At 63.8% G+C, this 112,852-nt stretch carries 108 protein-coding genes, 1 tRNA gene and 1 pseudogene (1 of these 110 running past the window's edge); 38 read left to right on the top strand and 72 right to left on the bottom strand.

The window, feature by feature from the left end:
- Positions 1–136: 136 nt before the first annotated feature.
- Together AABA84_RS13370 and glnA are read left to right on the top strand one after the other, a co-directional pair.
- Complete coding sequence (locus AABA84_RS13370) at positions 137–475, top strand: P-II family nitrogen regulator (protein WP_007603495.1); 339 nt, start codon at positions 137–139, stop codon at positions 473–475.
- Positions 476–626: 151 nt separating this feature from the next.
- Complete coding sequence (glnA, locus tag AABA84_RS13365) at positions 627–2,036, top strand: type I glutamate--ammonia ligase (RefSeq protein ID WP_018320110.1); 1,410 nt, start codon at positions 627–629, stop codon at positions 2,034–2,036.
- 84 nt (positions 2,037–2,120) lie between these two features.
- On the opposite strand, the gene AABA84_RS13360 is transcribed toward glnA, so the two are convergent.
- The 4 genes from AABA84_RS13360 to AABA84_RS13345 form a co-directional block, all read right to left on the bottom strand.
- A complete protein-coding gene (locus AABA84_RS13360) occupies positions 2,121–3,257 on the bottom strand; it encodes a type II asparaginase (RefSeq protein ID WP_338312263.1) in 1,137 nt (378 codons plus the stop codon).
- Between the two features lie 75 nt (positions 3,258–3,332).
- A complete protein-coding gene (locus tag AABA84_RS13355; RefSeq protein ID WP_212250791.1) occupies positions 3,333–4,100 on the bottom strand; it encodes a slipin family protein in 768 nt (255 codons plus the stop codon).
- Positions 4,097–5,515, bottom strand: a complete 1,419-nt coding sequence (locus AABA84_RS13350) for an NfeD family protein (RefSeq protein WP_338312262.1) — start codon at positions 5,513–5,515, stop codon at positions 4,097–4,099. Before AABA84_RS13350 ends, AABA84_RS13355 begins: the two co-directional genes overlap by 4 nt.
- A 183-nt stretch (positions 5,516–5,698) precedes the next feature.
- Positions 5,699–5,956, bottom strand: a complete 258-nt coding sequence (locus AABA84_RS13345) for a tautomerase family protein (protein WP_212250787.1) — start codon at positions 5,954–5,956, stop codon at positions 5,699–5,701.
- A gap of 152 nt (positions 5,957–6,108) precedes the next feature.
- On the opposite strand from AABA84_RS13345, the gene AABA84_RS13340 reads away from it, so the two are divergent.
- Positions 6,109–7,086, top strand: coding sequence for a GlxA family transcriptional regulator (locus AABA84_RS13340; RefSeq protein ID WP_212250785.1), 978 nt, complete (start codon positions 6,109–6,111; stop codon positions 7,084–7,086).
- A gap of 204 nt (positions 7,087–7,290) precedes the next feature.
- Here the strand turns inward: AABA84_RS13340 and AABA84_RS13335 are convergent.
- From AABA84_RS13335 to AABA84_RS13305, 7 genes and pseudogenes are all read right to left on the bottom strand, one after another.
- Positions 7,291–7,681: pseudogene (locus AABA84_RS13335) on the bottom strand (transposase).
- 72 nt (positions 7,682–7,753) lie between these two features.
- Entirely contained in the window at positions 7,754–8,365 is a 612-nt protein-coding gene (locus AABA84_RS13330; RefSeq protein ID WP_338307914.1) for a hypothetical protein, read from the bottom strand.
- Positions 8,366–8,502: 137 nt separating this feature from the next.
- On the bottom strand, positions 8,503–10,107 hold the full coding sequence (locus AABA84_RS13325) for a TRAP transporter large permease (protein ID WP_212250779.1): 1,605 nt from the start codon (positions 10,105–10,107) through the stop codon (positions 8,503–8,505).
- Positions 10,104–10,643, bottom strand: a complete 540-nt coding sequence (locus AABA84_RS13320) for a TRAP transporter small permease subunit (RefSeq protein WP_338307911.1) — start codon at positions 10,641–10,643, stop codon at positions 10,104–10,106. The genes AABA84_RS13325 and AABA84_RS13320 overlap by 4 nt, the downstream gene beginning before the upstream one ends.
- A 324-nt stretch (positions 10,644–10,967) precedes the next feature.
- A complete protein-coding gene (locus AABA84_RS13315) occupies positions 10,968–11,204 on the bottom strand; it encodes a hypothetical protein (protein ID WP_338312261.1) in 237 nt (78 codons plus the stop codon).
- Between the two features lie 1,119 nt (positions 11,205–12,323).
- Complete coding sequence (locus AABA84_RS13310) at positions 12,324–13,097, bottom strand: gamma-glutamyl-gamma-aminobutyrate hydrolase family protein (protein WP_212244798.1); 774 nt, start codon at positions 13,095–13,097, stop codon at positions 12,324–12,326.
- Positions 13,098–13,188: 91 nt separating this feature from the next.
- Entirely contained in the window at positions 13,189–13,899 is a 711-nt protein-coding gene (locus tag AABA84_RS13305) for a hypothetical protein (protein ID WP_338312260.1), read from the bottom strand.
- Positions 13,900–14,034: 135 nt separating this feature from the next.
- Here AABA84_RS13305 and AABA84_RS13300 point away from each other — a divergent pair, with 135 nt between their 5' ends.
- Positions 14,035–15,174 carry an AI-2E family transporter gene (locus tag AABA84_RS13300; RefSeq protein ID WP_212244802.1) on the top strand — a complete coding sequence of 380 codons (1,140 nt, stop codon included), beginning with the start codon at positions 14,035–14,037 and terminating at the stop codon, positions 15,172–15,174.
- Between the two features lie 3 nt (positions 15,175–15,177).
- Here AABA84_RS13300 and AABA84_RS13295 read toward each other — a convergent pair whose 3' ends face one another.
- The 6 genes from AABA84_RS13295 to AABA84_RS13270 all read right to left on the bottom strand — a co-directional run bounded on the left by AABA84_RS13295 (position 15,178) and on the right by AABA84_RS13270 (position 18,858).
- Entirely contained in the window at positions 15,178–15,474 is a 297-nt protein-coding gene (locus AABA84_RS13295) for an antibiotic biosynthesis monooxygenase family protein (protein ID WP_035673823.1), read from the bottom strand.
- Positions 15,475–15,575: 101 nt separating this feature from the next.
- The gene (locus AABA84_RS13290) at positions 15,576–15,815 is read right to left on the bottom strand and encodes a hypothetical protein (RefSeq protein WP_212244804.1); all 240 of its coding nucleotides are present in this window, start codon (positions 15,813–15,815) and stop codon (positions 15,576–15,578) included.
- A 60-nt stretch (positions 15,816–15,875) separates the two neighbouring features.
- Positions 15,876–17,096: a GGDEF domain-containing protein gene (locus AABA84_RS13285; protein WP_212244805.1), complete on the bottom strand. Its 1,221-nt coding sequence runs from the start codon at positions 17,094–17,096 to the stop codon at positions 15,876–15,878.
- 229 nt (positions 17,097–17,325) lie between these two features.
- Entirely contained in the window at positions 17,326–17,805 is a 480-nt protein-coding gene (gene rpsI / locus AABA84_RS13280; RefSeq protein ID WP_018320095.1) for a 30S ribosomal protein S9, read from the bottom strand.
- A 1-nt stretch (position 17,806) separates the two neighbouring features.
- On the bottom strand, positions 17,807–18,271 hold the full coding sequence (gene rplM, locus AABA84_RS13275; protein ID WP_212244808.1) for a 50S ribosomal protein L13: 465 nt from the start codon (positions 18,269–18,271) through the stop codon (positions 17,807–17,809).
- 158 nt (positions 18,272–18,429) lie between these two features.
- Entirely contained in the window at positions 18,430–18,858 is a 429-nt protein-coding gene (locus AABA84_RS13270; protein ID WP_212244810.1) for a PaaI family thioesterase, read from the bottom strand.
- A gap of 85 nt (positions 18,859–18,943) precedes the next feature.
- Here AABA84_RS13270 and AABA84_RS13265 point away from each other — a divergent pair, with 85 nt between their 5' ends.
- The 4 genes from AABA84_RS13265 (at position 18,944) to AABA84_RS13250 (ending at position 22,394) form a co-directional block, all read left to right on the top strand.
- Positions 18,944–19,768 (top strand): enoyl-CoA hydratase, encoded by an 825-nt coding sequence (locus AABA84_RS13265; protein WP_338312259.1) that lies wholly within the window; start codon positions 18,944–18,946, stop codon positions 19,766–19,768.
- Positions 19,769–19,843: 75 nt separating this feature from the next.
- Positions 19,844–20,428, top strand: coding sequence for a CoA-binding protein (locus tag AABA84_RS13260; protein ID WP_338307899.1), 585 nt, complete (start codon positions 19,844–19,846; stop codon positions 20,426–20,428).
- A 149-nt stretch (positions 20,429–20,577) separates the two neighbouring features.
- A complete protein-coding gene (locus tag AABA84_RS13255; RefSeq protein WP_338312258.1) occupies positions 20,578–21,858 on the top strand; it encodes an O-acetylhomoserine aminocarboxypropyltransferase in 1,281 nt (426 codons plus the stop codon).
- Between the two features lie 194 nt (positions 21,859–22,052).
- Entirely contained in the window at positions 22,053–22,394 is a 342-nt protein-coding gene (locus AABA84_RS13250; protein ID WP_338312257.1) for a hypothetical protein, read from the top strand.
- A 5-nt stretch (positions 22,395–22,399) separates the two neighbouring features.
- Here the strand turns inward: AABA84_RS13250 and AABA84_RS13245 are convergent, their stop codons facing one another.
- Positions 22,400–23,482 (bottom strand): COX15/CtaA family protein, encoded by a 1,083-nt coding sequence (locus tag AABA84_RS13245; protein WP_212244819.1) that lies wholly within the window; start codon positions 23,480–23,482, stop codon positions 22,400–22,402.
- A 93-nt stretch (positions 23,483–23,575) separates the two neighbouring features.
- Between AABA84_RS13245 and AABA84_RS13240 the strand changes: the two genes are divergently transcribed.
- Positions 23,576–23,797, top strand: coding sequence for a DUF2842 domain-containing protein (locus AABA84_RS13240; protein ID WP_018320088.1), 222 nt, complete (start codon positions 23,576–23,578; stop codon positions 23,795–23,797).
- Here AABA84_RS13240 and AABA84_RS13235 read toward each other — a convergent pair.
- A complete protein-coding gene (locus tag AABA84_RS13235) occupies positions 23,781–24,824 on the bottom strand; it encodes a polysaccharide deacetylase family protein (RefSeq protein ID WP_338312285.1) in 1,044 nt (347 codons plus the stop codon). The two genes, AABA84_RS13240 and AABA84_RS13235, sit on opposite strands and share 17 nt — an antisense overlap.
- Positions 24,825–24,954: 130 nt before the next feature.
- Between AABA84_RS13235 and AABA84_RS13230 the strand changes: the two genes are divergently transcribed.
- On the top strand, positions 24,955–26,136 hold the full coding sequence (locus AABA84_RS13230; RefSeq protein ID WP_338312256.1) for a GNAT family N-acetyltransferase: 1,182 nt from the start codon (positions 24,955–24,957) through the stop codon (positions 26,134–26,136).
- A gap of 148 nt (positions 26,137–26,284) precedes the next feature.
- Here AABA84_RS13230 and AABA84_RS13225 read toward each other — a convergent pair whose 3' ends face one another.
- The gene (locus AABA84_RS13225; RefSeq protein ID WP_338312255.1) at positions 26,285–28,627 is read right to left on the bottom strand and encodes a GumC family protein; all 2,343 of its coding nucleotides are present in this window, start codon (positions 28,625–28,627) and stop codon (positions 26,285–26,287) included.
- A gap of 205 nt (positions 28,628–28,832) precedes the next feature.
- Here AABA84_RS13225 and AABA84_RS13220 point away from each other — a divergent pair, with 205 nt between their 5' ends.
- From AABA84_RS13220 to AABA84_RS13210, 3 genes are all read left to right on the top strand, one after another.
- Entirely contained in the window at positions 28,833–29,966 is a 1,134-nt protein-coding gene (locus tag AABA84_RS13220) for a glycosyltransferase family 4 protein (protein ID WP_338312254.1), read from the top strand.
- Positions 29,967–30,086: 120 nt separating this feature from the next.
- The gene (locus tag AABA84_RS13215) at positions 30,087–31,634 is read left to right on the top strand and encodes an undecaprenyl-phosphate glucose phosphotransferase (protein ID WP_212244827.1); all 1,548 of its coding nucleotides are present in this window, start codon (positions 30,087–30,089) and stop codon (positions 31,632–31,634) included.
- Positions 31,635–31,815: 181 nt separating this feature from the next.
- The gene (locus tag AABA84_RS13210; RefSeq protein ID WP_338312253.1) at positions 31,816–33,072 is read left to right on the top strand and encodes an O-antigen ligase family protein; all 1,257 of its coding nucleotides are present in this window, start codon (positions 31,816–31,818) and stop codon (positions 33,070–33,072) included.
- On the opposite strand, the gene AABA84_RS13205 is transcribed toward AABA84_RS13210, so the two are convergent.
- A complete protein-coding gene (locus tag AABA84_RS13205; protein ID WP_049801985.1) occupies positions 33,041–33,517 on the bottom strand; it encodes a MarR family transcriptional regulator in 477 nt (158 codons plus the stop codon). The two genes, AABA84_RS13210 and AABA84_RS13205, sit on opposite strands and share 32 nt — an antisense overlap.
- Before the next feature lie 147 nt (positions 33,518–33,664).
- On the opposite strand from AABA84_RS13205, the gene AABA84_RS13200 reads away from it, so the two are divergent.
- Positions 33,665–34,861, top strand: coding sequence for an FAD-dependent monooxygenase (locus AABA84_RS13200; protein ID WP_338312252.1), 1,197 nt, complete (start codon positions 33,665–33,667; stop codon positions 34,859–34,861).
- Positions 34,862–34,971: 110 nt separating this feature from the next.
- Here the strand turns inward: AABA84_RS13200 and AABA84_RS13195 are convergent, their stop codons facing one another.
- The 3 genes from AABA84_RS13195 to AABA84_RS13185 are packed head-to-tail and all read right to left on the bottom strand — an operon-like array spanning position 34,972 to position 37,752.
- Positions 34,972–36,150, bottom strand: a complete 1,179-nt coding sequence (locus tag AABA84_RS13195; RefSeq protein ID WP_212244833.1) for a saccharopine dehydrogenase family protein — start codon at positions 36,148–36,150, stop codon at positions 34,972–34,974.
- A 9-nt stretch (positions 36,151–36,159) separates the two neighbouring features.
- Entirely contained in the window at positions 36,160–36,942 is a 783-nt protein-coding gene (locus AABA84_RS13190; protein WP_212244835.1) for a DUF169 domain-containing protein, read from the bottom strand.
- Positions 36,943–37,002: 60 nt separating this feature from the next.
- Positions 37,003–37,752, bottom strand: coding sequence for a YdcF family protein (locus AABA84_RS13185; RefSeq protein ID WP_212244837.1), 750 nt, complete (start codon positions 37,750–37,752; stop codon positions 37,003–37,005).
- 185 nt (positions 37,753–37,937) lie between these two features.
- Here AABA84_RS13185 and AABA84_RS13180 point away from each other — a divergent pair, with 185 nt between their 5' ends.
- The 3 genes from AABA84_RS13180 to AABA84_RS13170 all read left to right on the top strand — a co-directional run bounded on the left by AABA84_RS13180 (position 37,938) and on the right by AABA84_RS13170 (position 39,892).
- Positions 37,938–38,879 carry an acetamidase/formamidase family protein gene (locus AABA84_RS13180; RefSeq protein WP_212244839.1) on the top strand — a complete coding sequence of 314 codons (942 nt, stop codon included), beginning with the start codon at positions 37,938–37,940 and terminating at the stop codon, positions 38,877–38,879.
- A 200-nt stretch (positions 38,880–39,079) separates the two neighbouring features.
- Positions 39,080–39,277 carry a hypothetical protein gene (locus AABA84_RS13175; protein ID WP_007603456.1) on the top strand — a complete coding sequence of 66 codons (198 nt, stop codon included), beginning with the start codon at positions 39,080–39,082 and terminating at the stop codon, positions 39,275–39,277.
- A gap of 72 nt (positions 39,278–39,349) precedes the next feature.
- Positions 39,350–39,892: a GcrA family cell cycle regulator gene (locus tag AABA84_RS13170; RefSeq protein WP_338312251.1), complete on the top strand. Its 543-nt coding sequence runs from the start codon at positions 39,350–39,352 to the stop codon at positions 39,890–39,892.
- A gap of 320 nt (positions 39,893–40,212) precedes the next feature.
- On the opposite strand, the gene AABA84_RS13165 is transcribed toward AABA84_RS13170, so the two are convergent.
- Positions 40,213–41,769 carry a porin gene (locus AABA84_RS13165; protein WP_212244843.1) on the bottom strand — a complete coding sequence of 519 codons (1,557 nt, stop codon included), beginning with the start codon at positions 41,767–41,769 and terminating at the stop codon, positions 40,213–40,215.
- 403 nt (positions 41,770–42,172) lie between these two features.
- On the opposite strand from AABA84_RS13165, the gene AABA84_RS13160 reads away from it, so the two are divergent.
- Entirely contained in the window at positions 42,173–42,679 is a 507-nt protein-coding gene (locus AABA84_RS13160) for a MarR family winged helix-turn-helix transcriptional regulator (protein ID WP_212244845.1), read from the top strand.
- 110 nt (positions 42,680–42,789) lie between these two features.
- On the opposite strand, the gene AABA84_RS13155 is transcribed toward AABA84_RS13160, so the two are convergent.
- Together AABA84_RS13155 and AABA84_RS13150 are read right to left on the bottom strand one after the other, a co-directional pair.
- On the bottom strand, positions 42,790–43,905 hold the full coding sequence (locus tag AABA84_RS13155) for an alpha/beta hydrolase family protein (RefSeq protein WP_338312250.1): 1,116 nt from the start codon (positions 43,903–43,905) through the stop codon (positions 42,790–42,792).
- A 250-nt stretch (positions 43,906–44,155) separates the two neighbouring features.
- On the bottom strand, positions 44,156–45,127 hold the full coding sequence (locus tag AABA84_RS13150) for an SDR family NAD(P)-dependent oxidoreductase (protein WP_338312284.1): 972 nt from the start codon (positions 45,125–45,127) through the stop codon (positions 44,156–44,158).
- A gap of 417 nt (positions 45,128–45,544) precedes the next feature.
- Between AABA84_RS13150 and AABA84_RS13145 the strand changes: the two genes are divergently transcribed.
- The gene (locus tag AABA84_RS13145; protein WP_007611067.1) at positions 45,545–45,784 is read left to right on the top strand and encodes a hypothetical protein; all 240 of its coding nucleotides are present in this window, start codon (positions 45,545–45,547) and stop codon (positions 45,782–45,784) included.
- Between the two features lie 135 nt (positions 45,785–45,919).
- Here AABA84_RS13145 and AABA84_RS13140 read toward each other — a convergent pair whose 3' ends face one another.
- Complete coding sequence (locus AABA84_RS13140) at positions 45,920–46,894, bottom strand: alpha/beta hydrolase fold domain-containing protein (protein ID WP_338312249.1); 975 nt, start codon at positions 46,892–46,894, stop codon at positions 45,920–45,922.
- A gap of 120 nt (positions 46,895–47,014) precedes the next feature.
- Here AABA84_RS13140 and AABA84_RS13135 point away from each other — a divergent pair, with 120 nt between their 5' ends.
- The 3 genes from AABA84_RS13135 (at position 47,015) to AABA84_RS13125 (ending at position 49,766) form a co-directional block, all read left to right on the top strand.
- Complete coding sequence (locus AABA84_RS13135) at positions 47,015–47,638, top strand: TetR/AcrR family transcriptional regulator (protein WP_338312248.1); 624 nt, start codon at positions 47,015–47,017, stop codon at positions 47,636–47,638.
- Between the two features lie 219 nt (positions 47,639–47,857).
- Entirely contained in the window at positions 47,858–48,661 is an 804-nt protein-coding gene (locus AABA84_RS13130; RefSeq protein WP_338312247.1) for a hypothetical protein, read from the top strand.
- Positions 48,662–48,872: 211 nt separating this feature from the next.
- Positions 48,873–49,766, top strand: a complete 894-nt coding sequence (locus tag AABA84_RS13125) for a hypothetical protein (protein WP_338312246.1) — start codon at positions 48,873–48,875, stop codon at positions 49,764–49,766.
- A 271-nt stretch (positions 49,767–50,037) separates the two neighbouring features.
- On the opposite strand, the gene AABA84_RS13120 is transcribed toward AABA84_RS13125, so the two are convergent.
- The 8 genes from AABA84_RS13120 to AABA84_RS13085 form a co-directional block, all read right to left on the bottom strand.
- Positions 50,038–50,574 carry a hypothetical protein gene (locus AABA84_RS13120; RefSeq protein ID WP_338312245.1) on the bottom strand — a complete coding sequence of 179 codons (537 nt, stop codon included), beginning with the start codon at positions 50,572–50,574 and terminating at the stop codon, positions 50,038–50,040.
- A 328-nt stretch (positions 50,575–50,902) separates the two neighbouring features.
- Positions 50,903–50,980 (bottom strand) — tRNA-Pro (locus AABA84_RS13115).
- A gap of 110 nt (positions 50,981–51,090) precedes the next feature.
- Positions 51,091–51,675, bottom strand: a complete 585-nt coding sequence (locus AABA84_RS13110; protein ID WP_338312244.1) for a MerR family transcriptional regulator — start codon at positions 51,673–51,675, stop codon at positions 51,091–51,093.
- 26 nt (positions 51,676–51,701) lie between these two features.
- Positions 51,702–52,043 (bottom strand): integration host factor subunit alpha, encoded by a 342-nt coding sequence (locus AABA84_RS13105; protein WP_212244857.1) that lies wholly within the window; start codon positions 52,041–52,043, stop codon positions 51,702–51,704.
- A gap of 134 nt (positions 52,044–52,177) precedes the next feature.
- Positions 52,178–53,158, bottom strand: a complete 981-nt coding sequence (locus tag AABA84_RS13100) for a beta-ketoacyl-ACP synthase III (RefSeq protein ID WP_338312243.1) — start codon at positions 53,156–53,158, stop codon at positions 52,178–52,180.
- Positions 53,155–54,216, bottom strand: coding sequence for a phosphate acyltransferase PlsX (gene plsX / locus AABA84_RS13095; protein WP_212244861.1), 1,062 nt, complete (start codon positions 54,214–54,216; stop codon positions 53,155–53,157). Before plsX ends, AABA84_RS13100 begins: the two co-directional genes overlap by 4 nt.
- 297 nt (positions 54,217–54,513) lie before the next feature.
- Positions 54,514–55,089, bottom strand: a complete 576-nt coding sequence (locus tag AABA84_RS13090; RefSeq protein WP_338307877.1) for a YceD family protein — start codon at positions 55,087–55,089, stop codon at positions 54,514–54,516.
- Positions 55,086–55,649 (bottom strand): ubiquinol-cytochrome C chaperone family protein, encoded by a 564-nt coding sequence (locus AABA84_RS13085; protein WP_212244865.1) that lies wholly within the window; start codon positions 55,647–55,649, stop codon positions 55,086–55,088. Before AABA84_RS13085 ends, AABA84_RS13090 begins: the two co-directional genes overlap by 4 nt.
- Before the next feature lie 98 nt (positions 55,650–55,747).
- Between AABA84_RS13085 and AABA84_RS13080 the strand changes: the two genes are divergently transcribed.
- A complete protein-coding gene (locus AABA84_RS13080; protein WP_018320052.1) occupies positions 55,748–56,233 on the top strand; it encodes an outer membrane protein assembly factor BamE in 486 nt (161 codons plus the stop codon).
- A gap of 217 nt (positions 56,234–56,450) precedes the next feature.
- On the top strand, positions 56,451–57,449 hold the full coding sequence (locus tag AABA84_RS13075; RefSeq protein WP_212244867.1) for a Bug family tripartite tricarboxylate transporter substrate binding protein: 999 nt from the start codon (positions 56,451–56,453) through the stop codon (positions 57,447–57,449).
- 216 nt (positions 57,450–57,665) lie between these two features.
- Here AABA84_RS13075 and AABA84_RS13070 read toward each other — a convergent pair whose 3' ends face one another.
- The 16 genes from AABA84_RS13070 to AABA84_RS12995 all read right to left on the bottom strand — a co-directional run bounded on the left by AABA84_RS13070 (position 57,666) and on the right by AABA84_RS12995 (position 74,000).
- Positions 57,666–58,817 (bottom strand): FIST N-terminal domain-containing protein, encoded by a 1,152-nt coding sequence (locus tag AABA84_RS13070; protein ID WP_338312242.1) that lies wholly within the window; start codon positions 58,815–58,817, stop codon positions 57,666–57,668.
- Between the two features lie 278 nt (positions 58,818–59,095).
- Entirely contained in the window at positions 59,096–60,151 is a 1,056-nt protein-coding gene (locus AABA84_RS13065) for an alpha/beta fold hydrolase (RefSeq protein WP_212245281.1), read from the bottom strand.
- A gap of 23 nt (positions 60,152–60,174) precedes the next feature.
- On the bottom strand, positions 60,175–61,824 hold the full coding sequence (locus AABA84_RS13060; protein WP_338312241.1) for a flavin-containing monooxygenase: 1,650 nt from the start codon (positions 61,822–61,824) through the stop codon (positions 60,175–60,177).
- Positions 61,825–61,960: 136 nt separating this feature from the next.
- Positions 61,961–62,848, bottom strand: a complete 888-nt coding sequence (locus AABA84_RS13055; protein ID WP_338312240.1) for a helix-turn-helix domain-containing protein — start codon at positions 62,846–62,848, stop codon at positions 61,961–61,963.
- Positions 62,849–63,338: 490 nt separating this feature from the next.
- Entirely contained in the window at positions 63,339–65,453 is a 2,115-nt protein-coding gene (locus tag AABA84_RS13050) for a sodium-translocating pyrophosphatase (protein WP_212244873.1), read from the bottom strand.
- Between the two features lie 234 nt (positions 65,454–65,687).
- Positions 65,688–66,686 carry a thiamine-phosphate kinase gene (gene thiL, locus AABA84_RS13045; RefSeq protein WP_338312239.1) on the bottom strand — a complete coding sequence of 333 codons (999 nt, stop codon included), beginning with the start codon at positions 66,684–66,686 and terminating at the stop codon, positions 65,688–65,690.
- Between the two features lie 204 nt (positions 66,687–66,890).
- Complete coding sequence (gene nusB, locus AABA84_RS13040) at positions 66,891–67,388, bottom strand: transcription antitermination factor NusB (RefSeq protein WP_212244877.1); 498 nt, start codon at positions 67,386–67,388, stop codon at positions 66,891–66,893.
- A gap of 4 nt (positions 67,389–67,392) precedes the next feature.
- On the bottom strand, positions 67,393–67,884 hold the full coding sequence (gene ribH, locus AABA84_RS13035) for a 6,7-dimethyl-8-ribityllumazine synthase (protein WP_028144410.1): 492 nt from the start codon (positions 67,882–67,884) through the stop codon (positions 67,393–67,395).
- Positions 67,885–67,946: 62 nt separating this feature from the next.
- Positions 67,947–68,558, bottom strand: coding sequence for a riboflavin synthase (locus AABA84_RS13030; protein WP_212244879.1), 612 nt, complete (start codon positions 68,556–68,558; stop codon positions 67,947–67,949).
- The gene (gene ribD / locus AABA84_RS13025) at positions 68,558–69,706 is read right to left on the bottom strand and encodes a bifunctional diaminohydroxyphosphoribosylaminopyrimidine deaminase/5-amino-6-(5-phosphoribosylamino)uracil reductase RibD (protein WP_212244881.1); all 1,149 of its coding nucleotides are present in this window, start codon (positions 69,704–69,706) and stop codon (positions 68,558–68,560) included. Before ribD ends, AABA84_RS13030 begins: the two co-directional genes overlap by 1 nt.
- Positions 69,703–70,185: a transcriptional regulator NrdR gene (gene nrdR / locus AABA84_RS13020; RefSeq protein WP_011087793.1), complete on the bottom strand. Its 483-nt coding sequence runs from the start codon at positions 70,183–70,185 to the stop codon at positions 69,703–69,705. The genes ribD and nrdR overlap by 4 nt, the downstream gene beginning before the upstream one ends.
- A 15-nt stretch (positions 70,186–70,200) precedes the next feature.
- Positions 70,201–71,511: a serine hydroxymethyltransferase gene (glyA, locus tag AABA84_RS13015; RefSeq protein WP_097663235.1), complete on the bottom strand. Its 1,311-nt coding sequence runs from the start codon at positions 71,509–71,511 to the stop codon at positions 70,201–70,203.
- 259 nt (positions 71,512–71,770) lie between these two features.
- Positions 71,771–71,992 carry a hypothetical protein gene (locus tag AABA84_RS13010; protein WP_028144414.1) on the bottom strand — a complete coding sequence of 74 codons (222 nt, stop codon included), beginning with the start codon at positions 71,990–71,992 and terminating at the stop codon, positions 71,771–71,773.
- A 37-nt stretch (positions 71,993–72,029) separates the two neighbouring features.
- A complete protein-coding gene (locus tag AABA84_RS13005) occupies positions 72,030–72,266 on the bottom strand; it encodes a hypothetical protein (RefSeq protein ID WP_212244890.1) in 237 nt (78 codons plus the stop codon).
- Positions 72,267–72,464: 198 nt separating this feature from the next.
- Complete coding sequence (ldtR, locus tag AABA84_RS13000) at positions 72,465–72,983, bottom strand: transcriptional regulator LdtR (RefSeq protein WP_018320040.1); 519 nt, start codon at positions 72,981–72,983, stop codon at positions 72,465–72,467.
- 516 nt (positions 72,984–73,499) lie between these two features.
- Entirely contained in the window at positions 73,500–74,000 is a 501-nt protein-coding gene (locus AABA84_RS12995) for a DUF6163 family protein (protein WP_212244892.1), read from the bottom strand.
- Positions 74,001–74,123: 123 nt separating this feature from the next.
- On the opposite strand from AABA84_RS12995, the gene hemB reads away from it, so the two are divergent.
- The 3 genes from hemB (at position 74,124) to AABA84_RS12980 (ending at position 76,952) form a co-directional block, all read left to right on the top strand.
- Complete coding sequence (gene hemB / locus AABA84_RS12990; protein WP_212244894.1) at positions 74,124–75,185, top strand: porphobilinogen synthase; 1,062 nt, start codon at positions 74,124–74,126, stop codon at positions 75,183–75,185.
- Between the two features lie 325 nt (positions 75,186–75,510).
- Positions 75,511–76,053: an RDD family protein gene (locus AABA84_RS12985; RefSeq protein WP_338307862.1), complete on the top strand. Its 543-nt coding sequence runs from the start codon at positions 75,511–75,513 to the stop codon at positions 76,051–76,053.
- A 122-nt stretch (positions 76,054–76,175) separates the two neighbouring features.
- Entirely contained in the window at positions 76,176–76,952 is a 777-nt protein-coding gene (locus AABA84_RS12980) for an arginyltransferase (RefSeq protein ID WP_091965174.1), read from the top strand.
- A 36-nt stretch (positions 76,953–76,988) separates the two neighbouring features.
- Here AABA84_RS12980 and AABA84_RS12975 read toward each other — a convergent pair whose 3' ends face one another.
- The 5 genes from AABA84_RS12975 to AABA84_RS12955 form a co-directional block, all read right to left on the bottom strand.
- Positions 76,989–78,578, bottom strand: coding sequence for a Dyp-type peroxidase (locus tag AABA84_RS12975; protein ID WP_338312238.1), 1,590 nt, complete (start codon positions 78,576–78,578; stop codon positions 76,989–76,991).
- Entirely contained in the window at positions 78,467–80,275 is a 1,809-nt protein-coding gene (locus tag AABA84_RS12970; protein WP_338312237.1) for a hypothetical protein, read from the bottom strand. Before AABA84_RS12970 ends, AABA84_RS12975 begins: the two co-directional genes overlap by 112 nt.
- 22 nt (positions 80,276–80,297) lie before the next feature.
- Positions 80,298–81,428 (bottom strand): cytochrome P450, encoded by a 1,131-nt coding sequence (locus tag AABA84_RS12965; protein ID WP_338312236.1) that lies wholly within the window; start codon positions 81,426–81,428, stop codon positions 80,298–80,300.
- Positions 81,429–81,577: 149 nt separating this feature from the next.
- Positions 81,578–84,601, bottom strand: coding sequence for an adenylate/guanylate cyclase domain-containing protein (locus tag AABA84_RS12960; protein WP_246549997.1), 3,024 nt, complete (start codon positions 84,599–84,601; stop codon positions 81,578–81,580).
- 666 nt (positions 84,602–85,267) lie between these two features.
- Positions 85,268–86,620, bottom strand: coding sequence for an Nramp family divalent metal transporter (locus AABA84_RS12955; RefSeq protein WP_212244906.1), 1,353 nt, complete (start codon positions 86,618–86,620; stop codon positions 85,268–85,270).
- Positions 86,621–86,786: 166 nt separating this feature from the next.
- Here AABA84_RS12955 and AABA84_RS12950 point away from each other — a divergent pair, with 166 nt between their 5' ends.
- Entirely contained in the window at positions 86,787–88,031 is a 1,245-nt protein-coding gene (locus tag AABA84_RS12950) for an MFS transporter (RefSeq protein WP_338307853.1), read from the top strand.
- A 95-nt stretch (positions 88,032–88,126) separates the two neighbouring features.
- Positions 88,127–91,441: a metallophosphoesterase gene (locus AABA84_RS12945; RefSeq protein ID WP_338312235.1), complete on the top strand. Its 3,315-nt coding sequence runs from the start codon at positions 88,127–88,129 to the stop codon at positions 91,439–91,441.
- A 46-nt stretch (positions 91,442–91,487) separates the two neighbouring features.
- On the opposite strand, the gene AABA84_RS12940 is transcribed toward AABA84_RS12945, so the two are convergent.
- Positions 91,488–92,747, bottom strand: a complete 1,260-nt coding sequence (locus AABA84_RS12940; protein WP_338312234.1) for an adenylate/guanylate cyclase domain-containing protein — start codon at positions 92,745–92,747, stop codon at positions 91,488–91,490.
- 164 nt (positions 92,748–92,911) lie between these two features.
- Between AABA84_RS12940 and AABA84_RS12935 the strand changes: the two genes are divergently transcribed.
- Together AABA84_RS12935 and AABA84_RS12930 are read left to right on the top strand one after the other, a co-directional pair.
- The gene (locus AABA84_RS12935; protein ID WP_338312283.1) at positions 92,912–94,069 is read left to right on the top strand and encodes an MFS transporter; all 1,158 of its coding nucleotides are present in this window, start codon (positions 92,912–92,914) and stop codon (positions 94,067–94,069) included.
- Between the two features lie 31 nt (positions 94,070–94,100).
- Complete coding sequence (locus AABA84_RS12930; protein ID WP_212244913.1) at positions 94,101–94,292, top strand: hypothetical protein; 192 nt, start codon at positions 94,101–94,103, stop codon at positions 94,290–94,292.
- Positions 94,293–94,298: 6 nt separating this feature from the next.
- Here AABA84_RS12930 and AABA84_RS12925 read toward each other — a convergent pair whose 3' ends face one another.
- Both AABA84_RS12925 and dmeF read right to left on the bottom strand, forming a co-directional pair.
- A complete protein-coding gene (locus AABA84_RS12925) occupies positions 94,299–95,129 on the bottom strand; it encodes an N-acyl homoserine lactonase family protein (RefSeq protein ID WP_338312233.1) in 831 nt (276 codons plus the stop codon).
- An 81-nt stretch (positions 95,130–95,210) separates the two neighbouring features.
- Positions 95,211–96,173, bottom strand: a complete 963-nt coding sequence (gene dmeF / locus AABA84_RS12920) for a CDF family Co(II)/Ni(II) efflux transporter DmeF (RefSeq protein WP_338312232.1) — start codon at positions 96,171–96,173, stop codon at positions 95,211–95,213.
- 197 nt (positions 96,174–96,370) lie between these two features.
- On the opposite strand from dmeF, the gene AABA84_RS12915 reads away from it, so the two are divergent.
- Together AABA84_RS12915 and chrA are read left to right on the top strand one after the other, a co-directional pair.
- On the top strand, positions 96,371–97,189 hold the full coding sequence (locus AABA84_RS12915; protein WP_212244925.1) for a chromate resistance protein ChrB domain-containing protein: 819 nt from the start codon (positions 96,371–96,373) through the stop codon (positions 97,187–97,189).
- Positions 97,189–98,574 carry a chromate efflux transporter gene (chrA, locus tag AABA84_RS12910; RefSeq protein WP_338312231.1) on the top strand — a complete coding sequence of 462 codons (1,386 nt, stop codon included), beginning with the start codon at positions 97,189–97,191 and terminating at the stop codon, positions 98,572–98,574. Before AABA84_RS12915 ends, chrA begins: the two co-directional genes overlap by 1 nt.
- 90 nt (positions 98,575–98,664) lie before the next feature.
- On the opposite strand, the gene AABA84_RS12905 is transcribed toward chrA, so the two are convergent.
- Positions 98,665–98,859 (bottom strand): hypothetical protein, encoded by a 195-nt coding sequence (locus AABA84_RS12905; protein WP_212244935.1) that lies wholly within the window; start codon positions 98,857–98,859, stop codon positions 98,665–98,667.
- Positions 98,860–99,118: 259 nt separating this feature from the next.
- Between AABA84_RS12905 and AABA84_RS12900 the strand changes: the two genes are divergently transcribed.
- From AABA84_RS12900 to AABA84_RS12890, 3 genes are all read left to right on the top strand, one after another.
- Positions 99,119–99,490 (top strand): dodecin family protein, encoded by a 372-nt coding sequence (locus AABA84_RS12900; RefSeq protein ID WP_338312230.1) that lies wholly within the window; start codon positions 99,119–99,121, stop codon positions 99,488–99,490.
- 164 nt (positions 99,491–99,654) lie between these two features.
- Complete coding sequence (locus AABA84_RS12895; RefSeq protein ID WP_212244938.1) at positions 99,655–99,966, top strand: hypothetical protein; 312 nt, start codon at positions 99,655–99,657, stop codon at positions 99,964–99,966.
- 208 nt (positions 99,967–100,174) lie between these two features.
- The gene (locus AABA84_RS12890) at positions 100,175–100,393 is read left to right on the top strand and encodes a hypothetical protein (protein WP_212244940.1); all 219 of its coding nucleotides are present in this window, start codon (positions 100,175–100,177) and stop codon (positions 100,391–100,393) included.
- A gap of 402 nt (positions 100,394–100,795) precedes the next feature.
- Here the strand turns inward: AABA84_RS12890 and AABA84_RS12885 are convergent, their stop codons facing one another.
- Entirely contained in the window at positions 100,796–100,993 is a 198-nt protein-coding gene (locus AABA84_RS12885) for a hypothetical protein (protein WP_212244942.1), read from the bottom strand.
- Between the two features lie 315 nt (positions 100,994–101,308).
- Positions 101,309–101,701, bottom strand: a complete 393-nt coding sequence (locus AABA84_RS12880) for a response regulator transcription factor (RefSeq protein ID WP_212244944.1) — start codon at positions 101,699–101,701, stop codon at positions 101,309–101,311.
- Between the two features lie 276 nt (positions 101,702–101,977).
- Here AABA84_RS12880 and AABA84_RS12875 point away from each other — a divergent pair, with 276 nt between their 5' ends.
- A complete protein-coding gene (locus AABA84_RS12875; protein ID WP_212244946.1) occupies positions 101,978–102,214 on the top strand; it encodes a DUF6894 family protein in 237 nt (78 codons plus the stop codon).
- Between the two features lie 629 nt (positions 102,215–102,843).
- On the opposite strand, the gene AABA84_RS12870 is transcribed toward AABA84_RS12875, so the two are convergent.
- Complete coding sequence (locus tag AABA84_RS12870; protein ID WP_212244948.1) at positions 102,844–103,077, bottom strand: hypothetical protein; 234 nt, start codon at positions 103,075–103,077, stop codon at positions 102,844–102,846.
- Positions 103,078–103,287: 210 nt separating this feature from the next.
- Here AABA84_RS12870 and AABA84_RS12865 point away from each other — a divergent pair, with 210 nt between their 5' ends.
- Positions 103,288–103,980 (top strand): Crp/Fnr family transcriptional regulator, encoded by a 693-nt coding sequence (locus AABA84_RS12865; RefSeq protein WP_212244950.1) that lies wholly within the window; start codon positions 103,288–103,290, stop codon positions 103,978–103,980.
- A 1,045-nt stretch (positions 103,981–105,025) separates the two neighbouring features.
- On the opposite strand, the gene AABA84_RS12860 is transcribed toward AABA84_RS12865, so the two are convergent.
- The 8 genes from AABA84_RS12860 to lepB all read right to left on the bottom strand — a co-directional run.
- Positions 105,026–106,570 (bottom strand): GMC family oxidoreductase, encoded by a 1,545-nt coding sequence (locus AABA84_RS12860; RefSeq protein WP_338312229.1) that lies wholly within the window; start codon positions 106,568–106,570, stop codon positions 105,026–105,028.
- Positions 106,571–106,964: 394 nt separating this feature from the next.
- On the bottom strand, positions 106,965–109,223 hold the full coding sequence (gene parC, locus AABA84_RS12855) for a DNA topoisomerase IV subunit A (protein WP_338312228.1): 2,259 nt from the start codon (positions 109,221–109,223) through the stop codon (positions 106,965–106,967).
- Positions 109,224–109,283: 60 nt separating this feature from the next.
- Entirely contained in the window at positions 109,284–109,559 is a 276-nt protein-coding gene (locus AABA84_RS12850) for a hypothetical protein (RefSeq protein WP_212244961.1), read from the bottom strand.
- Positions 109,560–109,662: 103 nt separating this feature from the next.
- Positions 109,663–110,415: a DNA repair protein RecO gene (gene recO / locus AABA84_RS12845; protein WP_338312227.1), complete on the bottom strand. Its 753-nt coding sequence runs from the start codon at positions 110,413–110,415 to the stop codon at positions 109,663–109,665.
- Between the two features lie 147 nt (positions 110,416–110,562).
- Positions 110,563–110,943: a hypothetical protein gene (locus AABA84_RS12840; RefSeq protein ID WP_212244965.1), complete on the bottom strand. Its 381-nt coding sequence runs from the start codon at positions 110,941–110,943 to the stop codon at positions 110,563–110,565.
- Between the two features lie 21 nt (positions 110,944–110,964).
- Positions 110,965–111,891: a GTPase Era gene (gene era / locus AABA84_RS12835; RefSeq protein WP_338312226.1), complete on the bottom strand. Its 927-nt coding sequence runs from the start codon at positions 111,889–111,891 to the stop codon at positions 110,965–110,967.
- Complete coding sequence (gene rnc / locus AABA84_RS12830; RefSeq protein ID WP_338307827.1) at positions 111,881–112,747, bottom strand: ribonuclease III; 867 nt, start codon at positions 112,745–112,747, stop codon at positions 111,881–111,883. Before rnc ends, era begins: the two co-directional genes overlap by 11 nt.
- A protein-coding gene (gene lepB, locus AABA84_RS12825) for a signal peptidase I (RefSeq protein ID WP_028144380.1) crosses the window boundary here: on the bottom strand, positions 112,744–112,852 show its 3' portion. It continues 656 nt past the right edge of the window; 109 of the gene's 765 nt are visible here — the last part of the coding sequence; the start codon falls outside the window, past its right edge; its stop codon occupies positions 112,744–112,746. The genes rnc and lepB overlap by 4 nt, the downstream gene beginning before the upstream one ends.

The following is a 112,852-nucleotide window of genomic DNA, read 5'->3' as shown; positions in this document are numbered from 1 at the left end:
GCATTTATCAGGGTGTGGCCGGCCGTTGTTGCCGGACTGGTCAGGGTTTCAGGCATAGCGAAGACAAGATCGTGCGTTAAGAGAAGCGCATCCTGACGAAGACGTTGCTATTTGATCGAAGGCCGGGAGGCGCGCAGTGAAGAAAATCGAAGCCATCATCAAGCCATTCAAGCTCGACGAGGTGAAGGAAGCGCTTCAAGAGGTCGGCCTTCAGGGCATCACCGTCACCGAAGCCAAGGGTTTTGGCCGGCAGAAGGGGCACGCCGAGCTCTACCGCGGCGCCGAATACATCGTCGACTTCCTGCCCAAGGTGAAGATCGAGATCGTGATCGGCGACGATCTGGTCGAGCGCGCCATCGACGCGATCCGCCGCGCCGCGCAGACCGGGCGCATCGGCGACGGTAAGATTTTCGTCTCCAACATCGAAGAGGCGATCCGCATCCGAACCGGCGAATCCGGGCTGGACGCTATCTGAGCCGGGTGCTATCCCGAATCTTGCGACACTCCGACTAGAAAGAAGGCTGCTTCGGCGGCCTGATTTCGTTTGTGCGGTCGCGCAAAACTCGCCCGAGCGAGAATAATTTTGCTCATCTGGAAACCGACCCGCAGAGCCAAAAGGGGTATGCATGAAGACCGCCAAAGACGTCCTGAAATCGATCAAGGACAACGACGTCAAGTACGTCGACCTGCGCTTCACCGATCCGCGCGGCAAGTGGCAGCATGTGACGTTCGATGTCAGCATGATCGACGATGACATCTTCGCCGAAGGAACGATGTTCGACGGCTCCTCGATCGCCGGCTGGAAGGCGATCAACGAGTCCGACATGTGCCTGATGCCCGATCCGGTCACCGCGACGATCGACCCGTTCTTCGCCGAGACCACCATGGTCATCACCTGCGACGTGCTCGAGCCGACCACCGGCGAGCCCTACAACCGCGACCCCCGCGGCATCGCCAAGAAGGCCGAGGCCATGGTGAAGTCGATGGGCGTGGGCGACAGCGTGTTCGTCGGCCCCGAAGCCGAGTTCTTCGTGTTCGACGACGTGCGCTATTCGGCCGAGCCCTACAAGACCGGCTTCCGCCTCGACTCCTCGGAGCTGCCGACCAACTCCGACACCGAATATGAAGGCGGCAATCTCGGCCACCGCATCCGCACCAAGGGCGGCTACTTCCCGGTCCCGCCGCAGGACTCGGTGCAGGACATGCGCTCGGAAATGCTGGGCGCCATGGCCAAGATGGGCGTCAAGGTCGAGAAGCATCACCACGAGGTCGCCTCCGCCCAGCACGAGCTCGGCATGAAGTTCGACACGCTGACGCTGATGGCCGACCACATGCAGATCTACAAGTACTGCATCCACCAGGTCGCGCACATCTACGGCAAGACCGCCACCTTCATGCCGAAGCCGATCTTCGGCGACAACGGCTCGGGCATGCACGTGCACCAGTCGATCTGGAAGGACGGCAAGCCGGTGTTCGCCGGCAACAAATACGCCGACCTCTCGGAGACCTGCCTGCATTACATCGGCGGCATCATCAAGCACGCCAAGGCGATCAACGCCTTCACCAACCCCTCGACCAACTCCTACAAGCGTCTGGTCCCGGGCTATGAGGCCCCCGTGCTGCTCGCCTACTCCGCGCGCAACCGCTCGGCCTCCTGCCGCATCCCCTACACCGCTTCGCCGAAGGCCAAGCGCGTCGAGGTGCGCTTCCCCGATCCGATGGCCAATCCCTATCTCGGCTTCGCCGCGATGCTGATGGCCGGCCTCGACGGCATCAAGAACAAGATCGATCCGGGTCCGGCGATGGACAAGGACCTCTACGACCTGCCGAAGGAAGAGCTGAAGCAGATCCCGACCGTCTGCGGCAGCTTGCGCGAGGCGCTCGAAAACCTCGACAAGGACCGCGGCTTCCTCAAGGCCGGCGGCGTGTTCGACGACGACTTCATCGACGCTTACATCGAGCTGAAGATGACCGAAGTCGCCCGCTTCGAAATGACCCCGCACCCGGTCGAGTTCGAAATGTACTATTCGGGCTAAACGGCCCGGAAGGTATCCGATAAGCAAAAGGCGCTCCGCAAGGAGCGCCTTTTCGTTTGAATCGCAGGGTGTACGACCTGCCCGCTACCACGTCGCCGTAAAGGCCTTCTGCAGCTCTGCCGGCGCGGTCACCCCGCCCGCGATCAGCAACTGCGTGAGCACCCGCGCCTTCTGCGGATTGAGGTCCTCGGACACGACGAACCCGTTCTTGTCGTCGTCGACCTCGACGTTGCGCGTCACGAAGCCCGATCGAACCCGCGTCGAGCGAACCACGATGACGCCCTTCTTCGCCGCAGCTTCGAGCGCATCGAGCGCCGGCTTCGAGGTGTTGCCGTCGCCGACGCCGGCCAGCACGATGCCCTTGGCGCCGTGCGAGATGGCGTCCTCGATCGGAACGGCGTCCATGTTGGCGTGCGAGTACACGATCGCAACGCGCGGCAATTGCTCGCCGGCTGGAAGCTGATAGGTCGCGCGCTTGAGACCTTGAGCCTGCGCCATGAAGCGAATGCCGCCGGCGCTGTCGACATAGCCGACCGGCCCGTCATTGGCCGAACTGAACGTCTCGATGCTGGTGGTGTTGGTCTTGGTGACCGAGCGCGCGCCCTGAATCTTGTCGTTCAGCACCGCCAGCACGCCGCGGCCGCGGGACCGTGGGTCGGCCGCCACCTGCACCGCCTCGTAGAGATTGCCGGGGCCGTCGGCGCTGACGGCCGTCGCCGGCCGCATCGAGCCGACGATCACCACCGGCTTGTCGCCGCGCACCACGTTGTCGAGGAAGAACGCGGTCTCCTCCAGCGTATCGGTGCCGTGGGTGATGACGATTCCGTCGGCCTCGTTCTTGTCGAAGGCCTCCTGGATGCGGCGGGCCAGCGCAAACCAGACCTTGTCGTTCATGTCCTGGGATCCGATCGACGAGATCTGCTCGGCATTCAGCTTCGCGAGCTTGTCCAGCCCCGGCACCGATTGCATCAGCTGCTCGCCCGTGATCTGGCCGGATTTGTAGGCGCCGGTCGCACGCGCGTCGGCCTGGCCTGCGATGGTGCCGCCGGTCGCAAGAACGAGAATGCGCGGCAGGCCGGCAGCCATCGCGTCCTTGCCCGATTCCGCGGCCTGCGCCGCGGCGATCCCGCACGACCAAAGCGCGAGGGCGATCAGCGGAACGGCGAGGATCGATGGCCGATTTCGGCGCTGGATTGCGGGTCTGGCGGCATGCTTCGGCATCGAATTCTCCTCCCGTTTAAGTTGGGATCGATATTCGACACGCCCAATGGGGCCGAAGATGGGTCATCCCGATGCTTATGGCTGAGGATTGTCGCGCCGCGGCAGAAAATGGTCGAGCAAACCCGTCGGCAGGGGAAAGACCACGGTCGAAGACCGTTCGCCCGCGATGTCGTGCAGGGCCGCGAAGTAACGGAGCTGCATCGCCTGCGGCTCCTGCGCGAGAATCCGGCCGGCCTCGACGAGCTTTTCGGCGGCCTGCTGCTCGCCCATCGCGTTGATCACCTTGGCGCGCCGCAACCGTTCCGCCTCGGCCTGCTTGGCGATCGCGCGCACCATGGTTTCGTTGAGATCGATGTCCTTGATCTCGATCCCGGTGACCTTGATGCCCCAGACGTCGGTCTGCTTGTCGAGGATCTCCTGGATGTCGGCGTTCAACCTGTCGCGTTCGGCAAGCATCTCGTCGAGCTCGTGCTTGCCGAGCACCGAGCGCAACGTGGTCTGCGCGAGCTGGCTGGTGGCGGCCATGTAATCGCCGACCTTGATGATGGCCCGCTCGGGATCGACGATGCGGAAGTACAGAACGGCGTTGACCTTGACGGAGACGTTGTCCCGCGAAATCACGTCCTGGGGCGGGACGACCTGCACCATCACCCGCAGATCGACCTTTACCAATTGCTGCACGACCGGAACGAGGATGATAAGGCCCGGGCCCTTCACGCCGGTAAAGCGACCGAGCGTAAAGACGACGCCACGCTCGTATTCACGCAGGATTCGAATAGCCTGGGACAGGAACATGATGACAAGCAACGCGAGCGCCGCATAGGTCAGATATTCCAGCATCATGATGGATCTCCCTCGCCTGTTCGGGCAGGTGCGCGCCGTATCAGCAGCGTCAGGTCGACGACGCTGGCGACTTCGACCGTCTCTCCGGGCTTGAACGTTTCGGCGCCGCGCGCCTGCCAGCGCTCGCCATGGGCGAAGACATGGCCTTCGCTCCCACGCCAGTCGAGAACCTCGGCAGGCAAGCCCCGCATGGCCTGCGCGCCGACCCGTTCAGGAGCCCTGGCGGCACGCCGAAGCGAACCAAGCACGACGAGAGCAAAGCCGGTGAACACAGCCGCGGTGATGCCGATCACCCACCACGACAGGTGGTAGCCGGGCGCCTCGACCCTGAAGAGCATCAGCGCTCCCAGCACGAAGGCGATGATCCCGCCGAGACCGATCACCACCGTCGGATTGAAGGCTTCGACGGTGAGAAGCACTATGCCGACCAGCATCAGGGCGAGGCCGGCATAGTTGATCGGCAGCAAATTGAGCGCATAGAGGCCGATCAACAGGCAGATCGCGCCGACGACTCCCGGAGCGACGGCTCCGGGAGACATGAACTCGAAGATCAGGCCGTAGATGCCGACCATCAGGAGAATGAACGCCACATTCGGATCGGTGATGGCCGCCAGGAAGCGGGATATCCATCCGGGGTCGATGGCTTCGACGACCGCATCCTTCGTCGCGAGGCGTTGCGTCTTGCCGCCTGCAACCTCCACCACACGGCCATCGAGCTGCCTCAGCAATTCAGCCTGATCGCGCGCGACCAGATCGATGGCGTGGGCCTGCAGCGCGCCGTTGGCAGAGAGAGTGGCGGCCTCACGGACCGCTTTCTCCGCCCAGTCCACATTGCGGCCACGCAGCTCCGCAAGGCTGCGGATGAAAGCAACCGCATCATTGGTCACCTTTGCCGTCATCGCATCCTTGGGCTGGTCCTTGGTCTGATCCTTCTCGCTCTGCTGGTCACCGTCCTTCTTGTCCTTGCCGCCCTTGTCCGGTGTGCCGCCCGGCAGCCCCGGTAGCGGTCCGCCAATCTGCACCGGCGTTGCCGCACCGATATTGGTGCCCGGCGCCATCGCCGCGATGTGGGTCGCATAAAGGATATAGGTCCCCGCGCTCGCCGCGTGGGCGCCGGAGGGAGCGACGTAACCGACGACGGGGACGGGCGAGGCCAGCACATCCGCAATGATCTCGCGCATGCTGGTATTGAGGCCGCCGGGCGTGTTGATTCTCAGAAGCACGACCTCGGCGCGCCGTTCGCTTGCCTTGGCCAAGGCCTCCTTCACGAAACTGGCCGACGCAGGGCCGATGGCCCCGTCGATCGAAACAATCAGTGCAAGACGGCCGTTCTCCTCCGCTGAACTGGGAAGGAGGCAGCAGATCAAAGCCACGACGCCAATCGCCGCAACGAGGGCCGCCTTCATGGTCTGCACGGCAGGGCTCCCTTGCAGAGCATATGGTGTTCGTCTATCGAACCTCAATGCAGCCGTGCGCAGCTCTTGTGGTGATTGTGCGATGCAATGGAAATTGCCCCGCAGATCGATTGAGCACGCGGTGGTGGGCGGACCACGCCTTGCGCTGATCCCTGGGCTGGTCCGCCCACGCACTCTGCGCTGCTACGGCCGCGCGATCCGCACCCCATCCGCTCCGATCGGGCCGAACGTGCCGGCGATGATCTCCTGCGTCGGCTGCATGCCGCCTAGCGACCAGTGGGAAGGCTCCTGCTCCTCGATCCTGACCCAGACGTTGCGGCGGAAATCCGGGCTACCCTGCCCTTCGACCTCGACCAGGAGGTCGGTGACGCGTTCGAGCAGCGTCTTCTTCTGCGCGGCATCCAGAATGCCGCGGACGGTGGAAATGGTGACGTAAGGCATGTCTCTCTCCAATCATGTCGGTTGACGACGGCGGCAGATTGGACCGGGCGCTCTCCGCAAGGCAGTGGCGGATAAGACAGAGATCAGGCAATTTCCGCCACGCGCCCGCGTCCCGATCGGATAGGATCGCGGCATCAACCCCGGGGGGTCTCATGAAGCTCGCAATTCTGGCACTGGAAGGCTGCATGCATTCGGCGATCGCCGGCGTCGCCGACATCCTGTCGCTCGCCAATCACGTCATGCAGCAGAGCGGCGCAAAATCCCGCTTCAGCTGGCAGACGCTTTCGCTCGACGGCAAACCCGTGCGCGCCGGCGGCGGCCGGACGGTCGTGGTCGATGGCGGGATCGGGCAACGCGCTCGCTTCGACGCGATCCTCGTCCCCGGTAACCTCGTCGATCACGTCACGGCCGAGCGCCTGCAACCGCAATATGCCCGGGCCGGCGCCTGGCTCCGGCAGCAGCATGCGAACGGCCGGCTGATCGGCGCGTTCTGCAGCGGCGTGTTCCTGCTGGCCGGTGCCGGCCTGCTCGACAACCGCCGCGCCACCATCACCTGGTGGCTGCAGGGCGAACTGCGGCAGCGTCATCCCACCATCGACCTTGCCGCCGACGCCGTCATCACGGTTGCGGACCGCATCGTCTGCGCAGCCGGCCCGATGTCGTGGGTCGACCTGCTGCTCAGATTGATCGAGCTGGTCGAGGGCAAGGAGACCGCAAAACTGTGCGCGGACTACGTCGTCATCGATACCGCGCAGCGCACCCAGTCGATCTTCATGCCCGTCGGCTATCTGCTCTCGCAGGACCCGCTGCTGACCAGGGCCGACCTCCTGGTTCGCCGCACCGGCAAGGCTCCCATGACGGTCAGGCGGCTTGCCGGCGCGCTCGGCCTCAGCGAGCGCACGCTGAACCGGAAGTTTCAGGAGCTCACGCACGAGCCACCGCAGGCGTTCATCATGCGCCGCCGCGTCGAGCACGCGCGCACGCTGCTCGAGACGACGACGCAGCCGATCAAGGCGATCGCGCGCACGACCGGCTATGAGGACGAGAGCAGCTTTCGCAAGGCGTTCCGCAAGCTCACTTTGATGTCACCGCAGGCCTATCGCGCACGACGGATGGAGCGGACGATGTGAGACGCCTTCGAGCCGTCCGCTTTCGTTCCGCATCCGACTCCACTTCGTTCTCAAAGAACAAATCAGAGCCGCAAAAATCAGGGCGGACCAATTCCTACTGATTGGTTTATCCCGCCCGAAATTTGGAATGGACCTTGAGTGCATGGCGACAGTCCTCGTAGGGCAGATTAGCCGAAGGCGTAATCCGCCGACTGCTCGCGACGCTCACGCGCGTTCGCCAAAGTCACCGTCCGTGCTGCTATCTCCTGCCCAATCCTCAGGAAACAGGCCCGCCTCGACGTCTCGGTGAAATGACGAATGCGGCCAGTCCAACACGCGGGTCACATAACCATGCTTCACGGGATTGATGTAACAATACTCGACATGGCGTGCGTAATCGGTTTCGTCGCGGATGAGGTGCTCTCAGAATCGGTTCTGCCATATGCCACGCTCCCGTCCTGCGATCTGTACCGCGGTCAAAGGCTCCGTCTTTGGCTGCAACAGCCGCGCGCAACACTGCGATGTGCTCGACGAGCAGCCTCTGCTTCCGGTCGAGAAGATTGACCGTGAAGAACCAGCAACCACCCGGAACAAATGCACGTCGATAGTTTGGCATTGAACTGCCCAATCAAGACAAGATGGCGGATTACGCCTTCGGCTAATCCGCCCTACACACCAGCGCGCGTGGTTACTTGTCCGGAAAATTCACGCCGATCGCAATCACCGCCGGCGCCCATTTCACCAGCGCCGCGTTATCGGACGCCGCTTTCACGCCGTCGCCGGATAGCGACCTCGGCGCCCCGGTCTTGCCGCCGAAGCGGATCGTCACGGTGCAGCCGCCTTGCAGCGGCCGGCCGAGCGCCCCGCCCTTCCAGTCGGTGACGAAGCCGCCATAGTCCCATTCGAAGCCGCTGACGAGGAACGGCTTGCCGTTGGCCTTCTGCACGTCGGCAAGGCTGGATCCGATCGTGACGCCGGTAACGTTCCAGAGGCCGGTCTTGCCTGCGTCGCGCAAGGTCAGGCCGGAGGCGCGCCCGGCCTTGTCGTCGGTGAAGGCGACCTCGATGCGGCGGTCCCTCGCCTTCGGGAACAGCACGACGCCCTTGTAGCGTTCGCCCTCGGCGCCGGACAGCTCCTGCACCACGGCGTCCTTGCCGTAGCGCTGCTTCAGGCTCCGTTCGGTGTCGTCAGGTGCAACCGGCGCAGCGCAGCTGATCGGCCCCTCCTGCGGCGGCGCGCTTTGGGCGAATGCGGAGGACGCAAGCAGGAGAAGGCCCGTGACGGTGACGCTGCGTATCATCGCGAGGCAAATCCCATTTCAAGAACGAGCTGGCCCGCGCAACGGCGCAGCCGTCATCGCCGAGGGTGCTCGTCCTGCGACTATCGCAGGGCGAGCCTTGGAGGGTAACGACCCCGCTGCCGGGCCGAGATCTTTCCTCAATTCTTCGGCGGGCTGAAATCGAGTGGCGGCGGCAGCTCGATGTCCGGAATTTCGATCTTGATCTTGTCCAGATCCACCTTCCTCGGAGCGTCCAGCAGCCCGGTGACCGTGATCGGGAATGCGATGACGACCGCAACCATGATCGCCTGCAGGCCGATCCAGGGCATCGCGCCCCAATAGATGTCCGAGCTCTTGACCTCCTTCGGCGCCACGCCCCGCAGATAGAACAAGGCGAAGCCGAAGGGGGGATGCAGGAAGGAGGTCTGCATGTTGACGCAGAGCATGACACCGAACCAGATCAAGGCGGCATCCGCCCCCACCACAGGGGTGAGCAGCTTCTGCGCGATCGGCGCGATCATCGGGATGATGATGAAGGCGATCTCGAAGAAGTCGAGGAAGAAGGCGATGAAGAAGATGAACAGGTTCATGAAGATCAGGAATCCCCAGACCCCGCCCGGCAGCGATGTCAGCATGTGCTCCAGCCAGACACCACCGTTGCAACCGAGGAAGACGATCGAGAAGCAGGTCGATCCGATCAGGATGAACGTCACCATGCAGGTGATGCGCATCGTGGTCTCGTAGCCCTGCTTGACCAGGGTGCGCAGGTCCGGAATCCTGACCGCCTCGATGCAGACCCAGGCGACGGCGAGATAGGCAATCGCGAAGGCGATCTTGAACGCCAGATTCGGCGTGAAGTAGATGCCGATGATGGTGCCGACACCCGCCGCCGCAACGCCGACGAGCAATATCTTGCGGCCGGCCAAGCTGAAATCCTTGTGATGGATGACGGCAAGGACGATCGCGCCGACGGCGCCCATCGCGCCTGCTTCGGTCGGGGTGGCCAGGCCCAGCATCATCGTGCCGAGCACCACGAAGATCAGAACGGCGGACGGGATGATGCCCAAAAGGCATTTGCGCCAGAGCGCCCAGCCCTTGAGCGTCCTTGCTTCCTTGGGCACGGCCGGGACGTGGCCCGGCTTGATCACGCTCAGCGCAAACGTGTAGCCGGCGAACAGTGCGATCTGGAGGATCGAGGGGCCCCAGGCGCCCAGATACATATCGCCGACCGACTTCCCGAGCTGGTCCGCGAGCACGATCAGAACCAGCGAGGGAGGCACCAGCTGGGTAATGGTGCCGGAGGCTGCGAGCACGCCGGTGATGTAGCGCATATTGTAGCCGTACCGGATCATCACCGGCATCGAGATCAGCGCCATCGCAATGACCTGCGCCGCCACGGTGCCCGTGATGGCACCGAGGATGAAGCCGACGATGATCACGGAATAGCCGAGGCCGCCGCGAATGGGGCCGAACAACTGCCCCATTGAATCCAGCATATCCTCGGCGAGGCCGCATCGTTCGAGGATCGAGCCCATGAACGTGAAGAAAGGAATTGCCAGCAGCAGCTCGTTGGCCAGAACGCTGCCGTAGATGCGCTCCGGGATGGCCTGGAGGAAGCTGAACCCGAAAAATCCCTCATGGATCGCGAGAAATCCGAACGAAAGCCCGAGAGCGGCCAGCGTGAAGGCGACCGGAAATCCGATCAGCATGGCCAGGACCAGCCCGCCGAACATCATCGGCGGCATCATTTCAATCGTGATCATTGGGTCGGCCGCTCGTATTTCGCATCGATCGTGACTTCACCACGCAAGGCCGCAATGCGTTTGATGGCCTCCGAGACGCCTTGCAAAGCCAGCATGAAGAATCCCGCCGGCAGGACAAATTTGATCGGCCACCGGAGGAGGCCGCCGGCATTGTTGGACATTTCGCCGATGATGAACGAGTTGTGGAACATCGCCCATGAGAGGTAGCTGAGGAGCAGGCACGCCGGGACGAGGAAAACCAATGTCCCGATCAGGTCGAGCCACAGCTGGCCGCGTTCGGAAAGCATGAGGTACATGATTTCGACGCGGACATGCTCGTTACGCTTGAAAGTATAGGACGAGCCGAACATCACGACGACGGCGAACATATACCACTGCGTCTCGAGCCAGCTGTTGGAGCTGTAGCTGAAGGCATACCGGATCATCGCATTTGCAGCGCTGACCACGCAGGCTGCGAGCACCAGAATGTTGCAGACGTTGCCGACCTTTTCGTTCAGCCAGTCGATAGCTGTACTCACCGCCAACAATGGGCGCATCGATATCTTTTCCCCGCTCGCTGAGTGCTGCCCCCAAACGAGCAGGACCATGGTGCTGCGTCAGCAGCCTCCATTTCTGCGCGGGAGCTGGTTCACCCTCCTGATGCTTCCGCTCGTTCTTGTTGTCGGTTTTCGCCGAGACATGCTCCGGTCTCAGCGGCGCGTGAAGCAAGGCACCTTTACCGTCAGCAATTTCGGGGTCAACAAAAAAAATGGACAACTTGCCGCAGCGCCCTCAAAAATGGGTCGCTGTGTCCAATTTGGTCGCTCTACGCGGGGCAGCTAGCAATCCGGCTCTCGGACGGATTGCCCTTGACGAGGCGCTTAACCCTCGACGTCGTACTGCTTGCAGAGGTGATCGCCGATCTGGACGAGCATGGCGACGCATTCAGGGTAGCCGGGCCGATCCGAGGTGGCCCGATCCGCGCTGGCTCGAAACTCCCAGGAATCACCGTCGCGGAGGATCGAAATTATCATTCCATCGGGACAGTCGGCGTGAACCTTCAATTCGGCCTTCGCCATGGCGATCAGTTCGCTTTCGGTCTTCGCAGGTCTGCTCATGAAGTCAGTCTCCGTCTCGGGATAGAACTTTAGTTGTATCTGCCAAACCCATCAAACAAGTCTTTCCGATAAACCGGCTCCCCGCATTGGGATAGCGCAATCCCTTCCGGTCCGCTTCCGTCAGCGACGGGGATCACTCCCGGAGAGGCGTCGGGCAAAACACCCGGTCAAGCCCTTGGCGCAAAAATATTCCACTTTCCCGAATTTCGGATTTGTGGCATACCCTCGCCCATCCCGGCCTCTGCCAAAGGGCGCTTCGCGATCGTCACGAGATGCGGGCCGGGTGGCGGTGGACGCGGTAGCGCCGGCGCGGCTCAGCATGATGACAGGGCGGGCAACCGTGAGTCCTCAGGCGACGCGATACGACACGGCGCGGTCACAGCGGTTTCGTCGAGGCCTGGGGGCGAGCACACGCAAGCCCTCGGGTATTCCGGCGGGATCGTCCGCGGACGGAGAAGTCGTGTGGTCCTGACGCCCGGGGTCTGTGCGTCAAGGCTTGCGGTGATGCGGCGACCCGACCGGGCACGCGCATCAGCCATCCGCAAGGCGACGGGGGCAATAGTGCAACGCTCCCCGAGGAGAGCACGAAGGACACCGTTAAAACCATCCGCGCAGGGAAGGCCGGGCGACCGGCACACCTGTGGTCCACCCCGTGTGCATCTTCGTCGCGCACGGACTTGCGGGTGCCGCCGGCGCCCGGCCTTCCCTGCGCCCTTTGGCCTTCAAGGAGCGCGAACGACAGCAAGCCTCGGGCGAAACACGCCGCGAGACTGCGAAGGCGTGTCTGCAAGTTGAGCTGAAAGCGGAGGATTCCGACGATGCACCTTGCGCTGTCATTGCGAAGAACTCTTGCGACGAAGCAATCCAGCAAGGCCGTAGGATGGGTAGAGCTCTTGCGAAACCCATCATGTATCGGCGCAAAACAGGGCACGATGGGTTTCGCTTTCGCTCTACCCATCCTACGAAGTCCCCTCTTGTGCCCCGGACGCGGCGCAGCGCCCCTTAGCGGTGCGCTGCAGAGCCGGGGCCCATGTCGCAGCAGTGCGCGGGGCGACGCTGGGTCCCGGCTCTGCGCCGCAACGCATCCGCGTTGCAGCTTGTCCGGGACACGAGCGTGGCCTACGCCGCCGCGCGCTGCCGCGCGACCAGCGCTTCGCCAAAGGCCTCGAACAGCTTGCGGTTGACCGGATTGCGCTGGGGATCGTATTCGGCGTGCCATTGCACGCCGAGCGCGAAGGTCGGGGCTTCCGCGATCCGGATCGCCTCGATGGTGCCGTCCTCGGCGACGCCCTCGATCAGCACGCGCTTGCCGGGATCGAGGATGCCCTGGCCGTGCAGCGAATTGACCCTGATCTTCTCGCAGCCGAGCAGTTTTGCGAACGCCCCGCCCGGCGTCAGCTCGACGTCGTGACGGTCGGCGAACACCACGGTCGGATCGGGGTGGATCTCGCCATTCTCGAGCCGGGGCATGCGATGGTTCATGCGGCCGGGAATCTCGCGGATCTCGGGATGCAGCGAGCCGCCGAAGGCGACGTTCATCTCCTGGAGGCCGCGGCAGATGCCGAACAGCGGCACGCCGCGGGCGACGCAGGCGACCGAAAGCGCCAGCGCCACCTCGTCGCGATGGATATCGTACGGCTCGTGGCGCTCGCACGGGTCGACATTGAAGCGGGTCGGATGGACGTTGGCGCGGGCGCCGGTGAGCACGATGCCGTCGACCACGTCGAGCAGCGCGCCGATATCGGTGATATCAGGCGCGCCCGCGAACATCATCGGCAGGCCACCGGAAACCTCGGCCACGGCGCGCAAATTGCGCTCGCCGACCATCTGGACCTGAAATCGATTTTCGACGCGATGGGCATTCCCGATCACGCCGACGACCGGCTTTCTCATCTGTCGTTCCGCGCCTCGCCGATAAGAAGATTCTCCAAACATGCCCTTGGGCTGGAACAAATTCAACAGAAGGGATCGCGGGACGGCAATGCTATTTTCGCGCAAATGCCTCCCGGGCCTCGCCCCCGGCGGGCAGCCCGGCGGCCTGCAATGCGGTTGCCGCCGGATCGCCCGGGGCGGCCAGCCAGGGCAGTTTCGCATCGATGCCGCGCGTCACGGGCTCTCCGAGCACCCCACCGAAATCGATCGGCCAGAACCCGTTGGGCACGACCTCGACCGTGAGGCCACGGACCGCATAGCCCTGGCCCAGAACCGCCTCCGCATGGTCGCCGGCGACAAGGCGCGCCGTGTTGGGATCGTGGGGATCGCCAAAGCTCACGAGCACCGGCACGAGGTCTGCCTGCACCGGGACAACGCCGGTCTGCCGGTGGATATCGTTGAACGAGACGCGGTTGCCGCGCGCGGCGCCATAGGCACGGAGCGCGACATAGTTGATGTCGTCGAAGTCCAGCTTGGCGTCCTGCCGGTGCGCCAGCAATGCCACCAGATTCTTGCCTTTGGCGCCGTCTTGGCCGAGGTCGACGAACACGGCCTCTCCGCGCATCGTGGTGCGGCCGCCGCGGTTATAGTTGCGGTCCGGCACGACGGCCAGAACGCCGGATCCGGCCTTGATCCCGTCAGGCGTCGTGACCTCGACCGTGAGACGAAATTTGTGGCCGGGCCGGTTGATCCGGATCTGGTCGCCGACCACGAGCACGGCCAGAAGCCCGAGCAGACCGGCCCATTTGCTGATGAAGCTCAAACCGCCCCCATTGCTCTTTGCTCATCGCTCTGCACCGTCGGCGCGCCGACGTCAAACCAGCGCGTTGACGCGGCCTTGATCCGAAGCGCGTTTGCCCGGAGAGTGCAGCGCGCATTGCGCTGAAAAGGACCCGATGTGACCATGTCTAGAGATGAACGCTCCCGGACCCGCGGCGACCTCGCCTGGGCGATCTCGGTCGGGGGTATCGGCGTCGTGCTGTTCACCGCGCTGCTCGCCTTCACCTGGTATTTCGCCGCCACCCTGCTGCTGATCTTCACCGGCATGCTGCTCGGTCTCGGCCTCAACGCGCTGACGGGCGCGCTCGGCCGCCGTGTGCCCCTGCCGCATCCGGTGCGGCTCGCGATCGTCTGCACCGCGCTCGCCCTGATGCTGGCCGGCATCGCCTATCTCGGCGGCGCCACCATCGCCGAACAGGCATCGCTGCTGAGCAAGACCATCAAGTCGCAGATCGGAAATGTGAAGTCCTTCCTGGACAGCCACGGTATCGACACCAGCTTCTTCGATTTCGGCAACGGCGCGACCGATTCCTCGGCCAATACGCCGTCGGAGGCGGCACCCGCACCGGCTGCGCCCTCGCGCGGTCCCCTGCCCGGCGCGGGCGCGCTGGCCTCCAGCGGCGGGGCAATCGTGAGCCAGACCTTCAAGCTGCTGCTCGGCACCATCCACGGTGTGGGCAACATCTTCATCGTGCTGTTCCTGGGCTTCGCCTTCGCCGCCCAGCCCGCCGTCTATCACGACGGCCTGCTGTTCCTGGCGCCGGCCAGGCATCGCACCCGCGTCGCCCTCATCATCGATCGCACAGCTGAGACTCTGGAGCGCTGGCTGATCGCGCAGATCATCGTGATGCTCGCGGTCGGCGTGGTGACCTGGATCGGGCTTGCCATTATTGGCATCCCCAGCTCGTTCATCCTGGGAATTCAGGCCGGCCTGCTCGCCTTCATCCCGACCATCGGAGCCATCATCGCGGGCGTCGTCGTGGTGCTGGCGAGCCTCGCCTCGGGCTGGATCCCGGCGCTATCGGCCTTTCTGCTCTTCATGGGCGTGCACGCCATGGAGAGCTACGTGCTGACGCCGATCCTGCAGCGGCAGGCGCTGGACATCCCGCCGGCCACCCTGTTCGCGTTCCAGATCGTGCTCGGCGTCGTGTTCGGCATCTGGGGCCTCGCGCTAGCCCTGCCGCTGGTCGCCATCGCCAAGGTCATGATCGACCATTTCAAGACGTATGAGGCGCCGCCGCTGGCGGAGGCAGCGTGACTCTCAGGTCGTCAGCACGGTCTCGGTGTGCTCGACCTCCGGGGGCGAGGCGAAATACTGGCCGACGAGGCCGCGCCATTCGGTGAAATTCTCCGAGCCGCGGAAATCGACGGTGTGGTTCTCCAGCGTCGCCCATTTCACCATCAGCCGGTAGCGCTGCGGCTTCTCGATCGATTTGTGCAGCTCGAAGCCGTGAAAGCCCTTGGAACGGCCGAAGGCGGCCTTGGCCTTGGCGACAGCGGCCTCGAAGTCCTTCTCGCTGCCCGGCTTGACGTCGATTTGCGCGATCTCGGTGATCATCGGTTTCCACCCTTTTTGTTCGATGGGCGTGTCTAGCGCAGGCAGCAAAAAAGAAAAAGGCGCCGAAACGGCGCCCTGGTCGGCCAAAAAATGCAGATCTCTCAGATCAGCAGCAGAGCGGTGCCCGCCACGATCAGGGCGCAGCCGATGAACAGCGCGAGCGGCCAGTAGCTGCGGCGGCCTTGCGTGTAACGCCCCTGTGCGCGGCGCTCGGTGATCAGCGCGCTCTCGTATTCGTCCGCGGTCGAGAACAGACAGGCGAAACCGCTGCGTGCCGAGGCCGCAGCGGCTTCGAGCGACATCAGGGCAGCTTGCGGGTTCTGTCGACGGATCGATTCCATGACCGCAATGGTAGGGATCGAATGGTAAACAGGGGATTACCGCGGGTGCTGCCTCGCGTCTCAGGCGGTGGCCGGACGCGGCTGCGGCGCACTGATCCGCGCGGCGCTCTGGCGGCGCCAATTCTCCAGCGACAGCGGCAGCTCCTCCGCCGCCTCGACGCGGTTACGGCCGCCACGCTTGGCCTGGTAGAGTGCGGTGTCGGCCGAAGCCAGCAGCACCTCGAGCTCGGTGCCGGCGGGCCCGCCGGCGACGCCGATGCTGACGGTGGTGTCGACCGGGCCTTCATCGACCACGACGCCGGACGTCTCGAACGCCTCGCGCACACGCTCGGCGACCAGCACGCCCTCCTCCAGCGAACACGGCAGCAGCGCTGCGAACTCCTCGCCGCCGATACGGCCCGACATGTCGGTGATGCGCAGATTACTGACGACGACGGTCGAGAACAGCTTCAGCATCTCGTCGCCAGCGGGGTGGCCGAAGCGGTCGTTGATCGACTTGAAGTGATCGATGTCGAAAATCATCACGGTGACGGGACGTCCGGCCTTGGCCTCGCGCTCGATCACGCGGCCGCAGGCTTCCGAGAAGCCGCGGCGGTTGAGCATGCCGGTCAGGGGATCGGTCGACGCGGCGGTGCGGTGCGCGGTCACGGTGCGCTCCGACACCAGCATGAAGATCACGAACACGGTGCCGACGGCGTAGAGGATCAGCTCGACCGCGAACACGGTGACCCAGATGCTCGACGAGAAGCCGGCATCGTGCGGACGCAGGAAGCTGCCGATCAGGACCGGCAGCATCAACACGCAGCCATGCATCACTGGCATCACGAAGGCCGGCCAGCGCCGCTGCACGCTCTTGCGCCGTTCGGTCCAGAGCTCGCTGGCGGTCAGTGCCGCGTAAACCGAGACGATGCCGGCGCCGATGATCATCCGAAACATGGATGCCTCGGGGTCGAGCACCGTGACGGCGGCGACCCAGGCCAGCGCACCGAGCACGAGGCCGGGCCAGTTCGGCTTGCGGCCGTGGAAGACGCGCGCCGCATTCCACACCATGCCGCAGGCGACGAAGCCGACGGCATTTAAAGCCAGATAGAGATGCGGGCCCAGCCGGTCGCCGGCCGCGGTCCACAGCGCGACGGAGGCGGCACCGAGCAGATAGGCGGTGCCCCACCATTTCAGGGCAGGACTGTTCTCCTGCCTGCCGAAGAATACCATCATGGCGCCGAGCAGTGCGGCAACCATGGTGGCAACCAAATAGAGCGTGATGCTATCGAGCGACATCATGTCGGCCCCCTCTTAGACATAGCAGTTACGCGATCGGCCCAGCCGACTTGCGCGCCCTTCCAGATGCGACGCTATGTCCCGCGAGTTCCATTCAGGTTTTCGCGCGAGCCCAAGTTTTCGGGAAACACGCCATCAATTTGCATACAAACGAACAACAAAAAGGGCGCTGAAATCAGCGCCCTTTTGCATCTCATTGAAGCCGCTTTCGCGGCGAATGTGACGAAAGCGATTAACGCTTCGAGAACTGGAAGGACCGGCGGGCCTTGGCCTTGCCGTACTTCTTGCGCTCGACCACGCGGGAGTCGCGGGTCAGGAAGCCGCCCTTCTTGAGCACGCTTCGCAGCTCCGGCTCGAAATAGGTCAGCGCCTTGGAGATGCCGTGACGGACCGCGCCGGCCTGGCCGGACAGGCCGCCGCCGGCAACCGTGCAGATCACGTCGTACTGGCCCGAACGCTGGGCCACGGAGAACGGCTGCTCGATCATCATGCGCAGCACGGGACGGGCGAAATAGACCTCGACCTCGCGCGAGTTGACGGTGACCTTGCCGGCGCCCGGCTTGATCCAGACGCGGGCGACCGCGTCCTTGCGCTTGCCGGTGGCATAGGCGCGGTTGAACTTGTCGACCTTCTTCTCGTGCTTGGGCGCATCGGGCGCCGCCGCCGTCTTGAGCTGCGAGAGCTGGTCGAGCGACTGGATGGATTCGGCCATGTTATGCGGCCCTCGTGTTCTTGCGGTTCAACTTGGCGATGTCGATCTTCTCGGGCTGCTGCGCCTCGTGCGGATGATCGGCCCCGCCGTAGACACGGAGGTTGCCCATCTGCACGCGACCGAGCGGGCCACGCGGGATCATGCGCTCGACGGCCTTCTCGAGCACGCGCTCGGGATGCTTGCCCTCGAGGATCTGGCGCGCGGTGCGCTCCTTGATGTGGCCGACATAGCCGGTGTGCTTGTAATAGGTCTTCTGCTCGCGCTTGCGGCCGGTGAGGACCGCATGCTGCGCATTGATGATGATGACGTTGTCGCCGCAATCAACGTGCGGGGTGTAGGTCGGGAGGTGCTTGCCGCGCAGGCGCATGGCGACGATGGTGGCGAGGCGGCCGACGACCAGACCCTTGGCGTCGATCAGCACCCACTTCTTCGTCACCTCAGCCGGCTTTGCCGAAAAGGTTTTCATGTCAGAGTTTCCGTGGACGGGGAGCATCGGCGCGAACACCGCGCCGGACTGCGCGGTTTTCTAGAGAAGAGACGCGCAACGGTCAATGCCCGAAGACGGAAATTAGCACCGCAATATCAATGGCTTAAAAATATGGTGCTATATTACCTGCAAAAAGCTCAAACATTTGGAATGGAATAGGTCGAGGTGACATGGGCGATCGGATCGGGCGAGGTGCCGGACAACAGTTTTACCTCCCCGACCGCCAGCCGCTTGCCGAGCTTGAGCAGCCGCGCCTCCGCCAGCACGTCCTGCCCGGGCCCGCCCTTGCGCAGGAAGTTGATGTTGAGATTGGTGGTCACGGCGAGCCCGACCGGCCCGATCGCAGACAGCAGCACCACGTACATCGCGAAATCGGCAAGTGCCATCAGCGTCGGCCCGGACACGGTTCCGCCCGGCCGCAGCATCCTTTCGCTGTAGCGCTGGCGCAAAAGGCAGGTCTGGCCGTCCGCGCTTTCAATCGTGATGTCGTCGCCGCTGAACGCCTGGGGAAACTCGTGGCGGAGGAACTGCTCGACCTCTGCCACGCTCATTTTCGCTAACGCCATGCTGTTCCCCACCCTCGCTTCACCTGCCCTGTTACATTAAGTTATCTGCGTCATTCAAATGCAATAATCCAACGGAAACGCTTCGATGTCCGCCCAGGCTGCCCGCGCCCCCTCCCCGGAACCGCCGATCCTGCTGCGCGAGACCGTAGGCCCGATCGCCGTCCTGACGCTGAACCGCCCGGCCGCGCGCAACAGCCTGTCGGCGGCGATGATCGCCAGCCTGCATGCGGAGCTCAACGAGATCCGCGATGACAAGGCCGTCCGCGGCGTCGTGATCGCCGCCAACGGCCCCGCCTTCTCCGCCGGCCACGACATGAAGGAGCTGACCGCGCGCCGCACTGACCCCGATCGCGGCCGCGCCTTCTTCGCCGAGATGATGACCGCCTGCAGCGCGATGATGCAGGCCATCGTGCACCTGCCCAAGCCCGTGGTGGCGGCCGTCCAGGGCATCGCGACCGCGGCCGGCTGCCAGCTCGTGGCAAGCTGCGATCTCGCCATCGCCTCGGAGGACGCCAAGTTCGCGACGCCCGGCGTCGACATCGGCCTGTTCTGCTCGACGCCGATGGTGGCGCTGTCGCGCAACGTGCCGCGCAAGCAGGCCATGGAGATGCTGCTGACGGGCGAGCCTGTCACGGCCGCGCGCGCCCGCGAGATCGGCCTCATCAACCGCGTGGTCCCCGCCGGCACCGAACTCGGCGCCGCGATCGAGCTCGCGCAGCAGGTCGCGCTGAAATCCGCCTATACCGTCAAGCTCGGCAAGGAAGCCTTCTATCGTCAGGCCGAGATGAGCCTTGCGGAGGCCTATCGCTATGCGGCAGAGGTGATGACCGAGAACATGATGGCGCGCGACGCCGAGGAAGGCATCGGCGCCTTCATCGAGAAGCGCACGCCGACATGGCGGGATGAGTGAAACACCAGCATCGTCATTCCGGGGCGGCTCGCAGAGCCGAACTATGGTGCGCCCCGGAATGACGGAAAGAAAAAGATGAACCACGACGCCTATCCCGACAATTACATCCGCGCCATCCTCAATGGCGTGAAGTCGATCGCGATGGTCGGCGCCTCGCCGGTCAACGTGCGGCCGAGCTATTTCGCGTTCAAATATCTGGCGCAGCGCGGCTACGACATGATCCCGGTCAACCCCGGCCATGTCGGTAAGGAGCTGCTCGGAAAGCCGTTCGTTGCCTCGCTCTCCGACATCGGCCGTCCCGTCGACATGATCGACATCTTTCGCAATTCCAGCCACATCATGCCTGTCGTCGAGGAAGCGCTCACGCTCGATCCGCTGCCGAAGGTGATCTGGATGCAGCTTGGCGCACGTGACGACGTGGCGGCAGCGAAAGCCGAGTCGGTCGGTATCAAGGTGGTGATGAACCGCTGCCCCAAGATCGAATATGGCCGTCTGTCGTCCGAGATCTCCTGGATGGGCGTGAATTCGCGCACGCTCAGCTCCAAGCGCCCGCCGGCACCGACGCAAGGCATGCGGCTATCTCTCAATCGGATGAGCGTCGGCGGCGGCGACACCGCAGCGTCCGATCGCGCGGCAAAAAACAAGAGCGAGCAAAGCTGACGCAATCGCGAGGGATTCGTTTCGCCTACGCGACAATGCGTAGCAGGATCATTCCCAAATGATCTTGATGTGAAGCGCCGCCTTGACGGGAAGCGCGGCGCCCATCAGCATGCCGCGCGATTTCAGACCAAGAGAACAGGACGCCCTCAATGAGCGATCGCCTTCCGGGATTTTCAACCCTCGCCGTGCATGCCGGTGCACAGCCCGACCCCACCACCGGTGCGCGCGCGACCCCGATTTATCAAACGACCTCATTCGTGTTCAACGATGCCGACCACGCCGCCTCGCTGTTCGGCCTGCAGGCGTTCGGCAACATCTATACGCGCATCGGCAATCCCACCAACGCGGTGCTGGAAGAGCGCGTCGCCGCGCTCGAAGGCGGCACGGCCGCGCTGGCGGTGGCCTCGGGCCATGCCGCGCAGGTCGTGGTATTGCAGCAATTGATGCAGCCCGGCGACGAGTTCATCGCGGCACGCAAGCTCTATGGCGGCTCGATCAACCAGTTCACGCACGCCTTCAAGAGCTTCGGCTGGAACGTGGTGTGGGCCGATCCCGACGACATCGCGAGCTTCGGGCGCGCGGTGACGCCGCGCACCAAAGCCATCTTCATCGAGTCCATCGCCAATCCGGCCGGCAGCATCACCGACATCGAGGCGATCTCGACGGTGGCGCGGAAGGCGGGCGTGCCGCTGATCGTCGACAACACGCTGGCCTCGCCTTACCTGATCCGCCCGATCGACCACGGCGCCGACATCGTCGTGCACTCGCTGACGAAGTTCCTGGGCGGCCACGGCAATTCGCTCGGCGGCATCATCGTCGATGCCGGTACGTTCGACTGGTCCACCGGCGGCAAATATCCGATGCTGTCGGAGCCGCGGCCGGAATATCACGGCATCCGCCTGCAGGAGACCTTTGGCAATTTCGCCTTCGCGATCGCCTGCCGCGTGCTCGGCCTGCGCGACCTCGGCCCTGCGCTGTCGCCGTTCAACGCCTTCATGATCCTGACCGGCATCGAGACCTTGCCGCTGCGCATGCAGAAGCAGTGCGACAATGCAAAGGCGGTCGCCGAATTCCTCGCCGGCCATCCGGCGGTGGCCTCGGTCAGCTACGCGGGCCTTGCGAGCGACAAGTATAACCAGCTCGCGCGCAAATACGCGCCGAGGGGCGCAGGCGCCGTGTTCACCTTCAGCCTGAAGGGCGGCTATGACGCCGGCGTCAACCTGGTGTCGAAGCTGCAGCTGTTCTCGCACCTGGCCAATGTCGGCGACACCCGCTCGCTGGTGATCCATCCGGCCTCCACCACGCACAGCCAGCTCGACGACGCCGCCAAGATCAAGTCCGGTGCCGGTCCCGACGTGGTGCGGCTCTCGATCGGCATCGAGGACAAGGAAGACCTGATCGCCGATCTGGAGCAGGCGCTGGGCACCTAGCATCAGCGTCATTCCGGGGCGCGCGAAGCGCGAACCCGGAATCTCGAAGTGAAACAATGACCTCTGGATTCCGGGTTCGGTGCTTTGCACCGCCCCGGAATGACAGGGTGCTGTTTTGCTCCCCGGTTAACAGTCATTAACCATATCTGCCGCATACATCATCCTTGGATCGCCCCTTTGATTCGGAGCTGACGATGCTGCGCTGGATGGTGCCTGCCCTTGCGGCGATGCTGACGGTTTCAAGCGCGCTCGCTGCGGACTTGCCGGCCACGCCGAAGCGGCGGGCCGTTGCACCACAGGAGCCGCCCAAGGTTTACGTCGAGACTGATCCGGATGCGCTGATCTCGCCGGCCTATGGTATCCGCAGCTACATCCGCAACCTGCCGGGCACGCCACTGCTCCCGGGGTCCCACACGCTGCCGGGCTATTACGGCCGTCCCTGGGATTACGACTATCAGGGCGCGTATTACGGCGGGAAGCAGGTCGACTATTTCTGGCGCCTGCCCTACGCGTGCGGCATCTACGGCTATTGCTGATCTGATCAGCCGGGCTGGCCAGCGGGAACCGCGCGCGGCTGCGCCTCTGCAGATTGCCGCGAAGCGAGCCGCTCCACCTGCATCACCGCGAGCATCAGCACGACGATCGCGACCGCCTGGTGCGACAGCGCGAGGTCGATCGGCACCTGGTTGAGCAGCGTGAGAATGCCGAGCACTGCCTGCAGGCTCACCGCCGCGAACAGCCAGAGCGCGCCGCTTGCCGCAGCACCCGCTCGTGAACGCACTGCGTCGATCGCATGCAGCGCGGCCAGCGCGAACAGCGCATAGGCGGTCATGCGGTGCTCGAACTGCACCGTCAGCACATTGTCGAACATGTTGCGCCACCAGGGCGTCTCGAACCACAGCCGCTCGGCCGAGGGAATGAACGCCCCGTCGATCTGCGGCCAGGTGTTGTAGGCGCGCCCCGCGCGCAGGCCCGCAACCAGCGCGCCGAAATAGATCTGCACGAACGTCACGACGAGCAGCAGCGCGCTCGTGAAGCGCAACCGCGCGGGCACCGCGATCTGCGGCCGCTCGGCAAGCCGCCGCACCGTCCAGACGATGCCCGCGAAGATCAGCAGCGCGAGCAGCAGATGCGTCGCCAACCGATATTGCGACACCTCGACCCGCTCGGTGAGACCCGAGGCGACCATCCACCAGCCGACCGCGCCCTGGAGCCCGCCGAGCGCGAACAGCAGCCACAGCCTGCGCTTCAATTCACCGGACAGGCCACCGCGCCACAGGAAGAACAGGAACGGCAAGAGATAGGCGACGCCAATGAAACGGCCGAGCAGCCGGTGGCTCCATTCCCACCAGAAAATCTGCTTGAACTCCGACAGGCTCATGCCCGCGTTGAGCTCGCGATATTGCGGGATCCTCTTGTAGGCCTCGAACGCCTCGGTCCACTGCGCCTCCGAGAGCGGCGGCACGCTGCCCGTCACCGGCTTCCATTCGACGATCGAGAGGCCGGATTCCGTCAGCCGCGTCGCGCCGCCGACCAGCACCATCAGCGCAATCAGCGCGGCGACGGAGATCAGCCACCAGCGCACGGCGCGATGCGGCTCGGACGGGGCGGAAATCGTCGTCATTCGGGGCAAAAACCAAGCTTGAACCGGACTGTGTGCCCCTTATAGTCCCCCGCTTCCGCAGCGCAAGTTACGCAAGAAAGCGCGACATCCGCCATGACGATCCGCACCCGCAAGTTCCTCGGCGCCATCCTGCTCCTGGTGCTGGCCACCGTCTGGGCGCTGCTCGGCATGGCGGCGGCGCAGATGCCGTGGATCGCCGAATCCGGCTGGCGGCAGGCGATCTATTACGTCGTGGTCGGCATGGGCTGGGTGTTGCCGGCGATGCCGATCGTGAGCTGGATGCAGCGGCCCGATCGCGTCAAGTCTGGCTCGTAGCGGTCGGCTTCACCGGCGCAAAGGCGACGCCTGACACCAGCACGCGCAGCATGCGCAGCGAGCGCACCCGGCCGTCCCAGGAAATCCGCGGCAGCGCGCGCAGATTGGTCCGCCCCTGTGCATCGACGATGCCCGGGATCGTCGACACCGCGCTGGCAAAGCCGGCCTCCTCCGCCATCATGACGTGGCTGCGCCGGAACGAGGTGCGATCGCCGAACGGAAAGGCCAGATGGCTGATGTCGCGGTGAAACGCCGATTCCGCGACCGCCTTGCCCATCGTCATCTCGCGCAGCGCTGCGGCATCCTTCATGTTGGCCAGAACAGGATAGTTGACCGTCGCGCTGCCGATCGTGACGAGCGGATCGGCGGCGAGCTTCGCCAGATCCTCCCAATCCATCGACGCTTCGCGCGAGAGCGCGGCGAGATCGATCCGGTAGCGCGTGCAGAGATCGGCGATCGCGACCGACAGTTCCGCCGGCGGCAGTGAACGCAGCCAGCTCTCGAGATGCGAGAACAGCGCCTGCTTCCCGGCATTGTCGGTGACGGTGAAACGCTGCTCCTTCTCGCCCATCATCAGGCTGATGCGGCTCTCGCGCGCGATCACCTGTTCAAGCCCGAGCCACCAGGCCTGTCCGACGCCGTCGGGAAACGCGGTGGGTACGTAGATCGTGAAGGGCACGGCGTGATGCGCCAGCACCGGGTAGGCAAAGTCGATCAGCTCCTTGTTCGCGCCGTCGAAAGTGAGCGCCACGAAACGCCGCTTCTCCGGCAGCGTCACCGCGCGCCGGCAGACCTCGTCCATGCCGAGAAAATCATAATTCCAGCGCTTCAAAGCGCGAATGGCGCGGTCGAGAAATTGCGGCGTGATCTCGTTCGCGCGCAGCGGCTGAAATCCGCCGCGCCGCCGTGGCCGCACCCGCGCAAAGCGCAGGATGGCGCCGGCACCGCGACTGCGCAGCGCGGCCTGGCCGGTGAACCAGGCCAGCTCGAGGCGCAGCCGTTCCAGCCATCTGTCGTCGGATGCCAATATCTTGACCCTTCGCGCCCTCAAGGCGCCCGTTCCCTCTCTATTGTCCTTACCCTTTGTTGACATTTCTTTGCAAAGGTCGGCCACAGGCCGAATTACGTCTATTTTGATTTCTCGACAGGTTTCGCGAATGACCATGGCTGCGGCGATGCAAAGCCGGACGGCAGAAGCGCCAGCGCGGTCGAAAGCGAGCCGTATCGCGCATGTCGATATCGTCACCGATCTCGGCGCCGCAGAAGCGGTCTGGCGCGCCTTCGAGGAGCCCGGCCATCTCTTCACGCCCTATCAGCGGTTTGATCTGCTGAGCCCCTGGCAGCGACTGGTCGGCGAGCGCGAGGGCGCGCGGCCCTTCATCGTGATCGGCCGCGACGCCGATCACACGCCACTGATGCTGCTGCCGCTCTCGCTGCGCCAAAGCCGCGGCGTGCGCACGGCGTGCTTCATGGGCGGCAAGCATACGACCTTCAACATGGGCCTGTGGAACGCCGAGTGCGCCGCACAGGCCACTGCCACCGATATCGAGGTGCTGCTTGCGCCGCTCCGCGAGCACGTCGACGTGCTCGTGCTGACGCAGCAGCCGCTGCGCTGGCACGGCCAGGAGAACCCGTTTGCAGCTCTGCCGCGACAGAGCGCGATCAACGGCTGTCCGCAACTGGTGATGGAGCCGGGCGGGCCGCCGGCATCGCGGATCAGCAATTCCTTCCGCCGCCGCCTCAAGAGCAAGGAAAAGAAGCTCCAGGCGCTCGCCGGCTATCGTTATCACCTTGCCACGTCAGACGCGGACGTCACCCGCCTGCTCGACTGGTTCTTCCGCGTCAAGCCGGTGCGGATGGCAGAACAGAAGCTCCCGAACGTCTTCGCCGAGCCGGGCGTCGAACAGTTCGTCCGCAGCGCCTGCCTTGCGCCGCGTGGCGAAGGCCGCGTCATCGACATCCATGCGCTGGAATGCGACGACGAGGTGATCGCCATCTTCGCCGGCGTCGCCGACGGCGAGCGCTTCTCGATGATGTTCAATACCTACACGATGTCCGAACACGCCCGCTACAGCCCCGGGCTGATCCTGATGCGCTACATCATCGATCGCTACGGCGAGCGCGGTTACCGCTCGCTCGACCTCGGCATCGGTTCGGACGACTACAAGCGGATGTTCTGCAAGGACGACGAGGACATCTTCGACAGCTTCGTTCCGCTGACCTCGCGCGGCAAGCTCGCGGCGATGGCGATGTCCTCGCTCAGCCACGGCAAGCGGCTGGTGAAGCAAAACCAGATGCTGTTTGATCTGGCCAGGCGGCTGCGGCAGGCGTTCGGGTAAAGCCTCTCCGCGAACGCCGATATCGTAGGGTGGGCAAAGCGAAGCGTGCCCACGTCTTCTGTTACTGTATCGGATAGGTGGTGGGCACGGCGCGAACGCGCCTTTGCCCGCCCTACGATTCCGAGTGCGCGGAGAGAGAAAGAAACGCCTACGCCGCCACCACGCGCGGCGCGTCGACCGCATCGGAAGCCTGCACCGGCTTGCTCAGCATCGTCACCTCGCTGAAGCCGACCGCCTTCAGCTGCTCGCACATGAGCGTGCGCGCATCGCTCGCCATCGACGCATCGGGCACCACGACGGCGCGGGCATGCGCCGTCAGCAGCTCGGCCGGAAGGTCGGAGGCGCTGCCGGCGTCGACCAGCACGTGATCATAGGCGCGCAGCAGCGCGTCGATCGCAAGCGTCACCCGCGGCGATTGCAGCACGCTGCGGTCGAAGCCGGGACGGCCGGCCATGACGAGATGCAGCCGCGACAGCTTGTCCCGGGTGATGATTTGCGCGAACGACGCCTCGCCCTGCATCAGCTCGGCAAGGCCGGGCGCCGAAGCATCGACGGACACCGCGGCAATCGTCGGCGAGGACGCGGCGAGATCGACCACGACGACGCGCGCCTCGCGCGCCAGATGCCGGGCGAGCGTCAGGGTCGACAGCGTGATGGCTTCGCCGGAAGCGGTGCCGAGCACCGTGACCTTCTTCGCGGCAGCGCCCGCGGCGTGCAGGCGGTCGGCCAGATTTTCGATCTCGGTGAATTCGGTGACGTCCACATCGCTGACCATCTCCGGCTGCAGCGGCGCGGGCTCTGCCAAGGCTGGAGCGCTGGCTGCAGCAATGGCTGGATCGATGTCCGGCTCGACGACCGACTGTACCCGCGGCTGGACCAGCGACTCCTGGCGCACCGTCGCCTGCGCCGGGCCGACCGCGGCCACAGCGCGCGGTGCGGTCTGGCGCAACAGCTCGCCGGTGACGACGACGCCGGACGAGAGCAGCAGCGTCGCGATGGTCGCGATCAGCACGATCGGCAGCTTCTTCGGATAGGCCGGCGTGTTCGAGACGATGGCGCGCGAGATGATGCGGCCGTCGGTCGGCGCCGTATCGATGGTCTCGCGGGTATTGGCCTCGCGGTACTTGGCGAGATAGCCTTCCAGCAGATCGCGCTGCGCCTTGGCCTCGCGGTCGAGTGCGCGGAGCTGGACGTCCTGGCCGTTGGTCGAGGTCGCCTGCTTCTTGAGTTGCTCGAGGCTCACGGTCAGGCCATCGACGCGGCCGCTGGCGATCCGCGCGTCGCTTTCGAGCGAGCGGGAAATCTTGGCCGCTTCGTCGCGGATCTGATTGTCGAGGTCGCCAAGCTGCGCCTTCAGCTCCTTGATGCGCGGGTGATTGCCGAGCAGCGTGGACGACTGCTCGGCGAGCTGCGCACGCAACGTCACCCTTTGCTCCGACAGCCGCCGCATCAATTCGGAGTTCACGACCTCGGATGCCTCGATCGGCTTGCCGCTCTGGAGCATCTCCTTGATCAGCCTAGCCTTGGATTCCGCATCCGCCTTCAGCGAGCGCGCATTGTTGAGCTGAGTGTTCACCTCGCCCATCTGCTGGTTCGACAGCGTGGTGTTGTTGGTGCCGATGAACAGGCTCGACTTGGAGCGGAAGTCCTCCACCTTGGCCTCGGCGTCGGAGACCTTCTTGCGCAAGCTCTCGATCTCGCCGGCGAGCCACTGGCTGGCATTCTTGGCCTGGTCCTGGCGCGCATTCTGCTGGAGAACCAGATAGCCGTCGGCGATCGAATTGGCGACGCGGGCGGCAAGATCCGGATCGGCGGACTGGAATTCGACGACGATGACGCGCGACTTGTCGACGGCGTAGGCTTGCAGGCGCTCGTAATAGGCATCGAGCACGCGCTCTTCCGGCGTCATCGAGAACGGATCACGGCCGATACCGATCATCGCGGCCAGCGACTTCAGCGGCGAGATGCCTTGCAGCACCGGATCGAATTCGGGGCGTTCGGCGAGCTTGTTCTTCTTGATGATCTCCCGCGCGAGATCGCGCGACAGCACCAGCTGCACCTGGCTGGTGACGGCCTCGGCGTCGAGCGCCTGCCGCTCCTCGGCGCGGTCGCTGCTCGGGCGCAGGAAAACGTTCTCGCGGCCGTCGATGAGGATGCGCGATTCGGACTTGTAGCGCGGCGTGACGAGATTGACGATCGCAAAGGACGCGACCAGCGCCAGCACCGTCGGCACGATGATCCAGCCGCGCTTGCGTGCCAATGCCGCGCCGAGCGCGTGCAGGTCGATATCGCCGGATTCGACTTGGGCCTGCTTCGTGACGATCGGCGCAGGCCTGACTTCGATCCTCTGCTCGATCTTCCGCTCGATCCTGGGCTCGACTTGGACGTCAGCCTTGACGTCAGCTTTGGGCGCGACTTCGGCCTTGGACTTTGCAACAGCCCGCGCAACCACCGCCTTGTCCTTGCCGGCACGCCAGAACGCTAAACGCATCGAACACTCCCGCAGGGGCAACGCCACTAAGCTACCTCAACCCCGGCGATTACACTCCATTAAGGTTGCCGCTGGGTTAATCGCGGCATGCGGCGACTTGCGCAGGCGCACGCGTCACCGTTTGTTAACCACGAGGCCCCTTAATCCGTCTCGATATTTTCCTAGGAATTGTTCGGCATTCGCCGTCGAGCGCTGGTTTTGATTCATGCCCCCCTCTCCTGACCGGCCGCTTCGCATCCTGCACGCCGTGCGTGCTCCGGTCGGCGGCATCTTCCGCCACATCCTCGACGTCGCCAACGGCCAGGTCGATCGCGGCCATCATGTCGGCATCCTCGCCGATAGCCTCACCGGCGGCGAGCGTGCCGACAAGGCCCTCGCCGAGCTCGCGCCGCGGCTGAAGCTCGGCGTGCACCGGATGGCGATCCGCCGCGAGCCCTCACCGGACGACGTCCTGGTGTGGCTCCGCATGCGGCGCCTGATTGCCACGCTGAAGCCCGACGTCATGCACGGCCACGGTGCCAAGGCTGGCGCCTTCATCCGCATGCGGCGACGCTCCGACGACACCATCCGCATCTACACGCCGCACGGCGGTTCGCTGCATTATCCCCTCAACACCTTCAAGGGCGAGTTTTACGCGCGACTCGAGCGCTCGCTGATGGATTCGACCGACCTGTTCCTGTTCGAAAGCGCGTTTGCCCGCGACACCTATCAACGCATCGTCGGCACGCCCAAGGGCGTGGTCCATTGCGTCTTCAACGGCGTGACGCCGGAAGAATTTGAGCCTGTTATCACCGCCGAGGATGCGACCGATCTCTGCTATGTCGGCGAGTTCAGGCACATCAAGGGCGCGGATCTCCTGGTCGATGCGGTGGCGCGCCTGCACGAGGGCGGCAAGAAGGTCACGCTGACGCTCGGCGGCGACGGCGAGGAGACGGCGGCGTTGAAGGCGCAGGTCGAGAAGCTCGGTTTGTCCGGCGCCATCCGCTTCATTGGTCACGTCAAGGCGCGCTACGGCTTCTCCAAGGGCCGGCTGCTGGTCGTCCCCTCGCGCGGCGATTCCATGCCCTATGTCGTGATCGAGGCCGGCGCGGCCGGCATTCCCATGATCGCATCGCGCATCGGCGGCATTCCCGAGATCTTCGGCTCCGAGAGTCCGGCCCTGTTCGCGCCGAGCAATTCCGAGGCCATGGCCGAGGCGATCGCGGCCGCACTCGACGATCCCGCAGCAACGGCGCAGCGCGCCGTGTCCTTGCGTGAACGCATCTCGGCGCATTTCTCGCAGGCCGCCATGGTCGACGGCGTGATCGCCGGCTATCGCGATGCATTTGCCAATCATTAACCATCCTTAAGCCCGCTTTAGAAAATCTTCCGATTTGTTCGATAATCGAAGGACCGGGGGATGCCGCCCGGGGCGCCAACGCTATTGGCCCGCGGGTGCTTGAAATGGACGTGGACGCCCGTGGAACCGCTCAACGCACGCTCGATGCTCGATGCCGCGACCAGCGCCGCGGCGAAACCCGCTGACCAACCTTTCGTGGAGCGTCGTCGCCGGCTCTCGCCCGCCGCGCTCGAGGTCGTCAACCAGAAGGTCGCCCGCGCCTATTCGCCGATCGTGATCGCCGGCTTCGTGCGCGTGGCCGACTTCGCGCTGCTCAGCCTCGTCGGTATCGCGCTCTATGTCGGCTATGTCATGCCGCTCTCCGGCTTCAGCTGGGTCTATCCCGCCGAGGTCATCGCCGTATCGATCGCCGCCGTGATCTGCTTCCAGGCCGCCGACATCTACCAGGTGCAACTGTTCCGCGGGCAACTCCGGCAGATGACACGGATGATCTCGTCCTGGTCGTTCGTCTTCCTGCTGTTCATCGGCATCTCCTTCTTCGCCAAATACGGCAGCGAAATCTCGCGGCTGTGGCTTGCCGCCTTCTACTTCCTCGGGCTCGCCGCGCTGCTCGCCGAGCGCCTTGTGCTGCGCTCGCTGGTGCGCGGCTGGGCGCGCCAGGGCCGGCTCGACCGCCGCACCATCATCGTCGGCGCCGACAGCAACGGCGAGCAGCTGGTCGAAGCGCTGAAGGCGCAGGAGGATTCCGACATCCACGTGCTCGGCGTGTTCGACGACCGCAACGACAGCCGCGCGCTCGACACCTGCGCCGGCGCGCGCAAGCTCGGCAAGGTCGACGACATCGTCGAATTCGCCCGCCGCACCCGCGTCGATCTCGTGCTGTTCGCGCTGCCGATCTCGGCGGAGACGCGCATCCTGGAGATGCTGAAGAAGCTCTGGGTGCTGCCGGTCGACATCCGCCTCTCCGCGCACACCAACAAGCTGCGCTTCCGGCCCCGCTCCTATTCCTATCTCGGCGAGGTGCCCACGCTCGACGTGTTCGAGGCGCCGATCACCGACTGGGATCTGGTGATGAAATGGCTGTTCGACCGCGTCGTCGGCAGCCTCGCGCTGCTCGCGGCCCTGCCGGTGATGGGGCTGGTGGCGCTGGCGGTGAAGCTCGACAGCCCCGGCCCGGCGCTGTTCCGCCAGAAGCGCTTCGGCTTCAACAACGAGCGCATCGACGTCTACAAGTTCCGCTCGATGTACCACCATCAGGCGGATCCCACGGCCTCCAAGGTCGTGACCAAGAACGATCCGCGCGTCACCCGCGTCGGCCGCTTCATCCGCAAGACCAGCCTCGACGAGCTGCCGCAGCTCTTCAACGTGGTCTTCTCCGGCAACCTCTCTTTGGTCGGGCCGCGCCCGCATGCGGTGCAGGGCAAGCTGCAGAGCCGGCTGTTCGACGAAGCCGTCGACGGCTATTTCGCCCGCCACCGCGTCAAGCCCGGCATCACCGGCTGGGCCCAGATCAACGGCTGGCGCGGCGAGATCGACAACGAAGAGAAGATCCAGAAGCGCGTCGAATTCGACCTCTATTACATCGAGAACTGGTCGGTGCTGTTCGACCTCTACATTCTCCTGAAGACGCCGATCTCGCTGCTGACCAAGAACGAGAACGCGTATTGAGTTGAGTTTCTCCGTCATGCCCCGCCTTGTGCGCGCTTGCGCACTGGAGCGGGACATCCAGTACGCCGCGGCGCCGGCCGTCTTCTCCAATGGCCGCCACGGAGTACTGGATCGCCCGGTCAATCCGGGCGATGACAGCGGTGTTTGTGGCGTATGAGTTGCGTAAGCGTATGAGCATGTGATGGCGTATGCGGCGACAGCCGGTGGAGTGAACGTAGCCGTACCGGCTGCGCCCGGCGTGCTGGCGCTGCAGCGCGCGCTGGTGTGGCTGGTCGGCGCCTCCGGCGCGGTCGTCTTCATCGAGCCGAGCCCCTACGAGATCATGACGCTGCTCGCGGCCGTCGCGTTCTTCGCGACCGGCCTGCGGCTGCGGCTCGCGCTGATGCCGCTGGTGTTGATGCTGGTCCTGCTCAATATCGGCTACACCATCAGCGCGATTCCGCTGTTCGAGCAGTCCGAGGTGGTGAGCTGGATCGCGACCTCCTGGTACATGGCGGTGACCGTGGTGTTCTTCGCCATGGTCACGTCCGAGGACACCGCGGCCCGGCTCGACATGCTCCGCCGCGGCCTCGTGGTCGGCGCGATGATCGCCGCACTGCTGGCGGTCGCCGGCTATTTCCACCTGGTTCCCGGCGGCAACGATCTGCTCACGCTCTACGGCCGTGCGCGCGGCACGTTCAAGGACCCGAACGTGCTCGGCGCCTTCCTGATCCTGCCCGCGCTGTTTGCGCTGCAGAGCGTGGTTTCGGACAAGCTGGCGAAGGCCTTCCGCAACGTCATCGCCTTCGGCATCATGTCGCTCGCGATCCTGCTCGCCTTCTCGCGTGCCGCCTGGGGCGGCCTGGTGCTGACCTCCGCCTTCATGCTGGCGCTGATGGTGCTGACCAGCCGCACCAACGCGCAGCGCTCGCGCATCATCATCATGGCGATCGTCGCCGCGGTGCTGGGGCTCGCGCTGATCGCGGTGCTGCTGTCGTTCGATTCCACCGCCGAGATGTTCAAGCAGCGCGCCAGCTTCGACCAGAGCTACGACGAGGGCCGCTTCGGCCGGTTCGGCCGCCACATCCTGGGCGCGGAGATGGCGCTCGACCTGCCGTTCGGCATCGGCCCCCTGCAATTCCACCGCTTCTTCCCCGAGGACACCCACAACTCCTATCTCAACGCCTTCATGTCCGGCGGCTGGCTGTCCGGCGTTTGCTATCCCGCGCTGGTCTTCACCACCGTCATCATGGGCTTCCGGCACATCTTCGTCCCGGTGCCCTGGCAGCGCGCTTATCTCGCAATGTTCTCCGCCTTCGTCGGCACCGTCGGCGAAAGCTTCGTGATCGACACCGACCACTGGCGGCACTTCTGGATGATGCTGGGCGCGATGTGGGGCATGATCGCGGCTGCGCAGATCTACAAGATCAGGGCTGGCGAGGACGCGTCTTCAACTTGAGAGCCGGACGTTTTTCCGGCGGCGTGTCGAGCAGGCTCTTCAGCGCCTCGGTCGCCGCGAGCACGCCCTTGTAGCCCTCGTTGGCGAAACGCAGCAGCAGCCGCAATTCCTCATCGGAATAGCCGCCGAACACCTTCTCCATCGCCTGCTGCATCGGCACGTAGAACTGGCCGATCTTCATCGCCGCGTCCGGCACGACGGCGATGAAGACCTTGCGGCGGTCTTTCTCATCGCGTTCACGGCGCACCAGCCCCGCCTTCTCGAGCCGGTCGACCACGCCGGTGATCGCACCGGTCGTGAGGCCCGTAACCTCGGCGAGCCTCCCTGCAGTGACACGTCCTTCGAGATACAGGATGTCCATGCATTCGAGATCGGAATTGGCAATTCCGGCAACGTTGGCAACGGTTTGCCCATAGAGCACGCCCTGCGCGGACGACCGGCGCATGGCGTCCTCGAGCTCCTGCAGCAGCGCGTTGCGCGCCTTCGTCCTTGACAAGGCCGACCTCATATCTTAGGCGATATATATCTTAGTAACTAAGAGATTTAGCAACCGTAATTCCTCCTAGCACCACGGAAACGTCGGGAGCAAGCCATGTCCTATCGACCCCGCAAGGCCCTGATCATCGGCGCCGGCATTGCCGGCCCCGTGGCCGCGATCCTGCTGCGCCGCGCCGGCATCGAGTCCGCGATCTACGAGGCCTGGCCCTATTCGAAGGGCATCGGCGGCGGCCTTCAGATCGCGCCGAACGGCATGCATGTGATGGACGAGATCGGGCTGGCGAACGAGTTGATCAGCCGCGGCTCGGTCGCGGAGGCCTTCGACTTCTATTCGCAGGGCGGCGCGAGGCTCGGCTCGATCAATCGCGACATGGAACGGCGCTTCGGCCAGCCTGCGGTGAACGTCTGCCGCGCCGCGCTGAACGAGATGCTTGTCGACAAGGCCTGGTGCGCCTGCGTTTCGCTCTATTTCGAGAAGCGCCTGATCAAGGTCGAGGACCGCGGCGACCAGCCGATCATTGCCTATTTCGCCGACGGCACCACCGCCGAAGGCGACTTCCTGATCGGCGCCGACGGCGTGCACTCGATCACGCGCCGACAGGTGGTGCCGGACGGACCGCAGCCGTTCAACACCGGACTGATCGGCTTCGGGGGCTTCGTGCCGCACGCCGTGCTCGACGGCAGATCGATCGGCCGGCACGTCGAAACCACGTTCGGCCAGAGCGGCTTCTTCGGTTACGGCCATTGTAGCCCCGATCCGAACGACGGCGTGATGTGGTGGAGCACGCAGCCCGCGCACGGCATGGACGCCGCGATGTTCCGCGCGCTCGACCCGTCGACGCTGAAGCAGCATCTGCGCGGCTTCCACCGCGGCTGGCACGATCCGATCCCCGGCATCATCGAGGCCGCCGAGAACATCGTGGTCACCGACACGCTCGACGTCGCGACCCTGCCGACCTGGTCGCGCAAGCGCTCGCTGCTGATTGGGGACGCCGCGCATGCGACCAGCCCCCATGCCGGCCAGGGCGCCTCGCTGGCGCTCGAGGATGCGATGCGGCTTGCCCGCCTGATGCAGGAGGGCCAGGAGCTCGGCGCCACCTTCCAGGCCTTCGAGGCCGAACGCCGCCCGCGCACCGAGAAGATCGTCGCGATGGCGCGCCGCAACGGCAACAGCAAGCGCGAATTCAGCGCCACCGGCGCGTGGGTCCGCAATCAGATGCTGAAATGGCTGCTGCCGCTGGGATCGAAAAGCATGGAGTTCATGTACGCGTATGATGCGCGGGCGGTGTAACAGAGACGGTGCCGCAGGGTGGGCAAAGCGCAGCGTGCCCACCATCTCTCTCCAATCGGGACAATGGTGGGCACGGCGCGTTGCGCCTTTGCCCACTCTACGGCACCGAGCTAGCCCTCCACCCTGAACGTCAGCCCCGCATTGTCCTGCAGCCGCTTGATCAGCTTGTGCTGCATCGCTGCGCCCGGGGTCCAGAAGCCGGCCGGAACGTCCGCGGCGTCGCGCAGCAGGCAGATCGCGCATTCGGAGATCATCTTCGAGGTCGAGCCGTAGCCGGGATCGCGGTCGCCGGTGACGCCGGCGCGGACCATGCGGCCGTCGGGCGCGATCGCAACATAGAGCAGGTTGAACAGACCGTTCTCGCGCTCTTCCTTCGACGGCCCCTCGCCCGGCTTCGGCGCATTCGGGCCGGTCTTCTCGGCATTGACCGCCATCACGCGCTTCGCGTTGGCCTCGCCCTTCTCGCCGGGACCGGTCAGGACCATCTCGTCGTAGACGAACTCGCGGCCGTAGGGAAAGCCCATCAGCATGTTGGAGCGATGGACGTTGCGCGTGTTGATCAGTGCCATCATGAACGGCGCGGCCCAGGATTGCAGATCCTCCTCGTAAGCCGCTCTGTTGCCCTTTGGCTGCTTCGGACCGGTAAATCCGGGCGTCAGCGCAAAATGGTCGTTGAGAATGGTGACGAGGCTGAGATCCTTGGCGACCGCATCGAAAGTCGCTTTCGCGCTCGCCGCGGTGCCGCCGGACAGCGTGCCGCGCATGTCGCGCACGCGGCCCTTGACGCGCGCGGCCGGCGCGCCGAACACGCGCCTGGCCTCTTCCTGCACGAAGAACGTGCCAAGCTCGAACGGCACGGAATCGTAGCCGCAGGAAAACACGATGCGCGCGCCGCTCGCCTTGGCCGCCGCATCGTACTTGTCGATCATCTGGCGCATCCAGACCGGCTCGCCGCACAGGTCGAAATAGTCCGTGCCCGCAGCGATACAGGCCGCGAGCAAATCCTCGCCATAGAATTGGTACGGACCGACCGTCGTGATCACCGATCTGGTCTGCGCCACCATCGCCTTCAGCGAGGCCGCGTCCGACGCATCTGCCACGATCAGCGGCGTATCCGCGGGCGCTCCGATCGCATCACGCACCGATTTGAGCTTGTCGAGGCTACGGCCCGCCATCGCCCATGTCAGCGCCTTGTCGTCCCTGTAATGCGTCGCCAGATACTCGGCGACGAGCTGGCCGGTGAAACCGGTGGCGCCGTAGACGACGATGTCGAATTTCGCAGAGCTCATGATCGGCCTTTACTTCTTCGCGTAACTCACGCCCATGCCGGCACGGACGTCGCTTTGAATGCCATAGGGCGGGATCGGATAGCGCAGCCCGTTCCTGGCCAGCGCCTTCATGCCTTCAACTGCCTTGGCGAGATGCGAAGGCTTCAAGGCCATCAGCATCTCCTCGTCCGGCACGCCGCCATAGCGCCGTTCGGCATAGCATGGCAAGGACAGGCTGGGCTCCCCGGTCTTGAGTGCCCGCCCCCAGGAATCCGCGCAGGCGGTCTCGCCGACCACGCCCCATTCGAACTTCTTGTAGCCGGTATATTGCAGCCCGTTGATCAGGATGATCATCTGCCCCGGCGTCGCATAGACCAGGCAGATATCGGGCGGATCGAGCCGGCCGCTGGCGAGTGGACTGACGGCGAGCGCCTGATAGTGTCCGAACGGAACCACGTCCAGCGCCTCCTGGCGCTTGCGCGCGTCCTCCGCCGTGCCGTGCCAGACCCCGACGTAATTTTCGCCGGCGAGCCATTTCTCGTCCTGCGGCGCGAGCCCGATCACCGCGCGGCATTGCGCGCCGACGAGGTCATCGGCCGTGATGCCGACGGTCCAGCCCAGCCGTGCGGCCATGCTGACGATCTGGTCGGTGGTATGGATCGCGTTCGGCCGCCGGATTTTCGGGATCGCCTCCATCTCTGCCGCTTGCGCGAACAGCTTCATGCCGATCACGTTCGTCTTCAGCCGCAGCAGGCTGTTGAGATCGGCGACGAGGCCGCCAAGATCGATGCTGTCTGCACTCTGCTGTTGCATGGCTTCCTCCGGGCCGGCGATCGTGCGCCGGCGCTGTGTTCTTATTTTGCAGCTCTCGTTCTAGTCCTTGCCCGGTCCCGGAAGCAACTCGCCGGTCCTGCCCATCAGGCGGTAGGCCACCAGCCCGATCCACTCGCGCACCGCGACTTCGGTTCGGCCCAGCCCGTCCGCGCCCATGTTGGTGAAGGAGAAGAGATCGTCACGCCCGCCCATCCGCCAATCCACGGGATAGGCCTCGACGTCAAATCCGGCCTTGCGGAAGATTCCCATCGAGCGCGGCATGTGGAAGGCCGATGTCACCAGAAGCCAGCGCTCGCCCGGCTTCGGCGTCATCAGCTGTTTCGTGAAGATCGCATTCTCCCAGGTGTTGCGGGAGCTGCGTTCCAGGACGAGGCGCTCTTTCGAGATGCCCAGATTTTCCAGGATCGGCGCGGAGTAATCCGCTTCCCTGGCATCAGTGGAGACGAGGTTCGCCGTCCCCCCGGTAAACACGATGCGCGCATTCGGATAGCGGCGCGCGAGCTCGGCCGGCGCAAACAGACGATCGGCGGCGTGCGCAACCACCGGCGTGCGATGCGCCGCCGACAGATCGGTGTCGACCGAGCCGCCGAGCACGATGATGCCGTCGGGCGCGCCGCGCGCGGGGTCCCACGCCGGAAAGCGCGACTCCAGCGGATAGATCAGGAGATTGCCGAGCGGCGAGAACGCCGCCAGCGCCAGCAGCACCAGCGTGGTCACGGCAAGCTTGCGGCCGAGCGCGGCAAAGCGCGTCGCCATCAGCACCAGCGACAGGATGCCGAGCTCGACCATGAAGTTGATCGGCAGCAGCGCGGTGCCGAGCGTCTTGGACAGGACGAAAAACAGGGGAGCCTCGCTGGAATGAACTGGCCGGTCCGCGCGGGGCTTGACCTGCCCGGCGATCTTCAGAAATCTTCTTGAAAGAGGATCGATCGCCGGGTCAAGCCCGGCCTGATGAAAGCGACCGGACGCGGCACATGACCCATCACCACCTGCATTCCAGCCCCAAAACCTGCCATTGGGGCTTCTTCGAAGCCGCGCTCAAGCCCGTGCTGACGATCCAAAGCGGCGACGAGGTGACGGTCGACACCATCAGCGGCGGCCCCGACATGCTGCCCGACCGCGACAAGTTTCACATTCCCCCCGAAATGTTCGAGGTTCATGCCAACAACGAGCGCATGCTGCCCGGCCACATCCTGACCGGCCCGATCGCGGTCGAAGGCGCCGAGCCCGGCGACGTGCTCGCGGTCGAGATCCTCGACGTCCAGCTCCGGCAGGATTGGGGCTGGAACATGATCAAGCCGCTGTCCGGCACCCTGCCCGACGATTTCCACGAGACCCGCATCCTCAACATCCCGCTCGACCGGACGCGGATGACTGGCCGCATGCCGTGGGGCCTCGACCTCGCACTCAAGCCGTTCTTCGGCGTGATGGGCGTGTCGCCGCCCCCCGGCTGGGGCCGCATCTCCTCGCTGATCCCGCGCGCGATGGGCGGCAATCTCGACAACAAGGAGCTCGGCGCCGGCGCAACGCTCTATTTGCCGGTGTTCGTGCCGGGCGCGATGTTCTCCTGCGGCGACGGCCATGGCGTGCAGGGCGACGGCGAGGTCTGCGTCACCGCGATCGAGACCGCGCTGCAGGGTCGCTTTCGCCTGACGCTGCGCAAGGACCTCAAGTTCGACTATCCCCGCGCCGAGACGGCGACCCACTACATGACCATGGCGATGGACCCCGACCTCGACCAGTGCGTCGTGCGCGCGCTGCGGGACATGATCGCGCTGCTCGGCGAGCGGCGAGGCCTGTCGCGCGAGGACGCCTACACGTTGTGCAGCCTGGCGGCAGATTTGCGGGTGACCCAGACCGTCAACGGCTCCAAGGGCATCCATTGCATGATCGAAAAGGCGATCGTGCACGGCTGAGCCGGCCCGCACCTCCTGACCTGTCGACGCCACGCCGCCGCCCGATGCTTCGCGCGGCGCGCCGAGCTGCGGCTATTTTCCCGTGCGATTCCAACACGCTAAGCGTCAGGCCCAAGCTGCATTTGACTTCCACCCCCGAACCTAAATAGAGTCTTAATCGTTACTTTTATGTACCCGAGTAAGAGGCTAGCGTTCGGGCCATGGCCACCGAAAAAGCCGAGACTGACCGTATTCCCGTAACCTTGGCGCTCTCGACCATCACCTACCTGGAGAAGCTGGTGAGACAGGGCACCCACGGCACCAGCGTTCCCGGCGTCGCACGTACCTTGATCGAGGAAGGCATCCGTCTCGCCATCAAGGACGGGCTTTTGTCGATTCGCGACAACGGCAGAACGTGAGCGCGCGCCGAATGCGAGGCGGACGGATCTCGGAAGGCGGATGGCCACATCTGCAACCTGGGACCGCGACACATGCCTGTTCTCTCACCAACCTCTTCACCGACCTGTTCTGCGCCGACGTCTTCCTCGACGACCTATTCCGCGAGGACTTATTCCTCAAAAACTTGGACCGACGAGCGCATCGAACTTCTGAAGCAGCATTTCGAGGCCGGCCTCTCCTGCCGCGAGATCGCCGCCGACATCGGCGTCAGCCGCAACGCGGTGATCGGCAAGCTGTCCCGCCTCAATCTCACGCGCGGCCGCACCATCGACGACCGCAAGGTTCAGGACAGGCCGGCGCGGGCGCCGAGAGCGGTGCCGCGGCTGCAGTATGAGATGCTCGCCACGATCTATGGCGACACCGACACACCCGTGGCCACAGGTCCGATCGACGACGCCAATCGCTGCTCGCTGATGGAGCTTGCCGAGAACCGCTGCCGCTGGCCGATCTCGACACCGGGCGCCGAGGATTTCTGCTTCTGCGGCAACGCCGCACCCGACGGTCAGCCCTATTGCGCCGGCCACAGCCGCCTCGCCTACCGGCCGAATTCACGCGCCCGAATGATGCGCGGTTAGCATCCGTCTGACGCGCTTTCTTGACGCGAACCGGTATCCACTTCGCTTGAAAACGCTATGCCTCCCAAAAACGAAAAACCTCCGGCGGGGCATCGCCGGAGGTTTCTGGAGGCTTAGCGTGAAGCTAAGAGCCGCAACTTTCGTATTTGGCTGAGAGATATATAGCTTAGTAACTCATGTAAGTAAATAAATCGGGGCCGACGGAATCGCATAGCTCGTCTTCGCCTTCCGCACGGGCTATTCGGATTTCCGAAGGCCCTGCAAAAAAGGCCCCGGCGGTGTCCCGCCGGGGCCGTGTCGGATCGCAATAGACCTTGGGCTTACCAGTTGCGCTGGGCGCGCAGCAGCATGCTGTAGGTGTCCTGATCCTTCAGCTCGTAGGTCGCCGCCGGCTTGGCGACGCCCGTCAGTGCTCCGGTCGTGATCACGCCCGAATACTTCTGGTCGAGGTGGCTGTAGGTGAAGTCAGCCGAGAAGGTCAGGTTCTTCACCGGCGTCCAACGGGTGATGACACCTACCTGGCCGATGTTGAAGTCCGGGTTGCAGGTGCCGGTCAGGGTGGCGAACGCCGCGCTGCCGCAGATCAGGCCCTTCGCGGTACCGCTGTAGTTGACCGCAGCCCACGCGCCGTACAGCGCCGTGTTCCAGTACGGGCTCCAGTTGTGGGTGTAGGCACCCCGGAAGCCGTAGGTCTTGGTCAGCTCGAGCTGGCCGCCCGGAGCGAACACCGCGTCAGACACGCCGGCAAAGCCGATGCTCTGATAAGCGGCGTTCGAGCTGCCGAACATCGAGTAGCTGGTCGCAGCCAGCTCCTGGAAGTTGTAGCGGCTCGCGCCCTCGGTGTAGACGCCCGAGATGTTGATCACGTCGCCTGCGCCGGTCGGGATGTTCTTGATGCCCAAGGCGAGCTGAACGGCCCAGCCCCACTTGTCTTCGGGATGACCCGTGGCTTCAGAGGCGCCGTAATAGGCGACATGGTTGTCGTGCGCAGCGACCGACGCCTGGAACAGACCCCAGGCCTGATCGACGCGAACCATCGCGACGAGGTCGGGCGAGCGGCTGCCGCCGATGTCGTTCGAGCCGTACGCACCGCCGAGCACGCCGGTGGTCGACATGCCGGCCGTGTTCCAGAGGCTGGTCTGGTAGACCTGCGTCTGGTCCTGCGCCGAGAACGCCGCCGTGACGCCCTGGCCGAAATCGGCCGTGTAGGTGAACTGCGCCACACCGTTGGTGCTGCCGCTGCCGCCGACGAGCTGGTCGAAATTGTTGCCGGGATAGTTGATCCAGGGCGCGTCGAACTGCGACACCGCCTTACCCATGGTGAAGCCGGCGAACTGGATGAAGGCGTAGTAGACGCCGAGCGCGCCGCCCGAGAGGTTGCCGTCAGTGCCGTTGATATTGCCGCCGCTCGAGCCGGTGAGGCCGGTGCCGGCCGCGTTGAGGCCGATCGTGCCGCTGTACTGGGTCGCACCGGTGGCCGAACCCGTTCCGCCATAGCTGCCGGTCGTCCAGGTGAAGACCGCGTCGAAATAGGTGCGGACCACGCCGTATTCGGTCGAGGTGCGCGTGTCGATGTTGAGATCTTCACGAGCGCGCATCGAGTAGTAGTTGTTCAGGCGGTTGTTGCCCGCGAACACGCCGTTGTACTGGGCGCTGTAGTTACCGCCGGCGTTGAGCGCCACTTCGGCACGCACATAGCCGCCGAGCTTGATGCAGGTGTCGGTGCCCGGGATGTAGTAGTAGCCCGCGCCGTACAGCGAGCAGATCTTGACGTACTCGACTGCCTTGGCCTTGACCGGAAGATCGGCCGCCTGGGCTCCCCCGACGGCGATCAAACCCGCCGCAGTGCCGAGCAAAAGGCTCTTCACCACTTTCATCTTAAAACCTCCAAGTTGCTCATTTTACGGAGACCGGACCGTGAGGCCCCCCAAGATCCCCGTCTCTATCAATCCGCTCGGCCGCTTTCGGACACCCCCCGCTTTCGACGCGAGAAACGTGAGCGAACCACCTGCAACGGGACGATCGAGTACCCCCCACCGTCACGGGCCAATATGCCCGCGTCGTTCGCTAATCAAAATACTTTATTAAGTCAGGTTTCCGGTTTCCGCCGAGCCTGTGCCCCGCGCGCAACACCGCGGGCCGGGCGAATCGCTGAGCTGATCATCTTTGTAGTTTTCGTGACAAAAATAGCCTGCTCTGCACTTGCGTCAGAGCAGGCTTGCGTGGACTATGGCCCTCCACGAACACCGGCCTGAACAATCGGTTCACGGGAGTGACGCTGTGTCCGCGACGAGGAAAGAAGGAGCGCGCCTGCGCTCGATCGGCAACCTGGATATCATCAGGCGCTTCACCTGGGAGATATCGTCGATCAACATGTATCTGGAGGAGCTGCGTCAGTTCTGGGCGAAGACGCTCGGCATCAGCGGCCCGCAATGGCTGATCCTGATGGCCATCTCCGACCTCGACAAAGACGACGGCATTCCGGTCAACGTGGTCTCCAAGCTCCTCCACGTCGATCCGTCCTTCGTCACCACCCAGTCCAAGCTGCTGGAAAAGAAGGGCCTGCTCCGCCGTCGCCCCTCGCCGACCGACGCCAGGGTGGTCCGGCTGTCCCTGACCGACAAGACCCAGAAGCACATCGCGAGCCTCAACGAGCAGTACAAGACGATCCGCGAATTCGTCTTCCAGGAGTTCGACGAGAACGAGCTGACGGAATTCACCGCAAAGCTCGCGACGCTGAAGAACCGCCTCCAGAAAGCCTGCGTCCGGATCTCGCTCGACTTCTAAAGCGCGATGAGATCAGGATGAATCGTCATCGCGCTTTGGGTTGTCGTTTAAGCCTGACCTTCTCGGAAAACCGCTGCGCACTTTTCCGGATCATGCCTTAGGGCTTGGGCTCAGATCCGCCGAGCGGCGGCGCCGAGCCGCGATTCGAGCCAGTCGAAGATGTATTCGTTGGCAAGGCTCGGATTGTCCGCATGGGACTGCGCCGCGCCGGTCTCCGCCGCGGTGAACACCTTCAGCATGACATCCGAGCTGGCGAGCCGGGAGCTCTCGACGATCTGGCGCGCCCGGTCGGCCTTGAGCCAGCCGTCCTCACCGAGCGTGATCAGCACCGGACAGTCGGCGCTGGAGGCCATGAGCGGTGCATGCGGCACCGGCACGATGCTGACGTCGCTCATCGCGAACCGGCTGGCAAAGAAGGCCCGCTCGTGCAGGTCCCACAGGCCGCCGTCGCAGACGGCGGCGGCAAGCCGCGGCTCCTGCAACACCGCGCGCGCCACGAAGGACGAGCCCCAGCCGTCGGCAATGATCCCGACCCGGGCGAAATCGATGTCGCCCCGCGTCTCCAGATAGTCCATGACGCCGGGAATCGCGCTCTCGAGATCCCGGCGCCGGAGCAGCACGTCGAGATAGTCGTCGCGCTGGTCGCCGAGCAGGTCGAGCGCCAGCATCGAGAATCCTCGCTCGCGCGCATGCGGCACGAGCTTGAACAGGAATTCCTCCTTGCGATGGCCGGGCTCGCCGATGCAGATCACGGTCGGAGCCCGCCCGCTTCCCGACGGCGAGGGAAGGAAATAGCCCTGCAGCGCGTGTCCGTCGAGCCAGGGGATGGTGACGACCTCGCCGGCGGGGCCGCGCGCCGAAAGGTAGCGGCGAGCGCATTCCTGCATCGCGAGCACCGCAACCCAGCGGCGCTCGTCGGCCGGGTCGAGCGGCATCGCCGCCGCACCATAGTAGTTCATGGCGCGCAACCAGTTGCGCTGCGCGCTCGCCATGTGGCCTTCGGCGAACGCGGCCTCGGCGCGCTGCCGATTGGCCTGCGCCAGCCTCTTCCACTCGCGATGCCAGGACTTGTCGTCGCCCCGCTTCAGCTGCCGCGCGATCATCAGGCATTCGGCGATCGTGGCGCCGCCCTCCTGGGCCGCGGTCAAGAGCCGGGTGAATTCAGCGGAGATGTCCTCCCGCTCCGGGCAGAGGATCCAGTCGTCGGAGAGGCATGCGGGTATCATCGGAGCTACGCTCTATCATCGCGTTACCCCCAATTGAGTAAACTATTTCGGTTTACCGACCAAGCAGCGGTGCACCGAATGAGAGCCGTTCGAGATCACCATCGCTTGAACGAAACGGCCCCCTCGCATGCGTGACATTCCAATTCGTCATAAGGCGATGATCATTGGCAGGAGGTGGCACGTACAAATACCTGCACGCCTCTTGCCATGATGATGATCATACCTATATCGGCGCGCCCTGGAGGCGATCTCAACCGAGCCGCCAGCCGACCTCCTGCGTAAAACTTTCGTAGAAGGCGCGATCATAGGCCTGCTCCGGCGTGGCACGCACGCGTTCGTCGAGTCGCTTGGCGTCCTCGCCGACGAGGATGCGCCAGCGCTCCGCCTTGACCCCGTCGAGAATGATCGTCGCGGCCTGTGCCGCCGTGGTTGGTGCATCCTCGAGGAAGCTGCGGGCGCGCTCGGCGAACACCGCCTGGATGTCGTCGTCCGACATCTTGTCGGCATCCGGGACGCCGGCCGCGACCATGCGCTTGCGGGTCAGCGCGACCTCGTCGGCATTGAGCCGCTCCGATCCGTCGGCGCTCTGCACCTTGCGCGAATTGGAGACGATCGAGGTGCCGATGTGGCCGGGCATCACCACCGAGCATTTGACGTGCGGCGCATGCAGGCGGAGGTCGTTGATCAGCGCTTCGGTAAATCCCTTCACCGCGAACTTGGCCGAGCTGTAGGCGGTGTGCGCCTGGCCCATCCCGATCGAGGCCCAGAAGCCGTTGACGCTCGCGGTGTTGACGATGTGGGCCTCGTCCGCGGCGACCAGCATCGGCAGGAAGGTGCGCACGCCGAGATAGACGCCGCCCCAGCAGATGTTGAAGGTGCGCTCCCACTGCTCGCGCGTGTTGGTGAACAGGCTGCCGCCGCCGCCGATGCCGGCATTGTTGAACAAGAGATGGATCCTGTCCGTCTTCTGCTGCTCGGCGAGCTCGTCGCGAAAGCGCTTGAGATGATCCTCGATCGAGACGTCGGCGACATGCGTCGTGACGCGCAGGCCTTGCGGCAGCTTCTCGACCTCGCAGAGCCGCTTGGTCTCGGCCATCGCGGCCTCGGAGACGTCGCACATCGCGACATTGCAGCCCTCGGCCACGAGCTGCCGCGCGAGCTCTCGTCCCATTCCCGTGCCGCCGCCGGTGATGACTGCGATCTTTCCTGCGAAATCCTTCATGGGACTTTCGGCCCCTCCCTTGTCGGTATGTTTCTTCGTCATCGCGCACTCACTGGCGCGCGCACGACATGTAGCAGCGCCGCATCCGCAGGTAAAAGCGGCGCGCAGCCATGTTCGACATCGATTATTTCGGCGGATGGACTATTCCGCCGCTTTGACGCGCGGCCGGCTTCGTCTGACGGCAACGCCCGCGAATCGCCGCCGCGCAGCGCCAGGCCATTACCGGGGCTTTACGGGCCCGGTTCCCGTATTTGTCCGGCTTCGGTTTATGGGCAATTTTTTTACAATCCGAATCACCAAATGGACTCGGGACGCTGGGTCGAGTCGGCCAGGCCAGCGTGTTGTTTGCGTGTCACAGGCTCTGGCACTCCGCTTGCATCCTCTTCGTGGTCTGAAACTACCGATGAGGTGACAGGAATGTTCGTGACCGTCGTTGCCGTGCTCTGCCGGCTGAGTGCAGCCAGCTCAGGCAGTTGCATCGAGGAAATCGTGACCGACAGCAACATGACGCCCGAGATGTCGATGATGCAATGTGCGATCGGCGCACAGGCGCCGCTCGCGAAATGGATGGGCGAGCATCCGATCTATCACGCCAATTGGCGCCTGGATCGGTACAAATGCGTGCCCGGCCATTACGAGATCAAGGGCCACGCCTAAGGCCCCGCAAGACGACTGATCCGAAGACGACGGATACGAGGAAACGCCCGGGGGCCGCTTGTCCCTCCGCGGGCCGCTAGCGCCAGCCCCAGCGAGGCGGCGCCGCCCTGTGACCACGGTCACACGCCTCTCCAATCACGCCACCGCCCGCAAGATGATCGCTCGCGCGCGCCGCCCCTCCGGCGTCGGCATCAGCGCGTAATTGTGCGGCTGCTCGCGCAGCAGATGCAGATCGACAGGCACACCCACCGCCCTCGCCCGCGCCGCCAGAACAACGCTGTCAGGGTAAAGCAGATCGCGCGTGCCGGAGAAGATCGTCATCGGCGCCAGGAAGCGGAAGGCTCCGTTGAGCGGACTGACGAAGGGATGGCCGACATCGAGTTCGCCGGCATAGAGGCGCCCCGCCTCGACGATTCCCGGAATGTCCTGGATCGGATCGCGCGCGGCGATCTCGGTTTGCTCGGGACGGCTGACCGACGCATCGGCCGCGGGCGAGATCAGCACCAGCCGCGCCGGCTGCCGGTGGCCGCGATCGCGCAGCCATTGGCACGCGGCGAGCGCGAGGCCTGCGCCGGCCGAGTTGCCGACCACGGTGACCTTTGCGGATCCGGCGTCTTCCAGCAGCATCCGCAGCAGCTCGCCCGTCGCCGGCACGACGTCCTTGGCAGTCGCGCGCGGCGCCAGCGGATAGATCGGCACGACACACGACACGCGCGCCTTGCGCGTCATCTGGCCTATGAAGCGCCAATGCGGCGGCGCGATCTCGTTGATGAAGCCGCCGCCGTGCAGGAACATGACGTAGTTGCAGTCCTCGAAGCCCGAGGACGGCGCGGTGTAATAGACCGGCCAGCCACCCATCTTGGTCAGCGTCGCCTCGACGTCACGACCAAGCCCCGTCGGCTCGAACGAGGCCGGCTGCAAGGCGAGCTTCTGCACATGCACCTTCACGGCCTCGACGGAGGCGAGCTGCTGCTTGTAGGGCAGCAGGGCGAGCAGCATGTTGAAGGCGCGGCTTTGCAGGCTTGGGGCGGGATCGCGCCGGGCCGGTGGACCGAACACGCAACCGCCCGGGCAGAACTGCAAGGCCGACACTAGTCTGGCAACGCTCATGGCCACATCCCCATCTGGCTCTTTCGAAACGGCGACAAGGGGCTTGCCGACCCGCCGCCACCTGCCGATATAATGCGAGCATTCGCTCGCTTTTCCTACTCGCATTCGGATCACAAGATCGTGGCTCGCCAACCGCCGACAAAACCCCGGAAAAATGCCTCGCAGGCGCGATCGCGCGCCACCATCGACGCTCTGGTCGAGGCGACCGCTCGCATTCTGGTCCGCGAAGGTTTTGAGAAGGCCAGCACCAACCGCATCGCCGAAATCGCCGGCGTCAGCGTCGGCTCGCTCTACCAATACTTCCCGAGCAAGGAAGCGCTCGTCGCCGCCGTGATCGACCGACACAACGAGGAGATCATGGGCATCGTCCGCACCGCGCTCGTTGAAGTCGCCGACCTGCCGATCGACAAGGCCGTGCGAAAACTCGTCACCGTCGCGATCGACGCCCACCGCATCAACCCGAAACTACACCACGTGCTCGCCGAGCAGATCCCGCGCACCGGCCAGCTCAAAGACGTCGAAGCTTACAACCGAGAGATCCAGACCCTGGTGCGCGCCTATCTCGAAAGCCGCCGCAAGGAGATGCGCAAGGTCGACCTCGATGTCGCGACCTTCATCTGCGTCAGCACGATCGAGGCAATCGCGCACAACATGGTGCTGCACGGGGCCGAGATGCTGTCGGAGAAGACGGTGCGGACGCTGGTGGACGAGACGACGCGGTTGGTGGTGGGGTATTTGAGGTAGGGGTCGACGCCGCTGAGTTGCTCAAGCAATTCGCTTCGGAAAGACAACCATAAGTCCGAAGCCGACACTATTGCCATTGCCGCTTCGATAGCCGTCGCAAGCGCGTGATCGGTTGGGCGCGGACGGTTCGGCAGGAACAGAGGCTAAGCAAACGATTGCCCTCCGATTGAATTCAAGCGCGAGTTGCGCTTGGATAGCATGCTACTGAGGGAGGCAATTATGGAAGGCATACTCATTGTATCCGCGATACTTGCGTTTCTACCTTTCATTGTCTCACTAGGCGGACGCGGTGGCGTCTGGAAATTTCTATCGCTTGTATTTTGCTGCTTTTCGCTAGTTGGGATCTTGCCGGTAGTTGGATTCGCGGGCGGAATCTTCGCATGGGTCATCGCTTGGATATTTGCTGCCATTGCGGCCCAAGCTCGTCGGAGCGAAGAGCGCTTCACGCGAATGGAACGCAGCATGGCTGCCGCCCGGGCTATCGAGGCTGAATCGCCGGTCGGCCGTCTGTTGGACAATGAGCGACGGCAAAATCGGCCAATTTCCTTTGGGAAGGTGCTTACCTTATTGATCGTATTCGGCATTGCAGGCGTATTGATCGTAACTGGCGTCCATGATTTCCAGGCACCGAGCAGTACCACAGCCCACTCTGAGCAACAGAAGGTAGCCGTCGTAGTCCCCTCAAAGGTCGAGTCTGTCACTTCCAAGACGTGCCGTGCTTCCGATTTCGTGGTGGAAGGATTCTCCTCAAAGGTCTTTGACGATTGCAAGCAATCATCGTGTCCAACTTTGAAGCTTACGGGGAAGCTGAGGAATAATTGCGCTCTTAGCGCGGGCGCTCAGATCAAGATCACTGCAGAGGACGGAAAGGGTAGTGTCATTGACACCATCGACGGGTGGCCAGCTAGCACCCGCAACGTCGCTCCGGGGGCAACATACGCCTTCGATATGGGTCCACTGATGGTATACCGAAAAGGCATGAAGAATTTTAAGATAGACATAATCGACGCTCGAATTTGGTGAGTTCTCCAGGAACTGTTAGCGCGGTGGTGCTTAGGAACGAGCAGATCAGCGCAGACCGAGGCTCGGCCCTAAGTTCGAGGCTTGAGGAAATGACCAATTACCACCGTAATTTGGCACCCTCGGAATTCAGGGGACCCAGATGACATGCTCTAGATCCGAGCCGCATGAATATGATTTGATACGGCTAGCATTTGGGTAGGGCACGGCACTAATGAGCAACGAAGACGAGTTTGACCCCATTCGCGAAATGGCCAAGTTCGCTGCCATGCGCACTGGCGCAATTCCGCCACTTAACACCTCACTATTTCGATACGTAAGCCTCTGGAGCGATCGTTCCTGGGAGCTACTTGAATGCACGATTCTGAAGGACAAGATCCCACTAACTACACCGGTTACCTTCAACGATCCCTTCGACAGCAATCCTGTCGTGGTGAGTGATGTCAGTTTGAGCGAGATCGACAGGGTGATTAAGGAAGTGCCTGGATTAGGCCTTCCGCTGGTCGATATTCAGCTGACCCTAAACGACGGACGTCTCGCAACCAAGGCTGAAGTCGAAGAACAAGCTGTTAGGTCCATCGCCGAAACACTTATCCGACAGCAGTCACCAAAGATTGCATCCTTTTGTCGGCGAATTTCATCACAGCTTCTATGGGCCCACTATGCCGACAGCTATAAAGGGCTAGCATATCACTTTGTAGTCTCAGGCTCATCCGACAGCGCGTTCCGAAGCGTTCACCCGGTTGAATATCACCGACAGCGACCGATCATCGTCGCGAGCGAAATGCTTGATTTGCTCGATCAGACGCCACCACGAAATCTAGGCACTCTCTACCAACAGCGGTTGGCATTTGATCGAAAAGCTTACCTCACAAAATCGATCGAGTGGTCATACGAGGAAGAAGAGAGATTGTTGTGCCGAACCAAGGAGGCACCATTTGAACCTTACGAACTCGCCGCTCTCATCGTTGGACCTCGTTTTCCCGACGAACATTTGGTGAGACTGAAAGCGATTGTGACGAAACGGTCGCGGCCGCTCCGCATCTACCGCGCCAAGTTAGCCGAATCTGACTACGCGATTGAGATCGACTGGAAGAACCCGCTGTGAGTGCCGCGCACTTAAGCGCGGCAGCGCCGTTCATCACTCGGCCAAGGCATTGTCACCGTAATTCGTTGCCCTCCAGCGCCGACATAAGACATAAGGAGCACAAGATCGAAAATAGATGATCAGGTTGGAGCCACCATCGCTGGCGACACCAAGATGCTTCGGGGGTTCCTTCGATCGAGCCGCTGGCTGCGTCTGCGGAAGTGAAGCTCCGCGTGCCGGAGGACGATCTCGCGATCTAGCGGGCACTAATTGCGCCGCGATCGAACCGGACCTAGGACCCGGACAGAGAACTGAAAACTGCTTGGGCTTTGAGAATTCCCCATACGAAACAGCCGATCGAAGTCGCCGCCGCAAAAAGAGCTATGTAGCGGAAGATTTCTCCAGCAACGTGGTGCCGCCGCGACACGGCTGTTTCACGGCAGAACGGGAATTCATATTCACGCTGTTTTCGGCTCGATGAGCCGGCAATCATCAAATTTGTGAAGTAAGAAGCCGCCGCGGCAATCATCGATGCGGCTAGCCCAAAAGCAAAACAGATTAGTGGCGCAGTAATCTGAACAAGCTGGGCTGATGAAAATAGGCTCTTCGAAGCCATAGTACCAACGAATGCCAGCATCGCGACCGAGCTTCCACCGTTTATCAGTATCGTCGCTTTGATTGCCTCCTCGCCAGCCTTGACCGCGGCTTCATTGGCCGCCTTCCCAAATGCCGTCTCTGTGTCGTGCGCGCGCTCAGCGGCCCGGACTCTGAGGTCAAGCTTCTCTTTCTCATTGAGAACCGGCTGTTGGAGTCTTTGCGGGGAGTCCATACAATCCTCAGTATAGCATCTATCACACGCACCGCCGTCCGGAGGTCGCGCTCCGAAATCCCTTCGAAGGAATACATTGACGTAACCGTCTTCGCTATCTTCCCATCCAACAGGCCGACACGAACATGCTACCCCTGTTTTGCGCGACCGATCAAATCGCTTCGAAAAAACATCATTCCGGCAATGACTTCCCTACTGTGCATGGGGTTGTTTTCGACATTTCAGGCTTACCGGCGGCCGAAGCCGACTCCGCCACCAATTGTGGCGGATACGTCACGGGCGGGAGCAGGCGCTCCACGCCATCCATCCGACTGATGCTTTGAAAAATTGGTCGGAGCGAGAGGATTTGAACCTCCGACCCCTAGTCTCCCAGACTAGTGCGCTAACCGGGCTGCGCCACGCTCCGAACGTCGTTCCATTAGCTAGGATCGGCGCGATGCGCAAGGCGAGGCCGCACCATTTTGGTGTCCCGGCCCACAGCTCCCGGAACAGCCCGCAAAGCCGGCGGACCGCCCCCTAGCCGTCCTTCAGCGCCTGATCCAGCATCTCGCGGCAGGCGACGAGGTCGGCGAGGACGCGGCCTAGCCGTTCCCGGTCCAGCGCACTGGGGCCGGCCGGGGCTGCGGCAGTCGTGCCGCCCTTGCGGAAGGTAGTAAGGATGTCCTCGTCGTCGACCTCGGTGAAGCGGAAGTCGATGCCTTCCTCTTCGTCACCCTGGTAGTCGTCCTCGTCGCTGTCGGTGACGCCCTTGATCGGCGCCTCCTCGTCCTCGGGCTCCATCAGGCTGGCGCCGATGGCGTCCTCGATGGCGCCGAACGAAACCGCGGCGGCGGTGTCGGCGAGGCCCTGCACCGATTTGACGCCGTGCTCTTTGAGGATCCGCTGCACCCCGCGGATGGTGTAGCCCTCCCCGTAGAGCAGCCGGCGGATGCCCTTGAGCAGGTCGACGTCGTCGGGGCGGTAATAGCGGCGGCCGCCGCTGCGCTTCATCGGCTTGATCTGGGAGAACCGGGTCTCCCAGAACCGCAGCACGTGCTGCGGAATGTCGAGTTCCTGCGCTACTTCGCTGATGGTTCGGAACGCATCCGGCGCCTTGTCCAAATGCCAAATCCTTTGCGCGGGGCGACTTACGCCTCGGGTTGAGCCTTGCTGTCGTCGCCATTGGCGCGGTGCTGGCCGTTGATCCGCTGCTTCAGGATCGCCGACGGCTTGAACACCATGACGCGGCGCGGCGAGATCGGCACCTCGGTGCCGGTCTTCGGGTTGCGGCCGATGCGCTGACCCTTCTTGCGGACCATGAAAGAGCCGAACGAGGACAGCTTCACCGTCTCGCCCTTTTCAAGGCAGTCGGTGATCTCCTTCAGCACGAGTTCCACGAACGCAGACGATTCCGTCCGCGACAGGCCCACCTTCTGGTAGACGGCTTCGCACAGATCGACACGCGTTACGGTTTTACTTTGATCGGTCATCGCCCTGCCCCACATCACGGCGAACAATTGTTGTCTGAAATTATGAGCTTACGTTACGGCGGTCAACAGCGCTCATCAATGCAGACGCATCGATAATGGCGGCTAATTCCGGCAAAATTTTATCGACTGTGGCCCTACCAGCGCACGAGCGCCGAGCCCCAGGTGAAGCCGCCGCCCATGGCCTCCAGCAGGACCATGTCGCCCTTCTTGATGCGGCCGTCCCTGCGGGCCACGGACAACGCCAGCGGAATCGAGGCCGCCGAGGTGTTGCCGTGACGGTCCACGGTCAGCACCACCTTCTCCGGCGCGATGTGGAGCTTGTGGGCGGAGGCGTCGATGATTCGCTTGTTGGCCTGGTGCGGCACGAACCAGTCGATGCTGTCGGCATTGAGCCCGGTCGCCTCGAAGGCATCGACGATCACGTCGGTGATCATGCCGACCGCATGCTTGAAGACCTCGCGGCCCTCCATGCGCAGATGGCCGACGGTCTGGGTCGAGGACGGCCCGCCGTCGACGAACAGCTTTGCCTTGTGGCGGCCGTCGGAACGCAGATGCGTGGTGACGATGCCGCGGTCGGTCGCGGCCTTGCCCGGCTGTTCCTGCGCCTCGAGCACGACCGCGCCGGCGCCGTCGCCGAACAGCACGCAGGTGCCGCGGTCGTTCCAGTCGAGGATGCGCGAGAAGGTCTCGGCGCCAATCACCAGCGCGCGCTTGAAGGCGCCGGTGCGCAGGAAATTGTCGGCGGTGGCGAGCGCGAACACGAAGCCCGAGCATACCGCCTGGAGGTCGAAGGCCGCGCCGTGGTTGATGCCGAGCCCGTGCTGCACGGCAACCGCCGTCGCGGGGAAGGTGTTGTCAGGCGTCGAGGTCGCCAGAATGATCAGGTCGATCGACTGCGCGTCCATGCCGGCATCGCTGAGCGCGGCCTGCGCCGCCCTGATCGCCAGATGCGAGGTGAACTCGCCCTCGGCCGCGATGTGCCGCTCGCGAATGCCGGTGCGCTGCACGATCCACTCGTCGGAGGTGTCGATACGCGCCGCCAATTGGGCGTTGGTCACCACCTGCTCCGGCAGATAAGAGCCGCAGCCGAGCACGACCGAACGAATTTGAGTCACGAAACAGCCTCCTGCGCGGCCTGCACGGAATTGAGTGCACCGCCCTCGCGGTTGAGCATCTGATTGATCTTGTTCAGGAGATCGAATTTAACCATCTCATAGCCAACATCGATCGCAGAGGCAAAGCCTTCGGCGCTGATTCCGCCATGGCTCTTGACCACCAGTCCGTTCAGCCCGAGGAACACGCCCCCGTTGGACTTGTTCGGGTCCATCTTGTTGCGCAGCGCCTGAAAGGCGTCGCGCGCGAAGAGGTAGCCGAGCTTGGACATCCAGCTCCGCTGCATCCCTTCGCGGAGCAATTCCGCCATCTGCCGCGCGGTTCCCTCGGCGGCCTTGAGCGCGATATTGCCGCTGTAACCTTCGGTCACGATGACGTCGGCGTGCCCTTTGCCGATGCCGTCGCCCTCGACGAAACCGATATAATCGAGTTCCGGCAGGTTCCTGGCGCGCAGAATTTCACCGGCTTCACGGATCTCCTCGTGCCCCTTGATCTCCTCGACCCCGATATTGAGCAGCCCGACCGTGGGGCGCTTCTTGTCGAACAGCACGCTCGCCATCGCCGCGCCCATCACCGCGAGCGACACCAGGTGGTGGGCATCGCCGCCGATGGTGGCGCCGAGGTCGAGCACGATGGAATCGCCGCGCTTGGTCGGCCAAACCCCCGTGATTGCCGGCCGGTCGATCCCCTTCAGCGTGCGCAGGTGGAAGCGGGACATCGCCATCAGCGCGCCGGTATTGCCGGCGGAGACCGCGACATCCGCCTCGCCCTTCTTCACGGCGTCGATGGCCAGCCACATCGAGGAGGTCTTGCGGCCGCGCCGCAGCGCCTGGCTCGGCTTGTCCGATCCGCTGACGGCCACGTCGGTGTGGATGATCCTCGAAGCGGCCTTGAGGGCCGGATGCTTCTCGAGCTCGGGCTCGATCCTGGCGCGGTCCCCGACCAGCAGGAACTCGGTCCCGCGATGCCTCTGAAGCGAGATGGCGGCACCGGGAATGACCACGGCGGCGCCGGCGTCGCCCCCCATGGCGTCCAGCGCGATGCGAACCTTGCTTGGCATAAAAGTCCTGGAAACCTGATCTGGTGCGGTCTTGAGCTAGCAGAGCCGCGAAATGGGTTCGCCACGGACATGGCGACCGGCCAAGCGCCACGCCGCACCCGGGCCGGGGCGCGACAATAGCGTTTTGTTACCCCGAAACAACCTCTTGCCCCCAGCCTTTTGCATCCGGGGCGATCTGGCCGCGAACCCGAAAATTCAAGGGAAATACATCAAAATCAGATAGATAAGAGAACCTCTCAAACCATCCCGGCAAGCACCTCGCACCGCTCGGCAAGGCGTTCTTACGGGAATGCCCGGCTATTTGTCTTTCTTCTTATCCTGCTTCTTGTCCTGGAGCGCCTTCAAGACCGCAAACGGATGGTCCTCCGGATCGACGGCGGTGACCTCGGCCTCGAACACAGCCCCTTCCTTGCGCGGATAAGGATCAATCGCCAGGAACAGTGCGTCGGTCGCAATCCGGCCGAGGTCGATGATTCCATTGGCGATCGCCTCCGGCGGATCGACCACCTCGGGAGGCTCCGCGTCGTCCTGCCCCTCCTCGATCAGGTCGGCCATCTTCCGAACCTCGGCCTCGGGGGCGAACACCAGGTCCACCTCCTCCTCGATCTCGCTTTCGATCGGATCGAGCGTGACCACGCAGGTCTGGCCGATTCGGGCCCGGACGCTGCCGGTGACCTGGACCCGGCCGCCGCTCCTGGGCACCACGTCGAAATCGGCCTGGGCGGAGACGACCTCACGGAGGCCAGCGACCTCCGCCATGGCCTGCCGCTCGGCGGCCGAGGCCTCGAGCTTGCGGTGCAGGCCGGTGTCGGGAATTTGCGCGACGATGATTGGGACCCGCCAGGGATCTGGCTCGGTATTTGGTCGGCTCATGGTGTGTCGCCCTCGGGACGCGCTGGAGGAAACCTGAAGGAGGCGCGCAGCAGCGCGGTCTCGTCGGCCCGGCCGAGATCGGCCTCGGTGGCCCTGGCATAGGCCGCGAGCCGCTTCGCCTGGTCCAGGCCGGTCCCATTCAAGATATTCTTGCAGATCGCCTCTGCCAGGGCCTCGCCGCCGGCCTCCACGGCCTGGTCATAGGCCTGGACACGACCGTAAAAGGCCTCGCCGAACGCCCGCATCCGCTTCGGCACGGTCTGGTCGCCGACCCCCATCTCGCGCAGATTGTCGTCCATGTCCTCGCAGAAGCGGTCGAACAGCGCCTGCGACAGCTCCGAGGCTCCTGCGGTGGCGCCCTGGACCGTGCGCAGGCGCCGCAGCAGCAGCCACAGATGCAGCAGCAACAGGTCGAAACGTCCGTTAACCGTATCGGGCACGCCCAAGTCGCGGTAAAATATGGGTTCTCGCGCCTGCGTCACGATCATGCCATAGATGGCTTCAATGGTGCCCGACGGGGTTAGCCGGGGTTTCCTGAAGTGATTGAACGGCCAAAGCATTGTGGTTTCCGCAAGCGGGCGCGCGCGAGTTGCATTCAGAGCCTCCGCCCGGTACTTCAGCGCCTCGCGCGACGCAAGGGGACGGAATCAGTTCCGCTATGACGACAACGAACCAGATCAGCCTGCGCGCGGACAAGCGGCGCGGCCTTCATGCACGCTGGCGCGGCTTGCGCATGCTCGCCGCCGTCGCCCTGGTCGGCGCCGCGCTCACGGGCTGTACCGGCGAGCAATTCCAGAAGGGTTACATCCTGCCGCCCGGCGCGCTGGAGCAGATTCCGATCGGCGCCAGCCAGGACCAGGTGCTGATCGTGATGGGCACGCCCTCCACGGTGGCGACCCTCGACGGCGAAGTGTTCTACTACATCTCGCAGCGCTCGGAGCGCATGGTCGCCTTCATGAACCAGAAGGTGGTCGACCAGCGCGTCATCGCGATCTATTTCGACAAGAACCGGCGCGTGCGGCGCCTCGCGAATTACGGCCTGCAGGACGGCAAGATCTTCGACTTCATCAGCCGCACCACGCCGACGTCGGGCCAGGAGATGAGCTACCTCACGCCGCTGTTCAAGCTGCTCAGCTTCAACTGAGTCCGGAGCGTTTTCGGGCGAAGCCGGGGACCGGCTCGCATCACGAAAACGCTTCAAGACAAACATCCAGAACGCCTTCCAATTCCGCCGGAAGGTATATGGCTCTCGCCTGCGGCGTCGTGCCGCCGTCCGCGCGGCACTGATCGTCGCGCGCGACTTGCCGTCGCACCTGCGGTTTCCTACGCTCCCTGCAAAGAAAGAAGCAGGGAGTGGATTCGTGCCCAAGACTTTGTCCCGACGTCGCGTGCTTACCGGAGTGGCTGGTCTCTCGGCCGCGGCGATCCTGCCGCGATCGAGCCTTGCCGACTGGAAGCCGACCGAAACGGTCCGCCTCGTCGTGCCGGCCGCGGCGGGCGGCTCAACCGACGTGATGGGCCGGCTCCTGGCCGCGCATCTGCAAACCGCCTGGGGCCAGTCGGCCGTCGTGGAAAATCGCTCGGGCGGCGGCGGCACCATCGGTACCGCCGAGGTGGTTCGTGCCAAGCCCGACGGCCACACCATCCTGGTCGGCAATCCCGGTCCGAACGCGATCGCCTACAGCATCTTCAAGAACCTCACCTACAAGCCCGACCAGCTCCAGCCGGTCTCCAACATGATCCGGATCCCGAACATCGTGTCGGCGCATCCGAAGACCGGCATCAAGTCGGTCGCCGAGCTGATCGCGTACTTGAAGGCCAATCCGGACAAGCTCAGCTACGCCTCCTCCGGCGTCGGCCAGAGCCCTCACCTCACCGGGGCCTGGTTCCTCCAGCTCACCGGCCTCAAGATGACGCACATCCCGTTCCGCGGAGCGGGCCCCGCGCTTCAAGCCGCGCTGGCCGGCGACATCCAGATCCTGTTCGACAACCTCTATCCGAGCCTGCCGCAGGTGCAGAACGGCACGCTCACAGGCCTCTGCGTCACCACCACCGAGCGCAGCGACCTCGCGAAAGACCTGCCGACCATGCGCGAGAGCGCGCCGGAGCTGGCGAATTTCGACGTCTCGTCGTGGTTCTCGGTCTTCCTGCCGAAGGGCGTCTCGCCCGAGGTGCTGAGCGCGCTCAATCTCCAGGTCAAGGCGATGCTGGAGCGCGACGACATCAAGAAGCAAATCGCCGCCATGGGCGCCCGCGCCGACTACGGCACGCCGGAGCAGTTCGCCGCCTTCGTGGATTCCGAGACGAAGAAGTTCGCCGGCATCATCCAGAAGGAAGGGCTGCAGATGGACGTGCAGTGACGCGGTCTTCGTCATTCCGAGGAGCTCGCGACAAGCGGTGATCGGGAAGGGATGGGTTTCGCGAGGGCTCAACCCATCCTAGGGGCTACGGGCTGGAGCAGTGGCGTGGCGCTGACGGTCGGGTCGGAGATCGATTTCTGGCGGCCGGGGCCGGCTACTTAAAATGACGCTCACGCAACACTCGTCCACGGATAGCTGGTCTTCGTAGTAGCCCACCTACTTCGCACGGGGCGTGCCGATCGCCACACCGGTGAGCGTCCCGTTTATGTGCATCGGACCATACAGTTCACCATAGGTATTGCACCCAAACACACGATGGGTCCGATACAGTTCCGACATGTCGCGGTCGCATCGATGCTCGAGGCCCATACGCCTCTGAACGGACTCGAATCCGATATAGAGTGAGACCTCCCCGATTTCTTCCTGGATCTGGGCGAAAAGATCACTGGTTGGGTCGACCGGGTCACGCAGTGTGGCCATCGTAAACACGAGGCCTTGGTCAATGGCGGAGGCAAAATGGAGCGTGCCGTCCGCATCGACCCGGCGTACCGAGCGTGCGTAATACGCATCGCCGATCCGTACGAGTACAGGATGGGATGCAAACGCAGTCACATCGAGTACGCCGCCGGCGATGCCGGCCATGCGTGAATACTCGGCTGCTGCCGGCTCGGCATTCAATTCGCTGATAGTTCGCCGATCTGGATCAGCCTCCGTCACTACCATTTTTTCCGTGCCAGGCTCGCAAGTGTCGCAAGAAAAGATGAGGAACGGCACCGACGTCTTGAACACAAGGAGCACCGCCGCATCGGTATGGGCGCGGCCCTCGAAGTAGACCCAGCTGCGCTCAAATCGCAGACCATCTGCGGCCGAACCGCCGACCAGCGGAATATGACCAAGCGAGGCATGAATCGCGGCCAATACGACCTCTTCCCGCTGGCACATGCCATCGATGAGCAGCAGCCCGAAACAGCGCTCGCCATCGGCATTGCCGCCTTGTCGGAAGACGCGATGCCGAATATCTGCGCCAATAGTGCGATCGTCTTCGATGCGAAAATCCGAGAGTCCCAGGATGGGGAGAGCAGCCACGTCGAAGTCGGCAGCGCTGAAGGCGAGCGCGACAACGCTGTTTTCATCCCATCCGTTGAACGCAATCTCGCCAGCGGTCGTGCAACCGAAGACGGGCGTGCCCCTGAAGCGGGTTGTCATTTCGGCCGCGAACCGATGCGGATCGTAACGCGGCGAAACAAACACCAGCACCGCCGCAAGCCCGCTGGCTGGCAGAACGCTTGCCAGCTCCGCCGCCGCACCGGCGGGGGTAGACGCTTTCGTCTCGACGGCCACAACACCGGACGGGCAGCGATTGAGCACCGCGTCAGAAACCCGCTTGCTGAAGCGCGATGAATTCCGATTGAATCGTCATCGCGCTCCAGCTCTTTGATTGAGCTTGATCCCTTCGGAAAGCCGCTGCACACTTTTCCGGATCATGCACTACGGTGCTCTCGCTCGAACAGTCTTGTGATCGGCCCGCCCGGCATTCGGCCAACACAAGCACGGCGCGTCAGGTGGAAACGGGATGAAATCCCTTGGTCCTGGCGAACGATGAGTCCGCTTCCGAGGCCACGACTTCGTTGTCGGAATGTAGTCGTTCAGGTTACACGTGTGGCGAGCAACTCGTGCAGGTTAGCGTCGAGTTGTGCGAGCATCTGCGGATCGGTGCCGAACAGACCCAGGTGCCCATCGATGCTGGCCAGCGGGCGGAACTCGCTTCCCGGAATGAGCCGTTGCTCCGCCTCGCAATCGGCCGGGGGGAAGAACATGTCGTGACTGATCGGCATCACAAATGTCTTCGCCTTGATACGCCCGAGAGCAGCAGCAAGGTCGCCGTCGGCGTTGCGACTGACGTCGCCGCGCTGCCACTTCCACGCCATGGACAGCAGATTGTTCGGGTCCATCGGCGCGAAGTAACCGGTCATAAAGGTGTCGACGAAGGCCTGCACGGATTCGAAACCCAGCGCCTTGTGCCTGTTGGCACGGAAGAAGTCGGTGCTCCAACCCATCACGGTCCAGAGCTTCGCCTGTCGCTTGAGGCCCGCGGCGACGTCGGCCGGCGAACCGTAGCGCCCTTCGCGGAAGCCCGGATCGGTCGTGATTGCCTCATTCAGCGTCTCCGCGAAGAGGAAGTCGTGCTCGGTATTCTTCGCCGTACCGGCGATCGGCGCCGCGCGCTTGACGAAATCCGGATAGCGCACGGCCCACTCGTAGGTCTGCTGCGCGCCCATCGAGCCCCCGACCACGAGTGCCAGGCTCTTGAGCCCGAAGTTTTCGGTCACCAGCCGATGCTGGGCGCGAACGTCGTCGCCGATGCGGACCTTTGGGAAATTTGGTCCGGCCATCGCCCCACCGGCGTTGTGCGGCGATGTCGACAATCCACTGCCGATCTGGTTGACCACGATGATGAAGTATTTCGCAGGATCGAGCGCCCGGCCCGCGCCGATATAGGCCTGCTCCATGATCTTGCTCGTGCCCGAATACCAGGTGGGAACGAGAATGGCGTTGTCCTTCGCAGCGTTGAGCGCGCCGTGTGTGGCGACGGCGAGCGTGCAGCCGGGAATGGTGCCGCCATCCTCGAGCGGCAGGTCGCCGATGTCGATCATCTCGTAGGGGCCGTGACCATCAGGCCCGTAATAGGGATTGTTGCTCATTTGGATTTTCCTTCGGACCGGAGTCAGTTCATCGCGAGGCCGGGATAGCCGCTGGCGGCCAGCTCGTCGCATTGTCGATTGTAGTTGCCGACGCCCCCGATATAGGACAGCAGCCGGCGCGGCTTGCCGTCGACGTTGGAGCCCATGTACCAAGAGTCGGTTTTGACCACGAGCGTCGCCGCAGCGGTGTCGTCATGGTGCTTCACCCAATTGTCCTCGAACTCCCGGGTGGCCTCGATCGTTTTCTTGCCTCGCGTCCGCGCGTAGCCGATGCAGTCGGTGATCCAGTCAACTTGCTGCTGAAGACAGGTGGTCATGTTGCAGAGTGCGGCCGAAGGTGCGAGCGGCGCGCCGGTCGTAAACAGGTTCGGATAGCCATGGACCTGGAGGCCCATCGCGGTACGAATCTCCTGCTTCCATTGTTCTTTCAGCGAACGGCCGTCGCGGCCGCGGAAGTCGATCCGGCTCAGCGCGCCGGAGCCGGCGTCGAAGCCGACCGCGAGGATAATGACGTCGACCTCATGCACCTTGCCGTCGGAGGTTTGGATGCCCTCGGGGACGATGCGCTCGATCGGCGTGGACCGGCAGTCGATTGCTTCGACGTTGTTCTGCAGATAGACCTCGAGATAGCCGTTCTCGAGCGGCACGCGGTGCGTGCCGAAGCCATAATCAGAGGGGATCAGGAGGTTGCACAGTTTCGGATCGTTGCGCAGGCGCTCACGCATCTTGCCCCTTACGAAATCGGACACGACGGCGCTGACCGATTCGTCGAAGAACATCTCCGGGAAGGTCGCCAGCCACATCGATAGCGAGCCTTCTTTCCAGAATTTTTCCAGCACTTCCGTGCGCTCTCCGGGCGTCAGCTCCGCCCATGGACGGTTCTCGAAGTCATAATGGAAGCCGGCGAAGGTCGAACGGACGCGCTTCTTCAGGTCGTGGAATTGACTGGCCCAGACGTCCCATTCGGCCTGGCTGTATCGCGGATTCTTCATCGGCACCACGTATTGCGGCGTCCGCACGAAGATCTTCATTTCGGCCACGTCGGGGGCGATGGTCTGGATGACCTGGATGCCGGTCGCGCCGGTGCCGACCACCGCGACGCGCTTACCTTCGAGATCGACGCCGGTCTTCGGCCATCGTCCGGTATGGTGGATCTCACCTCGGAACGTCGACTGGCCGGGAAAGCGGTCGACGAGCGGGGCCGACAGCATGCCGCAACAGGCGAGGACGTACTGCGTGTCGATCTTCTCGCCGGCGTCCGTCGTTACCGTCCAGCGGCCGTCCTTCTCGCGATAGTGGGCCGAGGCGATGGGGCTGTTGAATTGAATGTCCTTCTTCAGATCGAGGTGATCCGCGACGAAGTTCAGCCAGCGTTCGGTCTCCGGCTGCGCGGGAAATCGTTCGCTCGGCTTCCAGGCCTTGTACAGATCTTCGGAGAACCAATACTGGTAGACCTCGACCTGGGAGTCGAAGCGCGCACCCGGATAGCGATTCCAGTACCAGGTGCCTCCCACCCCCGATGCCGTGTCGTAGGCGCGGACGTTCAGTCCCATCTCGCGCAGGCGATACAACTGATAGAGACCAGCGATCCCGGCGCCGATGACCAGCGCGTCCAACCGTGTCGTCGGTGCATCCGCCCGCGACGCATGTGTCGGCTCCAACAAGGTGCCCATAGCGTTTCCCCTCTTTTTGTACCGGCCGCTTGAGCGACCGAGTGGCCATTCGGCCGTGGGGAGGAACGTTAGAAGCGACGTGCAGCGTCGTCTTGAATGAACCAGTGAGTTTGTTGAAGGATCAGGTGAAGGAGCGCTAGCGAGAGCTGTCGTCCCTCAGGGCGGCCGGTGTCCGCCCCAGCCGTGCGCGCATGACGCGCGTTAAATGGGCCTGATCGGCGAAGCCGCATTCCGACGCGATCGCCTTCACCGGCAGGCGACCAAGCGCCAGCATTTGCTGCGCTTTTTCGAGCCGACGGTCGACGACGTACTGGTGGGGGCTGGTCTGAAACGAGGCGCGAAAGCGCTTCCCGAAAGTCCAAACGCCCATCGAGGCGACTTCGGCGAGTTCCTCGAGCGAGAGCGGCTGATCGATCCGTGCTTCGACGTAGTCGACAATGCGCTTGCGTATTGCCGGCGGCAGCTCGCCCCTTCCGGACTTGTCGACAAACTGGACCGATGCAAAGTTGCGAAGCAGATTGACGACGAGCTGTGTGCTCAACGCGTCGACATATAACGCACCGCCGATGCCGTTGCCGCTGGCTTCGCGAGATATGGCCTCGACGGCCCCGGTCACGATCGGGCTTTGCGTGCGCAATATATCGTGCAGCCGCACCGCAGCGATCGGTCGCTCGAGGACATCGGCGGCCACGCGGGAAACCACGGCGTCCGAGAGATAGACATGCGAGACCTCGATCTGCTCGGTCCAGTGCCAGTGCGAGGCCTGCGAGCGGGTCAATAGCGAAACATCCCCCGGATGACATTCGGTCCGGGTCCAGCGTCCCTCGAAACGCCGCTCCATCATGGTGCTGCCGCGCTTGTAGGAGACGATCATGAAATCGGCCATCGCTGGCACTGGGACGTCGAGACCGCAATAGCGGTAGGTCCGCAGCTCAACGCCCTTCCAGCCTTGACCGGCACTGCAGCGCAGCAACTCTCCCGGTACCCAACGCGGCAGTTCTTCTGGTCGAATGAGCAGTGCCATGGGATTTTTCCAACGTCGCGGACTGACGGCACCTGTGCGAACCATTGTCAACAGCAGGTTTGTAGGTGTCAAGCCGACCCTGAATGGGCGTGGCGCGCGCTCGCTCTATCCTCGGCACCGGGCGAGCCGACTTCAACGGCACGTGCACAAGCAGTTGCGGCAGACCCTTGCGGCTTTGGAAAGCAGCACAATAGGCAAGAAACCTGCGGGCCTGAAAACGCGACGGGGATATTGCGGTGAGAGTGCTGGACTGCGCCGTAATTGCGTAATTCCGGCATCATCCAGAAGGAAGGGCTGCAGATGGACGTGCAGTCGGTCTCGCTCCCGTCATTGCGAGCGCAGCGAAGCAATCCAGAATCCCTCGACGGAAAGACCCTGGATTGCTTCGTCGCAAGAGCTCGTCGCAATGACGAGGTGAGAGCATCCAACCCATCAAACAAAAACCCCGCGGCTCGCGCCGCGGGGTTTTGTCTTGTTTCGTTCACACCGCTCAGTGCGCCAGGATCGCCAGCAGCAGCAGGGCCACGATGTTGGTGATCTTGATCATCGGGTTCACCGCGGGACCCGCCGTGTCCTTGTAGGGATCGCCGACGGTGTCGCCTGTTACAGCGGACTTGTGGGCATCAGAGCCCTTGCCGCCGAAATGACCGTCCTCGATGTACTTCTTGGCGTTGTCCCAGGCGCCGCCGCCCGAGGTCATGGAGATCGCGACGAACAGACCCGTCACGATGACGCCGAGCAGCATGGCACCGACGGCGGAGAACGCCGCCGACTTGCCGGCCGCGCCGCCGCCCGCGATCGCGTAGATCAGGAAGTAGACGACGATCGGTGACAGCACCGGGAGCAGCGAGGGGATGATCATCTCCTTGATCGCCGCCTTTGTGAGCAGGTCGACCGCCCTGCCGTAATCCGGCTTGTCGGTGCCCTGCATGATGCCCGGCTTCTCGCGGAACTGGCGCCGGACCTCCTCGACGATCGCGCCCGCGGCACGCCCCACCGCGGTCATGCCCATCGCGCCGAACAGGTACGGCAGCAGGCCGCCGAACAGCAGGCCCACCACGACGTAGGGGTTGTTGAGCGAGAAGTCCGGAGCGACGCCGACGAAGTACGGGGTCTTGTTCGCGACGAAGAACTTGAGGTCTTCGTTGTAGGCCGCGAACAGCACGAGGGCACCGAGACCGGCGGAGCCGATCGCGTAGCCCTTCGTTACCGCCTTGGTGGTGTTGCCGACCGCGTCGAGCGCGTCGGTCGACTTGCGCACCTCCTTCGGCAGGCCCGCCATCTCGGCGATGCCGCCGGCGTTGTCCGTCACCGGGCCGAAGGCGTCGAGCGCGACGATCATGCCGGCCAGCGCCAGCATGGTGGCGGTCGCGATCGCGATGCCGAACAGGCCGGCGAGGCTGTAGGTGACCAGGATGCCGGCGATGATCACGATCGCGGGCAGCGCGGTCGCCTCCATCGAGACGGCAAGGCCCTGGATCACGTTGGTGCCGTGGCCGGTCACCGAGGCCTGGGCGATCGACTTCACCGGACGATAGTCGGTGCCGGTGTAGTATTCGGTGATCCAGATGATCAGCGCGGTGACGATGAGGCCGACCACGCCGCATTCGAACAGCGCCATGCCGGTATAGTTGACGCCGTCGAGCTTGCCGAAGCCGATCAGGCTGTAGATCACGCCGGCGATGCCGATCAGCGACAGGATGCCGGTTGCGATCAGGCCCTTGTAGAGCGCGCCCATGATCGACTGGCTCGGCCCGAGCTTGACGAAGAAGGTGCCGATGATCGAGGTGATGATGCAGATGCCGCCGATCGCGAGCGGCAGCGTCATCATGTTGGCGAGGATCGGCGTCTTGGCGAAGAAGATCGCAGCCAGCACCATTGTGGCGACCGCGGTCACCGCATAGGTCTCGAACAAGTCGGCGGCCATGCCGGCGCAGTCGCCGACATTGTCGCCGACGTTGTCGGCGATGGTGGCGGGGTTGCGCGGATCGTCCTCGGGGATGCCGGCTTCGACCTTGCCGACGAGGTCGCCGCCGACGTCCGCACCCTTGGTGAAGATGCCGCCGCCGAGACGGGCGAAGATCGAGATCAGCGAGGCGCCGAAGCCGAGCGCCACCATGGCGTCGATGACGGTACGGCTGTCAGGCGCAAGCTTCAGCGAATGCACCAGGAAGCCGAAGTAGAGCGTCACGCCGAGCAGTGCGAGACCTGCCACCAGCATGCCGGTGATCGCGCCGGCCTTGAAGGCGAGCTCCAGGCCGCCGGCGAGCGACGTCGTCGCGGCTTGCGCGGTGCGCACATTGGCGCGGACCGAGACGTTCATGCCGATGAAGCCGGCCGCCCCCGACAGGACGGCGCCGATCAGAAAGCCGATGGCGACGTAGATACCGAGGAAATAGACGAGCAAGAGGAAGATGACCACGCCGACGATGCCGATCGTCGTGTACTGGCGCCGCAGATACGCCTGTGCACCCTCAGCGACCGCTCCCGCGATCTCCTGCATGCGCGGCGACCCCGCATCCGCGCTTAACACCGAAGACGTCGCCCAAATCGCGTAGACGACGGAAAGCACTCCGCAGAGCACAATCAACCATAATGCTGTCATGTGATTTTTGCCTCAGATCCTTGATGTACCCCCGGCGCCTTTTGTTGTCCGTCGAGCGGTGCGGCGCCTTGATTTCGAACAAAGCCGCCCCTTGCCCAAAAGAGGCGGCCTTAGTCGGTCGCAAGCTTGCCAAAATCAAATTGAGGGTGCAACGCCGGATAACGCCGAAAACGCCGATCTCGGCAGGTATTTAGGCCAAGTGCTGAGAACTAAGATGCCGGTTTGGAGCAATTCCTAGAAGTGGCTGTAGGATAGCCGCCTCAAGACCAATTCCTGGCCCTGCCCGTCCAGGAAGCGCGGCCCCTGCTTGCCCGCGACAATCGTGCCGATCGCGGTGATGGCAAGGCCGGCCGCCCGCCCCGCGGCAATCAGCGCATCGCCCTGCGCCGGCGGGACGGTGCACAGCACCTCGTAATCGTCGCCCCCCGCAAGCAGCGTCTCGACGCCAACGACCTTGCGGGCGACCAGGCTTGCGGCCGCGGCCGAGAGCGGCAGGCTCGCCACGTCGACCGTGGCCGAGACCCCGGACGCTGCGCAGAGCTTGGTCAGATCGCCGGCGAGCCCGTCGGAGACGTCCATCGCTGCGGTCCCATGATCGCGCACGGCTTGCGCCAGCACGTTGCGCGGCTGCGGCACGCGATAGCGTGAGACCAGGGCTTCCCTTGCAGCGGGATCGGTCGCGAGCGCTGCCGCGGCGGCACCGCCCGTGAGCACGTTGAGGCCGAGCGCAGCGTCGCCGATCGTGCCGGTCACCAGGATGCGATCGCCTGGCCTTGCGCCGGTACGGCCGACCATCCGCCCCTGCGGCACCCGGCCAAAGGCGGTGATCGAGATCATCTGCGGGCCCGGCGTCGAGACCGTGTCGCCCCCGAGCAGCGGACAGGCGAATTCTCTCGAGTCCTCGCCCAGCGCGTCCGCAAAGGGCCGCAGCCAGGCATCCTCCCTGCTGCGCAGCGCCAGCGTCAGCACGAATCCGGCCGGCACCGCGCCCTTGGCGGCGAGATCGGACAGGTTCACCCGCAGCGCCTTGCGCGCGATGGTGTCAGGGGGATCGGTGGCAAGATAGTGCACGCCCTCGACCACGGCGTCGGTGGTGACGACAATGTCGTCGCCCGACGACGACAGCACCGCCGCGTCATCGACCAGCCCGAACGCGCCGGGATCGGTCGCCAGCGGCTTGAAATAGCGCGCGATGAGGGCGTCTTCGGGGGAGGCTTCCGGTGCGTTCGTCATCGGCACTAGCCCCAAACTCCACTGTCATCGCCCGGCTTGCCGCCTTCGCTAAAGCTTCGGCGCGCCTGGGACTGTAGGCCTCGTCGAAGCCTTGGCGTAGACGGGACCGGGCGATCCAGTACGCCGAGACCTCTGATATCAATAACCGCTGCCGCGGCGTACTGGATCACCCGCTTTCGCGGGTGATGACAGCGGAGTGTAGGTCTACCCCCGCCCGAACTCGTCGCCGCGAAACTGGCGGCCGATCTGGTCGAGCACGGCGTTGACCATGCCGGTCTCCTCGCGGTCGACGAAGGCGTTGGCGACGTCGACATATTCGGAGATGACGACGCGGCCCGGCACGTCCTTGCGGTGCTCCAGCTCATAGGCCCCTGCCCGCAGCACCGCGCGCAGGATCGCTTCGATCCGCTTCAACGGCCAGCCCTTCGACAGCGCCTCGTCGATCAGGGGATCGAGCTTCTTCTGGTCGCGCACGACGCCCGAGACGACGTCGCGGAAGAACGCCGCTTCCGCCGGCAGGTACGTGTCGCCCTCGACCTCGTTGCCCAGCCAATGGCTCTCGAACTCGGCAAAGATGTCGTTGATGCCGGCGCCGGCGATATCCATCTGATACAGCGCCTGGACGGCCGCGAGCCGCGCGGCACCGCGCCGGTTTGCCTTCTTCTCGTTAAGCCCTGCCGGCTTCTTGGTGGGATCAGCCATGGCTTCAGGCCCGCGCCATGCGGCGTTTGATGCGCAGCATCGCAAGCGCCGCACGCGCGGCATCGCCGCCCTTGTTGAGCTCGCTGGCGCGCGCCCGCGCCCAGGCCTGCGCCTCATTGTTGACGGTGAGGATGCCGTTGCCGAGCGGCAGCTTTCGCGCCACGGCAAGATCCATCAACGCGCGCGAGGATTCCTGCGACACGATCTCGAAATGGATGGTGTCGCCGCGGATCACGCAGCCGAGCGCGATTACCGCGTCATAGGGCTTGCCGTTCGCCGCCGCCGCGTCGATCGCGATGGCCACCGCCGCCGGAATCTCCAGCGCGCCGGGAACCGTGATGACGTCATGGGTCAGGCCCGCCGCCTTCAATTCGGTCACGGCGCCGTCCAGAAGCGCGTCCTGGAGATCGTCATAGAACCGCGCCTCGACAATCAGCGCGCGTGCGCCGGAAATGTCGGTCTGGTCCTTCAGGGGTGCGCGCCGCGCGTCTGCCATCGTTAAGATCCGTTCTAGAGGTTGGCGCGTTATGTAGTCGCCGCAGGCGGGTAAGCCAAGTTTTAAACTGCCATTTCCGTCAGCCGCGCCGCGTAGCGGGCCATCAGGTCGACCTCGATATTGACCTCGTCCCCCGCCTTCCAGCCGCCGATCGTCGTGACCGAGAGCGTGTGCGGGATGATCAACACCGAAAAGGTCACGTCCCTGACCGTATTGACCGTGAGCGAGACGCCATCGAGCGTGATCGAGCCCTTGGTGGCGATGAACCGCGCCAGCTCCCGCGTGGTCGAGAGCTCGAACCGCGCCATGTCAGGCAGATCCTCGCGGCTGACGAGGGTGGCAATACCGTCGGCATGACCGGCGACGATGTGCCCGCCGAGCTCGTCGCCGATCTTGAGCGCGCGCTCGAGGTTGAGCTTCGTTCCGAGCTTCCAGTGCTTTGCCGTGGTCAGCGCCAGCGTCTCGGCCGCTGCATCGACGTCATACCAGGTTTTGCCGCCTGCGACGCCGGAGGCAACCACGGTCAGGCAGACGCCGTTGCTGGCGATCGAGGCGCCGTCGGCGATGGTGGTCTGATCATAGCGGCAAGCGATGCGCAGCCGGTGCAATTGCCCTTGCGCCACAGGCGTGAAGCTGACGATCTCGCCGATATCGGTGACAATGCCGGTGAACATTACGCGCGCTCGTAGATGGTGAGAGTATCCTTGTCGAATGTTTCGCTAGCATGAACCTTGTAGGCCTGCGACTGCGTGATTTTCGACAGGGGCAATGCATCGAGCGCATCGACGCCGCCACTGCCGACCGCTTCCGCGCCGCGGAACAGCCAGATCTCGTCGGCGAGGTCGGCCGCGACGAACGAGGACGCAACCCGGCTGCCGCCCTCGACCATCAGGCGGGTGATCCCCTTCCCGGCCAGCGCATGCAGCACGGCCGGCAAATCGAGCCCGGAGGCAATTGCCGGCGGGATGCGGATCACCTGCGCGCCGGTCGCACCGAGACGTGTTGCCGCCGCGGCTTCCGCAAGCTCGGAGCCCAGCACCCAGAGCGGCGTCTCGCGCGCGGAGCCTATGAGCTTGCTTCCCCCGGGAATGCGCAGGCTCTGGTCGAGCACCACGCGCACCGGCGAGCGCGCCGCCATGCCCGGCAGGCGGCAGGTGAGAAGCGGATCGTCCGCCAGCACCGTTCCGATACCGACCAGGATCGCATCGCTCTGCGCGCGCAGCAGATGCACGCGACTGCGCGCCGCCTCCCCCGTGATCGCGACCGGCTTGCCGCCGGCGGCGCCGATCTTGCCGTCGGGCGAGACCGCCAGCTTCAGGATCACATGCGGGCGCTTGTCCCGGATGCGACGGAAATGCCCGGCATGGTCGAATGCGGCTTCCGCCGCGCACAGGCCCAAATCCACTGTGATGCCGGCAGCGCGCAGGCGCGCATGGCCCTGCCCCGCGACCTCCGGATTGGGATCCTCGATCGCCGCCACCACCCGCTTGATGCCGGCCGCGATCACGGCGTCGGCGCAAGGCGGCGACTTGCCGAAATGCGAGCAAGGTTCGAGCGTGACGTAGAGCGTGGCGCCGCGTGCGGCTTGACCTGCCCGCCGCAGGGCTTCGGGTTCGGCATGCGGACGTCCACCTGTCTGGGTCCAGCCGCGGCCGACGATGACACCGTCCTTGACGACGACGGCACCGACCGCCGGGTTCGGCCAGGTTCGCCCCTGCCCGCGGCGTCCGAGCGCCAGCGCAAGCTCCATGAAACGGCGATCGGCGTCCTTGGCCTCGCGGGCCTTCTGCGCGAACTGATCCTCCAGGATACGGAAGATCATTTGCGGATCGCGGCGAGCCGCGCTTCCTCCTCACCGGAGAGCTCGCCGAGCACGTCCGCGAAATCCTTGGCCTCGCGGAAATTACGGTAGACCGAGGCGAAACGCACATAGGCGACGTCGTCGAGCGTGCGCAGATGCTCCATCACGGTCTCGCCGATCACCTCGGAGGAGATCTCGGCCTCGCCTCCGGTCTCGAGCTCGCGCACGATGGTGGAGACCATCTTCTCCACCCGCTCCGGCTCGACCTGCCGCTTGCGCAAAGAGATCTGCACCGAGCGCATCAGCTTGTCGCGGTCGAACGGCACCCGGCGGCCGTTGCGCTTGATCACGGTGAGCTCGCGCAGCTGCACGCGCTCGAAGGTGGTGAAGCGGAAATTGCAGGCGACGCACACGCGCCGCCTGCGGATCACGGAAGAGTCCTCGGTCGGACGCGAGTCCTTTACCTGCGTATCGAGACTGTTGCAGTTCGGGCAGCGCATCCGTTGAACCCAGCCTTACTGATAGATCGGGAACCGATCGGTGAGCGCCTTGACCCGCTCCTTGATCGCGGCCTCGACCAGCGGCGCCTTGCCGTCGGAGGACTGCGCGATCGCGTTGAGGACCTCCGCGATCATGCCGCCGACCTGCTGGAATTCGGCGACGCCGAAGCCGCGGGTGGTCGCCGCCGGCGTGCCCAGACGAATACCGGAGGTGACGAACGGCGACTCGGGGTCGAACGGAATGCCGTTCTTGTTGCAGGTGATGGCGGCGCGAACCAGCGCCTTCTCCGAGGCGTTGCCCTTCAGGCCCTTCGGCCTGAGGTCGACGAGCATCAGATGGTTGTCGGTGCCGCCGGAGACGATGTCGAAGCCGTGGCTCTTCATCGCCTCGGCCAGCGCCTTGGCGTTCTCGACGACGTTCTTGGCGTAGACCTTGAAGTCCGGACGCAGCGCCTCGCCGAAGGCGACCGCCTTGGCCGCGATCACATGCATCAGGGGGCCGCCCTGCAGCCCCGGGAAGATCGCCGAGTTGAACTTCTTGGTCAGCGCCTCGTCATTCCACAGCATCAGGCCGCCGCGCGGACCGCGCAGCGATTTGTGCGTCGTCGTCGTGGTGATGTGGGCATGCGGCACCGGCGAGGCATGCACGCCGCCGGCGACGAGGCCCGCGAAGTGCGCCATGTCGACCAGCAGATACGCGCCGACGCTGTCCGCGATCTCGCGGAAGCGCTTGAAGTCCCAGGCACGCGAATAGGCCGAGCCGCCCGCGACGATCAGCTTCGGCTTGACCTCTTCGGCCTGCTTGGCGACCGCGTCCATGTCGATGATCTGGTCCTCGCGGCGCACGGTGTAGTGCGCGGCCTTGAACCACTTGCCGCTCATGTTGACGGGCGAGCCGTGGGTGAGATGGCCGCCGGCCGCAAGGTCGAGGCCCATGAAGGTGTCGCCGGGCTGCAGCAGCGCCAGGAACACCGCCTGGTTCATCTGGCTGCCGGAGTTCGGCTGCACGTTGGCGAATTTGGCGCCGAACAGCTTCTTGGCGCGGTCGATCGCGAGGTTCTCGGCGACGTCGACCCACTCACAACCGCCATAGTAGCGCGCGCCCGGATAACCCTCTGCATACTTGTTGGTCATCACCGAACCCTGCGCTTCCAGCACGGCCCGGCTGACGATGTTCTCGGAGGCAATCAGCTCGACCTCATGGCGCTGCCGGCCGAGCTCACCCTTGATGGCGGCTGCGATTTCCGGGTCGGCCTGCTCGAGCGAGGCAGTGAAAAACGAATCGGGCGCGGAGGCGGACGCTGTAGAGTTCTTGGCTGAGGTCATCTTGCGAATATCTCCACCGCCGCAGCCTTTTGGCGGGCTACGGGCGGGTCTGGTGTGGCGATCGGAAGCACGCGCGATCTACCACATCGCCCGCAACAGGCCAAGGGTTTGCGGGTCGGGCCTGATATTTATGCAAGATATGGTGGAGGGGGAGATTTTCGGCGATTGGGCCGGTTCGAGAGAAACGCCCCTCCGCCTCCCATTCGGTATAGGACCGCTTTGGACCTAACTCCTCATGCCGGCTGCAACAGGCGTCCCATCACAGCCCGGTATACCCCGCCTTCACAGGGTCCACGCTGCCGTCGAGCTGACGCAGATAGGTCAGGCCGCAGACCGTCAACCTGTGCGGGTCCTTCTCGCCCGCTTCCATCAGGGTGGTGAGGTAGTTCGTGACCTTGGCCCGTGCCTCCTCGCTGGCCGCGGCGGTGCGGTTGGCGAGCAGGTCATAGGTCTGCATGATGCGGTCGATGGCGGCTTCCATGGCACCCTCTGGTTCTTCCAAGTTTCGGGAGTCTTGATCAGGCAACCGCGCGGGCCTCGGCCTGCGCCTGGAACCGGGCGATCGCCTTGTTGGCGAGCCTGATCTTGTTGAATTCGCCCTGCTGGAGCAGCTTGATGATGATCCCGAGCAGGCGTTCGTCGGTCACGAGCGTATCGGCAATCGCGCCGGACCGGCGAAGGTAGTTCGCGGCGATGGCGTAGGCCTCGCTCACGAGTTCCACGTTCATCGCCTGCAGCCCGCGCTCGACCAGCATCGCCCTGTCTCCGATCCGAAGGAGATAAGCGCCAAGCCCGGAACTTGTTCCTCGGGTCACAAAATTTTCTTCGCATGTGCAAAATGCAAAACGCACCGGTCCGGGGCAACTCCGGGCCGGCGCGCTGGGGAAGTTGAGGCACGTTCGGGCGGCTTGCCGGTCTTGTTGCGGGCCGGCTTGGCCTTATCCCTTGGAAACTCAGAGCCGATACAGGATCTGGTCGGTCCAGAACCGCTCGAGGCGGTGCAGCGACTTGTTGAGGGTCGAGAATTCCTCGCCCGAGATGCCGCCGACCTGCTCCACCGTCTTGACGTGCTTCTGGTAGAGCGCATCGACGATGCGGCGAACTTCCTGGCCCTGCGGGGTCAGGCGGATGCGCACCGAGCGGCGATCGACGCGCGAGCGCTGATGATCGAGGAAGCCGAGCTCGACGAGCTTCTTCAGATTGTAGGAGACGTTGGAGCCGAGATAATAACCGCGCGTGCGCAGCTCGCCCGCGGTCAGCTCCTTGTCGCCGATGTTGTAGAGCAGGAGAGCCTGCACCGAGTTGATGTCCGCGCGGCCGCGGCGATCGAATTCGTCCTTGATCACGTCGAGGAGCCGGCGATGCAGCCGCTCCACCAGAGTCAAAGCTTCCAGATAGAGCGACTGCACCGAACCCTGCTGGCCGGAGACGCGCTCTGCGGTATCTGCCGCAGTTGCGACGGCTTTCATCATGACACTTCCCCTGTTGTCGTTTTTATCGACACTTATTCGACGAAACTTGTGTCCCGTCTGATAGGTGCAACTTAAGGGGCTCGTTTGAAGATCGGCTTAAATAAGAGAATAAAGAGATCATGAATTTAAGACAGTGAATTGCGGATTAAGCCTGTGCCACAAGCACTTTTCGCAACGCTCTGTTGACCTTCGCAAGGTCCTGTTCACCCTCCGTCCGCCCCGGTTGTCGCATTCCAGAACAGGCCCGCTCCGTTTCGAAACGGGCGCGTAACGGCTGTGGCGGAACCGGCTGGTCAACGAAAACTTACCGCAAATTTTAGGCAACCAGCGGTCAACCAAACCGGCACAACTCCGCAAGCTCCACTCTCGTGTCCCGGACAAGCGGAGCGCAGAGCCGGGACCCAGAAAGCGGCAGACGAGATCGCGGTGAAATGGGCCCCGGCTCTGCAGCGCACCGCTGACGTAGCGCTGCGCTGCGTCCGGGGCACGAGAGTATCTATGTATCGAAGGTGTCGGCTACGGCGGCCGCTCGCGCGCGGCCATCCAGGCGAGCGCGAGATAGGCTGCGAGCATGAAGGCTTCGACGCCGACGACGATCAGGCTGCCGCCGTAGATTCCCGGGAACATCAGCTCGATCACCGCCATCGAGACCACGGTCGTGAGCCACACCACGGCGCCCCAGGGCGTCGCCAGCCACAGGCCGACCGCGGCGACGAGCTCGATCACCGCGAAGTAGACGGTCGCGGCCTGCCAGGCCATCGACTGGTTCTCGAACGCCTCGTCCTCGCCGCCGACGAAGCCCGTCACCTGCGCCCAGTGATAGAGCCCCTTCAGGATCGAGAGCAGTGCCATCACCCGCAGGAACAGCACGAGGCGGCGCGTCCAGACATTGTCGTCGGATTCCGGGCGCTCCGACGAGATCGCGGCCACCGACATCGCACTGTCTCTGGCGCTGTCTCTGACGGCGTCCCTGGGGCTGCCGTCACGGGCCGCATCGCGGGTGGAGATCTCGGACATGGCCCCTTCTGGCTGCTTCGGCCCGCAAAATCAATCGGCTGCCATCACGTTGCGGCAGGTCAAGCCGCGGTGACGGGAACCATGCGAGCTGGTATAAGAATAATTCCAGCCGGAGGAAGAGTGATGGCGATCAAATACGGACGTCCGATCGAACTGCGCGAGGTTTCGCGCCGTGAGGGAGCGGCGGTGCCCCATGCCCTCGATCTGACCGTCCGCCCGCGCCGCAATCGCAAGGCCGAATGGGCCCGGCGGATGGTGCGCGAGAACGTGCTCACCACCGACGATCTGATCTGGCCGCTGTTCCTGATCGACGGCGACAACAAGCGCGAGCAGGTCGCCTCGATGCCCGGCGTCGAGCGCCTCAGTGTCGACCAGGCCGTGCGCGAGGCCGAGCGCGCCATGAAGCTCACCATTCCCTGCCTCGCGCTGTTTCCCTACACCGAGCCGTCCTTGCGCGACGAGGAAGGCTCGGAAGCCACCAATCCGAACAATCTGGTCTGCCAGGCGGTGCGCGCGATCAAGAAGGAGTTTCCGGAGATCGGCATCCTCTGCGACGTCGCGCTCGATCCCTTCACCAGCCACGGTCATGACGGCCTGATCTCGGACGGCAGGATCTTGAACGACGAGACGGTCGCCGTGCTGGTGCGTCAGGCGCTGGTGCAGGCCGAAGCCGGCTGCGACATCATCGCGCCCTCCGACATGATGGACGGCCGCGTCGCCGCGATCCGCGAAGGTCTGGACCGCACCGGCCTGCTCGACGTGCAGATCATGGCCTATGCGGCCAAATACGCCTCCGCCTTCTACGGCCCGTTCCGCGACGCCATCGGTTCGGCCAAGACGCTGACCGGCGACAAGCGCACCTATCAGATGGACAGCGCCAATACCGACGAGGCGCTGCGCGAGGTCGAGCTCGACATCACCGAGGGCGCCGACATGGTGATGGTGAAGCCCGGCATGCCCTATCTCGACGTGGTCCGCCGCGTGAAGGATACGTTCGCGATGCCGACCTTCGCCTACCAGGTCTCGGGCGAATACGCGATGATCGCGGCCGCCGCGAACAACGGCTGGCTCGACGGCGAGCGCGCCATGATGGAAAGCCTGCTCGCCTTCAAGCGCGCCGGCGCCGACGGCGTGCTGAGCTATTTTGCGCCGAAGGCGGCGGAGAAGCTGCGGTCGCAGGGGTAAGCTGGCGGGGCACCTTCACTGTCGTCCCTGCGTACGCAGGGACCCATACCGCGTGATCTAACTGTGATCCGCGGTATTCGTACCGGCGAAATCAACTAACGGTCTTCGCCAAACTCCTCCCTGTGGTTATGGATCCCGGATCTGCGCTTCGCTTGTCCGGGACGACACCGGTGTTTGCGGCACCAACATCGCGTCCTCCCCCGCCCCCGAATCGCCGGAATATTTCGGCTTGTTAATGCGCCTGCGCCCTTGGCAGGGGGAAAGCCTGTTCCCATGTCCTGCCTCGAGGGTTTTTCCCCTCTGTTTCCCCCTTGGGAGGACGGACATGTCGTACGAGACGGGCAATTCAGGCGCCTGGCGCAATGACGGCGGGGCGCAGCCGCACGCCTACGACCCCTATCTGCACCCGGAGTTGTTCCGCGGCGTTGCGACGCGGCGCGTGTTCGCCTTCCTGATCGACATGGTCGTGATCTCGGTGCCGGTGATCCTCGGCTACCTCTTCATCGCAGTGTTCGGCGTGGTCACGCTCGGCATCGGCTGGGCGCTGTTCTGGCTGGCCTGGCCGGCCTCCGTGATCTGGGCCATCGTCTATTACGGCGCCTGCATCGGTGGCCCCTCCTCCGCGACGATCGGCATGCGCCTGATGGATCTGGAGCTGCGCACCTGGTACGGCGCACCCGGCTATTTCGTGCTCGGCGCCACCCATGCCGTGCTGTTCTGGGTGACGGTCTCGTTCCTGTCGCCCTTCGTGGTGCTGCTCGGCCTGTTCAACGGCCGCCGGCGCCTGCTGCAGGATTTCGTGCTGGGAACGGTCGTGATCAACAATTCCGTCCGCGCGCCGGTGCCGCAGACGGCAAGGACGTGGTGATCAACGTCCTACTAACCGGAGTCCACTAAGCTGACTGCTGATCTGACCTGCCAAGCTGACCAATTGACCGGGGGCTTCCGTAGCGCGATGCTGATACTCACTTCGGAGGCCCACGACGTCCCTTGACCCAGCACTCGCGCGACACCCCCCAATTTTACCTTACGGCGCCGTCCCCCTGCCCGTATCTGCCGGGTCGGCATGAGCGCAAGGTGTTCACGCACCTCGTGGGGGAGCGTGCCGGTGACCTCAACGACCTCCTGACCCATGGCGGCTTCCGCCGCAGCCAGTCGATCGCCTATCGCCCGGCCTGCGACCAGTGCCGCGCCTGCGTCTCGGTCCGGGTCGTCGCCAACGAGTTCCGCCCCTCCCGCAACTTCCGCAAGGTGATGGCGCGCAATGCCGACATCATCGGCGAGCAGCGCAGCGCGGTGCCCACCTCCGAGCAATATTCGGTGTTCCGCGCCTATCTCGACGCGCGCCATCGCCATGGCGGCATGGCCGACATGACCGTGCTCGACTACGCCATGATGGTCGAGGACAGCCATGTCGAGACCCGCATCATCGAATACCGCAAGCGTGGCCCCGACAGCGGCATCACCGGCCGCGGCGAGGAGCTGATCGCGGTCGCGCTCACCGATGTGCTCAGCGACGGACTGTCGATGGTCTATTCGTTCTTCGAGCCGGGCCAGGTCAGCCGCTCGATGGGCACCTTCATGATCCTCGACCACATCGCCCGTGCCCGCCGGCAAGGGTTGCCTTACGTCTATCTCGGCTACTGGATCGAGGGCTCGAAGAAGATGGACTACAAGGCCCGCTTCCTGCCGCAGCAGCGCCTCGCGCCCTCGGGCTGGCTGCGCGTCGACGCACAGGGCGACGCGGCGTCCGAGCCGCAGGATTGACCCTCACGATTGCCCCGTCCGGCCTCGCGCCGGCTTTCAGCGCGCCAAGGCTACGACGGCCTCTGGGCCGACCGCCTTCGAACTGCCCTCGCGCCCGAGGATGAATTTGAGCGCAGAGATCCCGGGAAGGAAGAAATAGCCTCCCCCCAGCGTCTGCGTAAAAGCAGCCAGGGACACTTCCTCGCCGCTTGCCAATCCCGGCATGGAGAAGCTCCTGGTGGCAGCGGGCTTGCCGACGAGAGGGTCGTCCTGGTCGTTGAGGCAGACGAACCGGGGATTTCGCAACCAGCGCTGGTAGATGAACTCGAACTGCCGCTCGAGATCGGCGTTGCACGCGATGAAGAAGATGCCCTTGCGCGGCTTATCGTTCGCAACCTCCTCGCGATACGGTCGCCCCCGGCGCAGCAGCCGGTGCAGCTTGACCGACTTGATGCTCGCTTGCACGTCGATGCCCAGCGTATCCCTCGGATTGACCCGGCGGATATGGGCGCCTTTCGGACAGCCAAAGCCGTTCGCGTCGTCGACACGAAAGCGAAATGCATCGGCTTCCGAATCCGAAATCGGAACGCCGGGACTGCCTTGCCACGACAATGGCTTTCCATTCCTTCGACGGCCCATCATCTTCTCGCAGACAGCCTGGCCGTATACCGCTTCAAATTTCGCGAACGCGTCGACATCCTGCTCGATCTGGCGAACCGCGAGATAGGTCCCGTTCAGCGCGAAGCGGCCGCTCGTATAGGTGGCGTCGCCCGGCCATCGCTTGACGTTGGGGCAATAGGTCAGCTCGTCATATTCGTTGCGATAGCCCAGGATGAATTCGCCCGGAGCGACGACGCGATCCTCATACAGGATGCCGGCATCGTCCCTGACCTGCCTGCGTTCGGCGCCGCGCTCTTCCCTGAGTTCGCTGATCACGGGTTGCGCGAGGCCATCGCGAAAGCCAAAGGACTCGTACAATCTCTCTTCCTTGTCGCCCTCCTTTTGCTGGAAGGCGCAGGGATCGTTGTCGATCCTGACGACATCGAACACGTCAGGATCAGGATCCAGTTCGGCTGACTTCTCCGGCGCGCTCGCCATCTCGGCAGCGCTCCGTCGCTTTCTCCATTCGGCCACCAGGACATGCACGGGGCCGCCGGCACCGCTTTCAACATCGGACCAGCGCCAATCCCGCGGGCTGTCCCTCAACAGCAACGCGCGCAGGTCGCAGCCCATGCCGCTGCTGAACGGGGATGGGAACGGATGCGCAGCGGTCTCCTCGCATCCGAGCTTTGCCAGTCCCAAATAGCTGAAAGCGATCGCGACGGCATCGTCGACGGGGTGCTTCCTCGATTTCCTGACATCGGCGGCACTGACGACCAGTTTCTTGTCGACGAGCTCCGCGAGCCATGCCCGGGCATCGTCCTCGCGGCCCTCCTTGATCGTCAGCAGCCAGAAGCGGCTGGTCTTCAACCAGCCATAGCCGCTTCCGAGCATTCCCTGAATGTCCGCGAGCTGTTCGGAGAGATGCGAGGCCTTCATGTTTCGATCGCCCTCATGATGAAGTCGTCGTTCCTGTCGTTGCGCTCGCCGAACAGGGCGTCGCGCAGCCCGGTCGCGAGGTCGATCTCCTCGATCGTCGCGTTGCACGCGTCGAAGCGATACATGTGCGGAAGCATGCTGTCGCGGGCGTAGGACTTGAATTTCAACTCGCACTTCACACCGCGAAAAAGCACGAAACGCGTCGGCGGAAAATCGCGCGGCGCCTTGATGTCCGGTTGCCCGACCGCCGCCGATCCTCGCGGCCTCAGCGTCGTCCATCGCCAGGCCAACGTGGTCCCGATCGTCGCGCCGTTGATGAAATCGTCGAGGTAACCGCCGAAATTGCCGTCATAGTTCGAGCAGAATAGAAAGCGCCGACCGTCTTCGATAATGTGCCAGTGGCCAAAATGGATACCCGGTGCATCACCGAGCCGCCCCTCGGTGAAGAACACCCGCCCAAAGAACGTCACGACGCGCAGGGACACGCGGATCCACCAGGCGCTCCAGCCGTTCGGGCTGCGGATATCGGTCAGGCTGACCATGTGCGCGGTCCCACCGGCCAACAGCGCTTCGCACTGGTCGATTGACGGATGAACCTGCTGGGCCCGGGCGACATCGTCTTCGTAGGGATGAAAGAACCACTTGCTCAAGGTCGCAAACCGGCGATTGATCCAGGAGAAAAAGGTCCCGATGCAGAGCAGCGCCGCGATCGCGAGCACGCCGAAGAGGGCGAGCTCCCACCCCGGAACCCGCGCAGTCAAAGCCTCGATCCCTTCCATGATCGGCTTCGGATAGAAGACGAAGACCACCGCGCACACCAAAATGGCGAGGAGCAACGGCACGACCACGATCCAGCCGACAACACGGGTGGAGAATGACGACCACGTCTCGGTCGGCCGTTCGAGCTCGCGGCGGACGCTGTCCACCCAGCGCCGCCAGGGCGCGAACAGCGCCGGCAGCGCGACCAGGAGCAGCCATCCCAGGAACAGGAGCCCGACAAAGGCGAGCAGTGCCCTGATGCTCGCCCACACGATCCACATGCTCACACTGCTGATGACGTCCACCACGGACTGTACCGGGGGATAGGATGCGCCGACGAACCAGGTGATGGCGCGGAACAACCCGCTCGGCAGTGCGCCCAGGAGCCAGACCAGGGCCAGCCACAAGCCGAAGACCACGAGCCCATAGCCTACTTTTGCGGAGAGGCTCGCACCCTTCCCGCGCCAATAGGACCGCGGTGCAGGCTGCATCGCCCAGTCGAAGCGCGGGTCCTGAAATGCCCGCTGCGCCAGCGCAAGCGCGAACGATGCACGATCATCGCCGTACATGGCTCTCAATTTGCGTCCCTCGTCCCGGGTCCATATCAGGAGATCGCGCTCCTTCCTGATCTGCCGGGCCGTTCTGTCGCGAGGACCGACGAAGCCGCCATCGGCGAGACTGAGCCACCCGACCAGCTTGTCGAACAATTGCCCGTTGCGCGCGCTCACCAGCGGAGGCCCGCCGCCGGGCCAGTAGGAGTTGAAGAGCGACCACATCGCGCCGCTGGGATGATGGACCAGCCTGTACAGCATGTCCTTGGGATCGATGCCTTCCTCGACGGCAAGCTCGAGCATCAGCGACGGCGCCTGCTCCTCTGCGTCCGTGCGCGCCGGCAACAGCGCGATGGACGCGAACTGAATGACCGCAACATCCTGAAGAAGTGCATTCAGCGCGGACTGCATGTCTCCCGAGTCCGAAAAATCCACCGCGCCGCGCCAGCCTGGCGCAATGATGCAGATCATCTGCTGCCGGACCATTTCGAGCATGGACTGTCCTCCCCCCGATCCGTCAGACGAAGTTCACGCGCATGCGGGACATCAGTGGGCCGTCGTAGGCGATGGCCTTGCCCTCGCCCCGCGTCAGTCGCAGCTCGGGCAGGATCAGCAGACCGATCAGCGCGCTGGTCAGGATCTCGACCGCGTAATCCTTGGCGGGACATTGGCGGGTGCCGTATCCGAACATCAGCCAGCGCAAATCCTGGTGCGGCCCCCAATTGCGGGCGGGACAGAACTGACCGCTCTTTTTGACCACCTTGGAATCGAACAGGGCGGCGATCGACCAGATCGCCATCTTGCCGCCGGCGGAGCACGGCGCATTGTGCCGCGCGCCGGTCTCGAATTCCGTATCGCGCGGCACGTCGCGCGCGAGCAGCGGAAAGATCGGCCGAAAGCGCATGAGCTCGAGCATGTGCTCGCGCACCAGATCGCGGAACTTGACGTCCTGCCAAACGCCGGCCGGCCCGAGCCGCTGGGCTTCCGCCCGCAGGGTCCGGTGAACCTTGGAGCGCCTGAGCAACTCCTGCACGGCCAGCGCCCCCGACTGCACCGTGACCGGATGCGAAATCCAGGCAAGACCGGCGGCATTCCGCGTGATGGCGCTGGCAGAACTCTGGACACCCCAAGCCTGTTCGATGTCGCGGCCCACGGCGGCGATACGTGCACGCAACGCATCCGAGCAGAGCTCTGCCCGTCGCTGGACCCTCAGCGTCGCAGTGCTTCCGGCAAGGAGCTGGCCTGCGACATACCTGATTTCCAGGAGATATTGCCGTTGGAGCCCGGGGTCGTTGACGTTGCCATGCGCGCCCGCCACCACCTTGCCCGTTGCCGCCCCGAACAGCGGATCCATCGCTCGAAACACGATCCACATCAGGTAGTCGTCAATGAGGTCGAACGACTTGTTCGTCCCGAGCTGCCCAAGCTGCTGGACGCGTCGCTGAACCTCCTGATCGGCCGCGGCCGGCAGGCTTGCAGCCAGCAAAGCCAGCCGGGCATCCAGCAGACGCCTGTCGTCGTGGTAGGTCGGACCCGGATCCATGCCAATCATGTAATCGCCGGCGGCCAGATTGGCCGCATGGGCAGAGTTCGAGAAACTCTGCGGCCTGGTCAGCACACCCTTGACCGCACTGGCGCGCGCCGCCATGCCGAACCAGCCGCCCGCGAACGGCCAAAGCCGAAGCACGGCACCAAGGGCGCGCAATGCCCCCGGATGGCGATTGGCCCAACAGAAGATCCCATAGGAGAGGCTGCGGAGCCCCGGCGGCATTGCATCGGGAGTGCCAGCTGAGATTTTCATGCTGCGTGCCAATCCTTACGCCGATCTGCAAGGGCCGCGGCGGCCCGTTTCCGGTAGTGAGGCATGCCCAGACGCTCCGCCGCCTCGGCGGTTCGCTTGAAATGCGCTTCGGCCCCGGCCTGATCACCGGCATGCCGCAACGTTTCGGCGAGCTCGTACAGGGCTTCGGTCTGGTGTCCGTATTCTTCAGCGGCCTGCTCGACCGCCTTGCGTCCGACAGCAACCGCATCGTCCAGTCGTCCGAGCTTGCGATAGGCGACACCCAGGCTCACACGCATGAACGTCCTGCCATAGGGGCCGGCCGCCTCGTAGATGCGATCGGCGAACCCCTTCTCCAACATGGGCACCGCTTCGGCAGCCTTGCCGTTGCGCGCCAGCGCGCTGCCGAGAACGCCGGTGCACACGGAGAGCATGGTCGGCACGTTGTGCGTCATGCATTGCTGCACACCCGTGCGCATCAAGGCCTCGGCACGGTCGAGCTCCTCGCGTTCGACCCAGATCTGCGATTGGACGGTGTCGATCAACAGACGGGAATATGGGTGATCGATGTTCGATAGAATCTCATAGCTCTTGGCGCAGAAATCGTCCGCGGCGCCGCCATCCCCGAGGCGCCACAGCGTGCTGGCATGAAATGCGTACAGGTTGATGATCGGAATCGCGGCCCAGCCGGGCTGGACATAGTGCGCCGACAATTCCGGTTCGTAGTCCGACAGCAGGATGCGACCTTCGGCCGCCGCGTCCGCGTACCGCCCGAGCGCGTGCAGATGCATGAGGCGGGTCTGATGCGCCGCCATCATCATGTGACGACGCTGTGCAAGGCGAGCCGCTTCCAGTCCCTGCGAAGCGTAGCGCAGACCTTGCTCGAAACGTCCGCGCATCCACAGAAACACGGCCGTCTCGGTCGAAACCGCCGCCCTTGCGCGCTGATCGTTCAGTTGCACGGCGATGGCTTCAGCCCGCTCCATGTTGTCGAAGATCTCGTCGATCTGCCCGAGAGCCAGCATTGCGCCAATGGCCTCCAGCCGAAGCGCGAGCTCCAGGGTCTGGGCGGTCGTCGCGCCCTCGACGCGCCGTGCCGCCTGGATGCCCTTCTCCAGCAGTTGGACGGCCTCCTGATTGGCCGAGCGCGAGATGGCACGAGCCATCGACTTGACGGCGAATCTTGCCGCCTGCTCCCATTCCTCGCCCCCGAAGGCATGATGCGCCAGTGCCGGCGCGGCGTCGACATCGGTGGCCCCGGGCTGGGCGTGCAGCGCCAGGAAGGCCTGGCGATGCAGCGCCTTGAGCCTGGCGCGCGTGAGCACGCCGAGCACGACGTCGCGGACCAGCGCATGGCGGAATGCGAAGGCATGCGACTCGTGCGAGCCCCTCGCCTGATCCGGACTCGTCAGCAATCCAGACGCGACACAAAGACCCAGCAATTCCTCGGCGCGTTCGAGGTCCACGGCCTGCATCGCGGCAACCAGGTCGCGCGTGATGGGATCCCCAAGGATGGCCGCAGCCTCGAGCGCCGACTTCGCCGCCTCGGGCAGCCTGTCGACCCGCGCGCCGATCACCGCCGCGATGGAGCCCGGCACGCGCAGCTCTCCGAAAGGCCTCTGCAAACGGTAGGCGCCCGGGGTCCCTTCCAGCGACCCGTCATCAATCAGCGTGAAGACCAGTTGCTCCAGGAAGAAGGGATTGCCGTCGGCGCGCGCGACCAGTTCGGTCGTGATGCCCAGCACGGACGGATCATCGCCGAGACAGGCGCGCGCGAGCCGGAGCATTTCTCCATCGCCCAGTGGCTCGATGAAGCGCTCCGCGAACCAGGACGCCCGTCGCCACTGATGCTCGAAATCCGGACGATAGGTGACGCAAATCAGGACCGGCAGCGCCTGAAGTTTGGGAAGCAGGCCCTCGAACAACCGCCGGCTCTCGCGATCGGCCAGGAAGACGTCCTCGAGCACGAGCACGAAGGCGCCGGACCGCACGCGCCTGCGCACGAGCCAGAGCAACGCCTCGCCGATCCGGCGCCGTCGTTGCGCCGGGTTCAGCGCCAGCCAGGCCTCATCCGGCGCCGCAAGTCCCAAGAGATCATTGACCGCCGCCAGATGCTCGGTGCCGTCATCGGGCCATTCCGCAATCAACGCCTGCTTGGCGGAATGCCGAATGTCCGCAGCACTGGTTTGCGGAAGCCCGACCAAACTTGCGGTCAGATCGGTGGCGGTGCTGTAGGCACGCGTGCTCGCATACCCTCTCGCCTGTGAAAAGCAGACTTCCGTCCCCTCTCGTGCGAGGCTGTCCATCCAGTCGACGATCAGGCGCGACTTGCCGATCCCGGCATCGCCGCACAACCCGATCGCTCGCATTCCGGCCTTTTGAACAGTCTCCAGGGTCCCTTCCAGGATCCTCAACGTGTCTTCGCGTCCGATCAGAGGTGCCCAGCGCGGCTTCCGCGTCAACGGCGCGGCCGCCGAACTCTCGGTCTCGACCACGACTTCATGCACTTCGATCGGATCATCCAGTCCGCGCACGATCCGCACGCCGGCCGTACGCGTGTCGATCTGCTGCGCGACCAGCCGCTGCGTCGCGGCGCTGATCAGGATGCCGCCGGGCGGCGCCATCTTTTCAAGCCGCGAGGCGAGATGGATCGTCTTTCCGTCCGCGCCGTAATGGGACCACCGGTATTGCCCGACGATACCGACCAGCACCTCGCCCGAATTGATACCGATGCGCAGCGTCGGGCTGACAACGCCTCCCACGTCATGGCCTGGGATCGATGCTCTCTGCATCTTGAGGGCGGCAAGGCACGCCCGCAGGGCGTGGTCTTCCTGCGCCACGGGCGCGCCGAACAAGGCGACGAGGCCATCGCCGAGCAACTGGCTCACCGTGCCGCCATAGGTCTCGACCGCCTCAGCCAACCGGTCCAGTGCCCTGCCGAGATAGGCGCGGGCTTCCTCGGGGTCGACATGCTGCAACAGGGAGGTCGAATTGCAGACATCGACGAACAGCACGCTGACCTGCTTGTTTTCAGTCAGCATCTGCGAGCGAACGGGAAGATGATGGTGCAGCTGGACGACGTGCGCGTCGCGGTCCGGGGCGCCCGGCTCGTCCGCGTTACGATTGAGACTCGCGCCACATTGAGAGCAGAAGCGATGCTCGCGGGAAATACGGGCTGAACAAGCGGGGCACCTGGTCACGGCAGCACACACTCATCAATGACTTGAACGAAATTACCAACGCGTTCTGGCTTGAACACCGCCCCTTCGAGGCGTGAACCCGCTCAGCAGAAAAACAAGCTGTCGATCAATCCAAACGATCAAACCAAAAATTTCGTGCGCCAACCATATTCGCGCACAACCGATAGATGAGCCCGGAGAATTGCAGTGGCCGCTCTTGGTCCGGCGCAGGACCCGCCGATCATCCCGCCGGAAGCAAAATCAATGCTGAAACAGGGGTTATTATTGTACGCCCGGTCAGCAATTGCAACTAGTATACGCGCGCCGCACAAATTGAAAAGTGACAGTTTGCCAAATCGAGTTCCGACGCCAGGCTTTGCAACCCCTGCGCGCGAAACGGAAGCAACGTCGCCAGCCAACACATCTAACCGGGCAGACGCTCGCTTTCGCAAAGGTCATGCTCGCTGCCTGATCGGGGGCCGTCCGAGCAGGGCCCACTTGAACAGGCCGGACAGATCGCCGCCGCCCTCACCCGAACAGCGTATCCACCAGCAGCTTCACGTTCAAAATCACGATGATGCCCGCGACGATCCACGCGATCGCCGCGACATATCCCGGAATCGCGAACTGGCCCATCTTGCGGCGGTCGGAGACGAAGCGGACCAGCGGGATCACCGCGAAGGGCAGCTGCATCGACAGCACGACCTGGCTGAACACCAACAGATCCGCCGTGCCGCGCTCGCCATAGATCGCCGTAACAACGATCACCGGAACGATGGCGATGCCGCGCGTGAGCAGGCGGCGCGCCCAGCTCGGCAGGCGCAGATCGAGAAAGCCCTCCATCACGATCTGGCCGGCGAGCGTCGCCGTCACCGTCGAGTTGAGGCCGGAGGCGAGCAGCGCCACCGCGAACAGCGTCGAGGCGATGCCGAGGCCGAGCAGCGGCGACAGCAGCTCGAAGGCCTGGCCGATCTCGGCGACGTCGGAGTGGCCGCTCTTGTGGAAGGTTGCGGCTGCGACCACCAGGATCGCGGCATTGATGAACAGCGCCAGCATCAGGGCGATGGTCGAGTCCGTCGTCGCCCATTTGATCGCCTCGCGCCGTCCGGTGTCGTTGCGCTCATAGGCGCGCGTCTGCACGATCGAGGAATGCAAATAGAGATTATGCGGCATCACCGTCGCGCCAATGATGCCGATCGCGATGTAGAGCATCTCGGGGTTGGTGAAGATCTCGCTCTTCGGCATGAAGCCGTGCAGGACCTCCGCCACCGGCGGCGCCGCAGCCACGATCTGGACCCCGAAGCAGACCGCGATCACCGCCAGCAGCGCGATGACGAAGGCTTCGAGGAAACGGAAGCCGCGGTTCATCAGGAGCAGCAGCAGGAAGGCGTCGAGCGCTGCGAGCAGCGCGCCGCCGATCAGGGGAATGCCGAACAGGAGTTTGAGCGCGATCGCCGTGCCGATGACCTCAGCGAGATCGCAGGCGATGATCGCCGCCTCGCAGGCCAGCCAGAGCAGGAAATTCACCGCCGGCGAATAGGTGGCGCGGCAGGCCTGCGCAAGGTCGCGGTCGGTGACGATGCCGAGCCGTGCCGCCAGCGACTGCAGCAGGATCGCCATCAAATTCGAAAGCAGGATGACGGACAGCAGCGTGTAGCCGAACTTCGAGCCACCGGCGAGGTCGGTCGCCCAATTGCCGGGGTCCATGTAGCCGACTGAGACCAGATAGCCTGGGCCGACGAAAGCGAGCAGCCGGCGCCACCAGCGGCCAGCGACCGGAACGGCGACCGTGGCGTTGACCTCGGCGAGACTTTTGGTGACGGGCGCATCAGCGCGCCAGCCGGCGGCGTCGGGACTCAAATCAGGCGATCGGGCATCCATGGAACGAGAATACCGAAATCGAACCTTATTGCAACTCATTTGCAACTGCATCTAGCGGCATGGGTTCCCATTCTTGCCGTTTTTCCCGCCGTGTCGGGAAGCGGGTGGGTTTGGCGGCCCTCGGAGCCGGATACTGGCGCCAAGCCGACTTTGCAGGAAATGAGCCATGTCAAACCCGCCTCGCCTTCCCGACACCTTTAGCCGCCTCGCCTGGTCCAACCTCGCGGCGCAGTCGGCCGAGCAGATCGCATTGGCCGCCGCTCCCATCGTCGCCGTGCTCACGCTCGGGGTCGCGGAAGGCCAGACCGGCCTGTTGCAGACCGCGCTGACCCTGCCCTTCGTGCTGTTCGCGATTCCTGCCGGCCTGCTCGCCGACCGGATCTCACGCCGCTCGCTGATGGCCGGGGCCGAGGCGCTGCGGGCCGCGGCCCTCGGGACAATCGTGCTGCTGCTCGCGCTCGGCGCCCTCAATCTGCCGCTGCTGGCCCTGCTCGGCTTCGCAGCCGTGTGCGGCACCGTCGTCTATAGCGTGGCCGCGCCGGCACTGGTGCCCTCCTTGGTCAGCTCCGACCTCCTGCCGGCGGCGAATGCCCGCATCGAGCTGGCGCGTACCGTCGCCTTTGCCAGCGGACCCGCCCTCGGCGGCGCGCTGGTGGGATGGTGGGGCGCCAGCCCGGCCTTCGGCTTTGCCGCGGCGCTCTCGGCCATAGCCGTCGTGCTGCTCTCGGGCATCTTTGAACCCGCGCGCGCCCCCGCCCCGCGGCGCCATCCGCTCCAGGACATCCGCGAAGGCGCGGCGTTCGTATTCCATCATCCGCTGCTGCGGCCGGTGTTCATCACCCAGTTCATCTTCAACACCGGCTGGTTCCTGCAGATCGCGGTGTTCGTCCCCTATGCCGTGCGCCATCTCGGCCTCACCGCCGCCGGAATCGGCACGGTGCTGACCATGTACGGCGTCGGCATGGTGATCGGCGCCCTGTTCGCAACGCGCGTGATGCAGCGCGTCGCGTTCGGCACCGTCGTCGGCCTCGGCCCGGTCACGGGTTTCGTTGCAGCTGTGGTGATGGCGCTGACGGTGCTGGTCCCCTCGCCCTGGCTCGCGGCGTTGAGCTTCTTCCTGCTCGGCGTCGGGCCGATCCTGTGGGTGATCTCGACCACGACGCTACGCCAGTCGGTGACGCCGCCGCGCCTCTTGGGCCGCGTCTCCGCCATCAACATCATGAGCTACGGCGCCCGCCCGCTCGGCTCGGCGCTGGGCGCGATCGTCGGCGGCCTCTGGAGCGCGGAAGCCTGCCTCTATCTCGCGGCCGCCGTGTTCGGCGTGCAGGCGCTGGTGATCTGGCTGTCGCCGGCCGTGGCGCTGGAACGGCAGCCGGACATGGTGGGGGATGAGGTGGCGGTGCGGTGCTAGTTACGCCGCGGAATATCCTGTGACTTTGGACGAGCTTGACCAACCTGGGGTTGCTTTGGGTATGATCAGCATTACAAACAAATCGATCGCTTTGAATGACTTTAAGCGAGAGGACTCACGTGTCACATGTACACTTTTCTTGGCTCCACCTAACAGACCTACACGTTGGTATGGCTAATCAAGATTGGCTTTGGCCGACGCTTAAGACTTTGCTACTCGAAGATCTTGAAAAGATGCATTCGGTTGCAGGCGATTGGGATCTCGTCATATTTTCCGGCGACCTAACGCAGCGAGGCTCGCGGGCGGAATTTGATAAGCTAGATACTATCTTGAGCGATCTGTGGGGGCATTTCCACAAGCTCGGCTTCTCGCCAAGCCTCTTCACAATTCCCGGGAATCACGACGTTGCACGGCCGCGACTCGATTCCACCGTTCGAACCTTGAAGAGATGGTGGGAAGAAACGGACGTACAAGCAGAATTCTTCAGCAACTCTAGCAACGAATATCGCGGTTCCGTTGACGGAGTATTCTCCGAATACTGCTCTTGGCTCACAGGGAGCGTTGGTAAGACATTTGGGCTCCTAACCGGGCAAGCCGGCTTGCTCCCTGGAGATCAGTCGACCACAATCGAAAAAGGGGAACTACGTATCGGGCTTGTGGGATTAAACTCCACTTGGCTGCAGCTCGACGGAGATGATTACGAGGGGCGGCTCCATGTTGATGTCAAACAGCTGCTTGCCGTCACTTCTCAAGATCCCGACCAGTGGTGCAACCAGAACGACGCAAACCTACTGATAACGCATCATCCTAGTTCTTGGCTGCACGCTCAAAGCCGCAATCATTGGGAAAACGAGATCAATCCGCCAGGTCGCTTTTCTGCTCACATGTTCGGCCACATGCATCAGCCTTCCGCTTTGTCCGCAGGACAAGGCGGATCACCAAATCAAATTTCTCTTCAGGGAATATCGACCTTCGGTCTCGCAAAATCGAATGCGGGCTTTGACCGAAACCACGGTTACTCGATTGCCCGGTATGTACCAAGCTCGCCGGCTCTGAAAATTTGGCCCCGTCGACTTTATAAAAACATCGGTGCGGGAAACAACATTGGCCCCGAGATTGGCTTTCCACTTGAAATCGACAACTCCTTCACGATTGCCTTGCCGAGGTCGGGAAAAAAAGGAGCGCGATTCTCGCCCGAACCGTCTTCAACACTCAGTGACATTCCTCACTCTGGCACCCTCCGAGAGGCATTGCAGGATGTCGAATACTCTGTTCCTGCCCAAGCAGCTTCCTTCAAAACGCGAAACGTCGAACAAAGAGCGATGCTTGATGCTCTGCAAACAGACAGGGTCGTATGGCTGGTCACTGAGTGGGGCATGGGTGAAGACGCCTTCTTAGCTGCGGTCAGACGTCAGACCCCTTCAGCAGAAGCGCCAGTCTATCGATTAGATTTGAGTGAGTTCCGAAATCGGCGCCAACTATCCGAAGCGCTGAAGTCGCAGCTCAACTGCACATTCGAACGACTATGCCAACTCCTTGCGGAATCTGGCCCCTGCTGGCTTCTACTCGACAACATCTCGCAACTGCCCACAACCATCGAAGACACCTCAAATTACAAAAATGATATTGAAGAGCTTGCAGCACTGCTGATTGACTATTGCCCCAAACTCCTACTTATATTGCGAAGCCGACGCAGCTTGATCTCGTCAAAATTGCGCACGATCGAAATCAAGGCATTCGACGAAGTCGATGTTCGAAGTTACGTTCGCGATCACGAACTGGGAAGCCCGGACCTCAACAACGCGACAGCCATCAGTCAAATAACTCGACACACTGACGGCATTCCCGCGAGAATTGATCGGGCCCTTTCTGAGCTACAGGTGGTCTCACTTTCCGATTTGGTCAGTGCAGACCTTGAATTTTCCCAATTGCCGTCGACTGACCATTCTCCTCGCGCGCTAGTAGAAACTGTACGCGATCTTGCGACAGCAAGAGATCCGGGAGCGCAAAGAGAATTCTCGCTACTAAAGGTCCTCACCCTGTTTCCGCAGGGTGAGACGCTTGCTCGCATTCGGCGCTTCCATCAGACGTATCAGTTTTTCCCCGCAAACGCAGCATCTCTTCGCGGTCGCGGCCTTGTCGACGTAGTTGCAACCCCCGGCCCCAACCTGGCAGGGTCCGATCAATCCGAGAAGCGCCTAAAAGTCTCTCTGCCTGTTCGAGAATGCACTTGGGAACACTTAGACCCCACTGAGCGCTTCGAACTAAATCGACGAGCAGCCGAAATCTATTTTGGCGCGAACTGGGCGCAGGGAGCATTCAAACCCGCAACCACCTATATCTTTGATCGCCCGAACTGCCCGTCGTCCGACATTTCGAACGCTAACACAATCTTGATACGGCTATTCAAGGAAGCAACCTCGCTCGCCGACAAGAACCTAATGACTAGAGTTCTCGGCCTAGCAAATTCGTATCTCCGCGCCCTCGCCCGGGGCGATCACTATCGAAGCGCCTCGGAATTTTGCAGCGACCTACTGCCACTAATTCCTTCGGAAGCATTTCGAGATAAGATTGCGTCAATCTCTGCGAGGTACGCCGCTGCACTTCGCATGACAGGGGACGACGTCAAAGCCAAATTGGTGATCGAGAAAATAATCGATCATTCATTCTCGAAAAGCGAAAAGCAAAGCTTACTAATCGACTTGGCGTTTTGCCATGAAGACCTAAAGGACTACGCGGCGGCTCGCGACGTTGCCAAGCAAATCATAGCAATCGACCCGAAATCTGAGGTGAGCTTGCAGGCGGAAAGTCTGTTGATCGAACTAGATGAAGATGACCCAGATCGACTTCAAAAGCTCGCATCCGTCGAGGCACGGGCGCGAAAGCGAGACGCCACGATAACAGCAAACAACATCGCAATCATTCGCGCGAGAGAAGGTGATAACGACGCGGGGCAAGCGCGAGAAATCCTTGCACCGATTATGGCGTCACGAAATAAGACCGACTCATACAATAAATTGAGAGCCGCAATCGAACTCGCTGAAATTTCCAAAGAAAACGGCGACTTCCTGAGTGAAGCTGAAATCATCTACCTGGTCGGCGCCTACCATTTCATCTTCAATGAACGACTGCCAGGCCTGTTTGATCGATGTCACGATGCGCTCTGGTGGATATTTGAAGCTAGGAAAGACTATAGGAATTTGCTCGTTCTGTTTCGTCACAGCTCATTATATTGGCGCCTAGCTGGCAACGAAAACCGCGAACACCGCTATGTCAAGCAGCTCGCTGCAAGCATCACAAAGGGACTCGCGAGTCAAATCACGGACATCGGGAGAGAGCTAGCCTACTACCAGATTCGCTCGTCTACAGTGTCAAGCAAGAACGCGTTTCCGAACAAGAAAGCGAACTAAGCTTGCGCCGCTGAACTCACCATCTAACCTTTCACTCGCAGGGAAACTAATTCGCCAGATACCGCTCGTAGCTCCCCGTTACCGGCTCGCTGGCGTCAACCTCGGGATCGAGCGTGTAGAGATCCTGCGCGCGGCCGATGCCGCGCAGCGCGTAGCGGCCGGTGGAGACGAGATAGCGGCGCCCAGTGGCATCGAGGCCCTTGTAGAATTCCGCCGATGCCAGCAGCTCGCGGTCGACCGAGCGGCTCATCGAGGCGATGCGGCTGACTTCGTTGACGGTCGGCCCGACCACGGTGAAGTCGAGCCGGTCCTCGCTGCCGATATTGCCGTAGAAGACCTCGCCGACATGCAGGCCGATATAGGCCGACGTCGTCGGGCGGCCATCGGCCTCCCGCCGCTTGTTCAGCGCCGCGACGTTCTTGCGGAACAGATGCTCGGCGCGGAGCGCAGCGCGCCGCGCGTCCGCCATGTCCTCACCCCAGAACATCGCGAGCACGCCGTCGCCGATCAGCTTGAGCACGTCGCCTCCGGCGTCGTGGATCGCGTCGATCACGGCCTGCGCATAGTCGTTGAGGAACGGGATGATCTCGTCGGGGCCGATGCTCTCGCTGATTCCGGTCGAGCCGCGCAGATCGGAGTACCACAGCACGGCGTTGATGCGCTCGGTGACGCCGCGCGAGATGCGCCCGCGCAGCACCTGTGCGGAGGCGTCGCGCCCGAGATAGACGCGCCCGAGCGTGCGCGCGATGTCGACCTGCTGCGCCGATTTGATCGCGAGGCCCAGCACCGGCACGAGATCGCGCAGCGCTTCCAGCTCGCCGTCGCTGAAGCCGCTGTCGCGGCGCGTGGTCCAGCAGGAATAGAGGCAGTCCATCAGACCCAGCGCGCCGTTCTCGCCGAAGCGGTGCACGAAGGCGAGATAGTGCTTGTGGCCTTTTTCGGCGAGCTCGCCGATCTGCGAGAAATCCATCGACGGCGCATCGGCGAGATCGATCACCATCTCGTCGTCGCCATTCTCGAGCATGTGGAAGAACACCGAGCGGCGCCAGCTCGCGGCGGCGTCGCCGTCGGCGGTCGAGCCGTATTCGAACGCGTCGCTCTCGTTGCTGGGCCGGTCGCTCCAGCGGAAGCCGCGGCCCTCGTAGATCGGATGCAGCGTGTCGATCACGACGAGCCCGCGCGACAGCTCCAGCCCTTCGGCGCAGCAGCGCTCGCAGAAGCCGCGGAGCAGGTCGATTTCGGGAAGGCCGGTGAGCCCCTGGCCGGTCAGCCAGTTCATCAGCGCAAGGCGCGAGGTCAATTGCATGCGCCATTATGGCGTGCATTCGTGACGAGCGGAAGGCCGCGCGAACGCTGCGCAACCAAGGCTCCCGTCCGCAGCAGGTCGAATATGCCGCAGCCGTGGTTGACGCGCTGTCGTTGCCGGCTGCAAATGGAACCGATGACACCGCCGACCAGAAATACGGGAATATGAGCCAGCGCCAGCTTCCGATCATCCTGGCGCTCGGCACCACGCAGACCCTGGCCTGGGCGTCCAGCTATTATCTGCCGGCGCTGATCGCCGATCCCATGGCGCGCGACCTCGGCGTCTCCTCCAACTGGATCTTTGGCGCGTTCTCTGCCTCGCTGGTGATCTCGGCGATGCTCGGCCCGCGCATCGGGCGGCAGATCGATCTCGTCGGCGGTCGGCAGGTGCTGTCGGCCTCGAACCTGACGATTGCCGCCGGCCTCGCGCTGCTCGGCTTCGCACACTCCGTTCCGGTGATGGTGTTCGCCTGGCTCGTGCTCGGTATCGGCATGGCGATGGGGCTCTACGACGCCGCCTTCGCCGCGCTGGGGCGCATCTACGGCACCGAGGCGCGCAGGCCCATCACGGGCATCACGCTGATGGCGGGCTTCGCCTCCACCGTCGGCTGGCCCCTCACCGCCTGGGGCCTGTCGCATATCGGCTGGCGCGAGACCTGCTTTGCCTGGGCGGCCGCCAACATCCTGATCGGCCTGCCGCTCAACTTCTTCATGCTCCCGACCATCAACGGCGCCAGGCAGGCGGCGGCGACGGCGGAAAAGCCGCATCTGCCGCTCGACCGCACCATGATCCTGCTCGCCTTCATCTTCGCGGCGGTGTGGACCGTCACCGGCGCCATGGCCGCGCATTTCCCGCGAATCCTCGAGACCACCGGGGCAACGCCGGTCGAGGCGATCGCGGCCGGCGCGCTGATCGGCCCGGCGCAAGTCGGCGCACGCATCCTGGAAGCCGGCTTCCTCAGCCGCTTCCATCCGCTGTGGTCGACCCGGCTCGCCTGCCTCACCCATCCGATCGGCGCGGTGATCGTTGCGATCTTCGGCGGCGCCGCGGCGAGCGCGTTCGCGCTGTTCCACGGCTCGGGCAACGGCATCTTGACGATCGCGCGCGGCACGCTGCCGCTGTCGATCTTCGGCCCGAAGGATTTCGGCTACCGTCTCGGCATCATCGGCGCCCCGGCACGCATGGCGCAGGCGGTGGCGCCGCTGGCCTTCGGCCTGCTGATCGACGTCATGGGCGCCAAGGTGCTGATCGTCTCCTCCGCGCTGAGCCTGTCGGCGCTGGCGGCGTTGTTCCTGATCCGCACCAGGCCGCGGCCGGATTGACCGTACAGCCGCTTTCGCGCACAAGCGGCCCATGAGCGAAGAGACCCGCCCGCCCCGCACGTTCAAAGGCCTGCTGCGCTGGGCAACCACCCCGCCGCAGGCCTGGGGCGTCTATCTCCTCGCCGTTCTCTTGATCTGGCTGGTCTCGTTCTATGCCGGCACGCTGAAGCCGAAGAAGACGCCGGAGGCGAGCCCGCCCGCAGTGACGGCACCGAAAGGCTGATCCGCCTCAGTCGTAAAACTCCGGCGCCAGCTTCTGGCTGTCGCGCTGGGCCTTGTCGTGGTTGATCCAGAGCTGCGCCTTCTCCCTGCCGAGGGTCTCGGCGATCTTCTGCATGGAGGCCGCGCTCTGGTCCTTGTCGACGTTCATGCTGGGGACGCGGCGGTTGTCCCAATTATCCCTGAAATGGACGGCATCACCCGACAGCACCACCGCGCCGGTCTTCGGCAGTTTCACCAGCAGCGACTGATGCCCGGGCGTGTGGCCGGGCGTCGCCAGGATGGTCACGCTGCCGTCGCCGAAGACGTCCTTGTCGCCCGTGAGCAGCTCGACCGGGTGCGAGGGCTTGAAGCGCGGCGCGTTGTTGGCACCCGGCCAGTCATATTCGGCCTTCTGCACGTAGAGCGTCGCCTGCGGGAACAGCTCGACATTGCCGGTGTGGTCCGGGTGCGTGTGCGAGACCGCCATCACCTTGACGTCGTCCGGTTTGACGCCGAGCTGTTCGAGCTGGGAAGCAAGCGTCTTCGGCCGGCGCCAGGTCACGGCCTTGGGATCGGCGGGCACAAGACCATTGGGCATGCTTGCGACGGAATCTGCGATCCCGGTGTCCCACAGGAACCAGCCCTTGCTGTGCTTGACGAGATAGCAGCTGTCGACGAAGTCCATCGTCTTGCCTTCGTTCAGGCCGGGCGTCCAGCGCGAGATATCACCTGCGGTGCCCTCGCCGCAGTTGAGCACGTAGAGCTTCTCGACGCCGGGCTTTTCCGATTGCGCCAGTGCCGCGGGGCTGGACAGAGCAAGTGCAGCGATGACGACGGCGAAGGCAATCCTGGGCATCATTGTTCCTCCCGTACAGCCATGCGAGCTGCGACCGAGGATCAACCCCGGCCGCGTCGCAGAATTCCGCTCGCGCGGCTCACGTCAATGCGGGCAGGTCTCCACCTCGATCGTGACGTGACTAAGGCCTTTCAATCCGGCAAGCCGCCGCTTGTAGACGGCCGGCTGCTTCGGCTTGTCCGACACCACCGAGAGCAGCACGGCGCAATGGCCGGGGCCGACCTGCCACAGATGCAGATCGGTGACGCGATCCTCACCAACCTCCATGCGCGCCCGGATCACCCGCTCCAGCTTCTCGTCGGCGCGCACGTCGAGCAGCACCGCGCCTGATGACTTGATCAGGCCGAGCGCCCAGCTGGCGATGACCACGCTGCCGATCAGGCCGACCGCCGGATCGGCCCAGACCCAGCCCGCATACATGGCGACGGCAAGAGCCGCGATCGCCAGCACCGAGGTCGCGGCATCGGCCATGACATGGACATAGGCCGCGCGAAGATTGTTGTCGTGATGGTGATGGCCGTGATGATCATGGTCGTGGTCATCATGCGCATGGCTGTGGCCGTGATCATGGCCGTGATGGTGATGATCGTGGCTGTCGCGCAGCAGCCACGCGCTGGCGAGATTGACGCACAGACCGAGGGCTGCCACCGTGATCGCCTCGCCATAGACGATCGGCACCGGATTGATCAGCCGCAGCACGCTCTCATAGGCGATCTCGACCGCGATCAGGCCGAGGATGATTGCGCTGGCGAAGGCGGCGAGATCGCCGAACTTGCCGGTGCCGAAGGTGAAATGCGCATTCCCCAGGTGCCGGCGCGCGAAGCGATAGGCGAAGGCGGCAATGCCGAGCGCGGCGGCATGCGTGCCCATGTGCCAGCCGTCGGCCAAGAGCGCCATCGAGCCGAACAGCGAGCCCGCCACGATTTCCCCGACCATCATGACCAGCGTCAGCACGACCACGAACCAGGTGCGCCGCTCGTTCTCGTCGTGCTTCTTGCCGAGGAAGGCGTGGTCGTGGGTCCATTGCTCGATGGAATGGGAATGCATCGGTTCAGATCTCCGGAATCTGCAAGGCCCCAATATAGGCTCCCGCAGCATATCTTTCTAACGTGAATTACCGGCCAAACCGGCGGTTGACAGGCTGACGCGGTTTCGCTGTAATCTGGGCCATGGGGATTTGAGCGATCTCCCCACGAGGCGACATGCCCAAGTATCGCGTCCCCCGGTTTTTGCGAGGACGCATCATGTCTACGTTCACGACCATATCATCTGACAAATTGGCACGGCTGATCGGCACGGCGAACGGCCCTGCCCTGATCGATGTGCGCACCGACGAGGATTTTGCCGCCGACCGGCGGCTGATCCCCGGCTCCATCAAGCTCAGCCACGACAATGTGACGGACTGGGGCGGCGACTTCGCCGGCCGCAGGGCCGTCGTCTCGTGCTTCCGCGGTGAGAAGCTCGCGCAGGGCACGGCGGCCTGGCTCCGCCAGCTCGGCGTGGAAGCCGAGACGCTGGAGGGCGGCTTCGAGGGCTGGAAGGCAGCCAAGCTGCCGCTGGTCGACGCTCGCAAGCTGCCGCCACGCGACGCCAAGGGGCGCACCGTCTGGGTGACGCGGGCGCGACCGAAGGTCGACCGCATCGCCTGCCCCTGGCTGATCCGCCGCTTCGTCGATCCCAATGCGGTGTTCCTGTATGTGACGCCGTCCGAGGTGGTCGCCGTCGGCGAGCGATTCAATGCGGCCCCCTTCGACATCGAGAACGTGTTCTGGAGCCACCGCGGCGAGCTCTGCACCTTCGACGTGATGATCGAGGAGTTCGGCATCGCGACGCCGCCTTTGCTGCGGCTGGCCACGCTGGTGCGCGGCGCCGACACCGCGCGGCCCGACCTCGCGCCGGAGGCGCCCGGCCTGCTCGCGGCCTCGCTCGGGCTGTCGCGGATGTATGACGACGACCTCGCACAGCTCGAGGCCGGCATGACGCTCTATGATGCCTTCTACCGCTGGTGCCGCGATGCCACGGCCGAGACCCACAACTGGCCGACCAACAAGGTGAAGGCTTGATGGACACCCGTATCGTTCAAGCTGGAGCTGATGCCGGTCACGGCATCAGCTTCGGTGAAGCCTTTCGCGTCTGGCTTCGCGTCGCCTGCCTGAGTTTCGGCGGGCCCGCGGGCCAGATCGCGGTGATGCATCGCATCCTGGTCGAGGAGAAGAACTGGATCTCCGAAGGCCGTTTCCTGCATGCGCTGAACTACTGCATGCTGCTGCCGGGACCGGAGGCCCAGCAGCTTGCCACTTATGTCGGCTGGCTGATGCATCGCACCGCCGGCGGGCTGATGGCGGGTGGGCTGTTCATCCTGCCCGGCATCATCGCCATCATGGGCCTCAGCTACGTCTACGCGATTTTCGGCAATGTCAGCTTCGTCGAGGCGCTGTTCTTCGGGCTCAAGGCCGCGGTACTCGCCATCGTCGTCGAGGCCGTGGTTCGCGTCGGCAAGCGCGCGCTGAAGAACCGCATCATGATCGCGCTCGCGGCCATCGCCTTCGTCGCGATCTTCTTCTTCGCCGTCCCCTTCCCGATCATCATCATCGCCGCCGGCCTCATCGGCTATGCCGGCGCGCGGAGCGGCCGTCCGGAATTCGCCCCGGCCGGTCACGGCCATGGCGGCAGCACGGCATTGATCGACAGCATGCTCGGCGAAGCCGTCCCCGAGCACGTGCGCCCCAACACCGCGCGCGCCATTCGCACCGGCGCGTTGTGGCTGGCGCTCTGGCTGGTGCCGGTGATCGTGTTGCTGCTCGCGCTCGGGCAAGCCAACGTGTTCAGCCAGATCGCGCTGTTCTTCTCGAAAATGTCGCTCGTCACCTTCGGTGGCGCCTACGCCGTGCTGGCCTATGTCGCCCAGCAGGCGGTCGAGCATTATCACTGGCTGAAGCCGCACGAGATGCTCGACGGGCTCGGCATGGCCGAGACCACGCCGGGCCCGCTGATCATGGTGCTGCAGTTCGTGGGCTTCATGGCCGCCTATCGCGATCCCGGCGGCCTGTCGCCCTTGCTCGCGGCGACGTATGGCGGCTTGCTCGCGACCTGGGTCACCTTCACGCCCTGCTTCCTCTGGATCTTCGTCGGCGCCCCCTACATCGAGCGCCTGCGCGGCAATACGGGCCTCGCCGGGGCGCTCGGTGCGATCACGGCCGCCGTCGTCGGCGTCATCCTCAACCTCTCGATCTGGTTCGCGCTGCACACCCTGTTCCGCGAGACCGTTCCGGTGCACGCCTTTCCGCTGGATTTCGACAGGCCGGTGCTGACCAGCGTCGATCTCCCCGCACTGGTGCTGGCAATCGCGGCGGCAACCGCGATCTTCCGGTTCAAGCTGGGGATGCTGACGGTGCTGGCGGGCTCATGCGCGGCCGGGGTGGCGCTGCGGATGGCGGGGGTGATTTGAGGCACGTACTCGTCGGTTCGTTGTGTCCGGTTTGCGGTTGGAAGGCGACATCGAAGCCGACGGAGTTCAGGCTACCTCCAAGCATCCCGCTCAGCCTTCGTCCGGCTCGCGCACGACCGGCGATTCGTCGGCTTGGTTCTCCTCCTCGTCTTGCTCTTCGTCCTCATCCTCTTCGTCGTCATCTTCTTCGTCGTCATCAGGATCTCGAGGCGGCATCGCGTTGCTCATAACCGCGAAGACATGCCAGTCGATCCTGGCGGGAACCAGCTCGGAGAGTACGGTCATGTTGTTGCTCCTCGGATGTGAGCCCTGGGGCACTTTACCCCTTTTTCGGCGAGGCAGGTGACCGAGATGGTTCGCGTGCGAGCCAGAGCTTCCTTCCAGAGCTCCCTTGGGGCATCTTTCTCGCGCTCGGCACGAGCCATAGCCGTTTTGTTTGAGCGTGAGCTTGGGCGCCAACCGGATCGTGCTGCCTTCCGGTCCGGGGCAGACTGAAAAGAGACAGCCAATCGGACGCTTTCCCGTCGATCCGCCACGAGCGGGCATGATGGCGCAGGTCCGGCAGTTCATTCGGAGCCAAGAGCCGCCCTTCCGCCAGATGCAGTTTGTCCCTTCTCGGCTCCGGGGGCATGCCCGAAACGGTATCAGCGTCGAGATCCTGATGCTAGATTTCCTGGGTCATACCGAACAGGAGGACGACATGCCTGATAGCGTCTACAAGGTCATAGAACTGGTCGGTACCAGCAGCGACTCGTGGGAGAAGGCGGCCGCCAATGCGGTCGAGCAAGCTGCGAAATCTCTCCGGGATCTTCGCGTTGCAGAGGTCATCAAGCTCGATATGCAACTGGATGAGAACGGAAAAGTTGAGGCCTATCGCGCCAAGCTCAACGTGTCGTTCAAGTTCGAGGGCTCCTGAGCCTCAGCACCTCGGCCCCACTTGCGGGGCGAGGATGGCTCATTGGAAAAGGCGCGCTGCGCGGTCCGCCCAACCGGGCGGTGTGAGCCATCCCGGAGTAGGCCCTAGTCCGACTGGGGCCGATGTGCTTTGATGCGTGGGGGCGTGTGGCGCGTGGTGGCCCCATGTACATGGTCATTCGCAAGTACGCCAAGGTTCGCTCGGTAGCGGACGCTGCTCGCCGCGCCAAGAGCGGCGTCGGCGAGATCCTGAGGCAATCGCACGGATTCAGATCTTACTACGTGCTGGATGCGGGCGACGGTGCTGGTATCGCTGTGATGATATTTGACGACCGCGAAAGCGCCAATGCAGCAAATGCCAAGATACTGGCGTTTGTTCAAGCAAGTCTACCTGACCTCGATCTTGGAGTTCCCGAAATCACAACTGGCGAGGTTTTGGTGCACATAGAGCCTAATGGGTCCTCGGGCATGAAGTAGCCGTAAACGCCGCCAGTTGCGTCGGAGCGCCGCCGTCTTGCTGATGTCATCGAATTTCGGACTCGCGCCTTGTAGCGAACCGAATGCGCCTCATTCATCCTCCCATGGTCATCGCACAGGGTGATCCCATGGGCGGTCCAATCGCGCCGTCAGATTCTCAAGTGCGCTACCTGGTTGGGTAGCAGAATGGCCGCAGGAGAAGCCGATCATGACTGACGATCAGGTCAATCTCGTCGTTCAGCACCTTTGCGAGCAATTGCACCTTGCGCTCCGATTGAAGAACAGCGAGGCACATCCACCAAATGCCAAGGATATTGGATTTGATGCTGCCTCTGTCAGAACTGTATTGCTGACCGGGTTGCGTTCGGCGGATGTCACGATCCGCCACGAGGCAGCCGGGACGAGCGAAGAACCACCGTGGTCCTGAACGCAAAACGAGGGACAGAAGCCCAGCGCCAACGTCTCAGTTGGAGGCGAAATGCGAAGAACTCGGGGGGAGCAGATCCAGTCCGCTATGCTTCACGGAGCGGACGTCAATCCGAGAGGGCTTCACTTCGCTGATGGGCCAGAAGGCGACATGCGGTTCGCCGTCAAGTGAAAGAGGCTGCCAACTGAGGCGGCCTCAATGCAGCAGCCTCTGCCGGAGCTTCCTGATGATCTCCCTGAGGTCAGCAGCGTATTCTTCAATGGCCTGCCGCACCTCATCCAGATGCGTCGGTCGAGGAGGTGGCGGCTTTGCTGAATCCGGCTTGTCGGATTGGTTCATGGTCCAGCGAACGGGCGGGACCAAGCGGGGCCATTGAGCTAAATCAAAGACCGATTGCGACGGCTACTTCGGCGGCTGCAATCTGGGCGAGTTTAGCCATTCGCTGATATGTGCGCCGGTCTCGGCTTGCCGCGCTTTGCGGATGGCGTGCTCGCGCTCGAAACCAGGCGGAAGCGATTTGGCTTCCTGACGGAGGCGTTGGGCTTGTTCGGCAAGGCGCTCTTCAAGGGACGAGGTTTGCTTGAGGCGGCGTCGCTGCATGGCACGGCTCCATTCCTGAGAGGAAGGCGGGAGCGCGTGATGGCGTTCTCATCACCGATAGATGCCCGAGGGACCGCGCGGTGACAGATTTTTTTAACACCTATGGCAGGCCGAAGACTGAGCAATTTTGACCAGCGCGCCATAAAGCGCCAGCGCTGCTGTCCTAATCAGGACACCCGCCAACTCGGCGAGCAAGTCCGGTGCGGCTAAGGGCCTATGTTTGGCGGAGGACGCGCGACCCAGAAACGAGTGCCGGCCAACAGGCGACGTGAATCACAATGGCAAATGAAACAAGCCGCCCAACTGAGGCGGCACTTACCCGGCTGGTGGGATCGCGTTGAGAAGCTGAGAAATGGCAGTGACAAGCTGCGCGGGCGCGAACGGCTTCGCCAACATGATGCTGTTAGGTACGCCCTTTGATGCCCAATCGTCTGCTTCGATGCCGCTCATGTAAACGACGGGAAAGTGGGGGTCGATCTCTCTGGCGTGTCGCGCGACCTCCCACCCGTCGATCTCACCGGGCTTCAGATTGATGTCCGTGACGAGCGCCCGGTATTTGCCCTCGGCCGCATCAAGTAGCTCAATGGCCTTTTCGCCGGACGGAGTTGCTACAGCCTCGAACCCGCCCTCGCTCAGGCAGTCTTCGACAAGGTTCTGAACAAGCTGGTCGTCTTCAACGACCAGGATAAAAAGCTGTTGGTTTTCCACTCGGGGACCTCAGTGCGCCGCAATAGGAGCGCAAGGGTACACGCGGAGAACAGACTATCGTTCCGGGGAAAGTGAGCAATATTGCTCACAATGAAATTGGGGCCACTAGGGTTAAAACACCCATCTTGAGAGAACAGACGGGGAAAGTGGAACAAAGCCGGACGCGAATGCCTCTCTGGGCGGCCTCGCAGATTCCCATGGTCTGCTTGAGGCCCCTGGTCGGCAGCTATTCGGAACAATGCTGTCTGGAAGCACTTGGCGCACTAGAGGTTGCCAATGCCCCGGTACTTTTTTGATGTCGAGGACGGCCACAGGCTTTTTGATTCATCGGGGTTTGTTTGCGACGACGATATCGCCGCAATCATCAGGGCGACGGTGCTGGCCATTGGCGTTTCACTTGATAAGCCCGAAGATAATCCTGAGCGTCGCATCGCAATAATCAGCGATGACGGACGTGAGATTGGCACCGTGCCCGTGTATTCAAGGCCGTCATACGAAAACCCGGCCCCATAAGGTGCAGCCGCTACGTCGGCGCGTGCAGTTGACCGTGAAGCCAGCCGGTTGTCCGTGGGGATTTCATCGGATCAACCAGATCGGCCACAAGCTGGTGGACGTCCTTGCACGCGGGGCACTCAAACGTCCGGATATCGAAGCCAAAGGGGCCGGGCGTAATCCGAGCCAGCACCGCTTCTGCTCGACACATAGGACATAGCGTTCGGGGATGGCGGAACATGTTGCACGCCTTGATCAGGCGGGAGCGTTACAGGACTCTCAGTCACCGGTAGTTGCCGTGGTGGGCGGTGATGGAACCCACTGTGGAACTGCCACTGGGCTCGGCGCTGGTCAGTATTGCTCACATGCCAAAAGAAACTATTAACGTGTCGTTAGTGAGTTAGGTCGCCGCCAGATTCAAATTAGGGCAATTGCTCGCAACCCCAGTGATCACGCGTCGAGGACGCTCGTCGCTATTGATCCTACGTGCTGCAGCACTCCCAGCTTGGTCGAATGTCCTCCTTGGGTCATTCGCGACGTTCGAGCGGCGCGCCTCGATCTACAGGCCGACTTCTTCAACACAAACGCCCAGAAGTGGACAGGCTTGAAATCATCATTAGGGGGCGTCCCTGAGACGACCCCAAACCCCATCAGCCATCGTCCGGGCCGGCGTTCATTCCCGCAAGCACCCGGTCGCGCAAGACTGTGGGGCAACGTTCGCCGCGCTGGGCTAGCTCGATGACTCTCGCGGCGATGGTCTCGCGAGCCCGCGCGTCGCCGTTGATATGAAGGTAATGGCAGACTTCCTCACAGGCCAGGGACATCGCCTCAATATCGTTGGGCTCGAATGCGCCGGCTGATACGAACGGAAGGATGACTCCCATAATTCAGCTCCTCTGTTACTGGGACGCCTTTTGGTTCGGCATCTCCATAACGAACGAGACTGCGCACATTTGGAGCCGAAGTCTGAGCTTTAGTGCTCACTTGGCCGCCGGCGAAACGTGCCACTACACTGCCACCGACATCCGGCCGGGTTTTCCTGACGTTCGGTTTGCCCTAGAATGTAAGCCAGTTGATAATTAAAGGCGGGAAGCGTGGCCAAGGCAACGAAGAAGCAGCCCTTCGACGTCCAGGAGTTCCTCCACACCGTGGCCTCGGGGAGGACCGTTTCAAACTATCGGAAGAATCGGAAGGTCTTCTCTCAGGGAGACGCCGGTGATGCGGTCTTCTACATTCAGGAGGGCAAGGTCAAGGTCTGCGTCGTCTCCGAGCAGGGCAAGGAGGCGGTCGTCGCGCTCCACGGAAATGGGGACTTCTTCGGTGAGAGCTGCCTAAATGGGCATCCGCTGCGGGTGGCGACGGTCGTGACGGTGACGGAGTGCGTCATCATGCGGCTCGAAAAGGCAGCTATCGTGCGTGTGCTTCATGACGAGCCGAAGTTCTCTGAGATGTTCATGGCTCACCTGTTGTCTAGGAACGCCCGAGTCGAGGAGGACTTGGTCGACCAACTTTTTAATTCCAGTGAGAAGCGTCTGGCGAGGGTGCTCCTCTTGATGGCGAACTTCGGCAAGGAGAGTAAGCCAGAGCCGGTCATAGCGAAGATAAGCCAAGAGACACTCGCGGAGATGGTCGGGACCACCAGGTCGCGCGTCAGCATGTTCATGAACAAGTTCCGCAAGCTTGGGTTCATCAAATACAACGGATCACTGGAGGTCCATAATTCCCTGCTGAACGTGGTCTTGCACGACAGTCCTCACCTAAGAAAGCGTGCCGAAAAGGAAAAATGAATTGAACCTGCTCGGACGTTGCCCCTCTGGTCTAGCTGTCGCACCAGCGTGGGGTCATCTAGCCGGCTTGTGAACCTGACAGCCTCACGACCGCTACGGGTCACAAGCCGTCAATGGCGACCAAGCGGAACGACTTCCGCTTTACCCTTAGAAGCTGCCATTCGCGAATACCCGTCCTCAAAAAAAGCTCGTCGCAGCGCGCCCGTCGGGCAAAACAGCCGCGCCATTTCGGTCACGTCGCCTGTCAAGCCCCACGCCACAAAATATTCCACTTTACCGAAATTCGGATTTGTCGTACAAACTGATCACCCTGGCCCGAGACGAGGGGCGGATCGCGATCGTCACGAACCGCGGGCTGGGCAGCGATGGACGCGACGGCGTCGGGCACGATGGGCATTGCAGGGCGGGACACCGTGAGCAATGGCTGTCGCGCATACGACACGACGCTGACAGCGTCTTCGCATGGCTTCGGGGGCGAGCACACGCCACCCCTCGGATTCCCAGCGAGGACGTGCGCGGACGGAGAAGTCGTGTGGTCCTGACGCCCGGGGTCTGTGCGTCAAGTCTTGCGGTGATGTGGCGGCCCGACCGGGCGCGCGCATCAGCTATCCGCTAGGCGACGGGGGCAATAGTGCATCGCTCCCCGAGGAGAGCACGAAGGACACCGTTAAAACCATTCGCGCAGGGAAGGCCGGGCGACCGGCATCACCTGTGGTCCACCCCGTGTGCATTTCTGTCGCGCACGGATCTCGGGTGCCGCCGGCGCCCGGCCTTCCCTGCGCCCTCGTCTTTGCGGGCGCCGCACATGAAGCAAAACTCGGGCGGGACGCGCCGCGGGAAGGCGAACGTACGTCTGCTGTTGGAAATGTCCATTGACGTGACGGTGGCCTGACCTCACCCGCGGTGTCGTCGCCCGGCTTGACCGGGCGACCCAGTATCCCAGAGGCAATCGTGACGGATAAAAGAAGCCGCGGCGTACTGGATGCCCCGGTCAAGCCGGGGCATGACACCGGTGTTGTGACGCCCTGCGCCTCCCTCAACTCCGCTACCGCATCATCATCCGCGCGATCGCTTCGCCGATCACCACCGTGGTGAAATGCGTGTTGGCGCGGCAGTCGGACGGCATGATCGAGGCGTCGGCGACACGCAAGCCGGAGATGCCCTTCACCCCACCATCAGGATTGACCACGCCGTCGGCGTCATTGACACCGCTCATGCGGCAGCTGCCGGCGGCGTGCTGGATGTCGCCGGTCTCACGGCGCAGCACGGCGTCGAGCTCGTGATCCGGCAGGCAGGCCGCCTGCGGCAGCGTCAAGTCGGTGTCGGCGAGCCGGATCCAGTCGGCGATGCCTGACAGCGCCGGCTGGGACGTGATCACCGCGAGCCGCTTCACCGCGTCCCTCATGCGCAGCATGTCGCGGGGATCGGCCAGCATGTTCTCCTCGACGATTGGATCGATCGCGGGATCGGTCGAGGCCAATTTGAGCATGCCACGGGAGTACGCGTTGAACAGGCCCGCGCCGATCGCCCCGGGCACCCCGATGCCGCGATGGTTGAAAGCGATCAGGATCATGTCGCGCTTGCCGCCGTCCGCAAGGCCCGAGGAATAAGTCACGCAGCAATTGGTGTGACGGGTGTCGGGATCGGTCGGCCGCAGATTTTCGCGGAGCTGGATCGTGGCGCGAAACAGCGGATGGTCGAAGAAGTGGCGGCCGACCGGCAAATCGCGCGCGACCGCAATTCCCATCGCCTTCAACTCGTCGGCGGGGCCAATGCCCGAGCGCAGCAGGATCGCCGGACTGTGGATGGCACCGGCGCAGAGCACGATCTGCCGGGCGCTGATCTCGTGGGTGCCCTGCCCTTCGATGAGAACGCGGACGCCGGTGGCGCGGCCGTCACTGATCAGGACGCGGTCGACCAGCACATGGCCGCGAATCTCCAGATTGGCGCGGCTGCGCGCGGGCTCCAGATAACCCTCATTGGTGCTGATACGGCGGCTGTCACGGCTGTTGATGGGATAGCAGGCAACGCCCTCGCCATCGGGACCGTTGAGGTCGGCACACCAGGGATAGCCGCTCGCGAGCGCCGCATCGCGCAAGCCGCGGTCGATCGGCCCCCATTTTTCAAGAGGCGCGCGATAGACCGGCAGCGGTCCGCCGCGGCCATGGCCTGCAGCCCCACCAAATTCGAGATCGTCCTCGATCACCGAGAAGAGCGGCATCACTTCCTTCGCCGACCAGCCGGTGCAGCCATTGGCGGCCCATTCGTCGAACGCGTCGGCAACGCCGCGGATGGCGATCTGGCCGTTCATCATCGAGGAGCCGCCGAGCCCCTTGCCGCGCCAGTAGAAGCGCGGCTCCTGCCCCGCCACCCGGCGGGACAGGAGATCGGGCCATTGCCATTTCTCCTGGTACTCGCGCTTGTGGATGATCGGGATCGGATTCGGCGTCCGCACCTCCCAGGGCGCATCATCGGCGCGCCAGTCGAGCCCCGCCTCCAGCAGCAGGACGCGCCGCGCAGGATCCTCTGACAGCCGGGCCGCAACAGCCGCGCCGGCGGAACCGCCGCCGACAACAATGACATCGTACATCGCGTTAGGTCTCAACGGAGAATACCGGGATGGCCGATGATATCAGCAGGATGGCATTTGGACAGTGGCGCTTTCGCCGCGCGTCATTGCGAGGAGCGAAGCGACGAAGCAATCCAGCCTGCCGCCGCGGAAAGATTCTGGATTGCACCCGCCTTCGCCAAAGGCTTCGGCGGACAAGTCGCTTCGCTCGCAATGACGGCGGAAAGACAGGTGCTCGCTGCACACCGTCTCGTGCCCCGGACGCAGCGCAGCGCCCCCGGCGATGCGAAGCATCGTCCGGTGCGGTGCGCTGCAGAGCCGGGGCCCATGTCTCCGAACAATCCGTGCAGCGTGGGTCCCGGCTCTGCGCAGCAACGCCAAGAGCGTTGCAGCGCGTCCGGGACACGAGGCCGCCCTACCCGATCACCCGGCCGAACTTGTTCGACTTCGGGAAACCCTTCGGCGGCAGGCGGCCGGCATCGGCGCGGGTGCCCTGCCACTCCGCAAGCTCCTTCATGGTCGCGGAGAACTCGCGGCCGGCAGAATCCTTCCAGGTCAGGCCCGCCTTGGCCTCGAACACGGCAACGTCCGAGAGACCGCCGTCCTTGTACTTCTGCAGGCGGACGCCGCGGCCGCGGGCCATCTCCGGCACCTGGTCGAGCGGGAAGACCAGCATCTTGCGGTTCTCGCCGATGACCGCGACGGTATCGCCCAGCACTTCGGTAACCGTGCGCGCCTCGTTCGGCATGTCGACGTTGAGGACCTGCTTGCCCTTTTTGGTGGTGCCGACGCAATCGTCCTCGTTGACCACAAAACCCTGGCCCTCGTGGCTGGCGACCAGGAATTTGCGGCCGCCCTTGTTGACGAACAGCGCGACGGGCGCCGCCTCCTGCTCGAGGTCGATGAACAGGCGGATCGGCTCGCCGTGGCCGCGGCCACCGGGAAGCTTGGCGACATCGAGCGAGTAGAACTTGCCGTTGGTGGCGAACAGCAGCAGCTTCGAGGTGGTTTCGGCGAAGAAGGCGAAGCCGAGCTTGTCGTCCTGCTTGAAGGCCAGCCCCGAGAGATCCTCGACATGGCCCTTCATGGTGCGGATCCAGCCCTTGTCGGAGACCACGACCGTCACCGGCTCGCGCTCGACGAAGGCCTCCTCGATCGCGGCAAGATCGTGCTCGGGCGCGTCGGCGAAGGTGGTGCGGCGCTTGCCGAGCGGCGTCTTCGGTCCGAACATGTCGCGGACCTTGCCGACCTGCTCGCCGACCTTCTTCCACTGCTCGGCTTCCGAGGCGAGCACCGCGTTGATGCCCTTGAGCTCGGCACGGAGATTCTTGTCCTCGGTGCGGATCTCCATTTCCTCGAGCTTGCGCAAGGAGCGCAGGCGCATGTTGAGGATGGCTTCGGCCTGCACCTCGGTGAGCTTGAACGCTTTCATCAACGCCGGCTTCGGCTCATCCTGAGTGCGGATGATCCTGATCACCTCGTCGATGTTCAGATAGGCGATCAGGAGGCCGCCGAGGACTTCCAGCCGGTGCTCGATCTGCGCCTTGCGGTAGTTGCTGCGGCGGATCAGGACGTCGCGCAGATGGTCGAGCCATTCGCGCAAGCACTCCGCCAGCCCCACCACCTTGGGCACGCGGCCCTTGATCAGCACGTTGAGGTTCAGCGGGATCTTGTTTTCGAGCTCGGTGAGACGGAACAGCGATTCCATCATCAGCGCCGGATCGACGTTCTTCGATTTCGGCTCGATCACGATGCGGACGTCTTCGGCCGATTCGTCCCTGATGTCGCCGACCAGCGGCAGCTTCTTCTGGTCGAGCAGCTCGGCGACCTTCTCGATCAGCCGCGACTTCTGCACCAGGAAGGGAATCTCGGTGACGACGACGACCCAGGCGCCTCGCGCGCCCTCCTCCTGCTCCCACCGCGCGCGGACGCGGAACGAGCCGCGGCCGGTCGTGTAGGCTTCGGCGATGGCCTGCTTGGAATCGACGCAGATGCCGCCGGTCGGGAAATCGGGACCCTTGACCCACCTCATCAGCGCCTTGGACTTGGCGTCGGGCTTCTCGATCAGATGCAGCGCGGCTTCGCAAAGCTCGGCCGCATTGTGCGGCGGGATCGAGGTCGCCATGCCGACCGCGATGCCCTGCGCACCGTTGGCGAGCAGGTTCGGGAAGCCGCCGGGCAGCACGACCGGCTCCTTCGACTGGCCGTCGTAATTGGCGCGGAACTCGACGCCGTCCTCGTCGATGCCTTCGAGCAGAAGCCGCGCGACGTCGGTCATGCGCGCTTCGGTGTAGCGGTAGGCGGCCGGGTTATCGCCGTCGATGTTGCCGAAATTGCCCTGGCCGTCGACCAGCGGATAGCGCGAGGAGAAGTCCTGCGCGAGGCGGACCATGGCGTCGTAGATGGCCTGGTCGCCGTGCGGATGGAACGAGCCCATCACGTCGCCGACGATCTTGGCGGATTTCTTGAAGGCTGTGCCGGGGTCGAGCCTGAGCAGGCGCATGCCGTAGAGGATGCGCCGGTGAACCGGCTTCAGGCCGTCGCGCGCGTCGGGCAGCGCGCGGTGCATGATGGTGGAGAGCGCATAGGCGAGATAGCGCTCCTCGAGCGCTTCACGCAGCGGCACTTCGTGGATTTCGGCCGGCTCTTGCGGCGGAATCAATCGTTTTCCCATGCCGCCCGGTTAAACCGTGGAAGCGAATCGGGCAAGGATGGATTGGTTCCCTGTGGGCGGCTACTGCCCGGCCCAGCCGGCTGTCACAGTCGGGGTCTTGGTCTGGGCAGGCGCCGGCGTATTGGCCACACAACGGCGGGCCGCCTCGATCTCGGCCTCGGTCGCGCCGTGGGACCGCGCCCATGTCTCTGCGGCTGCAGCGGAATATTTGGCCACATAGTACCGGACGACCGTGCAGGATGCCCGGCGAAACACGCCGGGTTGCGGCTCGCCCGCCATTGCGTCCGGCGCAAATGTGAACAGCGCTGCCGACAGCGCAAATCCCCTGATCAACATTTAGGCTGTCCCCGTTATGGAACCTGGGGAGGCCAACGCGACCGGCCCGATTCCGTTCCGGGGGAACTCCATGTTCAAAGGGGGGGGCAGAGTCCCGCTCGGCTCATGGCGCAGGAATCGCCACCTTCGCCTGCTGCCGTATCAAGGCGTTGATGAAGCCGGCACGCGCGTCGGAATGGCCCAGTCCACGCGGCTCCAGCACATGGCGCAGCAGGAACAGGCCGGTCAGTCGAAAGCCGTCCTGGAGATCCTGCTCGGTAAGGTCGGTTGCGGCTTCGCCCCGGCGCAGGAACGGCGGCAGGCGCAACAGGCGGTCACGCCACGGCTCGCCGGCGCCGCGCGACACTGCGCCGCCGGACTTCGGCGAGACATAGATCAGGTCCGTGGTCTCGCCGGTGACCGCACAGTTTTCCAGGGCCAGCCCGAAGCCGAGCTCGGCGAGCATCGCCAGCTCGAAATGGATCACGTGCACGGCGGCGCCGCCGATGTCGTCGAAATCGTCGAGCGAATGCTCGAGCAGCGCAAAGATCTCCTCATGTGGATCGCGCTCCGGCAAGAGGCGCGCAATCGAGGCGAGATGGGTGACTCCGTAGACGCCGTGGGAAGATCCCAGAAGCGTCGCCGCGCGCAGCTTCAATCCCTCGATGGCGTAGGTGCCGAGATGCTCGTCGAGCCGCGCCCGCCACACCGCGCTGACGCTGTTGCCCGGCTGCAGCAAGGGCCGCATCCGCGAGCCGGCGCCGCCGCGGACGAGACCGAGATGCCGGCCGTGCACGCGGGTCAGGAGCTCGACGATGGCGCTGGATTCGCCATGCCGCCGCACCCCCAGCACGATGCCTTCGTCGGTCCATTCCATGGGAGGAATCTTACCGCATTTCGAGCTGTCGTAGGGTGGGCAAAGCGAAGCGTGCCCACCAATTTGATCCACCCGATGCCAATTGATTGTGGTGGGCACGGCGCGCAAGGGCGCGCCTTTGCCCATCCTACGGCACCGCGCAAAACCTCACGCGTTGAACCAGCCCTGCGCGTCGCCGCTGAACGAGAAATACAGCCCCATCGTCGTCAGCGCACAGGAGACGATCTCGATGGCGCTGTCGAGCTCCATGCCCTTCTCGCCGATGATCTGGCCGAGCGAGATCACCGACAGCACGAGGGCCGCCGCCAGCACCCAGCGCGGCCAGTTCTTGCGCCAATGAGCAGCCAGCCAGACGAAGTAGACCAGGAGCAGGATCATGCCGCCGGCGAGCAAGGTCCCCGTCATGATCATCTGCTCGGTCACCTCGGCATTGGGCGTGCGGTCCTGCACCGCAACCGACAGGGCGTCCAGCATCAAAGATGCATAGAGCAGCGCTTCGAAGCGCCGGACATTGCTGGGCACGCTCATCGGATACCGATCTTTTCTTGGTTATTCTCTCGGAAAGTCCAGGCCCATCTCGCGGTAGCGATCGGGATCGTCGCCCCAGTTCTCGCGCACCTTGACGAACAGGAACAGATGAACCGGCACGTCCAGGATCTGCATCAGCTCCTTGCGCGAGTCCGCGCCGATCGACTTGATGGTGGCGCCGCCCTTGCCGAGCACGATCTTGCGCTGGCTCTCGCGCTCGACGAAGATCGTCTGCTCGATCCGCACCGACTTGTCCTTGCGCTCCTCCCACTTGTCGGTCTCGACCGTGGACTGGTAGGGCAATTCCTGGTGCAGCTTCTGATAGATTTTCTCGCGCGTGATCTCGGCCGCCAGCTGCCGCATCGGCGCGTCCGACATCTGGTCCTCAGGGTAGAGGAACGGACCCGGCGGCACCATCTCGGACAACGTCTTGCGGATGTCGTCGACGCCGTCGCCCGAGATCGCCGCGATCATGAAGGTCTTTGCGAAGGCCATGCGCTCGTTGGCGGCCTGCGCCAACGCCAAGAGCTTCTCGCGCTGGACCAGATCGACCTTGTTGATCACCAGAATCTTCTCGTGCTTCACGCTGGCGACCTTGGTGAGGATCGCTTCGGCCTCCTCGTCGATCCCGGCCTTGGCGTCGAGCAGCACGCAGACGAGGTCGGCGTCATGGGCCCCGCTCCAGGCGGTCGAGACCATGGCGCGGTCGAGCCGGCGCTTGGGCAGGAAGATGCCGGGCGTGTCGACCAGAATGATCTGCGCGTTGTTTTCGATCACGATGCCGCGGATCAGCGCGCGCGTGGTCTGCACCTTGCGCGAGACGATCGTCACCTTGGCCCCGACCAGCGCATTGACCAGCGTGGACTTGCCGACATTCGGCGCGCCAATCAGCGCAACGAAACCGCAGCGCGTCGCAGTGGGCGTCTCGCCGCTTGTTTCAGCCGTCATTGCCGCCGCCAACACCTTCGCGTTCGATCATCACTGAAGCTGCCACCTTCTCTGCCGCGCGCTTGCTGCCGCCGATACCTTCAGCCGGCGCGAGCCCCGGCAGGTCCACCGCGACGCGGAATTGCGGATCGTGGTGCGGGCCGGTGCGCTCGACCTCGCGGTAAACCGGCGTCGGCAGCCCTTTGCCCTGCGCCCATTCCTGCAGCACGGTCTTGGGATCGCGCAAGGGACGGCGCGGCTTGTGCATGCGCTCGGTCCAGTTGCGCTTGACGAACTCGGCCGCCGCCGCGTAGCCGCCGTCGAGGAAGACGGCGCCGATCACGGCCTCGCAGATGTCGCCGAGGATGGACTTGCGCAGGCGCGCGTCGGCGCTGGAGCCGACCGAGCCCAGCTTGATGTCGTCGAGCAGTCCGAGCGACTTGGCGACGTCGGCGCAGCTTTCCTTGCGCACGAGCTCGGCAAGACGCTTGGACAGCTCGCCCTCATCGGCGTTCGGGAAGGCGTGATAGAGCATGTCGGAGACGACGAGCCCGAGCACGTGGTCGCCGAGGAATTCCAGGCGCTGATAGCTGTCGCCGCGCTTGCGCCCGGACTTCAGCGCCGAGACATGCGTGATCGCCTGCATCAGCATATTCGGGTCAGCGAAGCTGTGGCCGATGCGCGCCTCGAGCGCCGCGTTGGCATCGGTACCCTTGGCCTTGCTGCTCCGCGTCCGCTTCTTCTTCGCGGGCGCCTTGCCGTCGGGCGTCTTGATTTCAGGAGTCTTGGTCGCAAGGCTCTTGGTCGCAGCTTCGCCGTCGAGGCCCGCTTGTGCCTCGATCGGTTCGGTCGCGATGTCCTTGGCTTCGTCTTTCATCGGACGATTTTGAAGAAGCGATTCCAGCGCACCGCCCACGGCCAGCGCCAGAACATCCAGGCATGCTCGCCTTCGGCGATGGAGAAGAAGATCATCTGGGCGCGG

The sequence above is a fragment of the Bradyrhizobium sp. TM239 genome (assembly GCF_036247985.1).
GTDB classification, from domain to species: domain Bacteria; phylum Pseudomonadota; class Alphaproteobacteria; order Rhizobiales; family Xanthobacteraceae; genus Bradyrhizobium; species Bradyrhizobium ottawaense.
This window is presented reverse-complemented; position numbering and strand designations above follow the sequence as displayed.

Bases quoted from the DNA above. Each gene is read 5' to 3' on its own strand.
- glnA (WP_018320110.1), top strand. From the start codon at position 627: ATGAAGACCGCCAAAGACGTCCTGAAATCGATCAAGGACAACGACGTC.
- AABA84_RS13360 (WP_338312263.1), bottom strand. From the start codon at position 3,257: ATGCCGAAGCATGCCGCCAGACCCGCAATCCAGCGCCGAAATCGGCCA.
- AABA84_RS13355 (WP_212250791.1), bottom strand. From the start codon at position 4,100: ATGATGCTGGAATATCTGACCTATGCGGCGCTCGCGTTGCTTGTCATC.
- AABA84_RS13345 (WP_212250787.1), bottom strand. From the start codon at position 5,956: ATGCCTTACGTCACCATTTCCACCGTCCGCGGCATTCTGGATGCCGCG.
- AABA84_RS13340 (WP_212250785.1), top strand. From the start codon at position 6,109: ATGAAGCTCGCAATTCTGGCACTGGAAGGCTGCATGCATTCGGCGATC.
- AABA84_RS13330 (WP_338307914.1), bottom strand. From the start codon at position 8,365: ATGATACGCAGCGTCACCGTCACGGGCCTTCTCCTGCTTGCGTCCTCC.
- AABA84_RS13325 (WP_212250779.1), bottom strand. From the start codon at position 10,107: ATGATCACGATTGAAATGATGCCGCCGATGATGTTCGGCGGGCTGGTC.
- AABA84_RS13320 (WP_338307911.1), bottom strand. From the start codon at position 10,643: ATGCGCCCATTGTTGGCGGTGAGTACAGCTATCGACTGGCTGAACGAA.
- AABA84_RS13315 (WP_338312261.1), bottom strand. From the start codon at position 11,204: ATGAGCAGACCTGCGAAGACCGAAAGCGAACTGATCGCCATGGCGAAG.
- AABA84_RS13310 (WP_212244798.1), bottom strand. From the start codon at position 13,097: ATGAGAAAGCCGGTCGTCGGCGTGATCGGGAATGCCCATCGCGTCGAA.
- AABA84_RS13295 (WP_035673823.1), bottom strand. From the start codon at position 15,474: ATGATCACCGAGATCGCGCAAATCGACGTCAAGCCGGGCAGCGAGAAG.
- AABA84_RS13290 (WP_212244804.1), bottom strand. From the start codon at position 15,815: ATGGAATCGATCCGTCGACAGAACCCGCAAGCTGCCCTGATGTCGCTC.
- AABA84_RS13285 (WP_212244805.1), bottom strand. From the start codon at position 17,096: ATGATGTCGCTCGATAGCATCACGCTCTATTTGGTTGCCACCATGGTT.
- rpsI (WP_018320095.1), bottom strand. From the start codon at position 17,805: ATGGCCGAATCCATCCAGTCGCTCGACCAGCTCTCGCAGCTCAAGACG.
- rplM (WP_212244808.1), bottom strand. From the start codon at position 18,271: ATGAAAACCTTTTCGGCAAAGCCGGCTGAGGTGACGAAGAAGTGGGTG.
- AABA84_RS13270 (WP_212244810.1), bottom strand. From the start codon at position 18,858: ATGGCGTTAGCGAAAATGAGCGTGGCAGAGGTCGAGCAGTTCCTCCGC.
- AABA84_RS13265 (WP_338312259.1), top strand. From the start codon at position 18,944: ATGTCCGCCCAGGCTGCCCGCGCCCCCTCCCCGGAACCGCCGATCCTG.
- AABA84_RS13260 (WP_338307899.1), top strand. From the start codon at position 19,844: ATGAACCACGACGCCTATCCCGACAATTACATCCGCGCCATCCTCAAT.
- AABA84_RS13255 (WP_338312258.1), top strand. From the start codon at position 20,578: ATGAGCGATCGCCTTCCGGGATTTTCAACCCTCGCCGTGCATGCCGGT.
- AABA84_RS13250 (WP_338312257.1), top strand. From the start codon at position 22,053: ATGCTGCGCTGGATGGTGCCTGCCCTTGCGGCGATGCTGACGGTTTCA.
- AABA84_RS13245 (WP_212244819.1), bottom strand. From the start codon at position 23,482: ATGACGACGATTTCCGCCCCGTCCGAGCCGCATCGCGCCGTGCGCTGG.
- AABA84_RS13240 (WP_018320088.1), top strand. From the start codon at position 23,576: ATGACGATCCGCACCCGCAAGTTCCTCGGCGCCATCCTGCTCCTGGTG.
- AABA84_RS13230 (WP_338312256.1), top strand. From the start codon at position 24,955: ATGACCATGGCTGCGGCGATGCAAAGCCGGACGGCAGAAGCGCCAGCG.
- AABA84_RS13225 (WP_338312255.1), bottom strand. From the start codon at position 28,627: ATGCGTTTAGCGTTCTGGCGTGCCGGCAAGGACAAGGCGGTGGTTGCG.
- AABA84_RS13220 (WP_338312254.1), top strand. From the start codon at position 28,833: ATGCCCCCCTCTCCTGACCGGCCGCTTCGCATCCTGCACGCCGTGCGT.
- AABA84_RS13210 (WP_338312253.1), top strand. From the start codon at position 31,816: ATGGCGTATGCGGCGACAGCCGGTGGAGTGAACGTAGCCGTACCGGCT.
- AABA84_RS13205 (WP_049801985.1), bottom strand. From the start codon at position 33,517: ATGCGCCGGTCGTCCGCGCAGGGCGTGCTCTATGGGCAAACCGTTGCC.
- AABA84_RS13200 (WP_338312252.1), top strand. From the start codon at position 33,665: ATGTCCTATCGACCCCGCAAGGCCCTGATCATCGGCGCCGGCATTGCC.
- AABA84_RS13195 (WP_212244833.1), bottom strand. From the start codon at position 36,150: ATGAGCTCTGCGAAATTCGACATCGTCGTCTACGGCGCCACCGGTTTC.
- AABA84_RS13190 (WP_212244835.1), bottom strand. From the start codon at position 36,942: ATGCAACAGCAGAGTGCAGACAGCATCGATCTTGGCGGCCTCGTCGCC.
- AABA84_RS13185 (WP_212244837.1), bottom strand. From the start codon at position 37,752: ATGGTCGAGCTCGGCATCCTGTCGCTGGTGCTGATGGCGACGCGCTTT.
- AABA84_RS13180 (WP_212244839.1), top strand. From the start codon at position 37,938: ATGACCCATCACCACCTGCATTCCAGCCCCAAAACCTGCCATTGGGGC.
- AABA84_RS13175 (WP_007603456.1), top strand. From the start codon at position 39,080: ATGGCCACCGAAAAAGCCGAGACTGACCGTATTCCCGTAACCTTGGCG.
- AABA84_RS13170 (WP_338312251.1), top strand. From the start codon at position 39,350: ATGCCTGTTCTCTCACCAACCTCTTCACCGACCTGTTCTGCGCCGACG.
- AABA84_RS13165 (WP_212244843.1), bottom strand. From the start codon at position 41,769: ATGAAAGTGGTGAAGAGCCTTTTGCTCGGCACTGCGGCGGGTTTGATC.
- AABA84_RS13155 (WP_338312250.1), bottom strand. From the start codon at position 43,905: ATGATACCCGCATGCCTCTCCGACGACTGGATCCTCTGCCCGGAGCGG.
- AABA84_RS13150 (WP_338312284.1), bottom strand. From the start codon at position 45,127: ATGAAGGATTTCGCAGGAAAGATCGCAGTCATCACCGGCGGCGGCACG.
- AABA84_RS13145 (WP_007611067.1), top strand. From the start codon at position 45,545: ATGTTCGTGACCGTCGTTGCCGTGCTCTGCCGGCTGAGTGCAGCCAGC.
- AABA84_RS13140 (WP_338312249.1), bottom strand. From the start codon at position 46,894: ATGAGCGTTGCCAGACTAGTGTCGGCCTTGCAGTTCTGCCCGGGCGGT.
- AABA84_RS13130 (WP_338312247.1), top strand. From the start codon at position 47,858: ATGGAAGGCATACTCATTGTATCCGCGATACTTGCGTTTCTACCTTTC.
- AABA84_RS13125 (WP_338312246.1), top strand. From the start codon at position 48,873: ATGAGCAACGAAGACGAGTTTGACCCCATTCGCGAAATGGCCAAGTTC.
- AABA84_RS13120 (WP_338312245.1), bottom strand. From the start codon at position 50,574: ATGGACTCCCCGCAAAGACTCCAACAGCCGGTTCTCAATGAGAAAGAG.
- AABA84_RS13105 (WP_212244857.1), bottom strand. From the start codon at position 52,043: ATGACCGATCAAAGTAAAACCGTAACGCGTGTCGATCTGTGCGAAGCC.
- plsX (WP_212244861.1), bottom strand. From the start codon at position 54,216: ATGCCAAGCAAGGTTCGCATCGCGCTGGACGCCATGGGGGGCGACGCC.
- AABA84_RS13090 (WP_338307877.1), bottom strand. From the start codon at position 55,089: ATGAGCCGACCAAATACCGAGCCAGATCCCTGGCGGGTCCCAATCATC.
- AABA84_RS13085 (WP_212244865.1), bottom strand. From the start codon at position 55,649: ATGCTTTGGCCGTTCAATCACTTCAGGAAACCCCGGCTAACCCCGTCG.
- AABA84_RS13080 (WP_018320052.1), top strand. From the start codon at position 55,748: ATGACGACAACGAACCAGATCAGCCTGCGCGCGGACAAGCGGCGCGGC.
- AABA84_RS13065 (WP_212245281.1), bottom strand. From the start codon at position 60,151: ATGAGCAACAATCCCTATTACGGGCCTGATGGTCACGGCCCCTACGAG.
- AABA84_RS13060 (WP_338312241.1), bottom strand. From the start codon at position 61,824: ATGGGCACCTTGTTGGAGCCGACACATGCGTCGCGGGCGGATGCACCG.
- AABA84_RS13055 (WP_338312240.1), bottom strand. From the start codon at position 62,848: ATGGCACTGCTCATTCGACCAGAAGAACTGCCGCGTTGGGTACCGGGA.
- AABA84_RS13050 (WP_212244873.1), bottom strand. From the start codon at position 65,453: ATGACAGCATTATGGTTGATTGTGCTCTGCGGAGTGCTTTCCGTCGTC.
- thiL (WP_338312239.1), bottom strand. From the start codon at position 66,686: ATGACGAACGCACCGGAAGCCTCCCCCGAAGACGCCCTCATCGCGCGC.
- nusB (WP_212244877.1), bottom strand. From the start codon at position 67,388: ATGGCTGATCCCACCAAGAAGCCGGCAGGGCTTAACGAGAAGAAGGCA.
- ribH (WP_028144410.1), bottom strand. From the start codon at position 67,884: ATGGCAGACGCGCGGCGCGCACCCCTGAAGGACCAGACCGACATTTCC.
- AABA84_RS13030 (WP_212244879.1), bottom strand. From the start codon at position 68,558: ATGTTCACCGGCATTGTCACCGATATCGGCGAGATCGTCAGCTTCACG.
- ribD (WP_212244881.1), bottom strand. From the start codon at position 69,706: ATGATCTTCCGTATCCTGGAGGATCAGTTCGCGCAGAAGGCCCGCGAG.
- nrdR (WP_011087793.1), bottom strand. From the start codon at position 70,185: ATGCGCTGCCCGAACTGCAACAGTCTCGATACGCAGGTAAAGGACTCG.
- glyA (WP_097663235.1), bottom strand. From the start codon at position 71,511: ATGACCTCAGCCAAGAACTCTACAGCGTCCGCCTCCGCGCCCGATTCG.
- AABA84_RS13010 (WP_028144414.1), bottom strand. From the start codon at position 71,992: ATGGAAGCCGCCATCGACCGCATCATGCAGACCTATGACCTGCTCGCC.
- AABA84_RS13005 (WP_212244890.1), bottom strand. From the start codon at position 72,266: ATGCTGGTCGAGCGCGGGCTGCAGGCGATGAACGTGGAACTCGTGAGC.
- ldtR (WP_018320040.1), bottom strand. From the start codon at position 72,983: ATGATGAAAGCCGTCGCAACTGCGGCAGATACCGCAGAGCGCGTCTCC.
- AABA84_RS12995 (WP_212244892.1), bottom strand. From the start codon at position 74,000: ATGTCCGAGATCTCCACCCGCGATGCGGCCCGTGACGGCAGCCCCAGG.
- hemB (WP_212244894.1), top strand. From the start codon at position 74,124: ATGGCGATCAAATACGGACGTCCGATCGAACTGCGCGAGGTTTCGCGC.
- AABA84_RS12985 (WP_338307862.1), top strand. From the start codon at position 75,511: ATGTCGTACGAGACGGGCAATTCAGGCGCCTGGCGCAATGACGGCGGG.
- AABA84_RS12970 (WP_338312237.1), bottom strand. From the start codon at position 80,275: ATGCTCGAAATGGTCCGGCAGCAGATGATCTGCATCATTGCGCCAGGC.
- AABA84_RS12965 (WP_338312236.1), bottom strand. From the start codon at position 81,428: ATGGCGGCGCGCGCCAGTGCGGTCAAGGGTGTGCTGACCAGGCCGCAG.
- AABA84_RS12960 (WP_246549997.1), bottom strand. From the start codon at position 84,601: ATGCTGACTGAAAACAAGCAGGTCAGCGTGCTGTTCGTCGATGTCTGC.
- AABA84_RS12955 (WP_212244906.1), bottom strand. From the start codon at position 86,620: ATGGATGCCCGATCGCCTGATTTGAGTCCCGACGCCGCCGGCTGGCGC.
- AABA84_RS12950 (WP_338307853.1), top strand. From the start codon at position 86,787: ATGTCAAACCCGCCTCGCCTTCCCGACACCTTTAGCCGCCTCGCCTGG.
- AABA84_RS12945 (WP_338312235.1), top strand. From the start codon at position 88,127: ATGACTTTAAGCGAGAGGACTCACGTGTCACATGTACACTTTTCTTGG.
- AABA84_RS12940 (WP_338312234.1), bottom strand. From the start codon at position 92,747: ATGCAATTGACCTCGCGCCTTGCGCTGATGAACTGGCTGACCGGCCAG.
- AABA84_RS12935 (WP_338312283.1), top strand. From the start codon at position 92,912: ATGAGCCAGCGCCAGCTTCCGATCATCCTGGCGCTCGGCACCACGCAG.
- AABA84_RS12930 (WP_212244913.1), top strand. From the start codon at position 94,101: ATGAGCGAAGAGACCCGCCCGCCCCGCACGTTCAAAGGCCTGCTGCGC.
- AABA84_RS12925 (WP_338312233.1), bottom strand. From the start codon at position 95,129: ATGATGCCCAGGATTGCCTTCGCCGTCGTCATCGCTGCACTTGCTCTG.
- dmeF (WP_338312232.1), bottom strand. From the start codon at position 96,173: ATGCATTCCCATTCCATCGAGCAATGGACCCACGACCACGCCTTCCTC.
- AABA84_RS12915 (WP_212244925.1), top strand. From the start codon at position 96,371: ATGTCTACGTTCACGACCATATCATCTGACAAATTGGCACGGCTGATC.
- chrA (WP_338312231.1), top strand. From the start codon at position 97,189: ATGGACACCCGTATCGTTCAAGCTGGAGCTGATGCCGGTCACGGCATC.
- AABA84_RS12905 (WP_212244935.1), bottom strand. From the start codon at position 98,859: ATGACCGTACTCTCCGAGCTGGTTCCCGCCAGGATCGACTGGCATGTC.
- AABA84_RS12900 (WP_338312230.1), top strand. From the start codon at position 99,119: ATGATGGCGCAGGTCCGGCAGTTCATTCGGAGCCAAGAGCCGCCCTTC.
- AABA84_RS12895 (WP_212244938.1), top strand. From the start codon at position 99,655: ATGTACATGGTCATTCGCAAGTACGCCAAGGTTCGCTCGGTAGCGGAC.
- AABA84_RS12890 (WP_212244940.1), top strand. From the start codon at position 100,175: ATGACTGACGATCAGGTCAATCTCGTCGTTCAGCACCTTTGCGAGCAA.
- AABA84_RS12885 (WP_212244942.1), bottom strand. From the start codon at position 100,993: ATGCAGCGACGCCGCCTCAAGCAAACCTCGTCCCTTGAAGAGCGCCTT.
- AABA84_RS12875 (WP_212244946.1), top strand. From the start codon at position 101,978: ATGCCCCGGTACTTTTTTGATGTCGAGGACGGCCACAGGCTTTTTGAT.
- AABA84_RS12870 (WP_212244948.1), bottom strand. From the start codon at position 103,077: ATGGGAGTCATCCTTCCGTTCGTATCAGCCGGCGCATTCGAGCCCAAC.
- AABA84_RS12860 (WP_338312229.1), bottom strand. From the start codon at position 106,570: ATGTACGATGTCATTGTTGTCGGCGGCGGTTCCGCCGGCGCGGCTGTT.
- parC (WP_338312228.1), bottom strand. From the start codon at position 109,223: ATGGGAAAACGATTGATTCCGCCGCAAGAGCCGGCCGAAATCCACGAA.
- AABA84_RS12850 (WP_212244961.1), bottom strand. From the start codon at position 109,559: ATGTTGATCAGGGGATTTGCGCTGTCGGCAGCGCTGTTCACATTTGCG.
- recO (WP_338312227.1), bottom strand. From the start codon at position 110,415: ATGGAATGGACCGACGAAGGCATCGTGCTGGGGGTGCGGCGGCATGGC.
- AABA84_RS12840 (WP_212244965.1), bottom strand. From the start codon at position 110,943: ATGAGCGTGCCCAGCAATGTCCGGCGCTTCGAAGCGCTGCTCTATGCA.
- era (WP_338312226.1), bottom strand. From the start codon at position 111,891: ATGACGGCTGAAACAAGCGGCGAGACGCCCACTGCGACGCGCTGCGGT.
- rnc (WP_338307827.1), bottom strand. From the start codon at position 112,747: ATGAAAGACGAAGCCAAGGACATCGCGACCGAACCGATCGAGGCACAA.